Origin of the sequence: Saccharopolyspora sp. 7B, from assembly GCF_020177435.1 — a bacterium.
In the GTDB taxonomy this organism is placed as follows: Bacteria; Actinomycetota; Actinomycetes; order Mycobacteriales; family Pseudonocardiaceae; genus Saccharopolyspora_C; species Saccharopolyspora_C gregorii.
On record NZ_JAIUKC010000035.1, the window covers coordinates 1 to 86,004 of the forward strand.

At 73.1% G+C, this 86,004-nt stretch carries 87 protein-coding genes, 1 pseudogene and 1 riboswitch; of the genes and pseudogenes, 54 read left to right on the top strand and 34 right to left on the bottom strand.

The features are described from left to right. Positions 1-300 precede the first annotated feature (300 nt). A complete protein-coding gene (locus LCD33_RS07120) occupies positions 301-1,251 on the top strand; it encodes an alpha/beta hydrolase (protein WP_224977638.1) in 951 nt (316 codons plus the stop codon). Between the two features lie 7 nt (positions 1,252-1,258). Here the strand turns inward: LCD33_RS07120 and LCD33_RS07125 are convergent, their stop codons facing one another. After that, positions 1,259-2,188, bottom strand: a complete 930-nt coding sequence (locus tag LCD33_RS07125; protein ID WP_224956087.1) for a DNA recombination protein RmuC — start codon at positions 2,186-2,188, stop codon at positions 1,259-1,261. Positions 2,189-2,480: 292 nt separating this feature from the next. Between LCD33_RS07125 and LCD33_RS07130 the strand changes: the two genes are divergently transcribed. The 4 genes from LCD33_RS07130 to ychF all read left to right on the top strand — a co-directional run bounded on the left by LCD33_RS07130 (position 2,481) and on the right by ychF (position 8,152). Next, the gene (locus tag LCD33_RS07130) at positions 2,481-3,662 is read left to right on the top strand and encodes an exonuclease SbcCD subunit D (RefSeq protein WP_224956086.1); all 1,182 of its coding nucleotides are present in this window, start codon (positions 2,481-2,483) and stop codon (positions 3,660-3,662) included. Beyond that, a complete protein-coding gene (locus tag LCD33_RS07135) occupies positions 3,659-6,610 on the top strand; it encodes an AAA family ATPase (RefSeq protein WP_224977640.1) in 2,952 nt (983 codons plus the stop codon). The genes LCD33_RS07130 and LCD33_RS07135 overlap by 4 nt, the downstream gene beginning before the upstream one ends. A 75-nt stretch (positions 6,611-6,685) precedes the next feature. Further along, positions 6,686-6,943: a hypothetical protein gene (locus LCD33_RS07140; RefSeq protein ID WP_224977641.1), complete on the top strand. Its 258-nt coding sequence runs from the start codon at positions 6,686-6,688 to the stop codon at positions 6,941-6,943. Positions 6,944-7,075: 132 nt separating this feature from the next. Next, the gene (ychF, locus tag LCD33_RS07145; RefSeq protein ID WP_224956083.1) at positions 7,076-8,152 is read left to right on the top strand and encodes a redox-regulated ATPase YchF; all 1,077 of its coding nucleotides are present in this window, start codon (positions 7,076-7,078) and stop codon (positions 8,150-8,152) included. 187 nt (positions 8,153-8,339) lie between these two features. Here the strand turns inward: ychF and LCD33_RS07150 are convergent, their stop codons facing one another. Continuing rightward, on the bottom strand, positions 8,340-8,945 hold the full coding sequence (locus LCD33_RS07150) for a TetR/AcrR family transcriptional regulator (RefSeq protein ID WP_224956082.1): 606 nt from the start codon (positions 8,943-8,945) through the stop codon (positions 8,340-8,342). Positions 8,946-8,978: 33 nt separating this feature from the next. Beyond that, positions 8,979-9,815 (bottom strand): NADPH-dependent oxidoreductase, encoded by an 837-nt coding sequence (locus LCD33_RS07155; RefSeq protein WP_224977642.1) that lies wholly within the window; start codon positions 9,813-9,815, stop codon positions 8,979-8,981. 398 nt (positions 9,816-10,213) lie between these two features. Between LCD33_RS07155 and LCD33_RS07160 the strand changes: the two genes are divergently transcribed. Further along, complete coding sequence (locus tag LCD33_RS07160; RefSeq protein ID WP_224956080.1) at positions 10,214-10,669, top strand: acetyltransferase; 456 nt, start codon at positions 10,214-10,216, stop codon at positions 10,667-10,669. 22 nt (positions 10,670-10,691) lie between these two features. Here LCD33_RS07160 and LCD33_RS29335 read toward each other — a convergent pair whose 3' ends face one another. Then, positions 10,692-11,123 (bottom strand): DUF6157 family protein, encoded by a 432-nt coding sequence (locus LCD33_RS29335; protein ID WP_224956079.1) that lies wholly within the window; start codon positions 11,121-11,123, stop codon positions 10,692-10,694. A gap of 442 nt (positions 11,124-11,565) precedes the next feature. Here LCD33_RS29335 and LCD33_RS07170 point away from each other — a divergent pair, with 442 nt between their 5' ends. Beyond that, positions 11,566-12,534: an FAD-dependent oxidoreductase gene (locus LCD33_RS07170; RefSeq protein WP_224977643.1), complete on the top strand. Its 969-nt coding sequence runs from the start codon at positions 11,566-11,568 to the stop codon at positions 12,532-12,534. Positions 12,535-12,539: 5 nt separating this feature from the next. Here LCD33_RS07170 and LCD33_RS07175 read toward each other — a convergent pair whose 3' ends face one another. Continuing rightward, complete coding sequence (locus tag LCD33_RS07175; protein WP_224956077.1) at positions 12,540-12,833, bottom strand: 4a-hydroxytetrahydrobiopterin dehydratase; 294 nt, start codon at positions 12,831-12,833, stop codon at positions 12,540-12,542. A gap of 70 nt (positions 12,834-12,903) precedes the next feature. Beyond that, positions 12,904-13,014, top strand: a riboswitch (TPP riboswitch). A 46-nt stretch (positions 13,015-13,060) separates the two neighbouring features. Here LCD33_RS07175 and LCD33_RS07180 point away from each other — a divergent pair. Genes LCD33_RS07180 through LCD33_RS07190 form a run of 3 tightly spaced genes read left to right on the top strand, consistent with a single transcriptional unit; the run spans position 13,061 to position 16,739 of the window. Beyond that, complete coding sequence (locus tag LCD33_RS07180; RefSeq protein WP_224956076.1) at positions 13,061-14,107, top strand: thiamine ABC transporter substrate binding subunit; 1,047 nt, start codon at positions 13,061-13,063, stop codon at positions 14,105-14,107. After that, on the top strand, positions 14,104-15,702 hold the full coding sequence (locus LCD33_RS07185; RefSeq protein ID WP_224956075.1) for an iron ABC transporter permease: 1,599 nt from the start codon (positions 14,104-14,106) through the stop codon (positions 15,700-15,702). Before LCD33_RS07180 ends, LCD33_RS07185 begins: the two co-directional genes overlap by 4 nt. Continuing rightward, entirely contained in the window at positions 15,702-16,739 is a 1,038-nt protein-coding gene (locus LCD33_RS07190) for an ABC transporter ATP-binding protein (protein ID WP_224956074.1), read from the top strand. Before LCD33_RS07185 ends, LCD33_RS07190 begins: the two co-directional genes overlap by 1 nt. Before the next feature lie 96 nt (positions 16,740-16,835). Here LCD33_RS07190 and LCD33_RS07195 read toward each other — a convergent pair whose 3' ends face one another. The 3 genes from LCD33_RS07195 to LCD33_RS07205 are packed head-to-tail and all read right to left on the bottom strand — an operon-like array spanning position 16,836 to position 19,806. Continuing rightward, a complete protein-coding gene (locus LCD33_RS07195) occupies positions 16,836-17,699 on the bottom strand; it encodes an ABC transporter permease (protein WP_224956073.1) in 864 nt (287 codons plus the stop codon). After that, positions 17,696-18,673: an ABC transporter ATP-binding protein gene (locus LCD33_RS07200; RefSeq protein ID WP_224977644.1), complete on the bottom strand. Its 978-nt coding sequence runs from the start codon at positions 18,671-18,673 to the stop codon at positions 17,696-17,698. The genes LCD33_RS07195 and LCD33_RS07200 overlap by 4 nt, the downstream gene beginning before the upstream one ends. Further along, positions 18,673-19,806: an outer membrane lipoprotein carrier protein LolA gene (locus LCD33_RS07205; protein ID WP_224956071.1), complete on the bottom strand. Its 1,134-nt coding sequence runs from the start codon at positions 19,804-19,806 to the stop codon at positions 18,673-18,675. The genes LCD33_RS07200 and LCD33_RS07205 overlap by 1 nt, the downstream gene beginning before the upstream one ends. Positions 19,807-19,945: 139 nt before the next feature. Here LCD33_RS07205 and LCD33_RS07210 point away from each other — a divergent pair, with 139 nt between their 5' ends. The 3 genes from LCD33_RS07210 (at position 19,946) to LCD33_RS29340 (ending at position 23,056) form a co-directional block, all read left to right on the top strand. Continuing rightward, positions 19,946-20,689 (top strand): response regulator transcription factor, encoded by a 744-nt coding sequence (locus tag LCD33_RS07210; protein ID WP_224956070.1) that lies wholly within the window; start codon positions 19,946-19,948, stop codon positions 20,687-20,689. Then, positions 20,686-22,074 (top strand): cell wall metabolism sensor histidine kinase WalK, encoded by a 1,389-nt coding sequence (locus tag LCD33_RS07215; RefSeq protein ID WP_224966084.1) that lies wholly within the window; start codon positions 20,686-20,688, stop codon positions 22,072-22,074. Before LCD33_RS07210 ends, LCD33_RS07215 begins: the two co-directional genes overlap by 4 nt. A 142-nt stretch (positions 22,075-22,216) precedes the next feature. Beyond that, a complete protein-coding gene (locus tag LCD33_RS29340; RefSeq protein WP_308011237.1) occupies positions 22,217-23,056 on the top strand; it encodes an NUDIX domain-containing protein in 840 nt (279 codons plus the stop codon). A gap of 244 nt (positions 23,057-23,300) precedes the next feature. On the opposite strand, the pseudogene trpS reads toward LCD33_RS29340, so the two are convergent. Continuing rightward, a pseudogene (trpS, locus tag LCD33_RS07225) lies at positions 23,301-24,266 on the bottom strand (tryptophan--tRNA ligase). A 216-nt stretch (positions 24,267-24,482) separates the two neighbouring features. Here trpS and LCD33_RS07230 point away from each other — a divergent pair. Continuing rightward, positions 24,483-24,806 carry a YciI family protein gene (locus LCD33_RS07230; protein WP_224956067.1) on the top strand — a complete coding sequence of 108 codons (324 nt, stop codon included), beginning with the start codon at positions 24,483-24,485 and terminating at the stop codon, positions 24,804-24,806. Positions 24,807-24,852: 46 nt separating this feature from the next. On the opposite strand, the gene LCD33_RS07235 is transcribed toward LCD33_RS07230, so the two are convergent. Beyond that, on the bottom strand, positions 24,853-25,023 hold the full coding sequence (locus tag LCD33_RS07235) for a hypothetical protein (RefSeq protein WP_224956066.1): 171 nt from the start codon (positions 25,021-25,023) through the stop codon (positions 24,853-24,855). A gap of 397 nt (positions 25,024-25,420) precedes the next feature. Here LCD33_RS07235 and typA point away from each other — a divergent pair, with 397 nt between their 5' ends. From typA to dapC, 8 genes are all read left to right on the top strand, one after another. Continuing rightward, positions 25,421-27,346 carry a translational GTPase TypA gene (gene typA, locus LCD33_RS07240; protein WP_224956065.1) on the top strand — a complete coding sequence of 642 codons (1,926 nt, stop codon included), beginning with the start codon at positions 25,421-25,423 and terminating at the stop codon, positions 27,344-27,346. A gap of 148 nt (positions 27,347-27,494) precedes the next feature. Continuing rightward, positions 27,495-29,228 (top strand): ABC transporter family substrate-binding protein, encoded by a 1,734-nt coding sequence (locus LCD33_RS07245; protein WP_224956064.1) that lies wholly within the window; start codon positions 27,495-27,497, stop codon positions 29,226-29,228. 33 nt (positions 29,229-29,261) lie between these two features. Then, on the top strand, positions 29,262-29,861 hold the full coding sequence (locus tag LCD33_RS07250) for a hypothetical protein (protein WP_224956063.1): 600 nt from the start codon (positions 29,262-29,264) through the stop codon (positions 29,859-29,861). Between the two features lie 126 nt (positions 29,862-29,987). Further along, positions 29,988-30,899, top strand: coding sequence for an N-acetyl-1-D-myo-inositol-2-amino-2-deoxy-alpha-D-glucopyranoside deacetylase (mshB, locus tag LCD33_RS07255; protein WP_224956062.1), 912 nt, complete (start codon positions 29,988-29,990; stop codon positions 30,897-30,899). Continuing rightward, a complete protein-coding gene (locus LCD33_RS07260) occupies positions 30,896-31,261 on the top strand; it encodes a hypothetical protein (protein ID WP_224956061.1) in 366 nt (121 codons plus the stop codon). Before mshB ends, LCD33_RS07260 begins: the two co-directional genes overlap by 4 nt. 10 nt (positions 31,262-31,271) lie before the next feature. After that, entirely contained in the window at positions 31,272-32,273 is a 1,002-nt protein-coding gene (locus LCD33_RS07265; protein ID WP_224956060.1) for a hypothetical protein, read from the top strand. 167 nt (positions 32,274-32,440) lie between these two features. Beyond that, positions 32,441-32,761, top strand: a complete 321-nt coding sequence (gene fdxA / locus LCD33_RS07270; protein ID WP_224956059.1) for a ferredoxin — start codon at positions 32,441-32,443, stop codon at positions 32,759-32,761. After that, positions 32,758-33,861 carry a succinyldiaminopimelate transaminase gene (dapC, locus tag LCD33_RS07275; protein WP_224956058.1) on the top strand — a complete coding sequence of 368 codons (1,104 nt, stop codon included), beginning with the start codon at positions 32,758-32,760 and terminating at the stop codon, positions 33,859-33,861. Before fdxA ends, dapC begins: the two co-directional genes overlap by 4 nt. Positions 33,862-33,896: 35 nt before the next feature. On the opposite strand, the gene LCD33_RS07280 is transcribed toward dapC, so the two are convergent. Both LCD33_RS07280 and dapD read right to left on the bottom strand, forming a co-directional pair. Continuing rightward, the gene (locus tag LCD33_RS07280; RefSeq protein ID WP_224956057.1) at positions 33,897-34,814 is read right to left on the bottom strand and encodes a CHAD domain-containing protein; all 918 of its coding nucleotides are present in this window, start codon (positions 34,812-34,814) and stop codon (positions 33,897-33,899) included. A gap of 66 nt (positions 34,815-34,880) precedes the next feature. After that, the gene (gene dapD / locus LCD33_RS07285; RefSeq protein WP_224956056.1) at positions 34,881-35,867 is read right to left on the bottom strand and encodes a 2,3,4,5-tetrahydropyridine-2,6-dicarboxylate N-succinyltransferase; all 987 of its coding nucleotides are present in this window, start codon (positions 35,865-35,867) and stop codon (positions 34,881-34,883) included. A gap of 196 nt (positions 35,868-36,063) precedes the next feature. On the opposite strand from dapD, the gene dapE reads away from it, so the two are divergent. Continuing rightward, complete coding sequence (gene dapE / locus LCD33_RS07290) at positions 36,064-37,140, top strand: succinyl-diaminopimelate desuccinylase (RefSeq protein WP_224956055.1); 1,077 nt, start codon at positions 36,064-36,066, stop codon at positions 37,138-37,140. On the opposite strand, the gene LCD33_RS07295 is transcribed toward dapE, so the two are convergent. Then, positions 37,121-38,035, bottom strand: coding sequence for a slipin family protein (locus LCD33_RS07295; RefSeq protein WP_224956054.1), 915 nt, complete (start codon positions 38,033-38,035; stop codon positions 37,121-37,123). The two genes, dapE and LCD33_RS07295, sit on opposite strands and share 20 nt — an antisense overlap. Before the next feature lie 202 nt (positions 38,036-38,237). Between LCD33_RS07295 and LCD33_RS07300 the strand changes: the two genes are divergently transcribed. From LCD33_RS07300 to folP, 3 genes are read left to right on the top strand one after another with little or no spacing between them, the layout of a single operon-like run. Next, positions 38,238-39,014: a TIGR00730 family Rossman fold protein gene (locus tag LCD33_RS07300; RefSeq protein WP_224956053.1), complete on the top strand. Its 777-nt coding sequence runs from the start codon at positions 38,238-38,240 to the stop codon at positions 39,012-39,014. Next, on the top strand, positions 39,011-39,574 hold the full coding sequence (locus LCD33_RS07305) for a TIGR00730 family Rossman fold protein (RefSeq protein WP_224956052.1): 564 nt from the start codon (positions 39,011-39,013) through the stop codon (positions 39,572-39,574). The genes LCD33_RS07300 and LCD33_RS07305 overlap by 4 nt, the downstream gene beginning before the upstream one ends. Positions 39,575-39,630: 56 nt before the next feature. Continuing rightward, positions 39,631-40,509 (top strand): dihydropteroate synthase, encoded by an 879-nt coding sequence (gene folP, locus LCD33_RS07310; RefSeq protein WP_224956051.1) that lies wholly within the window; start codon positions 39,631-39,633, stop codon positions 40,507-40,509. Positions 40,510-40,601: 92 nt separating this feature from the next. On the opposite strand, the gene LCD33_RS07315 is transcribed toward folP, so the two are convergent. Further along, positions 40,602-40,967: a hypothetical protein gene (locus LCD33_RS07315; RefSeq protein ID WP_224956050.1), complete on the bottom strand. Its 366-nt coding sequence runs from the start codon at positions 40,965-40,967 to the stop codon at positions 40,602-40,604. A gap of 341 nt (positions 40,968-41,308) precedes the next feature. Here LCD33_RS07315 and LCD33_RS07320 point away from each other — a divergent pair, with 341 nt between their 5' ends. From LCD33_RS07320 to LCD33_RS07330, 3 genes are all read left to right on the top strand, one after another. Further along, positions 41,309-41,659: a PadR family transcriptional regulator gene (locus LCD33_RS07320; protein ID WP_224956049.1), complete on the top strand. Its 351-nt coding sequence runs from the start codon at positions 41,309-41,311 to the stop codon at positions 41,657-41,659. Positions 41,660-41,765: 106 nt separating this feature from the next. Beyond that, positions 41,766-42,107 (top strand): DivIVA domain-containing protein, encoded by a 342-nt coding sequence (locus LCD33_RS07325; protein ID WP_224956048.1) that lies wholly within the window; start codon positions 41,766-41,768, stop codon positions 42,105-42,107. A 5-nt stretch (positions 42,108-42,112) separates the two neighbouring features. After that, on the top strand, positions 42,113-42,568 hold the full coding sequence (locus tag LCD33_RS07330) for an SRPBCC family protein (protein ID WP_224956047.1): 456 nt from the start codon (positions 42,113-42,115) through the stop codon (positions 42,566-42,568). A gap of 43 nt (positions 42,569-42,611) precedes the next feature. On the opposite strand, the gene LCD33_RS07335 is transcribed toward LCD33_RS07330, so the two are convergent. Beyond that, a complete protein-coding gene (locus tag LCD33_RS07335) occupies positions 42,612-43,400 on the bottom strand; it encodes an enoyl-CoA hydratase-related protein (RefSeq protein WP_224956046.1) in 789 nt (262 codons plus the stop codon). 375 nt (positions 43,401-43,775) lie between these two features. Here LCD33_RS07335 and LCD33_RS07340 point away from each other — a divergent pair, with 375 nt between their 5' ends. Next, positions 43,776-43,943, top strand: a complete 168-nt coding sequence (locus tag LCD33_RS07340) for a DUF3117 domain-containing protein (protein WP_009949794.1) — start codon at positions 43,776-43,778, stop codon at positions 43,941-43,943. 112 nt (positions 43,944-44,055) lie between these two features. Continuing rightward, positions 44,056-45,654, top strand: a complete 1,599-nt coding sequence (locus tag LCD33_RS07345; protein ID WP_224977646.1) for a M17 family metallopeptidase — start codon at positions 44,056-44,058, stop codon at positions 45,652-45,654. 58 nt (positions 45,655-45,712) lie between these two features. On the opposite strand, the gene LCD33_RS07350 is transcribed toward LCD33_RS07345, so the two are convergent. Further along, on the bottom strand, positions 45,713-46,630 hold the full coding sequence (locus LCD33_RS07350) for a LysR family transcriptional regulator (RefSeq protein ID WP_224956044.1): 918 nt from the start codon (positions 46,628-46,630) through the stop codon (positions 45,713-45,715). A 63-nt stretch (positions 46,631-46,693) separates the two neighbouring features. Between LCD33_RS07350 and LCD33_RS07355 the strand changes: the two genes are divergently transcribed. Continuing rightward, positions 46,694-47,920, top strand: a complete 1,227-nt coding sequence (locus LCD33_RS07355; protein WP_224956043.1) for an MFS transporter — start codon at positions 46,694-46,696, stop codon at positions 47,918-47,920. Here LCD33_RS07355 and tatB read toward each other — a convergent pair. The 4 genes from tatB to sigE form a co-directional block, all read right to left on the bottom strand. After that, positions 47,899-48,312: a Sec-independent protein translocase protein TatB gene (gene tatB, locus LCD33_RS07360; RefSeq protein WP_224956042.1), complete on the bottom strand. Its 414-nt coding sequence runs from the start codon at positions 48,310-48,312 to the stop codon at positions 47,899-47,901. The genes LCD33_RS07355 and tatB overlap by 22 nt on opposite strands. Positions 48,313-48,416: 104 nt before the next feature. After that, positions 48,417-50,060, bottom strand: coding sequence for a trypsin-like peptidase domain-containing protein (locus LCD33_RS07365; protein ID WP_224977647.1), 1,644 nt, complete (start codon positions 50,058-50,060; stop codon positions 48,417-48,419). Positions 50,061-50,199: 139 nt separating this feature from the next. Next, positions 50,200-50,952: a zf-HC2 domain-containing protein gene (locus LCD33_RS07370; RefSeq protein WP_224956040.1), complete on the bottom strand. Its 753-nt coding sequence runs from the start codon at positions 50,950-50,952 to the stop codon at positions 50,200-50,202. After that, positions 50,949-51,536, bottom strand: a complete 588-nt coding sequence (gene sigE / locus LCD33_RS07375; protein ID WP_224956039.1) for an RNA polymerase sigma factor SigE — start codon at positions 51,534-51,536, stop codon at positions 50,949-50,951. Before sigE ends, LCD33_RS07370 begins: the two co-directional genes overlap by 4 nt. A 336-nt stretch (positions 51,537-51,872) precedes the next feature. On the opposite strand from sigE, the gene LCD33_RS07380 reads away from it, so the two are divergent. Beyond that, the gene (locus LCD33_RS07380) at positions 51,873-52,499 is read left to right on the top strand and encodes a class I SAM-dependent methyltransferase (protein WP_224956038.1); all 627 of its coding nucleotides are present in this window, start codon (positions 51,873-51,875) and stop codon (positions 52,497-52,499) included. Positions 52,500-52,583: 84 nt separating this feature from the next. Here the strand turns inward: LCD33_RS07380 and LCD33_RS07385 are convergent, their stop codons facing one another. After that, a complete protein-coding gene (locus LCD33_RS07385) occupies positions 52,584-53,720 on the bottom strand; it encodes an Mrp/NBP35 family ATP-binding protein (RefSeq protein ID WP_224956037.1) in 1,137 nt (378 codons plus the stop codon). 277 nt (positions 53,721-53,997) lie between these two features. Between LCD33_RS07385 and LCD33_RS07390 the strand changes: the two genes are divergently transcribed. Continuing rightward, entirely contained in the window at positions 53,998-54,489 is a 492-nt protein-coding gene (locus tag LCD33_RS07390; RefSeq protein ID WP_224956036.1) for a MarR family winged helix-turn-helix transcriptional regulator, read from the top strand. A gap of 22 nt (positions 54,490-54,511) precedes the next feature. Here the strand turns inward: LCD33_RS07390 and LCD33_RS07395 are convergent, their stop codons facing one another. Together LCD33_RS07395 and LCD33_RS07400 are read right to left on the bottom strand one after the other, a co-directional pair. Continuing rightward, the gene (locus tag LCD33_RS07395; RefSeq protein WP_224956035.1) at positions 54,512-55,036 is read right to left on the bottom strand and encodes a DUF1003 domain-containing protein; all 525 of its coding nucleotides are present in this window, start codon (positions 55,034-55,036) and stop codon (positions 54,512-54,514) included. Continuing rightward, positions 55,029-56,324: a magnesium transporter MgtE N-terminal domain-containing protein gene (locus LCD33_RS07400; protein WP_224956034.1), complete on the bottom strand. Its 1,296-nt coding sequence runs from the start codon at positions 56,322-56,324 to the stop codon at positions 55,029-55,031. Before LCD33_RS07400 ends, LCD33_RS07395 begins: the two co-directional genes overlap by 8 nt. 102 nt (positions 56,325-56,426) lie before the next feature. Here LCD33_RS07400 and LCD33_RS07405 point away from each other — a divergent pair, with 102 nt between their 5' ends. From LCD33_RS07405 to LCD33_RS07420, 4 genes are all read left to right on the top strand, one after another. Further along, positions 56,427-57,401, top strand: a complete 975-nt coding sequence (locus LCD33_RS07405; RefSeq protein WP_255617149.1) for a CoA ester lyase — start codon at positions 56,427-56,429, stop codon at positions 57,399-57,401. Between the two features lie 134 nt (positions 57,402-57,535). Further along, entirely contained in the window at positions 57,536-61,225 is a 3,690-nt protein-coding gene (locus LCD33_RS07410) for a patatin-like protein (RefSeq protein ID WP_224977648.1), read from the top strand. An 8-nt stretch (positions 61,226-61,233) separates the two neighbouring features. Further along, positions 61,234-62,244, top strand: a complete 1,011-nt coding sequence (locus LCD33_RS07415) for a CPBP family intramembrane glutamic endopeptidase (protein ID WP_224956031.1) — start codon at positions 61,234-61,236, stop codon at positions 62,242-62,244. Between the two features lie 79 nt (positions 62,245-62,323). Then, positions 62,324-62,851 (top strand): general stress protein, encoded by a 528-nt coding sequence (locus LCD33_RS07420; protein ID WP_224956030.1) that lies wholly within the window; start codon positions 62,324-62,326, stop codon positions 62,849-62,851. 61 nt (positions 62,852-62,912) lie between these two features. Here LCD33_RS07420 and LCD33_RS07425 read toward each other — a convergent pair whose 3' ends face one another. Both LCD33_RS07425 and LCD33_RS07430 read right to left on the bottom strand, forming a co-directional pair. Beyond that, positions 62,913-63,173 (bottom strand): Txe/YoeB family addiction module toxin, encoded by a 261-nt coding sequence (locus LCD33_RS07425; RefSeq protein WP_224956029.1) that lies wholly within the window; start codon positions 63,171-63,173, stop codon positions 62,913-62,915. Further along, a complete protein-coding gene (locus tag LCD33_RS07430; RefSeq protein ID WP_224956028.1) occupies positions 63,170-63,421 on the bottom strand; it encodes a type II toxin-antitoxin system Phd/YefM family antitoxin in 252 nt (83 codons plus the stop codon). Before LCD33_RS07430 ends, LCD33_RS07425 begins: the two co-directional genes overlap by 4 nt. 236 nt (positions 63,422-63,657) lie before the next feature. Here LCD33_RS07430 and LCD33_RS07435 point away from each other — a divergent pair, with 236 nt between their 5' ends. Genes LCD33_RS07435 through LCD33_RS07445 form a run of 3 tightly spaced genes read left to right on the top strand, consistent with a single transcriptional unit; the run spans position 63,658 to position 66,643 of the window. After that, on the top strand, positions 63,658-64,923 hold the full coding sequence (locus LCD33_RS07435) for an ABC transporter substrate-binding protein (protein WP_224966091.1): 1,266 nt from the start codon (positions 63,658-63,660) through the stop codon (positions 64,921-64,923). Between the two features lie 47 nt (positions 64,924-64,970). Beyond that, entirely contained in the window at positions 64,971-65,816 is an 846-nt protein-coding gene (locus LCD33_RS07440; RefSeq protein WP_304612886.1) for a carbohydrate ABC transporter permease, read from the top strand. After that, a complete protein-coding gene (locus LCD33_RS07445) occupies positions 65,813-66,643 on the top strand; it encodes a carbohydrate ABC transporter permease (protein WP_224956025.1) in 831 nt (276 codons plus the stop codon). The genes LCD33_RS07440 and LCD33_RS07445 overlap by 4 nt, the downstream gene beginning before the upstream one ends. A 133-nt stretch (positions 66,644-66,776) precedes the next feature. Here LCD33_RS07445 and LCD33_RS07450 read toward each other — a convergent pair whose 3' ends face one another. The 4 genes from LCD33_RS07450 to LCD33_RS07465 all read right to left on the bottom strand — a co-directional run bounded on the left by LCD33_RS07450 (position 66,777) and on the right by LCD33_RS07465 (position 69,793). Next, a complete protein-coding gene (locus LCD33_RS07450) occupies positions 66,777-67,247 on the bottom strand; it encodes a CAP domain-containing protein (protein WP_224966092.1) in 471 nt (156 codons plus the stop codon). Positions 67,248-67,583: 336 nt separating this feature from the next. Further along, entirely contained in the window at positions 67,584-67,763 is a 180-nt protein-coding gene (locus LCD33_RS07455) for a hypothetical protein (RefSeq protein ID WP_224956023.1), read from the bottom strand. Between the two features lie 145 nt (positions 67,764-67,908). After that, positions 67,909-68,988, bottom strand: a complete 1,080-nt coding sequence (corA, locus tag LCD33_RS07460; protein ID WP_224966093.1) for a magnesium/cobalt transporter CorA — start codon at positions 68,986-68,988, stop codon at positions 67,909-67,911. A gap of 367 nt (positions 68,989-69,355) precedes the next feature. Further along, positions 69,356-69,793, bottom strand: coding sequence for an NUDIX hydrolase (locus tag LCD33_RS07465; protein WP_224956021.1), 438 nt, complete (start codon positions 69,791-69,793; stop codon positions 69,356-69,358). 144 nt (positions 69,794-69,937) lie between these two features. On the opposite strand from LCD33_RS07465, the gene LCD33_RS07470 reads away from it, so the two are divergent. The 6 genes from LCD33_RS07470 (at position 69,938) to LCD33_RS07495 (ending at position 73,564) form a co-directional block, all read left to right on the top strand. Continuing rightward, entirely contained in the window at positions 69,938-70,099 is a 162-nt protein-coding gene (locus LCD33_RS07470) for a hypothetical protein (protein ID WP_224956020.1), read from the top strand. A 21-nt stretch (positions 70,100-70,120) separates the two neighbouring features. Beyond that, entirely contained in the window at positions 70,121-70,690 is a 570-nt protein-coding gene (locus LCD33_RS07475) for a PH domain-containing protein (protein WP_224956019.1), read from the top strand. A gap of 387 nt (positions 70,691-71,077) precedes the next feature. Beyond that, positions 71,078-71,950 carry a PHP domain-containing protein gene (locus LCD33_RS07480; protein WP_224956018.1) on the top strand — a complete coding sequence of 291 codons (873 nt, stop codon included), beginning with the start codon at positions 71,078-71,080 and terminating at the stop codon, positions 71,948-71,950. Positions 71,951-72,036: 86 nt separating this feature from the next. Next, complete coding sequence (locus LCD33_RS07485; RefSeq protein WP_224966094.1) at positions 72,037-72,870, top strand: PD-(D/E)XK nuclease family protein; 834 nt, start codon at positions 72,037-72,039, stop codon at positions 72,868-72,870. Beyond that, entirely contained in the window at positions 72,867-73,427 is a 561-nt protein-coding gene (locus LCD33_RS07490) for a hypothetical protein (RefSeq protein WP_224966095.1), read from the top strand. The genes LCD33_RS07485 and LCD33_RS07490 overlap by 4 nt, the downstream gene beginning before the upstream one ends. Then, a complete protein-coding gene (locus LCD33_RS07495) occupies positions 73,418-73,564 on the top strand; it encodes a hypothetical protein (RefSeq protein WP_224956015.1) in 147 nt (48 codons plus the stop codon). Before LCD33_RS07490 ends, LCD33_RS07495 begins: the two co-directional genes overlap by 10 nt. Positions 73,565-73,634: 70 nt before the next feature. Here the strand turns inward: LCD33_RS07495 and LCD33_RS07500 are convergent, their stop codons facing one another. Both LCD33_RS07500 and LCD33_RS07505 read right to left on the bottom strand, forming a co-directional pair. After that, entirely contained in the window at positions 73,635-75,071 is a 1,437-nt protein-coding gene (locus tag LCD33_RS07500) for a hypothetical protein (protein ID WP_224966096.1), read from the bottom strand. An 82-nt stretch (positions 75,072-75,153) separates the two neighbouring features. After that, entirely contained in the window at positions 75,154-76,755 is a 1,602-nt protein-coding gene (locus LCD33_RS07505; RefSeq protein WP_224966097.1) for a DEAD/DEAH box helicase, read from the bottom strand. Positions 76,756-77,391: 636 nt separating this feature from the next. Here LCD33_RS07505 and LCD33_RS07510 point away from each other — a divergent pair. Beyond that, positions 77,392-78,075 carry a ferritin-like fold-containing protein gene (locus LCD33_RS07510; protein ID WP_224956012.1) on the top strand — a complete coding sequence of 228 codons (684 nt, stop codon included), beginning with the start codon at positions 77,392-77,394 and terminating at the stop codon, positions 78,073-78,075. A gap of 98 nt (positions 78,076-78,173) precedes the next feature. Then, complete coding sequence (locus tag LCD33_RS07515) at positions 78,174-78,401, top strand: DUF3107 domain-containing protein (protein WP_224956011.1); 228 nt, start codon at positions 78,174-78,176, stop codon at positions 78,399-78,401. Positions 78,402-78,486: 85 nt separating this feature from the next. On the opposite strand, the gene LCD33_RS07520 is transcribed toward LCD33_RS07515, so the two are convergent. Together LCD33_RS07520 and LCD33_RS07525 are read right to left on the bottom strand one after the other, a co-directional pair. Beyond that, the gene (locus tag LCD33_RS07520) at positions 78,487-78,789 is read right to left on the bottom strand and encodes a DUF4873 domain-containing protein (protein ID WP_224956010.1); all 303 of its coding nucleotides are present in this window, start codon (positions 78,787-78,789) and stop codon (positions 78,487-78,489) included. A gap of 17 nt (positions 78,790-78,806) precedes the next feature. Beyond that, positions 78,807-79,547 carry a TetR/AcrR family transcriptional regulator gene (locus tag LCD33_RS07525; RefSeq protein WP_224956009.1) on the bottom strand — a complete coding sequence of 247 codons (741 nt, stop codon included), beginning with the start codon at positions 79,545-79,547 and terminating at the stop codon, positions 78,807-78,809. A gap of 65 nt (positions 79,548-79,612) precedes the next feature. On the opposite strand from LCD33_RS07525, the gene LCD33_RS07530 reads away from it, so the two are divergent. Together LCD33_RS07530 and LCD33_RS07535 are read left to right on the top strand one after the other, a co-directional pair. Continuing rightward, entirely contained in the window at positions 79,613-80,512 is a 900-nt protein-coding gene (locus tag LCD33_RS07530; protein ID WP_224956008.1) for a diiron oxygenase, read from the top strand. Between the two features lie 25 nt (positions 80,513-80,537). After that, positions 80,538-81,434 carry an alpha/beta fold hydrolase gene (locus LCD33_RS07535; protein ID WP_224956007.1) on the top strand — a complete coding sequence of 299 codons (897 nt, stop codon included), beginning with the start codon at positions 80,538-80,540 and terminating at the stop codon, positions 81,432-81,434. 64 nt (positions 81,435-81,498) lie between these two features. Here the strand turns inward: LCD33_RS07535 and LCD33_RS07540 are convergent, their stop codons facing one another. Beyond that, complete coding sequence (locus LCD33_RS07540; RefSeq protein ID WP_224956006.1) at positions 81,499-82,122, bottom strand: TetR/AcrR family transcriptional regulator; 624 nt, start codon at positions 82,120-82,122, stop codon at positions 81,499-81,501. Positions 82,123-82,251: 129 nt separating this feature from the next. On the opposite strand from LCD33_RS07540, the gene LCD33_RS07545 reads away from it, so the two are divergent. The 3 genes from LCD33_RS07545 (at position 82,252) to moeZ (ending at position 85,772) form a co-directional block, all read left to right on the top strand. Further along, positions 82,252-83,259, top strand: coding sequence for an alpha/beta fold hydrolase (locus LCD33_RS07545; protein WP_308011238.1), 1,008 nt, complete (start codon positions 82,252-82,254; stop codon positions 83,257-83,259). Positions 83,260-83,353: 94 nt separating this feature from the next. After that, a complete protein-coding gene (locus tag LCD33_RS07550; RefSeq protein ID WP_224956005.1) occupies positions 83,354-84,400 on the top strand; it encodes a DUF3152 domain-containing protein in 1,047 nt (348 codons plus the stop codon). A 187-nt stretch (positions 84,401-84,587) separates the two neighbouring features. After that, on the top strand, positions 84,588-85,772 hold the full coding sequence (gene moeZ, locus LCD33_RS07555) for an adenylyltransferase/sulfurtransferase MoeZ (RefSeq protein WP_224966098.1): 1,185 nt from the start codon (positions 84,588-84,590) through the stop codon (positions 85,770-85,772). Positions 85,773-86,004: the final 232 nt, after the last annotated feature.

Consider the following 86,004-nt stretch of genomic DNA (forward strand, 5'->3'; position numbering starts at 1 on the left):
ACCCTCAGCGGGTTTGTGGCTGCGGCATCTTTTCCCCCGGGGGCCCCGCCACGGGAGACAAAGCGGCCCGCGCGACAACCCCGCTGAGAACCCGCGGGTGGTCCCGTTGCGTGCTGGGTCTCCGCTCAGCGGCTTCGCCGCTGACAGGAAGGACGATGGGGCGTCGGGGGAGGTCGCGGGCGGGTTGTTCGTCCTGGTTTCTTGCGGGTGGTACTAGTGCCACCCGAACGGGTGAGGGCCTTGTTAAGGTCCTCAGCGGTCGGCGCCGGTGGACGGAGCCAACGGTTCCGGGAGGGCGGCATGGTCTCGGCGCGGCGGATCTGGCGAGCGGTGCTGGCCGGAACGGCGGTGCTGGCCGTGACCGCCGGCTGCGCCGTCTCCGCCGGTTCCGGCAGCGGCACGCTGATCGGAGCGGCCGCCGCCGACCTCGGCGCGGCGCGGGTCGTCACCGGTCAGGTGTACGCGACGCGCGCGTCCGGGCCGCTCGCGCTGGACCTGTTCCTGCCCGCAGGTGCCGGACCGCACCCGTTGGTGGTGTACGCGCACGGCGGCGGCTGGGACGCGGGTGACCGTGGCCTCGACGGGCACCGCGCCGTCGGCGGCGCCGCCGAATCGCTCGCGGCCGAGCGCATGATCAGCCGCGGTTTCGCGGTGGCCACGGTGGACTACCGGCTCAGCAATCTCGCCCCCGCCCCGGCGCAGGTCGAGGACGTCGCGGATGCGGTCCGCTGGTTGCAGTCGCGTGCAGGCACGTGGAGCTTGGACGCCGACCGCGTGGTCCTGTGGGGCGCCTCGGCCGGCGGGCTGCTCGTCTCGCAGCTCGGCGCGATCACCGACGACCCCGGCGAACCCGGGGGCGGGCTCACCGGCATCCGCGCGGTGATCGACTGGTTCGGGCCGACGGACCTGAGCGCCGAAGCGGAGCTGGCGACCCCGCAGCTGTCCGACTACTCGCGCCGGACGGTGCGCAAGTACCTCGGCTGCATGCCGAGCGAATGCCCGCAGCACGCGGCCGCCGCCAGCCCGATCCGCAACCTCTCCGGCGCCGAGCCGCCGTACCTCATCCAGCACGGCACCAAGGATTCGCTGGTGCCGATCGCGCAGAGCCTCAACTTCGCGGCCGAGCTGCGCGAACTCGGCGTGGACGTGTCGCTGCACCCCTACGACGACTTCGACCACGGCTTCACCCCCGGCCCGAGCGTGCCGATGATCGTGGACGCGATCGACGAGTTCCTCGCCGCTCACGTCTGACCCGAGGTCAGTTCTCGGCCGGGTCGCTGCCCACCAGCCCCTCCTCCTCCCGGCGCACCGTGCCGATCGAGGCGGCACCGCCCGCGCCCTCCGCGAGCGGCTGCACCGCGCCGCGGAACGACTCCAGCGCGTCCAGCTCGCGGCGGCGGGCGGAGACGAAGCGCTGCAGGTGGGTGCTGGACAGGTTCACCGCCTCCACCGCGCCGGACGCGGCCCGCTGCGCGCGCACCGCCTGCGAGCGCACCTGCTCGATGTCCTCCGCGATGGTGCGCTCGGTCGCCGCGAACAGCGCGGCCGAGGCCAGCACCGCGAAACCCGTGGGGCCGCACAGGAAGACCCGCTTGTCCAGCAGCCAGGACAGCAGGCTCGGATCGGTGTCCAGCGCGGTGACCACGGCCGCGTCCGAGGGCACGAACATGATCGTCCCGTAGATCGCGTCCGCCCAGCGCTGGTAGCCCTTGCCGGACAGCTCGGTCGCCCGCGAGCGGATGTTGCGCACGTGCACCCGCAGCGCATCGCCGCGCTCCTGTGGGTCGTCGGTCTCCATCGCCTCCGCCCACACCGCGAGGCTCGCCTTCGCGTCCACCGGCACCTGCCTGCCGCCGCCGACGGCGAGCACCAGGTCCGGCCGCGCCGCGCCGCCACCGGCCAGGTCGGTCTGCACGCTGAAGTGGACGCCTTCCCGCAGCCCCAACGACTTCGCCGTCTCGACGAGGACCTGCTCGCCGAGCTCGCCGCGCCCGGTGATGGACGCGAACGCCACCTCGTACCGGCGCAGCGCGGCCTGCTGCTCCACGGTGCGGGCGCGTTCGGACTCCACCATGCGCAACGCCTCGTCGGCGCGGTGCGCGGAGTCGGTGTAGAGCCGCCAGATCAGCACCAGCGCGGCCGCGAACAGCAGCACCAGCACGATCACGACGGCGATCAGCACGCCCATGGCGATCTCCTCTCGGCCGGGAACGGTCCTGATCATTCCGCATCCGGCCGGTGATCCGGTCCCGATCGGGGCGAGGGCCACCGGATCGGCCCGATCGGCCGCGTTCTCCCTGGCAGGAGCGCACGTCAGACTCGCCGTCCGCGTGTCGGCGCAGCGGCTCACCGGACCGCCGCCGGGCCCGCCGCGAGTCCGCCGCGGTGTCGATCACCTGCGAAGACGATGTCGCGGCAGCGTCTCAACGGCCCCCGACGCAGCGTGATCGAGGCCGGAGCCGTTCGGTAACTTGACCGCCATGCGGGTGCTGCACACCTCCGACTGGCACGTGGGGCGGACGTTTCACGGCCGAGACCTGCTCGCCGAGCAGGAAGCGGTCCTCACCGGACTGGCCGACCTGGTCACCGCCGAAGACGTCGACGTGGTCGTCGTCTCCGGCGACCTCTACGACCGCGCCGTGCCCTCCGGCGAGGCCGTGGAGACCTGCGTGCGCGTGTTCGGCGCGCTCCGCGCGGCCGGGGCGCGGCTCGTCGTCACCCCCGGCAACCACGACTCCGCCGCCCGCGTCGGCGCCTTCGGCGAGTTCGCCGCCGCGGGTGGGCTGCACCTGCGCACCCGCATCTCCCGGCTGCACGAACCCGTGCTGCTCGACGACGAGCACGGGCCCGTCGCGTTCTACGGGATCCCCTACCTGGAACCGGATCCGGCCCGCCAGGTCCTCGACTCGCTGCCCGACGTGCCCGGCGCGGCCCCGGTCCAGGGCCGTGGGCACGAACCGGTGCTCGCCGAGGCGATGAACCGCGTCCGGGCCGACCTCGCGGGCCGGCCCGCCGGAACACGGTCCGTGGTGCTCGCGCACGCCTTCGTCGTCGGCGGCGACGCCAGCGAATCCGAACGGCCCATCGCCGTCGGCGGTGTCGACACCGTGCCCGGTTCGGTCTTCGACGGCGTGGACTACGTGGCGCTCGGGCACCTGCACGGGCCGCAGACCCTCGCCGAGCACCTGCGCTACTCCGGGAGCCCGCTCGCCTACTCGTTCTCCGAGGCGCGGCAGCGGAAATCCGCCTGGCTCGTCGACCTCGACGCCGACGGGCTCCACGAGGTGCGCCGCCACGAACTGCCCGTGCCGCGCGCGCTCGCGACCGTCCGCGGCCGGCTCGACGCGCTGCTCGCCGAACCCGAGTACGCCGAGTTCGAGGAGTGCTTCCTGTCCGCCACGCTCACCGACGACGTGCGGCCGGTCGACGCGATGCGCGCCCTGCAGGAGCGGTTCCCGCACGCGGTCCACCTCGAATGGCAGCCGGAGAACGGCCGCGCCACCGCGGAACTGCGCTACTCCGAGGCCGTGCGCGGGCGGGACGACACCACCATCGCCGAAGGGTTCGTCGCCGACTGCCGCGGATCCGAACCCACCGGTGGCGAACGCGCGCTGCTCGCCGAAGCGCTGCACGCCGTGCAGGTCGCGGAGGTGCGGGAATGAGGCTGCACCAGCTCGCGATCACCGCGTTCGGGCCCTACCGGGACCGGGTCGACGTCGACTTCGACGCGCTCGGCACCGACGGCCTCTTCCTGCTGCACGGCGACACCGGCGCGGGCAAGACCAGCCTGCTCGACGCGATCTGCTTCGCCCTCTACGGCGCGGTGCCCGGCGCGCGCGAACAGGTCAAGCAGCTGCGCTGCGACACCGCCGCCGACGACGTGGCCACCTCGGTCGAGCTGGAGCTGACCGTGCAGGGTCACCGGCTGCGCGTCGTGCGCAGCCCCAAGTACGACCAGCGCAAGAAGCGCGGCGAAGGCACCACCACCCGCAACGCCAAGGCCTCGCTGATCTGGATCGGCGACGCGCCCGGCGACGCTGCCTCCGAAGGTTCCAGCCGCATCGACGAGGTCAACCGCAGCGTGCAGCGGTTGCTCGGGATGAGCGTCGACCAGTTCACGAAGGTCGTGCTGCTGCCGCAGGGCGAGTTCGCGAACTTCCTGCGCGCCGAGACCACCGAACGCGAGAAGCTGCTGGAGAAGCTGTTCGGCACCCAGCGGTTCGCCGACGTCGAGCGGTGGTTCGTCGAGCACCGCCGGGAACGCGGCCGCGACGTCGAAGCACACCAGCAGCAGGTGCGGGAACTGCTCGCCCGCGCCGCCCAGGTCGTCGGGCAGGACCCGGAGAACGGCGCCGACGAGCGGCACTGGCTGGAGAGCTGGGAGAAGCACCTCGCCGCCGAGCTCGACGAGACCCGGCGGCAGCACGTCGAACTCGCCGCCCGCCGCGACGCCGCGGAACAGGAGCTCACCGCCCGCCGCGAGCTCGCCGACAAGGTCCGCCGGGTGCGCGGCGCCCACGCCGAACTCGCCGAACTCGATGCGCAACAGACCGAACACCGGCGGTGGCGCACCGAACTCGACGCCGCCCAGCGGGTGCTGCCGGTGCTCACCGCGCGCCGTGCCGTCACCGAAGCCGAGACCGAACTCGACCGGGCCGCCCGGGAAGCCGCGCACGCCGAAACGGGCTGCCCCGACCCGGACGCCCCGCTCGACGAGCTGCGCAGGCGTTCCGGCGAACACCGCGAACGCGCGGGCGCGCTCGCCGAACTGCTCCCCGAAGCCCGCAAGCAGGACACCGACCGCGCCCGGCTCGCCGAGCTCGACCGCGGGATCGACGCCGACGAACGCGCCACCGCCGAGCTCGACGAGCAGCAGGCCGCGCTGCCCGACCGCATCAGCACCGCCCGCACCCGGCTCGACGAGGCCAAGGAAGCGGCCACCCGCCGCGACCAGGTCGAGGCGAAGGTCGAAGAACTCGCCGACCTGCTCGGCACCGCCCGCGCCGTGCCCGCCGCGCAGCAGGCCCACGAACAGGCCGCCGAAGCCGCCCGCCGCGCCGTGGACGAGCACCAGCGCGCCCGCGAGACCGTGCTGGACCTGCGCGACCGCAGGCTCGCCGGGATGGCCGCCGAACTCGCCGCCGGACTCACCGCGGGGGAGCCGTGCCCGGTGTGCGGGTCCGCCGACCACCCCGAACCGCGCTCGGCCGTGGACGACTCGGTCGGCGCCGAGGACGAGGAACGTGCCCAGCAGGCCGAACAACGCGCCCAAGCCCGCCGCGACAGCACCGCCGCCGCGGAGACCGACGCGCGCAGGCACCTCGAACTGCTGCGGCACCGCCTTGGCGACCGCGGCACCGACGACCTCGCCGCCGAGACCACCTCCGCCACCGAACGCCGCGACGCGGTGCGCGCGCTCGCCGACCAGACCCCGGCGCGCAGCCGGGAACTCGCCGAACTGGAATCCGCCGCGCAACGGCTCACCGAGCAGCGCGGCGAGCTGGACCGGCGCATCGCCGCCGCGCGCACCGAACGCACCGGCCTGGCTGAGGCGATCGAGGCCCGTGCCGCCCGGCTGGACGCCGCTCGCGGCGAGCACCCCGACATCGACGCGCACCGCGCGCACCTGCTCGACCAGGTCGAACGGCTCGACCGCCTCGTCGCCGCCCGCACCGCCCGCGACGACGCGGACGCCCGGCTCGCCAAGCAGCGCGAAGCCCTGCGGGCCGCGGCGGTCGACGCGGGCTTCGCCGACGTCGACGAGGCGCTGCGCGCCGAACGGGACGAGAGCCGGCGCACCGAGCTCGCCGACGCCCTCACCCGCGCCGAGCAGCGACGCGCCACCGCGCAGGCCGCGCTCGGCGGCGAAGAGCTCTTCGGCATCGACGCCGACACCGAGGTCGGGCTCGACGCCGCCGCCGAAGCCGCCACCACCGCCCGCGAAGCCGCCGAACGCGCCGCTATCACCGCGCAACGCGTCGAACAGCGCGAACAGGACGTGCGGCGGCTCGCGACCCGGCTGCGCGCGGCCTGGGACGAGCTCGGCCCGGCGCTCGCCGAACACGCCGAACTCGAAGCACTCGCCGACGTCGTCAACGGGCGTGGGCAGAACGCGCGGAAGATGTCCCTGCGCTCCTACGTGCTCGCCGCCCGGCTGGAGGAGGTCGCGGTCACCGCGACCCGGCGGTTGCGGCGGATGAGCGACGGCCGCTACTCGTTCGTGCACTCCGACGCCGCGGGCGCGCGGGGCACCCGGGGCGGGCTCGGGCTCGACGTGCTCGACGACTACTCCGGGCAGACCCGCTCGGCGAAGACGCTCTCCGGTGGCGAATCGTTCATGGCCTCGCTGTCGCTGGCGCTCGGCCTCGCCGACGTGGTGGCCGCCGAGACCGGTGGGGCGCTGCTGGACACGCTGTTCATCGACGAGGGCTTCGGCACGCTCGACGCGAACACCCTCGATCTCGTGATGGACACGCTCGACGAGCTGCGCGCCGGTGGCCGGGTGATCGGGCTCGTCTCGCACGTGGACGAGATGCGCCAGCGGATCGGGGTGCGGCTGCGGATCCGGAAGTCGCGGGACCACGGCTCCACCATCGAACTCGACACCTGACCCCCGCCCGGACTCGCAGCGGGGACGGGCAGCGACCGGATGACAGCTGGGGGATTGCTCCCTAATGTCGGAGTCATGGCTCACTCCACGATCATGCGTTCCCGCGTCGGCAAGCTCGTCGGCGGCGCGGCGGGCGCGCTCCTCGCGCTCACCGTCACCGCGGGTTGCAGCGACCCGGCCCCGCCATCGCAGCAGCAGGAACAGCAGGACGGCGACCAGCAGGACGGCGACCGCCCGGACCAGCAGGACGACCAGCGCGACGGCGACCAGCAGGATCACCGGCACGACGACCACGAGGACGACCAGGGCGACGGCGAGCAGGACGACGACTGACGTCGTCACCCGGATCGGGGGCACGCCCCGTTCCCGCGCCGCGGGCCGGGCGTGCGGCCGAACCCGGCGCGCACGGATCGGGTGCGGGCCACCTGCGTCGATCGCCGCCCGCACCACTTAGACTCACGGCCCGTGAGCCTCACCCTCGGAATCGTCGGGCTGCCCAACGTCGGCAAGTCCACCTTGTTCAACGCCCTCACCAGCAACGACGCGCTCGCGGCGAACTACCCGTTCGCGACGATCGAGCCGAACGTGGGTGTGGTGCCGTTGCCCGACCCCCGACTGGCCGAGCTCGCCGAGCTGTACGGCTCCGAGAAGCTGGTGCCCGCCACCGTGTCCTTCGTCGACATCGCCGGCATCGTGAAGGGCGCCTCCGAAGGCCAGGGCCTCGGCAACAAGTTCCTCGCGAACATCCGCGAAGCCGACGCCATCTGCCAGGTCATCCGCGTGTTCGACGACCCGGACGTGGTGCACGTCGACGGCAACGTCGACCCGTCCAGCGACATCGAGACGATCAACACCGAGCTGATCCTCGCCGACCTGCAGACCCTGGACAAGGCGCTGCCGCGGCTGGAGAAGGAAGCCCGCACCCACAAGGACAAGCGTCCTGCGCTGGACGCGGCCAACGAGGCGAAGCGCGTCCTCGACGAGGGCACCACCCTGTTCGCCGCGAAGCTGGCCGACGTCCCGGAACTGCGCGAGCTGAACCTGCTCACCACCAAGCCGTTCCTGTACGTGTTCAACGCCGACGAAGGCGTGCTCTCCGACGAGGCCCGCAAGCAGGAGCTGCGCGACCTGGTCGCCCCCGGCGACGCCGTGTTCCTCGACGCCAAGGTCGAGTCCGAGCTGATCGAGCTCGACGAGGAATCGGCCCGCGAACTGCTGGAATCGGTCGGCCAGCCGGAGCCGGGCCTGCACGCCCTGGCCCGCGCCGGGTTCCACACCCTCGGCCTGCAGACCTACCTGACGGCGGGCCCGAAGGAGGCGCGCGCCTGGACCATCCCGCAGGGCGCGACCGCCCCGCAGGCCGCGGGCGTGATCCACACCGACTTCGAGCGCGGCTTCATCAAGGCCGAGATCGTGTCCTTCGCCGACCTGATCGAGGCCGGTTCGATGAACACCGCGCGCTCCGGCGGCAAGGTCCGCATGGAGGGCAAGGACTACATCATGGCCGACGGAGACGTCGTCGAGTTCCGCTTCAACGTGTGATCGGAGCCGTCGCGTCCGCTCGCGGTGTTGAGTCCGGCCGTGGCCGACCTCGATCCTCGGCCACGAGCGCTCGAACCCGTGGGGACGGCGCTGGCGGCGCAGCGCGTGGACGGTGCTACTGCTGCTCGGGAGCACCGGGGCAGGTCGCGGGGATCAGTGCCTGCCGTGAACTCCTGCGCCCGCAGGCTCAGCTCCTACGATCCGGCTTCGTGCGCAGTGCCTCCAGTCCTCCTACCAGGACTGACACGGCGAGTTCGGTCGTGGCGTCCCGGTCGTCGCGCCAGTGTTCGACGGACGCCGCGTAGCCCGGAAGCGCGTCGCGGATGGTGTCCGACATCGTCGGCGCGGGGAGTCCCTGGGCGAGGCCGAAGGCCTGGAACTCGATCATCGCGATGATCGGGCGCAGCTGGTCCGAGGGGAAGTCTCCGCGCACGAGAGCGGTGAACACGGGCTCGTAGGCGGCGATGGAGCGCTCATCGGCGAACGTGGTGTCGAAGATCAGCGGCAGGATCCGCCGGTGCCTGGTGTAGAGACCCGCGAGGCCGCGCAGCAGCGCGCCGACGGCTTCGCGCCAGTCGTGCGCGTCGGGGGTCTCCATCTGCTCGAGCATCCGTCGGCGGGCGAGGTCGATGACGTCGCCCCGCCCGCCGACGTGGCTGTAGAGCGAGGACGGGGCGACGCCCAAGTGCTTGGCCAGCTGGACCATCTGGATGTCCCCGGTGGTGTCGACGAGCGCGAGCGCTCCGTCGGCGATGATCTCTGCCGACAGCAGCGGCACCTTCGGTCTGGCCATCCTCGTTCGTTCCTTCGTCGATCGGGTCGCGCGTCAGCGTAGGCCGAAGCCGCGCCGCTGGAGCGTCGGGCGCAGGTTCTCCCGCCCGTCCATGTAGTCGAAACCGGTGCCGGTCACGACGGCCTCGGCCCAGGTCTTGTCCCGCAGGCCGTTCTCCGTCCGGAACACCGTGGTGGCGGCCTCATAATCGCGCACCCATTCCGTGTGGTCGGCGTGGTCGTACTTCTCGTGGTGGAGGACGACGTTCTGCGCTGGGCGCGGACGCACGGCGCTGGGCCGGGTCTCGTCCGGAATGCCGATGGCGGTGCCGAAGACGACGTAGGCGTACGGCGGGAGGTCGACGAGTTCGGCGAGCTCCTCGGCGTGGTTGCGCAGCGAGCCGAGGTAGACCCCGCCCAGGCCCAGGGACTCCGCGGCGACCATCCCGTTCTGGGCGGCCAGCGCCGCGTCGACGGAGGCCATCAGGAAGGCGTCCAGGTAGTCGGTGACGACCGGGTCGCCGCCGTGGGCGGAGCTGATCGCGTGGCTGCGCGACATGTCGGCCACCCAGAGGAGGACGGTCGGGGCATCGGCGACGAAGTCGTAGCCGCCGCCGTCCGCGCGGGCGCTGCGGGTGAGCCTCGCCAGCTCGCGCTTGGTCTCCGGCTCCGAGATCGCGACGACGCTCCACTGGTGCAGGTTCGAGGAGGTGGACGCCGACTGGGCGGCGGCGACGATCGTCTCGAGCGCCCCCTCGGGGACCGGCTCATCGGTGAAGGCCCGCACGGAGCGGTGGGCGAGGAGGGCCTCGACCTGCTGGTTCCACAAGATCGTGGCGGGAGCGGGCTGATCCCCGTAGCGGGCGCGCAGGAGTGCATCGTGCTTCGGCATGCTCACGGTCCTTCTTTCCGAATCGGATTCGGTTATTCCAACTCGCCGCGCACCGGCGGCATTCCCGGCTCCGCGGACCGGGGCGCATGACCTCGCGCACACGACGGGCGGGTGCTGGTCCGGCGCGAGCCGGGCGAACGTGGGCGACAACACGCTCGCCGCACGGCTAAGGTCCACGGACGTCGCGGGGCCGGATCGACTTGCCCGCTCCGCTGCGAACCGAACGACGAGACCGCATCGGATGCGAACGGCTGGGGAGGACATCGCTGACGTGCGCGTCTTCCTGGCATCGCACCGAGTCCGCTGGATCAAGCAGGTCGCCGGCGGCCACGCGCTCCCGGGCACGTGGTCCTCCGGACCGGAATTCGGGCGAACTCCGCTGGATCGCGCAGGTCGTCGTGGCTGAGCCGAGGATCCGCGACTCGACGGGGCCCGAGGAGCACCCGGAACTCGTGCGGATCTGGCGCAGCGCCGTCGATGCCACCCACGCGTTCCTCGATCCGCGGCACCGTGCGGAGATCGAGGAACGCCTGCCCGTCGGGCACTTCCCGCAGGTGCGGCTCAGCGTCGCCGAACTCGGCGGTGCGCCGGTCGGTTTCGCGGGCACGTCCGGGACGAGCCTGGAGATGCTGTTCGTCGACGCGGCGCACCGCGGGCGAGGAGTGGGCCGAGCCCTCCTCGCGCACGCGGTGGCCGAGCTCGGGGTGACGTCCGTGGACGTCAACGAGCAGAACGAGCAGGCCGTCGGGTTCTACCTCCGGCACGGGTTCACCGTCACCGGCCGCAGCGAGCTCGACGATGCGGGGCGTCCGTACCCGCTGCTGCGGATGTCCCGCGACGGGCGGGCGCGGTGACCGGCCGCTCGTCGCCCCGGGTTCAGGCTCGGGTGCTGCGCAGCGCCTTGGTGCAGGTGATCGGTTCGCCTGACTCGCCGGTGCGCCGGCCCGAGGTGAACTCCGCGTACTCCGGGCCGTCCACGGCGTACAGGGCCAGGCGGCCGCGGGCGTCTGCGTGGATGCCCCAGCCGTAGCGCTTGCCCAGCGGCGAGGAGCGCAGGCAGGCCCTGCTCCGCGCGAAGAACTCCCGGCGGGCGTCCGCCCGCTCCTCGTCCGGGATGGCGGCGCGGTCCGCGAAGACGGTGAAGATGACGTCACCGGACGTGAACTCGTACGGGTGCTCGGCGATCAGCCGGTAGGTGCGCGCTGCCACCGACGGCGCCTCTGCGTTCAGCGGGGGCACCGTCGCGGTGGTGACCGGGCAGTCCTCGGCCACCTCGATAAACGTGTTCGTGCGATCGACCCGTTCCACGCCCGGAACGGTACGCCGGGGGACCGACGGCGGATGGGGAAGCGGCCGTTCCTCGATTCCGGTGCTCCTTGCCTCGGACCGCGATCGGCTGACCCCCGATCGATGACGAACACCCGGCGAACGCGATTCCCCGACCCGCCGCCGCACCCCGCTCGGGCACGTCCGAGTGAAAGGCGTGCGGGGTCGGTAGCGCAGCGCGGCCCGCCGCGAACTGCGGGCGGCGCACCCCGGCACAGCTGAGTCGCACGCCATGACCAGGCGATTTACGTTGTGCGCATGCAGCACATCACCTTGATCTGCGGAGACTGCAACGGCAAGGGGTGCAGCAACTGCGGCGGCACCGGCACGATCACCATCGTCGAGGACTAGGACCGCGCCGAGCGGCCGCGAAACCCGCCCCGAGCAGGCCGTGCGCGGCGGGCAACGCTGCTAGCGTGCCGAAATGGCCGCCAACGGGACCGTCCTGGTCATCGGAGCCGGGGTGATCGGGCTCAGCACCGCCGTGATCCTCGCCGAATCCGGCGTGCCGGTGCGCGTGCGCACCGACGAGCCACCCGCCGACACCACCTCCGCCGTCGCCGGCGCGATCTGGGGGCCGGCGCTGCTGCAACCCGCCGACCGGGTGCGCCGGTGGGTCGCCGACACCTACCGCGCGCTGGTCGAACTGGCCGCCGACGACACCAGCGGAGTGCACCTCGCCACCGGGCGGATGGCCGCCCGCGTCGACCTCGGCGACCAGCTGCCGCCCGAAGCGCTGCTGCTGCCCGACCTGCGCCGCTGCACCCCGGACGAGCTGCCCGCCGGGTTCCGCAGCGGCTACCGGGCGACGCTCCCGCTGATCGACATGCCGCGCTACCTCGAACACCTCACCGGGAGACTGCTCGCCGCCGGCGGCGAACTGCTGATCAGCCCGGTGTCCTCGCTGGCCGACGCCGCGGCCGAAGCGGACCGCATCGTCAACTGCACCGGGGTCGGCGCGCACGAGCTCGTCGGCGACCCCGGCGTGCGGCCCGTGCGGGGGCAGCACGTCCTCGTCCGCAACCCCGGCATCAGCGAGTACTTCGTCGAAGTCGGCGCCGGACCCGAGTTCACCTCGTACGTCCCGCACGGCGACCAAGTCGTGCTCGGCGGCGTCGCGGGCGAGCACGACTGGTCCCGCGCACACGACCGCGACGACAGCGCCGCCGTGCTGCGCCGCTGCGCGCAGGTCGAACCGCTGCTCGCCGGCGCCGAAGTCCTCGGCGAGACCGTCGGACTGCGCCCCGGGCGCGACGCCGTGCGGCTCGAAACCGAACGGTTCGGCGGCGCCACCGTCGTGCACGACTACGGGCACTCCGGCTGCGGGGTGTCGCTGTCCTGGGGCTGCGCCGCCGAAGCCGCCGGGCTCGTCCTCGGCCGACCGGTGCGCTGACCGGCTCACGTCAACGCGTCGACCACCCCGTCGATCTCCTCCGCCAGCGTGAAGTCCTTCGCGGTGAGGCCACCCGCCGAATGCGTCGAGAGGGCGAACACGACGGTGCGCCAGCGGATGTCCAGATCCGGGTGGTGGTTCTCGCTCTCCGCGATCTCCGCGACCCGGTTCACCGCCTGGATGGCCTGCGGGAAGCTCGCGAACTCCACGCTCCGCACGATCGTGGTGCCGTCCTGGGCCCACTCCGGTAGCCGGGACAGCGATTCGGCGACCTGGGTGTCGTTCAGCAGTTCGGTCATGCCCACATGGTGGTCGTCGGACGGCCGGAACGCGACCGTCGACCCCCGGCTCGGTGGCGGCACGTAGACTGCCGGTCGCCACGGGAGTCCAGCGCGCTGGGCTGAGAGGAGGGGCGCATCCCCTCGACCGTCCGCACCTGAACCGGATCATGCCGGCGCAGGGAGGTGTCGCGATCAGCTCGAGTTCGCACGCGTGGCCGAGACCGGTGTGCTACTCGGGAGGACCGTTGAACCCCTTACTGCGCTGGGCCGCGGCACTCGCCGCCGCCGCGCTCACCACCGGATGTTCGCTCATCGGGAGCTCCGGCGATGACACCGCGGCGCGCACCGTCACCCTCGTCGCGCACGACTCGTTCGTCGCCGACCCGGCGCTGCTCGCCGACTTCGAGAAGCGCAGCGGCATCCACCTGGAGATCCGCAACAGCGGTGACGCCGGAGAGCTGACCAACAAGTTGGCGCTGTCCAAGGCGGCACCGCTCGGCGACGTCGCCTACGGCGTGGACTCCACCTTCGCCTCCCGCGCGCTGCGCGCCGACGTGTTCGCCCCGTACCGGCCCGCCGCCGCCGACCGCGGACCGCAGCGCTACGCCCAGGACCAGCAGAACCGGCTCACCGCCGTCGACGTCGCCGACGTGTGCCTCAACATCGACACCGCCTGGTTCGCCGCGCACCGGCTGCCGGAGCCGACGACGCTGCGCGACCTCACCGATCCCCGCTACCGGGACCTGACCTCGATGCCGGACCCGACGACGTCCTCCCCTGGATTGGCGTTCCTGCTCGGCACCATCGACGCCTTCGGCGAGCCCGGTTGGCAGGACTACTGGCGCGCCCTCGACGCCAACGGCGTGCGGCTGTCCTCCGGCTGGGAAGAGGCCTACAACCAGGACTTCTCCGGTTCCACCGGCCAGGGGCCGCGACCGATCGTGCTGTCCTACGCGTCCTCGCCCGCCGCCGAGGTCGACGAGAACGGTGCGCCGCGCACCAAGGCCCTGCTCGACACCTGCTACCGGCAGGTCGAGTACGCGGGCGTGCTCACCGGCGCGAAGGACCCGCAGGCGGCGCGGGAAGTGGTGGACTTCCTGCTCTCGCCCGAGTTCCAAGGTCAGGTCGCCGACCAGATGTACGTGTACCCCGCGGTCGACGGGGTGCCGCTGCCCGAAGGCTGGGCGGCCAGCGCGCCGCTGCCGTCGCGGCCCGCGGAACTGCCCGCCGACGAGGTGGAGAACAACCGGGACCGGTGGGTCGAGCAGTGGCGGACGCTGGTCCGGGGATGACCGGCGAACTCCGCCGCCGGGTTCCGGTGGCGCTGGCCGCGGCGGTCGTCCTCGGCTTCCTCGGGGTCTTCTTCGCCTGGCCCGTCGCGGCGATCATCGGGCTGGGCGTGCGCGGCGACGTCGGAGCGGTGCTCGCCGAGCCGGCCACTTGGCGGCTCGTCGGCTTCACCCTCGGGCAGGCCGCCGCGTCCACCGCGGTCGCGCTGCTCTGCGGGCTGCCGCTCGCCTACGTGCTCGCCAGGCTCGTCCTGCCCGGCACAGGGCTGCTGCGGGTCGCGGTGACCGTGCCGTTCGTGCTGCCGACGATCGTCGTGGGCATGGCCTTCCGCGCGTTGTTCGGCGCCGACGGGGGAGTGCTGCCGATCGTGCTGGCCAACGCGTTCTTCAACGTCGCCGTCGTCGCGCGCACCGTCAGCGGGTTGTGGGGGCACCTGGACCGGCGGATGGAGGACGCCGCCCGATCGCTGGGAGCCGGGCGGCTGCGCACCTTCACCTCGGTGACGCTGCCCGCGCTGCTGCCCGCGCTCGGATCGGCGGCGGCCGTCGTGTTCCTGTTCAGCGCCACCAGCTTCGGGGTGGTGCTGGTGCTCGGCGGCGGTCGGCTGCGCACCCTGGAGACGGAGATCTACCTGCGCACCGTGCAGCTGCTGGACCTGCCCGGCGCCGCGGCGCTGTCCCTGCTGCAGCTGGTCGCCGTCGTCGCCGCCCTGCTCGTGGCCACCATCGCGCGCCGCCGTCGGGAGACCGCGCTGCGGCTGCGCGCGCCCGCGACCACCGCCCGGCCGCCGCAAGGCGCCGAGTGGTGGATCGTCGGGCTCGCCGGTGCGGTGCTGTGCGGGCTGCTCGCGCCGATCGTCTCCCTGCTGGCGCGGTCGGTGTCCACCAGGGACGGGTGGGGGCTCGCGGGCTACCGCGCGCTGCTGGGCACCGGGCAGCCCGGGACCCTGGAGGTCACCGGGCTCGAAGCCGCGCTGAACTCGGTGCGCACCGCGGTCGACGCCACCTGGATGGCGCTGCTGCTCGGGCTGCTCGCCTCGTTCGTGCTCGTCGCCGTGCGCCGCAGGTTCGTCGCGGAGAGCCTCGACCTCGCGCTGATGCTGCCGCTGGGGGTGTCCGCGGTGACGGTCGGCTTCGGCTACCTGATCACGCTCGGCTCGCTGCCCGGCGAGCTGCGCACCTCGCCGCTGCTCGTGCCGTTCGCGCAGGCCCTGGTGGTGACACCGCTGGTGATCCGCACCGTGCTGCCGGTGCTGCGGGCCATCGACGACCGGCTGCGGCAGGCCGCGGCGACGCTCGGCGCCGGGCCGTGGCGGGTGCGGCGCGAGATCGACTTCCCGCTCGCGGTGCGTTCCGTGCTGGCCGCCGCCGGGTTCGGGTTCGTCGTGGCGCTCGGGGAGTTCGGCGCCACCAGCTTCCTCGCCAGGCCCGATGCGCCGACGCTGCCGGTGGCCATTGCGCGGCTGCTCGGCAGGCCGGGCGAACTCAACTCGCAACTCGCCTACGCCGCCTGCGCGCTGCTGATGGTCGTCACCGTGCTCGGCGTGGTGCTCATCGAGCGGCTGCGGGTGGGCACCGACGCCGTGGAGGACTTCTGATGGGGCTGGAAGTGCAAGGGCTCACCGTCCGCTTCGGCGGCACCACGGTGGTGCGCGACGTGCGGCTCTCCGTGCTGGACGGCGAAGTGCTGGCGCTGCTCGGACCGTCCGGCTGCGGGAAGTCGACCCTGCTGCGAGCGGTCGCCGGGCTCGAACGGCCCACCGCGGGCGAGGTGCGGTGGAACGGGCGGGACCTCGCCTCGGTGCCGGTGCACCACCGCCGGTTCGGGCTGGTCTTCCAGGACGGGCAGCTGTTCCCGCACCGGAACGTGGCGGGCAACGTGGCGTTCGGGCCGCGGATGCGCGGCGTCGGCGGTGCGGAGCGAACGGCGCGCGTCGCCGAGCTGCTGGAGCTGGTCGGGCTGGCCGGCTACGAGGACCGCCGGGTCACCGACCTGTCCGGAGGCGAGGCGCAGCGGGTCGCGCTGGCCCGCGCGCTCGCCGCCGATCCGGAGCTCCTGCTGCTGGACGAACCGCTCTCCGCGCTGGACCGGATGCTGCGGGAACGGCTCGCGGTGGACCTGGCGGCGCTGCTCGGCCGCGGCGACTCGACCGCACTCGTCGTCACGCACGACCACGACGAGGCGTTCACCCTCGCCGACCGGGTCGCCGTGATGTCCCGCGGCACGATCTTGCAAGCCGACACTCCCGACCTGTTGTGGCGGCACCCGGCGGACGAGGAGGTGGCCGCGTTCCTCGGCTGCACCACGTTCCTGCCCGCGGAGGTCCGCGACGGCGTGGCGACGTGCGCGCTGGGCACCGTCGACGTGACCGCGAAGGACGGTCCGGCGCGGCTCGGGCTGCGCGCCGCCGGAGTTCGCGCCCGGGGCACCCGGCCCGGAAATCCCGGTGCGACGGGCCCGCTGGGGGAGGTGCGGGAACGGGTGCACCGGCACGACCACGTCCGGCTCGCGGTCGCCGTACCGGAACTCGGTCAGGTGGAGGCCGTCGCGCACATCGCCGACGCCCCCGCGGTCGGCGACGAGGTCGGACTGCGCCTCGACCCCGACGGCGTCGCGCTCGTCGGTGGCGACTGACCGAGCCGGGTCGCCCCGGCCTCGCGCGCCCGATGGGGTACGCGCACCGGCGCGGTGGTCCCCGGTCGTGGACCCACCGTGCCGGCCCCGCCCGGGTCAGACGTCCCGGGTGACCATGCGCAGCACCGTCGCCGAGAGGCCGATGGCCAGGTAGCACCCTGCGCGCAGCAGTCCCGTGGACAACGTGTCCGTGAAGATCGGATCCCGCAGCACGTCGATCACGGCCGACCAGTCGGTGGTGATCAGCAGCGGACGCATCCACTCCAGCGAAGGCACGGTCCCCAGCACGCCGAACACGATCAGCCCCGCCATCGTCCCGGTCATCACCACCAGCGGGTGCTCGGTCAACGAGGACAGCGCCAATGCCACCGCCCCGACCGCAGCCATCTGCGCCGCGCACCACAGCACCGCCAGCAGGATGCGCACCAGCGCCGCCCCGATCGACAGCGTGGTGCCGGACAACGTCACCAGGCCGTCACCGCCGACGATGATCAAACCGGTGAGCAGGCCGCTGACCGCCAGCACGAGCACCGACAGCAGCACCATCAGCAGCACGCCCGCCGCTTTCACCCCCACCAAGCGGACCCGGCCGATCGGCGCGATCAGCAGCCCTCGCAGCGTGCCGTGCGAAGCCTCGCCCGCGATCGCGTCCGCCGCGACCATCGCCACCACCAGCGGCAGCAGCATCGTCTGCGCCAGCACGATGCTCGCCACCGGCAGCACCAGCCCGTTGCCCGCGACCGCGCTCAACACCGACGGCCCGCCACCACCACCGGGCCCGCCGGTCAACGCGATGCCCACGCCGATCAGCACTGGCAGCCCCGCCAGCATCAGCAGTGCGAGCAGGTTCCGCGGTCGCCGCAGCACCCAGCGGAACTCCGCGAACAGCACCCGCCCCAGCGGTGCTGAGCGGCGCGCCTTCGGCGCCTCGGCCACCTCGGCCGGTGCGGTGGCGGTCATGATTCCTCCTCGGTGAGCCGGGCGAACAGGTCTTCCAGGCCCGCACGTCCGCGTCGTGCCTCGTGCACCCCGACTTCGGCGCGGACCAGCGTCGCCACCACTTCTGGAGCGTCCACTTCGGACAGCTCCACGCGCAGCGCGCCCTGCTCCGCCCGGGCGGAGATCCCGCTGTCCCGCAGCGCGTCCAGCCCGGCATCGAGGTCCGGGGTGGAGATCATCAGGTGCGGTCCGCCCGATTCCAGCAGGCTCGCCAGCTCGCCTTGCGCGACCAGCGTGCCCCGGTGCAGCACCGCCACGTGAGTGCAGGTCGCCTCCACCTCGGACAGCAGGTGCGAGGACACCAGCACGGTCGTGCCGACGGCGTGCAGCTCGGCGATGATCTGGCGGATCTCCCTGGTGCCCGCCGGGTCCAGCCCGTTGGTGGGCTCGTCGAGCACCACCAGTTCCCGCGGCACCAGCAGGGCCGCGGCCAACCCCAGCCGTTGCTTCATGCCCAGCGAGTAGCCGCGGAACCGGCGGCCCGCGGCGGCCGTCAGCCCGACGCGGTGCAGCGCTCCGTCCACCGCCGCCCGGATGTCGGCACCCGCCAGGTCGGGCTCCATCGCGGCGCACCGCAGCAGGTTCTCCCGGCCGGACAGGAACGGGTGGAAGCCCGGTCCCTCGACGAGCGCCCCGACGCGGGGCAGCACCCGGTCAGCTTCGTCCGGCAGCGCGCGACCCAGCAGTTCGACCGAGCCCGCCGTGGGCCTGATCAAGCCCAGCAGCATCCGGATCGTGGTGGTCTTGCCGGATCCGTTCGGCCCCAGCACCCCGACCACCGCGCCGCGGGGAACGGCGAGGTCGATGCCCGCGACGGCCACGGTGTCGCCGTAGGTCTTGCGCAGGCCGGAGGTCCGCGCGGCGTACACCTCGACCGCGGGGGGGGGGGGGGGGGCCGCCCCCGCCTGCTCGGCCTGTTCGGCCACTCCGGTCATCACGGAGTCCCGACCGCGGTGGTGAGCACCTGCTCGGGAACCGCACCGGCCGCGACGCGGCCGTCGGAGGTGACCAGGGCGGACCCGACCTTCGTGCTGATCAGCCAGCCGTCGCCCCACGGTCCGCTGACCGGCTTGCCCAGCTGCTGCGCCAGCGCCTGCGGGTTCGCCCGCTCACCACCGCGCTGCCCGTCCTCGCCGCGCGGCGACTCGGCCCGCTCCGGCTGCTGCGGCAGGTGCGCGACGAGCACCGTGTCCCAGCCGTCGCCGACGACGGTCGGGTGCTGCCCGGCGTGCTCCGGACGGCCCTCCGGCCGGGCTTCCCGGCGGTGCCGATCCCCGGCCGGGGCCTCTTCGACCTTCGTGCCGGCCGGTGGGGTGAAGCGGAACATCGCCGGGTCCGGCTGGGACAGGTCCAGTTCGGAGAACCCGGCGCGCAGCGCCGGTTCGTCCGAGCCGTTGGTCAGCACGGTGACCTCCAGCGGCGAGCGGGTCTCCGCGTCCACCGCCAGCCGGACCTCCCGCAGCACGGTGCGCTCGGTCGGCTTCGGTGTCAGCACGAGCTCGTAGGCGTCCCGGCCCGCGACGGTCGCGGTGCCGTCCACGGCGACGTCGCTGGTCTGCCGCAGCTGTTCGACGATGCTCCGGGAGAGCGCCGCCGGGTCCTGGTCCGCCGCACCGCGGCCGTGGCCGAGCGGGCCGCGAGCATCCTCGTCCCCCGCGTTCGCGGGCTTGGTGGCCCGGGTCGCGGTGCGGGATTCCGAGTCCCACTTCCACAGCGCGGTCCCGTCGTCGACGACGGTCACCTCGCCGGAGGACGAGGGCAGCGCGGCGCGCTTGTGCCCCTGCCCGTCGTTCCACACCCGGAGCGTGCTGGTCCCGTCGCCCAACATCGAGCCGGCGCCGCCGTCGACGCCGGGCAGCGCCGGGAGGCCGAGCGCGTTGTCCACCCGCACCGTTCCGGTCAGCGCCGGGGTAGTCGAGGTCAGCACCGATTCCACCAGCGCTTCGGGCGCGACCGGCGGCAGCTGCGGGTCCTCGTCCGCGCCGGCAGGCAGGCTCAGCGCGGTGAGGCCGAGCAACCCGGCCAGCCCGCCCGCCGACGCGGCGACTACGACGTTCCTGCGTTTCATGCGGTCCTCCTGGTGATCCGATCCGCTGCCCCGAGCGTGATCCCGCGCAGCTGAGATGGTCCTGAGAGCGGTCCGATCGAGCTGAGAAGGATCTCAGGGGTGGCTGCGCGCGGTGGTGCGGCGACGGCATGCTGAGCAGATGCAGCCGCGGGTGTTGGTGGTCGACGACGAACCGGGAGTCCGGACCGCGCTGCGGCGCGGCCTGACCGCCGAGGGCATGGAGGTCGCGGTCGCGGTCGAGGGAGTGGAGGCGTTGCGGCTCGCCGCCACCGGGTCCTTCGACGTCGTGGTGCTGGACGTGATGCTCCCCGGCCTGTCCGGGTACCGCGTGCTGGAGCGCCTGCGCGGCCAGGGGATCACGACCCCGGTCCTGCTGCTGTCCGCGAAGGACGGCGAGGTCGATCAAGCCGACGGGCTGGACCTCGGTGCCGACGGCTACTTGGTCAAGCCGTTCTCCTTCCTGGTGCTGACCGCGCAGGTCCGGGCCCTGGCACGTCGCGGCGAGAGCTCCGCGCGGCACGCCAGGTTGCGCGTGGGCGAGCTGGAGATCGACCGCGATGCCCGTGAGGTGAGCTGGGCCGGATCACCGGTGGCGCTCTCCCCGCGCGAGTACGGGTTGCTGGTCGCGCTGGCGAGCCGTCCGGGCACCGTGGTGCCCAAGGAGGACCTGCTGCGCCAGGTGTGGGGCGCGGACCAGTTCGTCACCCGCAACGTGGTCGAGGTCTACGTCGGTTACCTGCGGCGCAAGCTCACCGCGGCGGGCGCCGGGCACCTGGTGCGCACGGTCCGCGGCCACGGTTACCAGGTCAGCGTCGAACCGGACCAGGACGAGGTCGCCGCCGCCGAACCGACGAAGCCACGCGGTGGGGACGGTTCCCGGTGAACTGGTCGCCCCTGCGGCGGCTGCGGACGTGGTGGTCGCGCCGCACCCTCCGGTTCCGGACCAGCGCGGTCGCGACGGCGGTGGCCCTCGTCGGGTTCGGCGTGCTCGCGCACTTCGGCGTCGGCTTGATGAGCTGGCTGCTCGTCGAATCCGTGGACGCGGAGTTGAACGGCAAGGTCGAGGTCGCGGCGCGGCAGGTCGCCACCGGGACACCGCCGCGCGAGGTGGCGGGCGGTGAGGTCCGGGTGCTGGACACCTCGGGCGTCCCGGTCGATTCCCTGCCGGACCCGCGGCTGGGGCGGTCGAACATCAGCGAGCTCAAGAGCGGCGAGGGCGTCGTCGAGTGGTCCGCGGACGGCCCGGCCCGAGGCCTCTACCGCTGGGTCGGGACCGTGGTGCCCGACCCGGCGGGCGATCCGCGGCTGGTGCTGGGCGGCGCGCACCTGATCGGCCATTCCGACACGGTGCGCTCGGCGGGCCGCGCCCTGGCGCTCGGCTCGATCATCGCCGCGGGTGCTGTCGGCGTCGCGACCTGGTTGGTGGTGCGCCGGTCGCTGCGCCCGGTGGAGCGGATGCGGGTGGCCGCGGTGCGGTTGCCGGAGGGGCGTCGACTGCCGGTGCCGGCGGCCGACGACGAGCTGCGCGCGCTCGCGGAAGCGCTCAACGAGATGCTGGCCCGCCGCGACGGCGACACGGAGTGGCTGCGCCGGTTCACCGGCGATGCCGCGCACGAGCTGCGCAACCCGGTCGCCTCGATCCGGGCGCAGGCCGAGGTCGCCGTGGTGCACCCCGACCCGGAGCTCGCGCAGGAGACCCTCCAGGACATCGCCGCCGAGGCGCAGCGGATGTCGGAGCTGGTGGACGGACTGCTCGCGCTGGCCAGGGCCGAGTCCGGTTCCCAGCCGCCGCAGCAGCCGATCGAGCTCGGCAGCGCCGTGCGCGCGGCCGCCGACCGGGCCAACCTGCGGGGCGGCCGGCCCCGGGTCCAGGTCACCGCGCCCACCGGGAGCGTCGTGATCCTCGCCGGTGCCGCCGAGGTGGCCACCGTGCTGGACAACGTGATCGGGAACGCGCTGCGGCACGCGCGGGCGCTGGTCCGGGTGTCGTTGCTCCCGGCGGCCGAGAGCGTCCGGCTGGTCGTGGACGACGACGGGCCGGGGATCCCCGCCGAGCACCGGACGCGGGTGTTCGACCGGTTCCACCGGGTGCAGCCGGACCGGGCCCGCCGCACCGGCGGCGCCGGGCTGGGACTGGCTCTGGTGGCCGAAGCCGTGCGCGGCCGGGGCGGTTCGGTGCACGCGGCGGAGTCGCCCGAAGGCGGTGCCCGCATCGAGATCCGCTGGCCGTTGCCCGGCCCGCTGCGCCCCGCGCCCCGCGGGGGTTGAGACCGTCGCGAGCGCGCCGCGCAGCCGACGGGCGACCGCGCGCAGCCGGCGGAACGCGCCCGGGGCTCGGGCGCGGGTCGCCTCCCGGAACGGGAACCACCCCGGGGACCGCTCCGCGCGGCGTGCGGCAGGATGTCCCCACGTGTCGGTGTTGCGAAGCACAGGTCTGGTGGCGGCCCCGCTGCGAACGGTCGGGGCGGCGTTGCGCCACACCCGCACCGCGGAGGAGGGCCTGCGGCAACTGGGCATCCAGGGCCGGGCGCTGACGCCCGCCGCCGAACTCCTCGTCCCGGGGGACGACCTCGCCTTCCGGTGGACGAAGGTCCCGGCGGCACGGCTGCGCACTCGCATCGTGCGGGCCGACGCGGATCGGTTGGAATCGGTGCTCATCGCTGGTCCTCTCCAGGAGTTGCGGCACGAATCGGTGCTGGCCGAAGCCGGTGGCCACACGCTGCTGACCGACTCGCTGCGCTGGACGACGCCGTTCGGCGCGCTCGGGCGGCTGGTCGACGTGGCGCTGGCCCGTCGCGTGGTGCTGGCGGTGCTGGCGCGCCGGATGCGCGCGGTCGGTGCGCTCGCTGAGTCCTGGGCGGCGCGGCCGGTCGTGGTGGGGACGGCGATCACGCGGCGGGGGCGGCTGCTCGTGCAGCAGCGCCGGTTCCCCGCGCGGGACGCCGGTCGTTGGGAACTGCCCGGTGGCCGGGTGGAGCCGGGGGAGAGCGAGCAGGACGCGGTCGTCCGGGAGTGCAAGGAGGAGCTGGACGTGGAGGTAGTGCCGACCGGACGCGTCGGCACCGACGTGCCGCTGCGCGGCGGGATGCTGCTGCGGGTGCACACCGCGGAACTGGCCGACCCCGGCGTCGAGCCGCGGGCGGTGGAGCACCGGGCGGTGCGCTGGGCGACCCGGTCCGAACTGGGCGGGCTGGACTGGCTCGAAGCCGACCAGGTGCTGGCGCACTCGCTGCGCGAGCTGCCGCTGTGAGGTCTCGGCCGCCGCGTCGGAAGCCGTTCCGGCCGTGGTGTGCGTTCGCTGCGTTCATGCAGCAAGATTGCCGCGTTCGACCACCTGTTCGCCACGTTTCCAGCCCGAATTACTCGAACTGGTGAACGAACGCCCGGGCGGAGGCGATTCGGCGGTGCGGGTCGAGAACCCAGGTCAGGGGCCCGTGGGGCGCGCGGCGCCCGATCCCGGGCCCCCGGCCTCGGCTCGTTCGATCAGGGGACGTTCAACGCAACCCGGCGACCCGCATCGCGGCATCCAGCCGCGGCCGGGCGCGCTCGGCCGCGCGGGCGGCGCCCTTCTCCCGCACCCGGTCCAGCTCGGCGGGGTCGTCCAGCAGCTCGCGGGCGCCGTCCCGGACCGGCCGCAGCAGTTCGACCACCGCCTCCGCCACGGTGTCCTTGAGCTGGGCGTACGTGCTCGCGGCCGAGGTCGCCGCGTACGGGCTGCCACCGGTGCAGGCGGCGAGGATCTCCAGCAGGTTCGCCACCGCGGGCTGCTCGTCCGGGTCGTAGCGGACCGAGGCCCGGTCGTCGGTGACGGCGCGGCGGAACTTGCGGCGCACCACGTCCGGTTCGTCCAGCACGAACACGACGCCCGCCTGCTGCTGCGCGGACTTCGCCATCTTGCGGGCCGGATCGGACAGGTCCCGGACCGAGGCGGCCGTCTTCGGCACCACGGCGCGCGGGACGACGAACACCTCCCCGCGGCCGCCGTTGAACCGCCTGGCCAGCGTGCGCGCCAGTTCGACGTGCTGGTTCTGGTCCACTCCGACCGGGACCTCGGTGGCGCCCTGCAGCAGGATGTCCGCCGCCATCAGCACCGGGTAGGTGAGCAGGCCGAGGCGCGCGCTGTCCTGCCCGGCGCCCTTCTCCTTGAACTGGATCATCCGGGCGGCCTCGCCGAAGCCGCAGGTGCACTCCAGGACTCAGTTCAGCGCGCCGAGCTCGCCCGCCAGATCGGACTGCACGAACACCGAGTCGGCGGTGATGCCGCTCGCCAGCAGCACGGCCAGGTTCTCCCTGGTGAGGGCGCGCAGCCGCTCGGGCCGGTACGGCAGCGTCATCGCGTGCAGGTCGGAGATGAAGTACAGGTCCTCCGGGCCGCCCCCGGTCGCCCAGCGGCGCAGCGCGCCGAGGTGGTTGCCCAGGTGGACGTGGCCGGACGGGGTGATGCCGGACAAGCGGGTCACGATCTCTCCTCGGATCGACGGCCGCTCACCAGCCTGCACCGCGCATCGCCCGGTCGCCTGGTGGCGACCGATGTGCGTGCGGTTCAGCGCACGACGAGCCGGGGCCCCTGGCCCCCCCCACCACATGCTCAGACGCGGATGCGACATTTCGTGCACGGCACGCACATTATCAGAAGGGTATGGGCACTCGTGCCGGAGGAGGACTATCGTGGATTCATGTTCGTCGTATTGCTGAACTACACGGCTCCGCAATCGGACATCGACGGCGCATTGGTGGATCACTATGAGTGGGTGAGCAGACATTACGAGGCCGGTGACTTCATCACGACCGGCCACCGCGCTCCGGAACCGGGCCGCCCGCTGACCGGGGGCGTGCTCATCGCCAGATCCATGTCCCGCGGCAGGCTGGAGGCCATCCTCGCCACCGATCCCTTCGAGCTGCGAAAACTCGCCCGGCACGAAGTGATCGAATTCCAGGCGCTGCGCACCGTGCCGGAAATGGCGAAGTACGCCGACCAGCTCGTCCCGACCAGCGAATAAAGCGTTCGCGCTGATCCGCGCCTGGGCTGCCGCGCCGAGGAGCGGATCAATGCGATCCCTTTTCCTTCGACTCCTTCTTCGCCTTCTTCTGCGCTTTCTTGACTTCGCGTGCTTTCGCGTCCTTCAACGCTTCCCGCAGCACCACGATCGGGCATTGCTTGCACGGCGGTTTCGAAAGGCAGCACTTCCGCTTGACCTTGATCGTTTTCTTGCCCACGACTGGCTTCCCGCTGCCGGAGGGGTCCGCTCGGGGACCGGACACCGCCACCCTAGGTCGGTCCCGCTGGTTCCGGCGAACCAGCGGCCGCGGGTGTTGCGCTCAACACCTGTCCGCGGCCCCGTTCGGGAAGTGCTCTACGCTGGACTAGGCCGCGTGTCGACAACGCACCGAGCCTCAGCAAGTGTCGGGCCTTCGACAATGACGGCCCCGCCGTCCGCGATCGGCCGCCTTCTCACGATGGGTGAGCCTGCCGGAGCACGGGGTTCTCGGAACGCGGGTCCGCGCCGGGGGCCGCAACTTCCCGCAGCGGCGGCAGCGGGACGGCGGCCGGCCGAGGTCGACTAGCGCCCGCCGCCAGACCTGATCTTCGTCTTCCAACTCATGGAGTGCTCGCGTGCCCGCCACCAGCGTCGCCGAACCGAACCAGCGGATCCGCAATGATCTGCGCAACGTCGCGATCGTCGCGCACGTCGACCACGGTAAGACCACCCTGGTGGACGCCATGCTGCGGCAATCCGGCGCCTTCTCCGAACGTGCCGAACTCGTCGACCGGGTCATGGACTCCAATGACCTGGAACGGGAAAAGGGCATCACGATCCTGGCCAAGAACACGGCCGTCCGGCGGGAGACCGAGGACGGTCCCGTCACCATCAACGTCATCGACACCCCGGGCCACGCCGACTTCGGCGGCGAGGTCGAGCGCGGCCTGTCCATGGCCGACGGCGTGGTGCTGCTGGTCGACGCCAGCGAAGGCCCGCTGCCGCAGACCCGCTTCGTGCTGCGCAAGGCGCTGGCCGCGAAGCTGCCGGTGATCCTCGTGGTGAACAAGGTCGACCGCCCGGACGCGCGCTGCGCCGAGGTCGTCGAAGAGGCCCACGACCTGCTGCTGGACCTCGCCTCCGAGCTCGACGACGGCGAGGGCTCGGTGGACATGGACGCCGTGCTGAACCTGCCGGTGATCTACGCCTCCGCCCGCTCCGGGCGCGCGAGCCTCACCCAGCCCGCCGACGGCGACCTGCCCGAGGACGAGGACCTCACCGCGCTGTTCGACGTGCTCATGGAGCACGTGCCCGCGCCGGTCGGCGACTACGAGGCACCGCTGCGCGCCCTGGTCACCAACCTCGACGCCTCCGCCTTCCTGGGCCGCATCGCGCTGTGCCGCATCCACGCGGGCACCATGCGCAAGGGCCAGACCGTCGGCTGGTGCCGCGAGGACGGGTCCGTGGAGAAGGTGCGGATCACCGAACTGCTCATCACCGAGAACCTGGACCGGGTACCGGCCGCCGAGGCGCACGCCGGTGACCTGGTGGCGATCGCGGGCATCCCGGACATCACCATCGGCGACACCCTCGCCGACGCCGACGACCCGCAGCCGCTGCCGCGGATCACCGTGGACGACCCGGCGATCTCGATGACCATCGGCGTGAACACCTCGCCGATGACCGGCCGCAACGGCGGCACGAAGGTCACCGCGCGGTTCGTGAAGAACCGCCTCGACGCCGAGCTGATCGGCAACGTCAGCATCAAGGTCGTGCCGACCGAGCGCCCCGACACCTGGGAGGTGCAGGGACGTGGCGAGCTGGCGCTGGCCGTGCTCGTGGAGACGATGCGCCGCGAGGGCTTCGAGCTGACCGTGGGCAAGCCGCAGGTGGTCACCAAGACCATCGACGGCAAGCTGTGCGAGCCGTTCGAGCGGCTCACCATCGACTCCCCGGAGGAGCACCTGGGTGCGATCACCCAGCTGCTGGCCGGGCGCAAGGGGAAGATGGAGACGATGGAGGGCCACGGCACCGGCCGCATCAAGCTCGACTACGTGATCCCCTCGCGCGGCCTGATCGGCTTCCGCACCGAGTTCCTCACCGAGACGCGCGGTACCGGCATCGCCAACCACGTCTTCGAGGGCTACTTCCCGTGGGTCGGCGAACTGCGCACCCGGCACAGCGGCTCGTTGGTGGCGGACCGCACCGGCCCGGTCACCAGCTACGCGATGATGCAGCTGGCCGACCGCGGCACGTTCTTCGTGGAGCCCGGCGCCGAGGTGTACGAGGGCATGGTCGTGGGCGAGAACCCGCGCGCCGAGGACCTCGACATCAACGTCACCAAGGAGAAGAAGCTCACCAACATGCGCTCCGCCACCGGCGACGAGCTGGAGCGGCTGGCCCGGCCCCGCACGCTGGGCCTGGAGGAAGCGCTGGAGTTCTGCTCCGCCGACGAGTGCGTCGAGGTCGGGCCGGACGCGATCCGGGTCCGCAAGGTCGTGCTGGACGCGACGACCCGCGGCCGGGAGCGTTCCCGGGCCAAGGCTCGCGACAACGGCTGAGTTCCCTGAGCAGAAGCTGAGCGTTTCCACCCCGGTGTGCGGCGCCGCGAGGACGCGCGGAACCATGAGTGCTTCCGCGCGTCCTCCGACAGGGGGACATCGCGTCCGCCTGCGATCGGCGACCGGGAACGAGGGGAGGTTCGGCAGCGTGCACCAGGGTCGACGTCCGCTCACCGTGGTCAGCTTGCTGGTGACGATCGGGAGCTTGGTGGTGGCGTGCACCGACGCGCCGCCGCCTCCGCTGGTCGCGCCGCCGGAGCCGAGTCCGCAGACGGCTCCGTCGACGCAGCCGATGCCGACCGAGGTCGTCGTCGGCGTCGACTCGCTGGAGGGCGGGTTCAACCCGCACACGCTCGCGGACCTGTCGCCGACGAGCTCGGCGCTGTCCAGCCTGATGCTGCCCTCGGTGTTCCGGCCCGGGCCAGACGGGGCGAACGCGCTGGACACGACGCTGATGGAGTCGGCGGAGGTCGTGCCGGAGGCGGAGCGGTTCACGGTGCGCTACCGGATCCGCAAGGAGGCGGCCTGGTCGGACGGCGCGCCGATCGCCGCCGAGGACTTCGTCTACCTGTGGGAGCAGCTGCGCTCCCAGCCCGGCGTGTCGGATCCCGCCGGGTACCAGCTGATCGACGACGTGCAGTCGCGCAACGGCGGCAAGGCCGTCGAGGTCACCTTCGAACGGCCCTACCCGGGCTGGCAGAGCCTGTTCGCGAACCTGCTGCCCGCGCACCTGCTGCGGGACGCGCCGCGCGGGTGGACGACGGCGCTGGACAACGGCTACCCGGCCTCGGGCGGGCCGTTCGCGATCCGCCAGGTCGACCTGCAGCGCGGGGAGATCATCCTGGAGCGCAACGACCGGTTCTGGGGCAAGCCCGCGGTGTCCGACCGGATCGTGCTGCGGGCCAGCGACCAGGCCGGTCAGGTCGCCGCGCTCCGCAGCGGGGACCTGCACATGGCGGTGTTCGGCGCGGACCGGAACACCATGGGCGCGCTGCGCGACCTGGGGTCGTCGGTCCAGGTCAGCACCGTTCCCCGCCCGGCGACGATGCAGGTGCTGCTGCGGCCGACCAGCGCGCAGCTCGCCGACGCCCGGGTGCGGAACGCCGTCGTGGCCGGTCTGGACCGCGAGGCGCTGATCGACGTCGGCAGCGGTGGCGGGCCGGGGGACCAGCTGCACGCGCACGCCCAGGTGCTCGCGCCCTCGGAACGCGGGTACACCCCGACCGAGCCGCCCGGCACCGACGGACCCGATCCGGCGCGCGTGCAGCGGCTGCTCACCGAAGCCGGGTACGAGCACCGCGCCGGGGCGTGGACCAAGGACGGCCGCACGCTGAACCTGGTGATCGCGGCCCCGTTCGAGCACGAGCAGTACATCCGGATCGCCGAGGACGCGGCGGCGCAGCTGCGGGCCCAGGACATCCAGGCCACCGTGGTCACCCCCACCGGCGACCAGCTCTTCGGCGAGATGCTGCCGGCGAATCCGCTGTCGGAGGAACCCGGTGCGGCGAGCTCGGTGGACATGGCGATCGCGCCGCGCCCGGCCGACGGAGATCCGGCGGCGATGATGGCCACCTCCTACGGCTGCCCGGGCGTCGACTCGGACGACCAGCCGTTCCCGTTCACCGCCACGGGGTTCTGCGACCAGCTGCTGCAGCCGACGATCGACGCCGCGCTCAGCGGGGCGCTCCCGTTCCCGGAAGCCTCGGCGAAGGTCGAATCGGTGCTGTGGTCGCAGGCCGTGGCGCTGCCGCTGTACCAGCAGGCGCAGGTGCTGGCGTTCGGCCGGGACGTGACCGGGGTGCAGCGCGGGAACGGCCTGTCGGGCCCGTTCTCCACCGCGGCCGATTGGAAGGGCACCCCCAGCGACAACGACGGGTACTGACCTCCGGCCGGGCCGGGACAGCGAGGAGAGAGCGTGGATTCGGGGCCGTTGCAGCAGATCAGCACGTTCCACATGCGCCAGCGCATGACGTTGATGGTCAACCGGTACGAGATCCGGGCCGACGACGGCCACGGCGGCGAAGGCGAGCTCGTCGCGTTCGCGCAGCAGAAGCGGGTCGCGCTCAAGGAGCAGGTCACGCTCTACGCGGACACCGACAAGACCCGGCCGGTGGCGGGTTTCCGGGCGCGGAAGGTGATGGACCTGGCCTCCGGCTACGACGTCACCGACGCGGCGGGCGCGCCGATCGGCTCGTTCCGCAAGGACTTCCGCAAGTCGCTGACCCGGTCCACCTGGCACGTGGAGCAGCCCGGCCACCCCGGCTGCGTCGGGCACGAGCGCAGCAAGGCGATCGCGCTGCTGCGCCGCGGGTGGGAGTTCATCCCGTTCATCGAGAACATCCCGTTCTTCTTCCCCTACCACTTCGACTTCACCGTGGACGGGGAGGTCGTGCTGTCCGTGGAGAAGAAGTTCGCGCTGCGGGACCGCTACGTGATCACGGTCCGGGACGACCGGCTGGACCGGCGGGTGGTGTTCGCGCAGGCGGTCGCGCTGGACGCGCTGCAGGGCCGCTGAGCTGATCGTCCGGGGGATCCGGTCCACCGGCTCGGGTGAAAGTTGATCGACGCTGGTTGACAGGGCGCGTCGCCGGCTGCTCGACCACCGCGCGGAGGGGCGCGCCGCGCCGATTACGCTGTGCAGGTGACGCTGACGGCTCCTCCCCGGTTGTTGCTGGTGCACGCGCATCCGGATGACGAGACCCTCTGGACCGGCGGGACGATCGCCCGCTACGCGGCGCGCGGTGTCCAGGTGACGGTGGTGACCTGCACCCTCGGTGAAGAGGGCGAGGTCATCCCGGAGAGCCTGCGGGGACTGGCCGCCGACCAGGCCGACCAGCTCGGCGGCTACCGGGTGGGCGAACTGCGCTCCGCCTGCGCGGCGCTGCGGGTGGCCGACCACCGCTTCCTCGGCGGCATCGGCCGGTGGCGAGATTCCGGGATGCTGTGGGAGGAACCCGGCCGCGCCGGGGCGCTGCCCTCGGCGCACCCGCGGGCGTTCGCCGTCGGCGACCTGGCCGAGCAGACCGATGCGCTCGCCGAAGTCCTGCACGAGGTGCGGCCCCAGGTCGTGGTGACGTACGCGGCTGACGGCGGCTACGGCCATCCCGACCACGTGCGCGCGCACGAGGTGACGATGGCCGCGGCCGAACGCGTCCCGGACGTGCTGCGGGTGTTCCACGCGGTGCCGTCCCGGGACCGGATCCGCGCCGGGCTGGTCGAGCTGGCCACCGCCGAAGCACTGCCGTTCGAGCTCCCCGACCCGGCGGACCTGGCGAGCGTGCCCGACGAATCGATCACCACGGTGATCGACGTCGCGGACCACCTCCCGGCCAAGATCCGCGCCCTGCGCGCCCACGGCACCCAGGTCCGGGTGTGGGTGGACGAGTGGAACAACGAGGACGGCCCCGGCGCCTACGCGCTGTCGAACGGAGTGGCGCACCCGCTGACCGGGACCGAGCACTACGTGCTGGCCACCGGTGATCCGGCGGGCGGCGAGCAGGACCTGTTCGGCGGGCTCGGGGTGAGCGGGACCGAACCGGTGGAGCCGAGGTGAGCGGCCTCGACCGGCTGGTGTTCGGCTTCCTGCTGCTCGACGCGGTGGTGCTGGCGCTGGTGGAGGTGCTGTACCTGCCGCTGTGGATCGGGAGCACGCCGTTCCCGATCACCACTGCGGTGGCGGCGGTGACGACGCCGATGCTGGTCTCGGCGGCGGGCCGGCTCGCGCCGAGCAGGCGGGTGGCGGCGGCCCCGCTGGTGGTGTGGTTCGCCACCATCTTCGTGTTCGGCCTCTTCGGCCCCGGCGGCGACGTCATGCTGATGGGCAACGACTGGCGCACGTTGTTGCTGATCGGAGCGGGGACGCTGCCGTCGGCGATGATGCTCGGGATCGTCCTGGGCAGGTCCGCCGGCAGGTGAGGGGGCGGCCGTGGCCGAGGTGCTGACCGACGAGCGGGTCGCGGTGGTGCTGCGCCCGTTCGTGCGCGCGACGACGCCGCTGCTGGAGGTGCTCCGGGAGTCCGATCCGCTGCGGCTGCGCGGCCGGTTCGCCGACGCCGCGGCGGGAGCCGAGGCCGCGGATGTCGTGAACGCAGGCACCGAGAACGCGGGCGTCGGGAACGCGGGCGTCGGGAACGCGGGCGTCGGAAGCGCGGGAGCCGAGAGCGCGGATGCCGAGAACGAGACCTCTTCCACCGCCCCGCGGGCCCCGGCACCGGACGAGTCGCCGGAGAGCGGGCCCGCCGCGGCCGAGCCGTCCCGCACCCCGGACGACTCCGCGGCGGACGCGCCCGGGGTGCTGCACAAGCTGCTGCGCCAGCTGGACGGCATGCGCCTGCCGGGCAGCTCCACCTGGGACGCGATGAGCGTCGACGAGCGCTGCGACTGGTGGGCGCAGCGGGTGGGCAGGCTGGTCGCGGTCGTGGCGGGCCTGCCGCGGTTCGGCGGCGCGCTCACCTCGCGGCTGCCGATCCGCAACGCGCTCGGGATGGCCGGGCAGGGCCTGGTGCTCTCGGCGATCGCCGCCGAGCACGGCGTGGCGGACCGGGCGACCCGGGTGCGGCTGATCGCGAAGGTGCTGCTGGACCGCGATCTGCCCCCGGAGGTCGCGTCCGGGGAGCGGGGCGGTGCGCAGGCCGAGGAGGACGCGATGACGGCCGAGCTGACCGAGGAGCTCGACGAGGCCCGCCGCACCGGCGGCACCCGGGTGCGGGCGGTGGTGCGCACGGTGTGGCGAATGGCACGTGCCCTCTGGGAGATCGACTCCGAACTGGACAAGCGGCCGCAGGGCCGCTTCTACCACGAGTGGATCGGCAACGTGCCCGTCGTCGGCGTCGTGGGTGGTTACCTGGGCGAACGGTCCGCGCTGCGCCGCATCGCGAAGCAGGGTGCGAAGTGGTTGCGGGCGGATGCCCACGGGGCGGGACACTAGCGATCCGAGGAGTTCATGGCGTTTACCGCCCTCGGCGCCCCGAAGTATGGTCGAAATGCTGCCCGCGCGACGGGACCACCTTGGCTCGCGGCGGTGGGCCCGGGGGATACTGGCATCGGCCGGGTAGCGGAAGCCTGGTCCGGATCGAAACTAGCAGGAGAGCAACCGTGACCTACGTGATCGCCGAGCCCTGCGTCGACGTGCTCGACAAGGCATGCATCGAGGAATGCCCTGTCGACTGCATCTACGAGGGCGGGCGGATGCTCTACATCCACCCCGATGAGTGCGTCGACTGCGGTGCTTGCGAACCGGTCTGCCCGGTGGAGGCCATCTACTACGAGGACGACGTCCCGGACGAGTGGGGCGCCTACACGAAGGCGAACGTGGACTTCTTCGACGAGCTCGGTTCGCCCGGCGGCGCGGCCAAGGTCGGCAAGGTCGACAAGGACGTCGAGCCCGTGACCAGCCTGCCGCCGCAGGGAGAATGAGTTCCGGGACGCGCGAGCCGCGCGGTCCGCGGCTGCCGGATTTCCCGTGGGATTCCCTGGCCGCCCAGACCGCGACGGCCCGCTCGCACCCGGACGGGCTGGTGGACCTGTCGGTCGGGACCCCGGTCGACCCGGTGCCGGAGCCGCTGCGCGCGGCGCTGGCCTCGGTCGCCGAGGTGCCCGGCTACCCGGCGACGCACGGCACGCCGGAACTGCGCGCCGCAGCCGTCGAGGCGCTGGCCCGCAGGCACGGGGTGACCGTCGACCCGGCGGCGGTGCTGCCGACGATCGGCTCCAAGGAGCTGGTCGCCTGGTTGCCGACGCTGCTGGGCGTGCGGGCCGGTGACGTGGTGGCGATCCCGGAGCTGGCGTACCCGACCTACGAGGTCGGTGCGAAGATCGCCGGCGCCGAGGTGGTGCGGCTCGCGCCGGGGGAGGCCCCGCCCGCGGGGACAGCGCTGGTGTGGCTGAACTCGCCGTCCAACCCGACGGGCCGGGTGCTGGACGCGGCCGCGCTGGCCGAGTCGGTGCGCGCGGCGCGCGAGGCAGGGGCCGTGGTGGCCTCCGACGAGTGCTACCTGGCGCTGGGGTGGGAAGCCGAGCCGGTGTCGGTGCTGCACCCGTCGGTGACCGGCGAGGACCCCACCGGGGTCCTGGCGGTGCACTCGCTGTCGAAGTCCTCGAATCTGGCCGGCTACCGCGCCGGGTTCATCACGGGTGACCCGGACCTGGTGGCGCGGCTGCTGGAGCTGCGCAAGCACGCGGGCATGATCATGCCGCGGCCGGTGCAGCAGGCGATGACGGCGGCGCTGCTCGACGACGAGCACGTCGAGGCGCAGCGCGAGCTGTACGCGGCCCGCCGCGCGGTGCTGCGTCCCGCGCTGGAGGCCGCCGGGTTCACCATCGAGCACTCGCGCGCGGGCCTGTACCTGTGGGCGACGTGCGGGGACGACGCCTGGGAGACGGTGGGCCTGCTGGCGCAGCGCGGCATCCTCGTCGCGCCCGGCACGTTCTACGGTCCCGGCGGGCAGCGGCACGTCCGGATCGCGCTGACCGCACCGGACGAGCGGATCGAGGCGGCCGCGGCGCGGCTGGGCTGAGCGGCGGGCGGCCGCCGGTCGAGCGCGCCGCCCGCTCACACCTTCGCGGCACTGCTGCGCAGCTCGCGCCAGCGCTCCCACCACTGCTCCCGGTGGTCGACCCGGCGGGCGTGCTCCCGTTCGACGAGGCGACCGGACACGAACGCGAGCCGGACGTCCGGCCCGAGGTCCGCGAGCAGTCGCCGCACCTGTTCTTCGGCGTTGCGAGCGTCGTGGAGTTCGCCGAGCACGTCCTGGAACCGCTTCGCGGCGGCGAGCAGCTGCCGCATCGGCTTGCCGGACACCGGCTCGGCGAGTTCCGCGGTCCACCGCAGCCGCTTGCCGAGGAGGCGGAGCTCGTGCAGCTCCTCGTCGGTCGCGCCGGGGCCCACCTCGTCGACCGCGCGGCGCAGCCGGCGGTACTGCTCGGCGACGAGGGCGCGGAGCTCGCGCATCCCGCTCTGCTCCACGGCGGAGGCGGGCAGCGGTTCGCGCACGGCCGAGGTGAGCGCGTCGACCAGCGCCCGGTAGCGCTGCCCGGCCAGCACGGCCAGCAGCGCCTCCCGCGCGGCGCGGTGCTCGCGGCTCGCGGCGTCGAACAGCCTGCCCGCCGATTCCCGTTGCGCCGCGTCGAAATCGGCGGCGTCCCGGTGCAGCCGCGCCAGCAGCACGTCCAGGTCGCGGACCACGCCGAGCTCGCGGCCGAGCCAGCCGAGCTCCGCGCGCAGCGGTTCCGACCAGCGCTGGTCCAGGAAGGGGGCGGCGGAGCGCAGGACCACTCGCATCCGGCGCACCGAGATCCGCATCCGGTGCACCGGTTCGGCGGTCTTCTCGCGTCCGGCCCCTGCTTCGCCGTCCAGCAGGGCGCGGGTGCTGAGGTCCAGCGCGGCGCGGACGTGCTCGGCGATCGGGTCCGCCCGGCCCGCCACCAGCGGTTCGGGTGGCAGGCCGGGCGTACCTGCGGGGCGGTCCATACCACCAGTGTCGCCGATCCGGGCCCGGTGAACCCCCGCCCTTCGGCGGTCGGATCGGCGTAGTGGTCAGTCGTTCGCGTGCAGCGCCGCGTTCAGCTCGACCTTGCCGCCGGTGCGCGGGCGGACCTCCACCGCGCCGGTGGCGGAGTTGCGCAGGAACAGCAGGCCGTCGGATCCGGACAGCTCGCGCGCCTTCGTGAGGGTGCCGTCCGGCAGCGAGACCTTGGTGCCCGCGGTGACGTACAGCCCGGCCTCCACGACGCAGTCGTCGCCGAGGGTGATGCCGACGCCGCCGTTGGCGCCGATCAGGCAGCGCTCACCGATGGAGATGACCTCCTTGCCACCGCCGGAGAGGGTGCCCATCACGGACGCCCCACCGCCGACGTCGGAGCCGTCCCCGACGACGACGCCCGCCGAGATCCGGCCCTCGACCATCGACGCGCCGAGCGTGCCCGCGTTGAAGTTCACGAAGCCCTCGTGCATGACGGTGCTGCCGCTGGCCAGGTGCGCGCCCAGCCGCACCCGGTCCGCGTCGCCGATGCGCACGCCGGACGGCGTCACGTAGTCGACCATCCGGGGGAACTTGTCGACGCTGTGGACGGTGACCGGGCCGCGGGACCGCAGCCGCAGCCGGGTCGCCTCGAAGCCCTCGACCGGGCAGGGGCCGTGGTTGGTCCACACGACGTTGGACAGCAGCCCGAACATGCCGTCCAGGTTCTGCCCGTGCGGGCGGACCAGGCGGTGCGAGAGCAGGTGCAGGCGCAGGTAGATGTCGTGGGTGTCGGCGGGCTCGTCGGAGAGCCTGCCGATCTCGGTGCGCACGGCGACGACCTCCACGCCGCGGGCGTCGTCGCGGCCGAGCAGTGCGGCCCCGGCCTCGCCCAGGGACCGCACCGCTTCCTCGCCGGTCAGCCGGGTGGTGCGGGATTCGCCGGGCTCACCGAGCTTGACGGTGGGGAACCAGGTGTCCAGCACGGTGCCGTCGTCGGTGACGGTGGCCAGGCCGATGCCGTGGGCGCCGGTGCTCTGCGGGTCGGGTGTCTGCGCGCTCATGCGAAAAACGGTAATCGGCGCATTCCGGCACCGCCCTGCAGGGGTCGGCTCGGCAGGCGGCACCGGCACTGTTCGTGATCACGCGATTGCCGGGAGCGAGCGCGGATTCCGGCCGCTGGACCGTCCACCGTGGACTCCGCGGGTGCGGCGGCGTCGGGGGGGGGGTCCGCGCACCGCCGCGGGTAGCCTGCCTCGGGTGACCGACCTCCTCGATCTCCGCGCCGATCCCGTCGAGCTGACCGCCGCGCTGGTGGACATCCCCAGCGTCTCCCGGGACGAGCGGCGCCTGGCCGACGCCGTGGAGCACGCGCTGCGCGCCCAGGCACCGCACCTGGAGGTGGTGCGCAACGGCGAGGCCGTGCTGGCCCGCACGAACCTCGGGCGCGCGTCCCGGGTGTTGCTCGCCGGTCACCTGGACACCGTGCCGATCAACGACAACCTGCCGTCCCGGCGCACCGGTTCCGGGGCCGACGAGGTGCTGCACGGTTGCGGGACCGTGGACATGAAGGGTGGGGACGCCGTCCTGCTGCACGTGGCCGCGGCGCTGCCGGAACCGCGCCACGACCTCACCTTCCTGTTCTACGACTGCGAGGAGATCGCGGCCGAGCACAACGGGCTGAACCGGATCGAGCGGGAGCTGCCGGACTGGCTGGACGGCGACCTGGCGATCGTCGGCGAACCGTCCAACGCCAGCATCGAAGCGGGCTGCCAGGGCACGCTGCGGGTGGAGATCCGCACCAGCGGTGCCCGCGCGCACACCGCGCGCGCGTGGATGGGGGAGAACGCGATCCACGGGGCCGAGCCGATCCTGCGCAGGCTGCTGGACTACGTGCCGCGGCAGCCGGTGATCGACGGCCTCCAGTACCACGAAGGCCTGCAGGCGGTGCGGATCGAAGGCGGGGTCGCGGGCAACGTCGTGCCCGACTCGTGCCTGGTCGCGGTCAACCACCGCTTCGCCCCGGACAAGTCGCTGGCGGAGGCCGAAGCCCACGTCCGCGAGGTGTTCGACGGTTTCGACCTCACCGTCGTGGACGGCTCCGGCGGCGCGCTGCCCGGCCTGGGTTCGCCCGCCGCGGCCGAACTCGTGGCGGCCGCGGGCGGGGAACCGGTGGCGAAGCTCGGCTGGACCGATGTGGCCCGGTTCGCCGCGCGGGGGCTGCCCGCGGTGAACTTCGGCCCCGGCTCGCCGACCCTGGCGCACACCCAGCAGGAGAACGTGCCCACCGCCCAGATCCGGAGCTGCGCCGAGGCGCTCACCCGCTTCCTGAGCTGAGGCCGGGGGCGATGCGGGCGTCGCGCACCTGCGGGACGCCCTCGACGTCGGGGACCCCGGCGGGGTCCGGGATCTGGTCGAGCGCGGCCGGATCCGCGGTGGGTCGCCGGGTGGGCCGCTCGTCCGGGTGCTGCTGCCCGGCCTGGGACTGGGCGTGCTCCACGAAGCGCAGCAGCTCCACCGGGAACGGCAGCACCAGCGTCGAGTTCTTCTCCGCCGCCACCTCCACCACGGTCTCCAGCAGGCGCAGCTGCAGCGCCGCCGGGGCGTCGGCCATGACGCCCGCCGCGTCGGAGAGCTTGCGGGACGCCTGGTACTCGCCGTCGGCCGCGATGATCCGGGAGCGTCGCTCCCGTTCCGCCTCGGCCTGCCGGGCGATGGAGCGCTTCATCGACTCCGGCAGCGAGACGTCCTTGATCTCCACCCGGTCGATGTGCACGCCCCAGTGCAGCGCCGGGCTGTCGATCATCACTTCGAGGCCCTGGTTGAGCCGCTCCCGGTTCGACAGCAGGTCGTCCAGGTCGCTCTTGCCGATGATGGAGCGCAGCGACGACTGGGCGACCTGGCCCATCGCGAACAGGTAGTCCTCCACGTTGACCACCGCGCGCGCCGGATCGGTGACGTTGAAGTACACCACCGCGTCCACCCGCACCGTGATGTTGTCCCGGGTGATGCCCTCCTGCGCGGGCACCGGCATGGTGATGATCTGCAGGTTCACCTTCCGCAGCCGGTCCACGCCCGGGATCACGAAGGTGAGGCCGGGTCCGCGCACCGACTCCTGGAGCCTGCCGAAGCGGAACACGACGCCCCGCTCGTACTGCGTGATGATCCGCGCCGCGGAGGCCGTGCAGATCACTCCGATGACCAGGACGATGACGAGCAGTTCGATGAGCATGGCCGCCCCCTGACCGCGGCGCCGCCGACGTACCGGGGCACCGCTCGGGTCCCGTCGTACCGCCCACGGTACTCCCGGGAGCCGCTTCGCGGGCAGGTCGGCGCAGGTCAGCACGGCCCTTCGGCCCTATCGGCACCGGACGGCACCACGTGGTCACCGGCGCGGCACCCGGTGTTCTCCGGCGGCTGCATACCCTCGAACCATGACCATCGAGGGTTCACCGAACGGCGCCGAGCGCCCGCAGGAGAAGCGGCGCGGGCCGGTCGTGCTCCGCCGCTCCCGCCTGCACGAACCGACGACGACCGATCAACGCCTGCTCGATTCGCGCGGCCCCACCGACTGGGTGCACACCGACCCGTGGCGGGTCATGCGCATCCAGTCGGAGTTCGTGGAGGGGTTCGGCGCGCTGGCCGAGGTGCCGCGCGCGGTGACCATCTTCGGCTCCGCCCGGACCCCGCGCGAGCACCCCGAGTACGAGATGGGGGTGCGGCTCGGCGCGGCCATGGCCGACATCGGCTGCGCCGTGATCACCGGTGGAGGGCCGGGCACCATGGAGGCGGCGAACCGGGGCGCCTCCGAGGCGGGCGGGCTGTCCGTCGGCCTCGGCATCGAGCTGCCCTTCGAGCAGGGGCTCAACCCGTGGGTGGACCTCGGGGTGAACTTCCGGTACTTCTTCGCCCGGAAGACCATGTTCATCAAGTACGCCCAGGCCTTCGTCTGCCTGCCCGGCGGGTTCGGCACGATGGACGAGCTGTTCGAAGCGCTCACCCTGGTGCAGACCAAGAAGGTGACGAAGTTCCCCGTGGTGCTGTTCGGCCGGTCCTACTGGCAAGGCCTCTACGACTGGGTGCGGGACACGATGCTCGCGTCCGGCAAGGTCGGCGAGAAGGACCTGGCCCTGCTGCACCTGACCGATGATGTGGAGGATGCGGTGCGCATCGTGGAAGAGGCCTACCAGGCCTGGGAGGAGGCGCATTGAGCGCGGAGGAGACCACCGGGAACGCGGTGTGCGTGTACTGCGCCTCCGGGCCGGTGGACCAGCGGTACCTGGCCCTCGCCGCCGAGGTCGGCACCGGCATCGCCAAGCGCGGCTGGACGCTCGTCTCCGGCGGCGGACGCGTCTCCATGATGGGTGAGGTGGCGCGCGCGACCCGCGCGGGCGGCGCCCGCACCGTGGGCGTCATCCCGCGGGCCCTGGTGGACCGGGAGGTCGCCGACGACGACGCCGACGAACTGCTCGTGGTCGACACCATGCGCGAGCGCAAGGGCCTGATGGACGCGCACGCCTCGGCGTTCCTGACGCTGCCCGGCGGCATCGGCACCTGCGAGGAGCTGTTCGAGGTGTGGACGTCCCGGTACATCGGCATGCACGACAAGCCGGTGGTGATCCTCGACCCGGACGACCACTACCGCGGGATGCTGGAGTGGGTGCGCGGGCTCGTCGCCGACGGTTTCGCCTCGCAGCGCTCGCTGGACTCGCTGGTCGTCGTCACCGACGTCGAGTCCGCCCTGGACGCCTGCGCGGTGCCGGCCCGCTGACCCGGCCGCCGCCGGTCCGAGCCGGGCCGCGCGGTGGACGTGCCAGGATCGGGAGCATGACGCCTCAGCCCGCGCTGCGCTTCGGGGACAAGGACGTGGCGGCGGACCGGCCGCTGGTCATGGCCATCGTCAACCGCACCCGCGACTCGTTCTTCGACCGCGGCGCCACGTTCGCCGCCGACGCCGCGCTGGCGGCCGTGGACGCCGCCGTCGCCGACGGCGCCGACATCGTCGACATCGGCGGGGTCCGCGCCGGTGCGCAGGGCGAACGGGTGGGTGCCGACGAGGAGTCCCGCCGGGTGGTGCCGTTCGTGGCCGCGGTCCGCGAGCGGCACCCCCGCCTGGTGATCAGCGTCGACACCTGGCGCGGCACCGTCGCCCGCCGGGTGTGCGAGGCGGGCGCCGACCTGCTCAACGACACCTGGGCCGGCGCCGACCCGGAGGTGGCGCGAGTCGCCGCCGAGTTCGGCGTGGGCGTCGTGTGCTCGCACACCGGCGGTCTGCCGCCGCGCACCGACCCGTACCGGGTGCGCTACTCGGACGTGGTCGCGCAGGTCGTCGCCGAGCTGGTGGAACGCGCCGAATCCGCGGTGGCGCTCGGCGTGCCGCGCGGCGGCGTGCTGATCGATCCGACCCACGACTTCGGCAAGAACACCTGGCACGGGCTGGAACTGGTGCGGCGCGTCTCCGAGCTCGTGGACACCGGGTGGCCGGTGCTGATGGCGCTGTCGAACAAGGACTTCATCGGCGAGACCCTCGACGCGGAGGTGTCCGAGCGGCTGGAGGGGACCCTCGCCGCCACCGCGATCGCCGCGTGGGGCGGCGCCCGGGTGTTCCGCGCGCACCACGTCGCCGCGACCCGGCGGGTGGTGGACATGGTCGCCGCCATCGCGGGCACCCGGCCGCCGCACCAGGTCCTGCGCGCCCTCGCCTGAGCCCGCCTCCGCGCGCTCGCCCCGGTCGACGGGGCGCGGGCCGGGAGGCGCCGCATCCGCCGCGCGCGTTCGACGGCGGGCGGTTCAACGGTTCAGAAGGCGTCGTCGATCATGCGCCCGGTGGCGGCGACGGGGAGCGCGGCATCGAGCTCGGTGAGCAGCGGGGCGAGCCGCAGCCAGCGGGAACGCACCCGCGGTGGGCTCGGGTACGGGCGGTTGATCTCCTGGGCGAGCTCGTCGATCCGCCACTGCGCCTCGTCCAGCTCCAGGCCGGTCGCGGGCAGGTTGTGCACCGCCTCCACCAGCGCGGCGATGCGAACTCGCAGGTCATCGAGGCTCGACCGGACCGACAGCGCGCTCGGTGCCGGTGCGGCGTCGGGCTGGCGGCGGGGAACGGGCAGGACGACCTCCCGATCGTCGATCGAACCGGTGGCTTGTCGTTCGCTGTCGTCGCGCACGCCGACCTCCTGGCCTCCTCGTCGGCACGCGCCCGGCTCAAGGGCGCGTCTGGTGATCCGCAGTGTGCTGCCGCCGGGCGGCGGCGATGAGGGCCTCATGAATCGATCCACTCGTTCGGTCGAGCAATGCCCCACGAACGGGGCGATGGTGCCGCGGGCCCGGTCACGAACCGCGATCTACCTGCCCGCCGCTCGGCCGAACCGGGGCGACTCCGTTCGCCGCGAACTCCGGCCACCCGGGTGAGTGATCGAACTCACCCGCGGGGGAATCGGGAAAGGACCAAGGTCCCCTTGTATCGGGACGGTGACAGTGGTGGCGAATGACCGTAGAGTCGCTACCTGTGAAGGCTGATGCGCTCCGCGGCCACCTCGACGCTCTGCTGCTGGCCACCCTCGACGGCAGACAGCTGCACGGGTACGCGATCATCGAGGCGTTGCAGCAGCGCAGCGGCGGCGCGCTGGACCTCCCCACGGGCACCGTGTACCCGGCGCTGCGCCGGTTGGAGCGCGCGGGCTACGTCACCAGCGCCTGGAGCACCGTCGGCGGCAGGCAGCGCCGCACCTACCGGCTCACCTCCTCCGGCGTGGAGGCGCTGCACGCGGAACGCCGGGCTTGGCGCGAGTTCACCTGCGCCATCGAAGGCGTCCTCGAAGGCAAGGCCGTTCCCGCCCAGGCGCCCGCCAAGGCCTGATCGCCCGTCGACGCGGGACGGCCGGCCGCCGGGGCACGAGCAGCGCCACGCGAGCCGTGCCGAGGTCTGCTGCCGCCCGGCGGGGCGGGCGTGCCACGATCGGAGCGTGGCTAGTGCGCTGATCTACCTGTTCGTCGTGCTCGTGGTCGCCGCGGTGATCTACCTGCTCGCTGCCCTGGTCTTCGGCCGGGGGGAGCAGCTGGAGGCGCTACCGCCCGGAGCGACGCCGACCAGACTGCCCGCCGTCGACGTCGAAGGCGCCGACGTGCGCTCGCTGCGGTTTCAACAGGTGCTGCGCGGGTACAAGGCTGCCGAGGTGGACTGGGCGCTGGAGCGGCTGGCCAACGAGATCGACGACCTGCGCGGCCAGGTCGCCGTCCTGCAGCGGCAGCTCGACATCGCGGGGGATCAGCTGCAGCGCGCCCGGTCGGTCGACCGGGAGGAGTGAGTCGGGTGGGCAACGCGCAGCTGCGGCTGGAGGTGCCGGTGCGCGCCGCACCGGAGCAGGTGTGGGCGGCGGCGACCGACTGGTCGCGGCAGGGCGAGTGGATGCTCGGCACCTCGGTGCACGTGGTCAGCGGTGACGGCGGCCTCGGCTCCACGCTGGCCGCGTTCACCGGGCTGCGCGGCGTCGGCTTCCTGGACACCATGGAGATCATCGAGATGCGGCGGCCGCTGTGCTGCCGGGTGCGCCACACCGGTGGCCTCGTGTCCGGCGAGGGCGGTTTCCGGGTGATCGGGCACTGCCAGGCCGACGAGTCGACCTTCGTGTGGTGGGAGGACCTGTCCGCGCCCACCGGCACCGGCGCGCTGTGGCCGGTGGTGCGGCCCGCGGTCAGCTGGGGCCTGCGGCGGTCGCTGGACCGGTTCGCCGAGTTCTGCCCGAGCTACCGGCCGCGCACCGGGTGAACCGGCGCGGGCCGCCCGACCGGCGGACGGCCCGCGGTGCGGCTCAGCGCCCGATGAAGTTCGGCGTCCGCTTCTCCACGAACGCGGCCACCGCCTCGCGGTGGTCGGCGGTGCTGCCCGCCTCGTTCTGCGCGCCCGCCTCCACGTCCAGCGCCTCGTCGAGGCCTTCGGCGGCGGCCGCCCGCATCGTCTCCTTGATCCGCGCGTAGGCGCTGGTGGGGCCGGTCGCCATCCGCGCGGCGAGTTCCATCGCCGCCTCGGTCGCCTGGCCCGCGTCCACCACCCGGTTGACCATGCCGATGCGCAGCGCCTCGTCGGCGGCGACCGGTTCGGCCAGCAGCAGCAGTTCCATCGCCCGTCCGTAGCCGATCAGCCGCGGCAACGTCCAGGACGCGCCCGAATCGGTCGACAGCCCCACGTTCGCGAAGGCCATCAGGAACTTCGCGTCCGCCGCGGCGATCCGCAGGTCGCTGGCGAACGCCAGCGAGGCGCCCGCCCCGGCGGCGCTGCCGTTGACCGCGGAGATGATCGGCTTCGGCATGGTGGCCACCGCTCGGATCAGCGGGTTGTAGTGCTCCTCCACCGTCTTCAGTGGACTGGGGTCGTCCGCCTGCAGCTGCGCGATGTGCTCCTTGAGGTCCTGGCCGGCGCAGAACGAGCGCCCGCTGCCGGTGAGCACCACCGCGCGCACCGCGTCGTCGGCCGCGGCCTCCCGCAGCGCGCCGACCAGCGCGAGCTTCAGCTCGACGTTGAGCGCGTTGAACGACTCCGGCCGGTTGAGCGTGATCAGTCGCACGCCACCGGTGTCGCGGGTCAGCAGTACATCGGACACTTCTCGCCCTTTCGTCGCCTGGGAGGTGCGGGCCGCGCCCGCCCTGACCAGCGCATCCACAGTGGACCGCGCACGGTCGGTGCCGGGTCGATCACGGAGCGCGGTTCCGGGGTGGTCCTGACTGGACGGTCGACCGGAAATGCTGCTGCCGCCGCACGACGCCCGCACGGGTGGCCGTGCGGAGAGCCGAAAAGCCCGGAAAACGCCCGCACGACGGCTGAGTCTGCCACCTGCCACGGGCATTCGACCAGCGCAACAGCGACACGAGTTGATCGGTTCGGTTTCGCGGCTGCGTCCGGATGGGGGAGAATGGAGCCGGACCCGGCTGGTTGTGGGCGATCAGTGGGTGGGAAGAGTTCACGGAGGGAGCACGCTATGGCGGCCATGAAGCCCCGGACCGGTGACGGTCCCCTCGAGGTGACGAAGGAGGGTCGCGGCATCGTAATGCGCGTCCCCCTTGAGGGCGGTGGGCGGCTCGTCGTCGAGATGTCGGTGGAGGAGGCAAAGAACCTGGGCGATGCCCTGGAATCTGCCACCGGCTGAGGCCGCTGCGCAAGCGATCGGCGTGCACCCGATCGTCTCACCGGCTCTGGCATCCGAGTTCGATGCCGGAGCCGGTGTCCGTGGAGTGGCCGAGACGGCCTTGTCTCTTTGAATGCGGGAAGGATCTCAATCCGTGTCCGATTCCTCGGTGTTCGGTTCGTCGCGGTCGCCGGAGCAGGCAGCGCTCCCGGTGATCCCGACGGCACTGGTCGAAGTGGACGTGGTCTCGCGGTGGCGGGACGGCGTGCCGACGGCGGTGCCGGTGTTCGACGGGGCCTCCGGGCCCGACCTGGCCGCCGCGGCCGAACCGTGGGGAGCGGACGTCTCGCTGCTCGAAGCGCTGGGTGTGACCGCGTCCGTGGGCGAGGTGCGCACCGTGCCGCTGCCGGACGGGCGGTTCGGCTGGGTCGTCGGGGCGGGCTCCGGCGAGCCCGGCCACTGGCGCGCGATCGGCGCGTCGATCGCACGGGCGGCGCGCGCCAAGCTCGGCGAAGGGGTCGCGTCGGACGACGATCCCGCCGACCTGGGCGACGCGGCGGACGCGGAGTACGTCCAGGTGCTGCTGCCCGCGGACGCCGACGTCGAGCTCGTCTCGGCGTTGACGCTCGGGCTGTCGCTGGGCGACTACCGGTTCCGGGTGTCGGCGGAACCGGCCGCGCCGCGGATGCGCAAGGCATTGCTGGTGGTTCCCGGCGGGGCGGACGCGGACGCGTTCCGCGTGGCCGTGGCCCAGGCGGAGGAGCTGGCCGCGGCCACCTCGCTGACCCGGGACCTCGCCAACGCCCCCTCGAACGTGAAGAACCCGGCTTGGCTGGCCGGTGCGGGCACCGCGCTCGCCGGTCCGCTGCAGGGCGTCACCGCGACCGTGCGCGACGAGAAGTGGCTGGCGGACAAGGGGTTCGGCGGAGTCCTCGCCGTCGGGGGCGGTTCGGTGAGCCCGCCGCGGCTGCTGGAGCTGGCGTGGCGTCCGGACGGCGTGAAGTCCGGCCCGCACCTGGTGCTGGTCGGCAAGGGCATCACCTTCGACACCGGCGGGCTGTCGCTGAAGCCCGCCGACGGCATGCACCTGATGCGCACCGACATGGCCGGGGGCGGCGCGGTGCTCAGCGCACTGCTGTCCATCGCCCGGCTGCGGCTGCCGGTGCGGGTGACGGCGCTGGTGCCGTCCGCGGAGAACCACGTGTCGGGCAGCAGCTACCGGCCCGGTGACGTGGTGCGGCACTACGGCGGGAAGACCACCGAGGTCGGCAACACCGACGCCGAGGGCCGCATGGTCCTGGCGGACGCGCTGGCGTACGCGGTGGACCGCCTCGAACCGGACTACCTGGTGGACGTGGCCACGCTGACCGGAGCGATGAAGGTCGCGCTCGGGCTGCGCACCGGTGGCCTGTTCAGCACCGACGAGCGGCTCGGGAAGGCGCTGCGGGACGCGGGCGAGCGGGTCGGCGAGTCCTGGTGGCCGATGCCGCTGCTGGAGGACCACGCGGCCGACGTGCGCGGCGAGCTCGCCGACGTGCGGCAGGCGCCGCAGGGGCCCGGCGGGATCACCGCCGCGCTGTTCCTGCGCGAGTTCATCGGCGACGTGCCGTGGGCGCACCTGGACATCGCGGGCCCGGGACGCGCGGACAAGTCCTACGACGAGGTCGTGCCGGGCGCGACCGGCTTCGCGGCCCGCACCCTGGTCGAACTGGCCGCCTCCCTCGCCGCGTGAGGTAGGCGCTGCTCCGACGATCCCGCGGTGGACCTGGTCCCCGCGGGATCGTCGCGCGTCAGGGCCGGGAGGTGGCGTGGTCGCGGAACGCGCGCACCACCGGCGGCGGGGTGCGGCCCGCGGGCCAGGCCATCCCCACCGTGCGGTGCGCGGCCGGGGACAGCGAGATCTCCACGGTGCCCGCCACCTCGCCACCGACGGCCCGGGGCAGCAGCGTGACGCCGAGACCGGCGGCGACCAGGCCGCGGAGCGTGTCGACCTCTTCGGCTTCCCAGCTGGGCCGCAGCGGAACATCGGCCGCCTCGGCGAGTTCGGTGACGATGTGCCGCAGTCCGTAGCCCGGGCCCATCAGCGCGAACTCCTCGGCGGCCAGCTCCGCGAGCCGCACCTCCGCGCGCTCGGCCAGCGGATGGGCGGGCGGCACCACCGCGACCAGCTCGTCGCGCGCCACCGCCACCGACTCCCACTCGGCTCCGGTCGGCAGCGGCGAGACCAGGCACAGGTCGAGCCGGCCGTCCAGCGCGCCCGCCAGCATGTCGTCCCTGGCGCCCTGCACGAGCCGGAACCGCACCCCGGGATGCCCGGCGCGGAACCCGCGGATCAGTTCCGGCACCAGGGCGCTGCCCATGGTGTGCTGGAAGCCGAGCGAGATGCGGCCGCGGTCCGGGTCCAGCTCCTCGACCACCTCGCGGCACCGGTCCGCCAGCTCCGCGTAGGCGTGCTCGGCCGCGGCAGCGAGCTGGGCGCCGGTGCGGGTGAGCCGGACCCCGCGCCCTTCCTTCGTGACGACATCGGTGCCGAGGCGATCGGCGATCCTGGCCAGCGCGCGGCTCACCGTGGGCTGCGGGACGCCGAGCCGCGCCGCCGCGCGTGTGAGATGGCCCTCGGCGGCGACGGTGCGCAGCAGGTTCAGCGTCGGGGCGAGATCGGCGGTGAGCTGGGCGGCGTCCAGCGGCAGCTCGGATTCATGCGACACGGCATGAATCGTGCCCTCCTCACGCATTGGACGCATTAATTAGCCCGGCTTACGGTCGCCCACGTGCTCACCGACGACCTGAACCGGATCCGCCGCATCAGGATCGCGCTGCTCATCGGCGCCCTGGCCCTGTTCGCGCTGCTCTACGCGCCGCAACCGGTGCTGCCCCAGTTCTCCGACGCCTTCGGCCTCGCGCCAGGCACCGTGGCGCTGCTGGTGTCGGCGGGCACCCTCGGCCTGGCGATCGCGGCGATCCCGCTCGGCACCCTGTCCGAGGTGTACGGCAGGCGGCGGATCATGGTCGGCTCGCTGCTGCTCGCCGAAGCGATCGGCGTGCTGCTGCCGTTCATCGGGTCTTTCCCGCTGCTGGTCGGGCTGCGGCTCGTGCAGGGGGCCGCCGTCGCGGGCATCGCCGCCGTCGCCGCCGCCTACCTCGCCGACGAGACGGGAGGACGGGACCTCGGCACCACCATGGGCCTGTACGTCGCGGGCACCACCGTCGGCGGCATGTCCGGCCGGCTGCTCGGCGGGATCGCCGGTGACTACGCGGGGTGGGCCGGTGGCGTCGCGGCCGTCGCCGTCCTCGGCGCGATCTGCACCGCCGGGTTCGTCCTGCTGCTGCCGCAGGAGCGCCACCAGCGGCGCCAGGAACTGCGGTGGAAGCCGCTGCTGGTCGGAGTGCGGGCCGCAGCCACCGATCCGGCGCTGCGGCCGCCGTTCCTCGTCGCCGCGCTCGGCATGGGGGCGTTCGTGGCCGTCTACAACGTGCTCGGGTTCCGGCTGGTCGAGCCGCCGCTGTCGGTGCCGCCCGCGCTCGCCGCGCTCGCGTTCCTGGCCTACGCGGCGGGCACCGTGACCTCGGCGGTCGCCGGCCGGCTGGCCGACCGGTGGGGGAGGCCCCGAGTGCTGCTCGCCGGGCTGGGCACCGCGCTGCTGGGGCTGCTGCTGATGCTGGCCGGGAACCTGGTGGTGATCCTGGTCGGGCTGGTCGTGTTCACCGGCGGGTTCTTCGCGGCGCACTCGGTGGCCAGCGGCTGGGTGGGCCTGCTCGCGTCACCGTCGGCGCGCGGCCAGGCCTCGGCGATGTACCAGCTCGCCTACTACGGCGGCAGCAGCGTCGGCGGAGTCGTCGGCGGCGTCGCCTACGCGGCCTGGGGCTGGAACGGGATGTCGGCCGTGCTCGGCTGCTCGATGCTGCTGGCCGGGATCGCGGTGCTGAGCGGCAGGCGCTCCGAGCGCCGACGGGCGAAGCCGGTGGTGGCTCCGGCTCAGGTCGCGTCGGAGTCGTAGGGCGGCCGCTCGCCCTGTTCCAGCGGGCGCTGCGGCTTCGGGGGCTGCGGCGGCTTCGGTGCGGTGGTGCCGCCGTTCGTCCCGCTCCCGTTCCCGTTGCCGTTCAGCGGCGGGTCGAGCGGGTTCTCCCCGTCGAACAGGTGCTTGGTGACGGCGCTGCGCGGGTTGAAGTCGCGGATGCCGCGCAGGTCCTCCAGCGGCTTGCGCAGCTCGTCGAACTCGGGGCCCAGTTCGGAGCGGAGGTGGTCCCTGGCTCCGGTCGCGTACTGCTTGACCTGGCGGATCGTGCGGCCCAGCCACGCGGCGCCCTCGGGCAGCCGGTCCGGGCCGAGGATGAACAGACCGGCGACGATGAGGACCAGGATCTCACCCCAGCCGATGCTGTCGAACACCTCGGATCACCTTTCACTCCCGTGCTTCGCGCTGCGCGCGCCGCCCAGCCTACCCATCGGGTGGTGCCCGGTGGAAACGCCACTTTTCCCAGAACTGCGCGCGATCAGCGCAGCGCCACGTCCAGCACGAGCTCCCGTCCCTGCCGCACCACCGTCACCGGTACGGTCTCGCCGACGCGGTGCCGGTCCACCGCCACCACCAGCTCGTCCGCGGTGCTGACCTTGCGGTCGCCGACCCGGATGATCACGTCGCCCTCGGCGATGCCCGCCCCCGCGGCGGAACCGCCGTCGCGCACGTTGAGCACCTGGGCGCCGTCGGTGGTGCCGTCGTTCACGGACTTGGCGTTCACGCCGAGGTCGGCGTGCGCGGCCCGCCCGGTGCGGATCAGCTCCTGCGCGATGCGCCGCACGTCGTCGATGGGGATCGCGAAGCCCAGCCCGATCGAACCGCCCTCGCCACCGGAGCCGATGGTGCGGATACCGCTGTTGATCCCGACCACCGCGCCGTTGCCGTCCACCAGCGCGCCACCGGAGTTGCCCGGGTTGATCGCCGCGTCCGTCTGGATCGCGTCCACCACCGCGTTGGTGTCGGTGCCCTCCCCGGCCAGCCGCACCGGCCGGTGCACCGAGCTGACGATGCCGGTGGTGACCGTGCTGGCCAGGCCCAGCGGAGAACCGACGGCGATCACCTGGTCGCCGACCGCGAGATCGCCGGAGCGGCCCAGCTGTGCCACCGTCGGGTTCGCCACCTCCACCTTGATCACGGCGAGGTCGGTCTTCACGTCCCGGCCCACGATCCGCGCGGGCACCCGGCTGCCGTCGCTGAACACCGCCGAGACGGTGGCCCCCGGCGTGTCCGCGGCCATCGACACCACGTGGTTGTTCGTGACGATGTAGCCGTCGCCGTCGATGACCACCCCGGAACCGCTGCCGCCCTGCGCGCCGACGTGCACCTCCACCGAGACCACGGCGGGCACGATGCGGCGGGCCACGGCGGACACCCCGCCGCTGGGCCGGTCCACGCCCGGCTCCACCTCGGCGAGCGTCACGTCCGGGTTGGTCAGCGGATTGCCCTCCTCAGCGGTGATCCGGCCGACGAAACCGCCGACCCCGGCCAGCAGCACGGCGACCCCGGCGAGCGCGGCCAGCGAGCGCGGCCGGACCCGGCGGCCGAACAGCACCTCGCGGGCGCTCAGCAGCGGACCGGGCCCGGGCTCGGGCGCCGCTTCCGGAGTGGCTTCGGGGACCGCGGGCGGGCCGATCACGGAGCTCGCCGACGGGTTGCGCCACGGGTCCTGGTCGCCGCGGTCGCTCCAGAACGAGGCGGGTTCGTCGGCCGGGTGAGCGGGCGGGGTCTCCCCGGGTTCGCGCTGCAGCGATTCGGCGGAACCCTGCGGACGGCCGAACGCCTTGACCAGCGCGTCCGGCGGGGGCGGGGCCTGCTCGACGCCGGGTGCGCGCTCGTCCGACCCGGGCTGGAAGCTGCCGGAGACGCCGACGGGCCTGCCGAAGACGGCGGCCTGGGCGGGATCGACCTCGGGGTGCCGCGGCGGCGCGTCCTGGGCCGGGCGGGAGACGTCCGCCGCGGGAACTCCGCGGGCGGGGGCGGTCGAACCCGGTCGCCACGGGTGCACCGCGTCGCCGTCGGGTGCGGATGGGACCTCGTGGCGCTGGTCGTCCTGCGGCCGAGCCTGATCGGGTCGCACCGGGTCGGATCCCTGCGCGGGTTTCCTCGGCTGCTCGCTCATCGCTCCCCGGGCCTGCGAAGTCGTCGACACATCGGCATGCGAGTGGATCACACGAGGGCGACCGCCCGCGCACCGGTACGTCCCCATCCTGCCCAGTGCCAGGTGAAGTCCGCGTAGGAGCGGGGCGACGGCCCGGTGATCAGGGCTGCGCGGAAGCGGAGAGCAGCGGCGCGCCGGATGGCGTCACCGGGGCGTCGGCGCCCGGCGTCGCATCGGACGGCGGCGCCGGCGTCGTGGTCGAGGCGGGCGCCTCGGAGGGCGGAGTTCCGCCTCGCTCGTCGAAGCGCGCCGAAGCGGGGATCAGCGCCGAGTCGTAGGCCTCGCCGGGCAGCGGCAGCGGCGGGCCCGCGTCGGTCGGTGGGAGCTGGTCGTCCGGAATGCTCACCAGCGCCAGCGCGCCGAGCACCAGCCCGGAGAACACGACCCCCGCACCCGCTCGCCTGCCGCGACCACCGCGCGGTTCATCATCGGGCCGGGTCGAGCCGAGCGGTGCGCTGGACCCCATCGGCTGCCTGCCACCGCCGAGGGGAGTGCTGGAACCGAGCGCCGCGCCGGAACCGAACCGGCCGGGGCGCGCGCCCGGGTTGACCGCGACGAGCTGCCCCTCCTCGGTCAGCGCGAGCCCGTCGGGCTGCGCGGGGAGTTCGGCGCTCGACGGTATCGACTGCAGGGCTTGCAGCAGTCCGGCGGACATCGACGGGCACGACGCGGAGCGCACCGCCGCCCGGGCCTGCCGTTGGGCGGTGGCCTCGGCCGCGCAGGCCGGGCACCTGGCGAGGTGGGCGGCCGCGCGGTCGTGGGCGCCGGCGGTCAGCTCTCCGTCCACGAATGCCACGAGCGCGTCCAGTGCGAGGTGCTGTTCGGACAGCCCCCACCCCCGCCGAACCGTCATGCCGAGTCCTCCCGAGCCTGCTCCCGCCTAGCTTCCAACGTGGCCTTCAACATCTGCCTGCCGCGGTGGATCCTGCTGCGCACAGTACCGAGCTTCACCCCGAGGGTGGTCCCGATCTCCTCGTACGACAGCCCTTCCACGTCGCACAGCACCACGGCCGCGCGGAACTCCGGCGGCACCTCGTCCAGCGCGGCCTGCAGGTCCGGGTCCAGGTGCGTGTCGTAGAACACCTGCTCGGGGCTGGGGCCGGTGCTGGGCAGCCGGTCGGTGTCCTCGGGCAGGCCCTCCATGCGCAGCCGGGAGCGGCGCCGGGCCATGTCCAGGAAGAGGTTCGTGGTGATCCGGTGCAGCCAGCCCTCGAACGTGCCGGGCTTGTAGGACGCCAAGGAGCGGAAGACGCGGATGAACGTCTCCTGCGTGAGGTCCTCCGCGTCGTGCTGGTTGCCGGTGAGCCGGTACGCCAGCCGGTACACCCGGTCTGCGTGCTCCCGGACCACCTCGTCCCAGGACGGCGGCGTCCACGCCGCCTCCGCGACGGGTGCGGTGGCGACGGCGTGCTGGTCGGCTCGAACGGCCGGACTCATCGACTGTGTTGGCATCGGACGAGAAGCCACCTCCTGCGGCGTGTGCATCCGGGGAACGAACGCGGCCGCCGGTTTGTTCCCCGGCGGAGGCCGGGCGTGGCCGGTGGGACGCGCGTTCCGCGTGCTGCCCTCGTTGCTGGGAGCGGCGGTCCGCTCCCGGTCGATACCCACTCTCGCGCGCGCTCGTGAGGGACGGATGAAAAGGCCCTGAGAGCAGCCTGAGAACCTGACGTTCACCTGATCGGCGCAAGATCCGACGTGATGCCGGAAACAGCCGTCTAACGATGTGCCGAACGGGGGCAACCGAACCGGCCGCTGAAGATAATCTTGCGCCTCGTGATACCCGAGACGTCGATCGGCACCGGTCCCCTGGACCGGCCGGGCAGCATGCTCGGCGACGCCCGCGGATCCATCGGGCACGCGGCCGACCCAGCGGAAGAGTCCATCGACGGGTCCGCGGGCGCCGCGCTGCGCTTCCTGGCGACCGTGCTGCGCGCGAAGTCCGTCGTCGAGGTGGGCTCCGGCACGGGCGCCTCGGCGAGCTGGCTGCTCCGCGGCATGGTGCCCGAAGGCGTGCTGACCTCGATCGACATCGACGCCGCCGCGCAGCACATCGCGCGCGAGGCGCTGGCGGCCGAAGGCGTCCCCCGGTCCCGCACCCGGTTCATCGCCGGGCTGGCCGAGCGGGTGCTGCCGAAGCTCACCGAGGGCGCCTACGACCTGGTGTTCGTCGACGCGATGCCGACCAAGTACCCGGCGTTCCTCGAACTCGGCGCACCGCTGCTGCGTCCGGGCGGGGCCATCGTGTTCGCCGGGCCGGTCGACGCCGCGCAGCGGCAGGAGCCGCGCGCCCAGGCGCTGCGCGAGCTGACCAGGGCGGTGCGCGCGGACGAGTCGCTGGTGCCGGTGGCGCTGCCCGTCGGCGACGGCCTGCTGGCCATCGCCCGCACCGAGCAGTCGTGACCGCCGAGCAGCGGTGACCGCGCGAGCGCAGCGACCGCGGTGAGCCCGCGCGGCGGCGACCTCTCCTGAACGCTCGCGGATCGATCAGGCCGGGGAGACCGACAGGAGTTGACCGGCGAGGCCGCGGGCGCGGGTGGACAGGCGCTTGGCGACGTCGGTGAGCACCTGCGCGGCGGGCGACTCGGGGGCCTCGACGACCAGCGGAGTGCCGCTGTCGCCCGCTTCGCGCAGCCGGGTGTCCAGCGGCACCTGGCCCAGCAGCGGGACCTCCGAGCCGACGGCGCGGCTCAGCGAGTCGGCCACGATCTGGCCGCCGCCGCTGCCGAAGACCTCCATGCGCTGCCCGTCGGGCAGTTCCATCCAGGACATGTTCTCCACGACGCCGGCGAGCCGCTGCCGGGTCTGCATGGCGATGGCGCCCGCGCGCTCGGCGACCTCGGCCGCGGCCTGCTGCGGAGTGGTGACGACGAGGATCTCGGCGTTCGGGATGAGCTGGGCGGTGGACAGCGCGATGTCCCCGGTGCCGGGCGGCAGGTCCAGCAGCAGCACGTCCAGGTCGCCCCAGAAGACGTCGGAGAGGAACTGCTGCAGGGCGCGGTGCAGCATCGGCCCGCGCCACACGACGGGCGTGTTGCCGGGGGTGAACATGCCGATGGAGATGACCTTCACGCCGTGCGCCTGCGGCGGCATGATCATCTTCTCGACCTGGGTGGGCTTGCCGCCCGAGCCGAGCATCCGCGGGACCGAGTGGCCGTAGATGTCGGCGTCGACCACGCCGACCGACAGCCCGCGCTTGGCCATCGCGGCGGCGAGGTTCACCGTGACGCTGGACTTGCCGACGCCGCCCTTGCCGGAGGCCACGCAGTACACGCGGGTCATCGAGCCGGGTTCGGCGAACGGGATGCGGGGTTCGTCGGCGTTGCCGCGCAGCTTCTTGCGCAGCTCGGAGCGCTGCTCGTCGCTCATCACGTCGAGCTCGACGGTCACCGCCCGCACGCCTTCGACGGCACCGACCGCGGTCTCGACCCGCTGCGTGATCGTCTCCCGCATCGGGCAGCCCTGGACGGTCAGGTACACGCCGACGGCGACCGCGCCGTCCTCGACGGCCACGGATTTGACCATGCCGAGATCGGTGATCGGCTTGTGGATCTCCGGATCCTCGACCTGGGTGAGGGCCTGGCGGACGGCCTCTTCGGTGGGAGCGGAGTGCGTGCTGGTCACGGTTGCGGTGACACCGACCCTTCCTGCGGCTGTGCTTGCCCTCGATGCTACGGGCCGACCGTCGATGTTACGGGCCGGTAGCTCCGGGAACACCGGCGAGGTGCGCAGCGCGTGACGGCCCGCCGGGGCGTCCGGATCGCGTCCGCGGGTGCGCTCGGAGGTGGCGGAACAGCCCTGTGCGCTGGTTTATTCCAGGCACCGGCCCCGACGTGCTCACATCTGGGAAATGCGGGGGCGCTTCGCATTCGTGTGACTGCCCTCCGTAGTATCACTCATCGTGACCGAGACGGGTCTTGATCGATTACCCACTCGTGGCGAGCTGCTGGCCTATCGAACCTTCCTGCGCGCGCACGCCCGCGTCACGCGCTGCCTGGAAGGAGATCTGATCGCCGAGCAGCGGCTGACGCTGGCCGCCTACGACGTGCTGCACGCGCTTTACGAAGCGCCCGAGCGCAGGCTGCGCATGACCGAGCTCGCGGACGCCGTGCTGCTGTCCAGGTCCGGCGTGACGAGACTGGTCGACCGCCTGGAGCGGATCGGTCTGGTCAGTCGCGTCCGGGTCGATTCGGACGGCAGGGGGGTGCTCGCGGTGATCACCGAGGCCGGCGAAGGCCGGTTGCGCACCGCATCCAGAACGCACCTCGGTGGAGTGACCCAGTACTTCCTTTCGGTGACCGAGCCGCGGGAGCTGGAGGAGTTCGCCCGGACCTGCGAGAAGCTCGCCGCCGGCGGCGTTCCGGCCCCGCCGGGGCAGCGCGCCCAGGCCTGATCGCGCGTTCGCCGCCGCGCGATCACGCGTCCTCGCGGCCCTCCGCGCCCTGGCGGCGGCGCCGCGCGCCCGCGCTCTCGGTGCCGGGCAGCTCGTCGCGCAACCGGTCGAGCTCGCCGCGCAGGTAGTCGCGGGTGGCGACCTCGCCGATCGCCAGCCGCAGCGCGGCCAGCTCCCGCGCCAGGTACTCGGTGTCGGCCTTCGTCTGCTCGGCCCGCGCGCGGTCCTCCTCCAGCGACACCCGATCCCGGTCGTCCTGCCGGTTCTGCGCCAGCAGGATCAGCGGCGCCGCGTACGAGGCCTGGGTGGAGAACGCCAGGTTCAGCAGGATGAACGGGTACGGGTCCCAGCGCAGGCCCACCGCGAACAGGTTCATCGCGATCCAGCTGATCACGAACACCGTCATCCAGAACAGGAACTTGCCGGTGCCGAGGAAGCGGGCCACGCGTTCGGAGATCTGGCCGAACAGCTCCGGGTCGAAGTCCACGGTGAACCGGCGCGGCATCCGGGGCTGGTCGAGCCGCCGCCGGGACAGCAGTTCAGGCATCGTCGCTCGCTTTCGGTGCGTCCGGGGAGTTCCGGTCGTCGGGCAGCCCGCTCTCCCGCCAGTTCTCCGGCAGCAGGTGGTCGAGCACGTCGTCCACCGTGACCGCGCCGATCAGGTGCTCCTGGTCGTCGAGCACCGGACCGCACACCAGGTTGTAGGCGGCGAAGTAGCGGGTCACCTCGGCCAGCGTCGCCGTCGGCGGCAGGCTCGCCAGGGTGGTGTCCAGCGCGCCCGCCACCAGCGTCGACGGCGGTTCGCGCAGCAGCCGCTGGATGTGCACGCAGCCCAGGTAGCGGCCGGTGGGCGTCGCCGACGGCGGGCGGCAGACGAAGACCATGCTGGCCAGCGCCACCGGCAGCTCCGCGTTGCGCACCATCGCGAGCGCCTCGGCGATGGTGGCGTCCGGGCCGAGGACCACCGGCTCCGGTGTCATCAGGCCGCCCGCGGTGTCCGCCGAGTAGGCGAGCAGGCGCTTCACCGGGGCGGACTCGGCGGGCTCCATCAGCTCCAGCAGCCGGTTCTTGTCCACTTCGGGCAGTTCGGCGAGCAGGTCGGCGGCGTCGTCGGGGCTCATGGCCTCCAGCACGTCCGCGGCCCGGTCCTCCCCGAGGTGCCCGATCAGGTCCTTCTGGTCGTCCTCGGGCAGTTCCTCCACGACGTCGGCGAGCCGTTCGTCGTCGAGCGCCTCGGCCACCTCGTAGCGGCGCTTCGCGGGGAGTTCGTGCAGCGTGCTGGCCACGTCCACGGCGCGCATCGTGTCCAGCAGGGCCAGCAGCTGCGCCACGCCCTGCGGCCGGTCGGTGAGCTCCGCGGCGGCGAGCCCGGTGATCTGGTCCCACTCCACCACCTGCACCGGACCGCGCCTGCCGAGCCGCCCGGTGCGCTCCCGGACCGCGAGCCTGCTGATCCGCCAGTCGCGGGTGCGGGTCTGCTCCAGCGCCGCGTCCACCAGCACCGCCGAGGCGCCGGTGGCGGCGAGGGTGACCTTCGCGTCCAGCAGCTGCCCGAGCACCAGCACCTCGTTGGGCCGCTGGTGGAACTGGCGGGTGTTGACCGAGCCGGTGGCGAGGGTGACCGCGTTCGGCTCGACGCGCACCACCCGCAGCATCGGCACGAAGATCCGCCGCCGCGCCGCCATCTCCATCACCAGGCCGAGGATCCGCGGCGGCTGCCCGGCGGCGCGCAGCCCGGCGACGACGTCGCGCACCTTGCCGATGGACTCGCCGTCCGGGCCGAACACGGCGAGCCCGGCGACCCGCGCCGCGAAGACCCTGGTTGTGGCTGCCACGCTGATCAGGCTAGTCGCCGGGCCGGTGCCGGGCAGTCGCGGCGACCGGGGTCACAGCCGGTGCGGTGCGGGCCGTGGTAGAGAGCTGGGTGCCCGTGCCCGATGAGGAGGTTCCCCGTGGTCGATCGCCGACGTGCCCGCCGCAGCTGCCTGGCCGTTCCCGGTTCCAGCGCCAAGATGATCGACAAGGCCCGCGGACTGGCGGTGGACTCGTTCTTCCTGGACTTGGAGGACGCCGTTGCCCCGCTGGCGAAGGCGGAGGCCCGCGGCCGGGTCGCGGCCGCGCTGAACGAGGGCGGCTGGGACGGCAAGATCCGTTCGGTGCGGGTCAACGACCTCACCTCGCAGTGGACCTACCGGGACGTGGTGGAGGTCGTGGAGACCGCCGGGGAGAACCTGGACACCATCGTGCTGCCGAAGGTGTCCACGCCGGACCACGTGCGCTGGCTGGACCTGACGCTGACCCAGGTGGAGCGCGCCACCGGCCTGGAGGTCGGCCGGATCGGCGTCGAGGCGCAGATCGAGGACGCGCGCGGACTGGCCGAGGTGGACGCCATCGCATCGGCATCGCCGCGCGTCGAAGCGCTGGTGTTCGGCCCCGCCGACTTCATGGCCTCGATCGGCGTGCGGTCCATGGTGGTCGGCGAGCAGCCGCCCGGCTACGACGTGGGCGACGCCTACCACTACGTGCTGATGCGGATGCTGGTGGCGGCGCGGGCGCACGACGTGCAGGCGATCGACGGACCGTACCTGGCGATCAAGGACGTCGAGGGGTTGCGGCGGGTCGGCGGACGCTCGGCGGCGCTGGGCTTCGACGGCAAGTGGGTGCTGCACCCGGCGCAGGTGGACGCGGTGAACGAGCTGTTCTCGCCGCGCCAGGCGGACTACGACCACGCGGAGAACGTGCTGGACGCCTACGAGTGGCACACCTCGGAGGCGGGCGGCAAGCGCGGCGCGGCGATGCTCGGCGACGAGATGATCGACGAGGCCTCCCGGAAGATGGCGCTGGTCATCGCGGGCAAGGGCCGCGCCGCGGGCATGTCCCGCACCGACCGCTGGACCCCGCCCACCGGGTGATGACCTGCGCCGCACCGCCCGTGTGGGCGATCCCGGGGCCGGTGCGGCGCGGTACGTTCTGATCAACAGTGATCGCCGGAGCCGCCGCTGGACGAACCGGCCCCGGCGTGCGGGTCGACCGAGGGGGCGGCGACGTGGCGGATCAGGAACCGGTGGGCGAACCGGGGGAGCGCGAACCGGACGCGGTGTCGCGGACCGGCGCGGAGAACGACCAGGAGCTCCGGCTGGCGCTGGCGATGCGCGGCGGGGCGAGCCTCGCGGTGTGGATCGGCGGTGCCGTCGCCGAGATCGACCTGCTGCGCTGCGCGACGTCCCGGTCGGACCGGCCGGCCGTGGACCGGGCGGCCGCGGACCGGGCGGGACGGGTCGAACCGCCCCGGGCGGAGCGGACCGATGTGGACGCCGAGCACCCGTGGGCGGCGCTGGCCGGGCTCGCCGGCTACGACTCGGTGTCGGTGGACGTGCTCGCCGGGGCGTCGGCGGGCGGGCTGAACGCGACGCTGCTGGCCGCCTCGATCGTCTACGGCATGCCGTTCGAGGACATGCGCGAGCTGTGGGTGCGGCTCGCCGATCTGGAGGCGATGAGCCGCGCGGTGCCGAAGTTCTGGCACCGCAGGCCCGATTCGCTGCTGGAGGGCGACGACTACTTCCGCGCCGAACTGGCCCGGCTGATCACCGAGCTCACCCCGCATCCGCGGGACGCCCGCAACCTCGGGTCCCGGCTGGACCTGCTGCTCACCGCGACCCTGCTGGACCCGGTGCTGGAGCGGCACTTCGACGGCCGCTCCGGGCCGCTGGTCGAGCAGCGCCGCACCGCCATGTTCCGGTTCCGGCACCGCGGTCGCTCCGGGCAGCCGCTGTCGGACTTCGGCACCGGCCCCGACTTCCCGGCGACCGCGCTGCGGATGGCGCAGGCGGCGCGCGCCACCTCCTCGTTCCCGTTCGCGTTCGAACCGGCGCAGGTGCACGCGAGCATCGGCGGGGCACCGGCCGGACAACCGGACATGCTCGGGGTGTTCTCCGAGACGACCACCGATCCGCGCCCGTACCGGGTGATCGACGGCGGGGTGCTGGACAACATCCCGGTGACCGCGGCCGTGGAGGCGATGGCCGCGGTGCCCACCGAGCGGCCCAGCTCGCGCTGGTTGCTGTACCTCAACCCGGAACCGGAGACGGTCGGCGAGGGCAGGCCGCTGAGCAGGCAGCTGGCGCTACCGGTGGCCTCCACCGCGATGAGCGCCCGCATGTCGCAGGAGTCGCTGCTGGCCGACATCCACGCGCTCGACGAGCACAACGCGGCGGTGCAGCGCACCGAACTGCGCCGCAGGTCCGTGTTCGCGCCGCTGCTGGCCGCCGCCCCCGCCGTCCGCGAAGCGGAGCTGCTGGCCCAGGCCGCGCGGGTCGAAGCGGAGTACGCGGTGGTGCGCGCGGAGCTGGACGCCCAGGCGGTGGTGCGGCTGCTGGTCGAACCCGCGGGCAGCGAGGACGGCAGGCTGCTGCCGCCGGTGGTGGGCGAACCCCTCGAAGGCTGGTCCCCGCAGGTCCGCACCGTGCTGGGGCGTCGGCTGGGCGACGGGCTGGCCGGGCTGGCGGCGGCGGAACCGGGGCGGGTGTTCGACGACGTGCGCGGGCTGCACTCCGGGGTGCAGGAGTGCCTGGACTGGGCGCGGGACATCGGCCGCTGGGCCGAGGCGGAGCAGCTGCCGGTGATCGGGCGCTGCAAATCGGAGCTGTACCGGCTGCGCACCTTCGCCCAGGTCCTGGAGGGCCACGCCGACCGGTACTGGGTGGACGGCGCCCGGCACGAACCGATCGTCGAGCTCGGCGAGATGTCGGACTGGGTGCTGCGGGTCGCCGACCGCCGGGACCGGCTGCAGCACCGGCTGCCGTCCCCGGTGCGGCCGCTGCTGGGCGCGGTGCTCGACGAGGTGGACCGGGGGGAGCGGTTCCAGCGCGCGCTGGAGGAGTTCGCCGCCGAGCTCTCGTCGATCGCCGAGTCCTCCGGCGCCGACGCGGTGCCCGAGGACGAGCACGGGGTGGACGCGGTGGCGGAGGCGCGGGTGGTGCTGCACCGCATCGCCGACCGGCTCGCCGCCGCGGCTCCGCCGCGCGGGGACGGCGAGCGGTCCGGGGCGCGCTCGCCCGGGCACGCCCCGGAGCGCACCGCCTCCCCCGAGCAGGTCGGCTACGCGCTGCTGGAGCGCACCGAGCGGCGCGCCGCCGTGCTCCGCGCGCTGGTGGTGCTGACCGCGCCGCTGGACGTCGGCCGTTCGCCGGGCGACCGGATCAACCTGCTGCGCGTCGTCAGCGATGCGCGCTCCCCGCTGCCGTTCGACGCGCTGCGCACCGGCGGCGAGCTGCACGTCGAGGACAAGGTGCGCGGTGGCGACCTGGGCAACTTCGGCGCGTTCCTGTCCGCGCGGTGGCGCGCGAACGACTGGATGTGGGGGCGGCTCGACTCGGCGTCGGCGCTGGTGGGGCTGCTGCTGGTCCCGGCGCGGCTGCTGCGGCACAGCGGCGGCCTCGGCCCGGAGGGCATCGCGGACCGGCTGCGGGAGATCGTCACCACCCCGACCCGCGCGGAGCTCGGCGACGCCGCCGGTTCCGAGCGGTGGCGGGCGTTCCTGGCCGAGCTGTGGGAGCGGCACGCCGACCAGGTGCGCGCCGAGCTGGCGGCCATGTTCGCCGACCCGGTCGACGAGCACCCGCTGACCCGCACCAAGGAACTCGTCGTGGAACGGCTGCACTGGACGATCGCCGCCCAGGAGGTGCCGTTCGTCGCGACCGTCGCACCCGGCGCCGACCCGGGCGAGCCCGCGCTGCCGGACATCCCCGAACCGGAGCCGCTCGCCGACGAGGTGCGGCGCTACTCGGTCGGCCGCGAGCGGGTGGCGGACCTCGGCGAGCCCCGGCTCGCCTCGATGGCGACCCGGGCCGGGCTGGTGGCCTACCGCGCGGTGCGGCCGGGCACGGCGGGCGTGCTGCGGCTGCTGGGGCGGGTGGCGACGACCGTGGTGAAGCCGGTGCTGCTGCTGGCGGTGCTCGCGGTCGCCGCGCCGCGCCGCGTGGCGCTGGCGGCGTTGCTCGGCGCGACGGCCGTGGTGCTCAGCGGGGTGGCCCCGGCCGGATCCGATGCGCTGTTCCCGCGGGAGGTCTCGCTGAGCTGCCCGGCCGTGCCGCCGGCGGATCCGGACGGCACGACCTACTGCATGGGCTGGTACCCGGGCGCGTCGGCCGGGGACCGGATCGCGGTGCTGCCGCCGGACTCCTCGGCGGTCGCGGCGCTGCGGCCGTTCACCTTCGATCCGTTCCAGATGAACGCGGGTGTGCTGCTGGCGCTGATCGTGGTCGCCGCTTCCGCGCTGTGGCTGGGCTTCCGGTCGCTGAGCCGGGGCCGGGGCGCGGCCCGCTGGCTGCCTGCCGCGATCACCGCGGTGGTGGTGACCGCGGCGGTGGTGTGGATCGCCGACACCGGGCTGACGCTCGGACCGCAGGGGCTGGTGCTGACGGCCGTGGCGGTGAACTTCCTGCTCTCGCTGGGGCTGCGGCCGTGGGGCCGGGCCGTGGCGGCGCTGCTGTCGGCGGCCGTGTTCACCACGGCGCTGTGGCTGGTGGACCCGCCGGTGGGCGAGGTCGGGTGGCTGGTGCCCACCGCGATCGCGGCCGCCTACGCGCACATGGTGCTGCTGTCCACGGTGGACCTGCTGCGGCCCCGCCCGCGCCCCGAGCACGGCGCCGAGCGGTCCGGGACGGCGGGCGGCACCGGTTCCGCCCGATCGGAGGTGGTTCGCGGCGAACCGGCCGCCGGCCCCCGAACACTATGATCAGCGAGGTGAGCGACTACCCGGCCGGCCCGGTGCAGGCAGGCGTCCCGTACCAGCTGCTCGCCCGCGACGCCCGGCACCGCTGGTGGCGGCCGCTGGTGGCGCTGCTGGTGTTCGCGGTGCTGGCCTTCGTGCTGCTGCTGGTCGCCATGCTGGTGCTGGCCGCGTTCGTGCTGTACCCGGCGGGTTTCGGGGACGTGCGGATCGCGGCGCTCGTGCGGGACCCGGAGTCGGTCGAGGCGCTGGTGCGGGATCCGTTCGTGCTGCTGTTCGTCTCCTTCGGGGCGCTGGTCTCGCTGATCCCGGCGGCGGTGCTCACCGCGCTGTGGGTGCAGCGGCGCAGCCCGCGGCAGCTGATCGGGGTCACCGGCCGGTTCCGCCGGCGGTGGTCGGCGGAGTGCCTGCTCGCCGCCCTCGCGGTGTTCGCCGTCGCGTTCGCGGTCTCGGCGCTGCTGACCTGGGTCACCGGGGGTTCGTTCGGCCCCGGGTTCCCCGGCTGGGCCGACTACGGGCGGGTGGCGCTGCTGGCGCTGGTGGTGGTGCCGGTGCAGAGCGCCGCCGAGGAGTTCGCCTTCCGCGGGTTCCTGCTGCAGGCGGTGAGCGCCTGGTTCCGCACCCCGTGGCCCGCGATCGCGCTGACCTCGCTGCTGTTCCTGCTCGGCCACGGCTACACCGATCCGCTGGTGTGGTGCCAGCTGCTGGTGATGGCGGTGTCGATGTGCTGGCTGGTGGTGCGCACCGGCGGCCTGGAGGCGGCGATCGCGCTGCACGTGGTGAACAACTCGCTGAGCCTGCTCGTCGGCGGCCTCGGCGGGGTACCCGGGGTGGAGCAGGCCGGGGACTTCCCCGTCGGCGACGTGCTGCCGTTCATCGCGGCGATCCTGGCCTACGCCTGGTGGGCGGATCGGCGGGCGGCGCGCCGCGGCGCGTGGAACGTCACCGGCGGCCGGGTGGAGCTGCGGCCGTGGTCGCTGCGCCCCGCCACCCAAGACGATCTCCGGCCCGAGGTGTCGGGGTAGCCTGGAGGTGGGGACGATAGGGGACGAATCGGGCTCCTGCCGGTCCCGCCAGGAAGTGCGCTCCACGGAGGTGTCAGCGGTGTCCTACCCGTTTTCCGGCTCGGCTCGGCCGGCGCCGGGTTCACCGAGCAGCATGCCCACCCCGCCGACGGGGTGGCCGATCGGCTCGTACGGCACGTACGAGGAGGCGCAGCGCGCGGTCGACCACCTGGCCGGCTCGGACTTCCCGGTGCGGGAGGTGACCATCGTCGGTGTCGACCTGATGCTCGTGGAGCGGGTCACCGGCAAGTTGACCTGGGGCAAGGTGCTGGCCGGTGGAGCGGCCTCCGGGGCGTGGATCGGGCTGCTGATCGGCCTGGTCATGAGCATCGCGTCGCCGCAGGGCACCGGCGCGCTGAGCTCGATGCTGGCCGGACTGGGCGGCGGCATCCTCATCGGCGTCGGGTTCGCCGCCGCCGGGTACGCGGCGATGCGCGGGCGGCGGGACTTCTCCTCGGCGAGCCAGCTGGTCGCGGGGCGCTACGACGTGCTGGCCCAGCCCCGGCACGCCGAGCACGGCCGGAACCTCCTCGCGCACCTGGCGATGCGCCCGCAAGCGTCCCCGTGAGCTCGTCTCTCCGGGGCTCGTCCGGGGTCCCGCCGCGGCGGAGCATTCTGGCGGACGGCGGTCAGCCGTCGTAGTGGTAGCGGCAGGCGGCGATCTGGATCTGGTCCTCCTGGACCCGGTAGACCAAGCGGTGCTCATCGGTGCTGCGGCGCGACCAGAACCCGTGGAACCCGTGCTCGAGCGGTTCCGGTTCGCCGATGCCCTCGTTCCCGTTCCGTTCGACGTCCTTGAGCAGCGTGTTGATCCTCGTGCGTACCTTGCGGACCTGGCTCCGCCACCAGACGTGATCCGCCCACGCGTTCGCATCCCGGACGAACTTCATTCGACGAGGTCCCGCGTGACGCCCCCGCCGTGCTCGAGCCGTTCGATCGAGGACAGCAACCTGCGGGCGTTCTCCGGGCTCTCGAACAGGTAGGCCGTTTCCTTCAGCGACTCGTAGTCGTCCAGCGCGACCAGGACGACCGGCTCGTGCCCGGCCCTCGTGATCACGACCTCCTCGCGGTCGTCGACCACGGAGTTCAGCGTTTCGGCGTACTCGGCGCGGAACTCGGAGCAGGACATCGTCTTCATCGGTCACCTCCTCGGCGTGTGGAAAGTTGTACGCCTCTTCCGCTCGTGTCGGGACCCCGCACCGTTCGCGGACACCGGCGGTGCGCACGGTTGGGGGCTTGTCGCGGGTGTCGGCGGCGCCCTAGGTTGCTGTCACCGCGCTGATCATCGGTGCGGCGGTGGCGTGCGGCGGGGCGCGGGCACTCGGCCTCGGGCGCACCTGCGCGAGCAGACCGGGAGGTCCGACCACGGTGAGGGTGCGCAGACGCGCTGGGGGCGCGGTCCGGCTGGCCGCGGCGTGCGGGACGGCGGTGCTGGCCGTCTCGGCCCTGAGCGCCTGCGCGGCCCCGCGGCACGACGACGTCGTCAACCTGTACTACGCGCCGGAGGAGAACCTCCAGACCGTCGTCGACCGGTGCAACGACCAGGCCGACGGCCGGTACCGCATCGTCTACCACAAGCTGCCGCGCGACGCGGACGGCCAGCGCGAGCAGCTGGTGCGCAGGCTGGCCGCGCAGGACGACGGCATGGACGTGCTCGGCCTGGACACCACCTGGACCGCGGAGTTCGCCCGCGCCGGCTGGGTCCGCGAGTGGACCGGCGCGGACCGGCGGCGAGCCGAGGACGGCACCCTCGCCGGACCGCTGGCCTCGGCCCGCTACGGCGGGAAGCTGTTCGGGGCGCCGAAGAACACCAACGTGCAGCTGCTCTGGTACCGCTCCGACGTGGTGGACCGGCCTCCGCGCACCTGGGACGAGATGATCGAGCAGGCGAAGCGGTTCGAGGCCGCGGGCGAGCCGTCGACGATCCTCGTCCCGGGCGCCCAGTTCGAGGGCTACGTGGTGCAGTTCAACACCCTGCTGGCCTCCGCGGGCGGGAAGCTGATCTCCGACGACGGCACCCGCGCCGTGGTCGACGAAGGCGTGGTGCGCGCGCTGGAACAGCTCAAGGCCCTCGCCGACTCCGGGCTGACCAGCCGGTCCATGTCCAACTCGCAGGAGGACGACGTCCGGCTGGAGTTCCAGCAGGGCGACGCGGCGTTCCAGCTGAACTGGCCGTTCGTCTACCCGTCGATGCAGGAGGACGCGCCGGACATCGCGCGGAACGTCCGCTGGGCCCGCTACCCGAGCTCCGACCCGGCGCGGCCCAGCAAGGTCACCCTCGGCGGGTTCAACCTCGCCGTCAGCGCCCACTCGCCGAACCCGCAGGCGTCCTTCGACGCGGCGCTGTGCCTGCGCAGCCCGGACAGCCAGCGGTTCTCCGCGATCCACGACGGGGTGCCACCCACCATCGAATCCGTCTACGCCGCACCCGAGATGGCCGCCGAGTACCCGATGCGCGACACCATCCTGGAAGAGCTGCGGGACCCGGCGATCCGACCGATCACGCCCGCCTACCAGAACGTCTCGACGGTGCTGTCGAAGCTGCTGTCCCCGGCGTCGCGGATCGACCCGCCGCGCACCGCCGAGCGGATCCGCACCGAGGTGCAGAATGCCCTGGATTCGCGGGGGGTGCTGCCGTGACGTCCGCCGTCGACCAGGCGAAGCGCGCCGAGCGCAGGCTCGGCTGGATGCTGTGCGCACCGGCCGCGCTGGTGATGCTCGCCGTCACCGGCTGGCCGATCCTGCACGCGGTGTGGCTGTCGTTCCAGCGCTACGACCTCAAGTACCCGGACCAGCGCGAGTTCGTGGGACTGGAGAACTACCTGACGGTGCTGTCCGACCAGTACTGGTGGACGGCGTTCGGCACCACGCTGCTCATCGTCGCCACCCAGCTGGTCATCGAGTTCGTGCTGGGCATGGCGTTGGCGCTGATCATGCACCGGGCTGTGCTCGGGCGCGGCCTGGTGCGCACGGTCAGCCTCATCCCGTACGGCATCGTCACCGTCGTCGCCGCGTTCAGCTGGCGCTACGCGTGGACCCCGGACACCGGCTACCTGGCGAACCTGGTCACCGACGGCGCGCCGCTGACCGAGCGCGGCAGCGCGCTGGCGATCATCGTGCTGGCCGAGGTGTGGAAGACGACGCCGTTCATGGCGCTGCTGCTGATGACCGGACTGGCGCTGGTGTCCGAGGACCTGCTGGAGGCCGCGCGGATCGACGGCGCCTCCCCCTGGCAGCGGTTCACGAAGGTGATGCTGCCGGTGATGAAGCCGGCGATCCTGGTGGCGGTGCTGTTCCGCACGCTCGACGCGTTCCGGGTCTTCGACAACATCGTGGTGCTCACCGACGGCGCGCAGGACACCTCCTCGGTGTCGGTGCTGGCCTACAACAACCTGATCAAGGGGTTGAACCTCGGCATCGGCTCCACCATGTCGGTGCTGATCTTCCTGGCGGTGGCGCTGATCGCGTTCCTGTTCGTGAAGCTGTTCGGCGCGGCCGCGCCCGGCGCCGACGAGGACGGGGGCCGCCGATGAGCCGGAAACCGGCCGACACCGCCAAGTGGACGGTGCTCAACGCGGTGGTGGTGACGTACGCGCTGGTGCCGGTGCTGTGGATCGTGTCGCTGTCGTTCAAGACCTCCGCGGGGCTCAGCGACGGCCGGTTCATCCCGGCGGAGTGGACGCTGGCGAACTACGCGGCGATCTTCCAGACCGGCGAGTTCCTGCGCGCGCTACTCAACTCGATCGGCATCGCGCTGATCTCCACGGCGATCGCGGTGGTGCTGGGTGCGATGGCGGCCTACGCGATCGCGCGGCTGGACTTCCCCGGCAAGCGGGCGCTGGTGGGAGTGTCGCTGCTCATCGCGATGTTCCCGCAGGTCTCGCTGGTCGCACCGCTGTTCGAGATCGAGCGGACGCTCGGGCTGTTCGACACCTGGCCGGGGCTGGTGCTGCCGTACACCACGTTCTCGCTGCCGCTGGCGATCTACACGCTGTCCGCGTTCTTCCGCGAGATCCCGTGGCAGCTGGAGGAGGCGGCCACCGTGGACGGCGCGACCCCGGGGCAGGCGTTCCGGAAGGTGATCGCCCCGCTGGCGGCGCCCGGGGTGTTCACCACGGCGATCCTGGTGTTCATCTTCTGCTGGAACGACTTCCTGTTCGCGATCTCGCTGACGTCGACGGAGGCGTCCCGCACGGTGCCGGTGGCGTTGCAGTTCTTCACCGGCGACTCGCAGTTCGAGGACCCGACCGGGACGATCGCCGCCGCGGCCGTGGTGATCACGGTGCCGATCGTGCTGTTCGTGCTGCTGTTCCAGCGCCGCATCGTCTCCGGGCTCACGTCCGGGGCGGTCAAGGAATGAGCGCGGCCGCGGGGGGGGGGGGGGGGGGGGGGGGGGGGCGGGGGGGGCGGGGGCGCGGGCGCCCCCCCGCCCGCCCCCCCCCCCCCCCGGGGCCCCCCCCCCCCCCCCCCCCCCCCCCCCCCCCTCCGCGCGATCAGGTGGTGCCGGCGAACTCCTGGACCCAGTAGTGCCCGTAGGTGCTGCTCGGGTCGTAGGCGTGGCCGACGCCGATGCCGGTGAACCTGCAGTCGAGGATGTTCGCCCGGTGCCCGGGACTGGTGATCCACTGGTGGAAGGTCTCGGCGGCGGCCGCGTTGCCGGCGGCGATGTTCTCGCCCAGCACCTCGGCGCGCGGCAGCACCCGGACGGGGGAGACGGCGTCGGAGTGCGCGAAGTAGTTCTGCTCGGCCATGTCCGCCGCGTGCGCCTGCGCGGAGTGCTCCAGCTCGGGTGCGGGTGCGAGCGGACCGCACCCGGCCTCGGCTCGGACCTGGTTGGTGCGGTCCACGATCTCGGCGGTGAGCGCGTCGAGCCGGGTCTCGTCCGCGTGGGCGGGCGGTGCGGAGGCGAGCAACAGCGAGCACAGCAGGATCGACCGGGCGTACCGGGCCGGGCGGGCGAACATCCGCACCACTCCTCGATTTCAAGGGGTTCCAGGTGCGGACAGTTCTAACCCGCTTTCCGGCGCGCCGACCGGGGAATCCGCGCAACGGGTGATCCGCGAACGCGTGCGGATCACCCGAACGGGAATGCGATCAACGAGGTCCACAGTGGACCCGGGGAATTCAGCCCTGCTGCGCGATGATGATGAACAGCGTCAGGATCCACCCCATCAGCAGGGTGGTCAGCAGGGCGAGCTTGTTGGTGGCGAGACGAGTCATGGCGGTGCCTCCCGGCAGCGTGAGAATGATCGATGCGAATGTCGTCTCACGATGTGGGGGCGGCGGTGCCGCAACGGTGATCAGCGCACGGCGGGCGTGCGCGGCGAGGCGGACAGCGCGTCCCACATCGCACCGGGTTTTCGCCCCCGGCGCGGCGACCTGGGACTTCGCTCCGGTGCCACGTTCCCCGATCCGCTCAGCGGCAGCCTGCGGGTGAACACCCGCCGCCCCATCGCACTGCGGCGCACGACGATCGACATGACTACCTCCTCACTTCTTCCCGACGCGCACCGGAATCCTCACGGCGGCGAATCGTTCGGGGAGAGCGCTCGCGGCGCGGAACCGCGGCGGTCGAGCCTCTGCGGACTACATCGCCCGGGTGATCGAAAACGTTACGGCACGCGGTCACAGCCATTTGTTCCGCCGGAAGATCTTGAACAGCGTCAGGCAGGCCAGCATCATCACCAGCAGCGTCGCCGGATAGCCGAAGGTCCAGTGCACTTCCGGCATGTTGTCGAAGTTCATCCCGTAAATCCCGGCGATCATCGTCGGCGTCGACACGATCGCGACCCACGCGGAGATCTTGCGCATGTCGGTGTTCTGCTGGAGCGTGATCTTGGCCAGCGTCGCGTCCACCAGCGTGGTCAGCAGCTCGTCGAACGAGGCCACCCGCTCGGACACCGTCGTCAGGTGGTCCTCGACGTTGCGGAAGTAGGAGCGCACCTCCTCCGGCACCATCGGCGTGTAGCCCTCGGCCAGCCGCTGCAGCGGCTTCGCCAGCGGCATCACCGCGCGGCGCAGGTCCATGACCTCGCGCTTCATCAGGTAGATCTGCTCGGCCTCGATCTTGGTCCGGGGCGCGAACACGGCGGCTTCCATCTCGTCGATGTCGTCCTGGATGGCCTCGGTGACCTCCAGGTACGTGTCCACCACGTGGTCGGCGATGCCGTGCAGCACCGCGGCCGGACCCAGCTGCAGCTGCTCCGGGTCGGTCTCCAGCTGCGAGCGGACCTGGGCGAGGCTGGCGTGCTTGCCGTGCCGGACCGTGATCACGAAGTCGCGGCCCACGAACGCCATCAGCTCACCGGTCTCCACGATCTCGCTGTTCGCGGTGAGCTTCTCGTTGGCGATGTAGCGCACCGTCTTGAGCACCATGAACAGCGTGCTGTCGTAGCGCTCCAGCTTCGGCCGCTGGTGGGCGTGCACCGCGTCCTCGACGGCCAGCTCGTGCAGCCCGAACGTCTCGGCCAGCCCGTTGAGCTGCGCCTCGTCCGGTTCGTGCAGCCCGATCCAGACGAACCCGGCGCCGCGCCTGCGCACCTCGTCGATCGCCTCGGCGTGCGACCGGTCGCCGGGCAGTCGCACCCCGTCCACGTACACGCCGCAGTCCACGACGTAAGCGGGTGGGGAAGCGGGGGCGGGCGCGGTGCGACCGCTGTGGCGCGCTGCGCGGTTGCGCAGGCCGAGCGAGGGAAGGCTGGGCACGGCGACCTCCAAGGGCGGGAATCGGATCTCGGGTGATCTCGACCGCGCATCCCCACCGGCGCCGATGGGCACCTGGAACCGGCCTAGCCGCAGGCCTCCCAGGCGGGGATGCGATTGGTACTACTCGGAAGCGCGCTATCGGCACCGCCGCTCACAATCCCTCACCTCCTTCTGCCCGACTCGCCGTGCGCGAGTGGTCCGGACCGGCCAACGGTTCACGATACTCGTCGTTCTCGGTACGGGCGGCGGCGGTGCCGGGTGTGCTGGGACACGGCGAAACGGGTGAACTTCTGCCGCGCGCACGCCTGGAACGCCCTGGATTTCGCCCGGATCGCGCCGATTGTGCGAACCGCCGGATCCGCCGGTTTCAGCTCCGGGCGGACGGGCCCGGGAGCTGCCCCCAACCCCGCAAGGTCGCGGCGAGCCCGTCGGTCAACCGGTGTTCGGCGTCGAGTGTGGCAAAGCTCGCAGCATCCGCCCACATCGCGTCGGCCGCGTCGTCGCCGGGCGAAAGCACCACGTCATCGGCCCGGCACGCGTAGTCGTGGATGTCGAACGTCCCGGTCGGGGCCGGGCGCAGCACCCGCCCCAGCCACCTGCCGACGATCACGGAGAGTCCCGTTTCCTCCGATAGTTCGCGCCGTACCGCCGAACGATCGGTTTCTCCGGGCTCCACCTTGCCGCCGGGCACCGACCACCGGCCCCTGCCGGGCTCGTTGGCCCGTTTCACCAGCAGCAATCGTCCGCGCGGGTCATGCACGACGGCGCCGACGCACCGGATCAGCGGTCCGTTGGTTATGCTCACCGACACGGAGGGTAGTTGATCCGGACGGTTCGGCTAACGACTGACCCAAGTGCGGGACAATGCTGCCCTACAGCCGCCGAGTGCGGTACAACAGATCGGCAGGCGCCAGCGTGTTCAATGGCTTTTCGGACGGGGTGTATCGCAGTGAACCTTAAGAAGATCCTGACTTGGGCCGGGGTCGCGTTCCTCCTCTTCTTCCTCTTCTCCGCCCCACAGCAAGCCGGTGACCTGGTGAACAACATCCTGGGAAGCCTCCAAGAGGCTGCGCAGGCGGTCATCACCTTCATGCAGAACATCTTCGTGTAGCAGCGCCGAAGGGCGGTTGACGTGTTCGCGCCGAGGGATCCCGACGAGTACCTGCTCGACACCGAACGCCGGGTCATCCGGCTCCGCAGACACTGGGCGAGCCTGGTCTGGGAACTGTTCGAGGCGATCGGGTTGCTGGTCGGCGTGGTCATGGTGTCCCAACTGCTGCCGCAGGACACGAGCCTGCCGCAGAACGTGCTCTGGTACGCGGGCCTCGTCGTGCTGCTCCGGTTCACCTACCAGGTGCTGGACTGGTACGTGGAGCGGATCGTCGTCACCGACAAGCGGTTCCTGATCGCGGAGGGCATCTTCACCACCAACGTGGCGATGATGCCGATCGGGAAGGTCACCGACCTGACCTTCCAGCGGACCCTCGCCGGGCGCATGTTCGGCTACGGCACGTTGGTGGTCGAGTCGGCCGGGCAGATCCAGGCGCTGAACCGGATCGAGTACGTGCCCAACCCGGACGAGGTGGAGGACGCGATCTCCTACCTGGTGTTCGGGGAGAAGAAGGCCCAGCAAGAGCGTTTCTCCATGCTCAAGGCCCGTCGCGCGGCGGTGGGCAAGAAGAAGGCCAAGCTTCCGAGCTGAACCGGTCGCTGCCGAGGCCGGGGGGGGGGGGGGGGCCCCCCCCCCCCCGGGGGGGGGGGGGGGGGGGGGGGGGGGGCCCGGGGCGCGGGGGGGGGGGGGGGCCCGGGGGGGCCCGCCCCCCCGGCGGGGGGGGGGGCAAAACAACCCCCCAAGGTTCCCCCCCCCCCGGGGCGCCGCCGGGGGGGGGGGGGGGGCCCCCCCCGCGCCCCCGGCTCTTCTTCGTGGGCTGGTTCGGGAGGTACCGGGACCATCGGCGAGACTGTGCCCAGCGGAAGACCGGTCCGCCGGGCCGGTCGAGGAGCCGGGCCTTCGCCGCAGCGGCGTGACCTCCGCGGCGACCGCAGCCCGCCGCCGGTCGACGGACCGGCCCGAACGGAAAGGCCACGCTTGCGCATCGACCTGCACGCCCATTCCACCGAGTCCGACGGCACCGACACGCCCGCGGAGCTCGTCGACGCGGCGATCGGAGCGGAGCTGGACGTCGTCGCGATCACCGATCACGACACCACGGCGGGCTGGGCGGAGGCGGCGGACACCGTGGCCGCCCGTGCCGGGCGGATCCGGGTCGTCCCGGGCGCGGAGCTGTCCTGCACGTGCCCGGACGGGAACGGCCGCGACATCACCGTCCACCTGCTGGCGTACCTGTTCGACCCGACGTCCGCGGCGCTGGTCGCCGAGCAGTCGAGGTTGCGGGCGGAGCGGCGCGGCCGGTTGCGGGAGATGGCCGAGCGGATGGAGGCCGAGGGCTTCCCGGTCGACGCGGACGAGCTGATGGCGGGGCTGCCGCCGGACTCGCCGGGCGGCAGGCCGCACCTGGCGCGGCAGCTGGTGCGCGCCGGCATGGTGGCCAGCGTCGACGAGGCCTTCGCCCGGTACCTGGGCAGCAGCGGCCGCTACTACCTGCCGCGCACCGACACCCCCGTGCTGCGGGCGATCGAGATGATCGCGGACGCGGGCGGGGTCACCGTGCTGGCGCACCCGTTCGCGCGCGCCCGCGGCCGGGTGGTGAACGCCGAGGTGGTGGCGGAGCTGGCCGCCCGCGGCATGACCGGCATCGAGGTCGACCACCCGGACCACGACGAGCCGACCCGGCAGGAGCTGCGGGAGCTCGCCACCGAACTGGACCTGGTGCCGACGGGCAGCAGCGACTACCACGGCACGAACAAGACGATCCGGATCGGGCAGGAGACCACCGCCCCGGAATCGCTGCGGCGCTTGATCGACAAGAGCAGCGGCAGCGAGGTGTTCACCGCGGGCTGACCGCCGTGATCAGCTGATCCGGTGAGTTCCGGGCGCCGCGCGGGGGGAAACGCGACGCGACGGCCCGGCTGCGTAGTGTGGTGCGAGTGCAGGGACAGCTCGGCCTCGAAGGCATCCCCGGCAAGCTCGTCCGGGTCACTCCCGCGAAGCTCGCGAACTGGGAAGGTTGCCCGCGCAAGTTCCGGATGACCTACTTGGACCGGCCCGCCCCGGCGCGTTCCGGTGCCCGCGCCAACGCCACGCTCGGCGCCGTCGTGCACAACACGCTGAAGGCGTTCTTCGAACTCCCGCCCGCCCAGCGGACCGCCGAGAAGGCGGTGCTGCTGGTCCGGCAGTGCTGGAAGGACGACGGCTTCGCCGGCCGGGTCCAGGCCGCCCGCTACCGGGAACGCGCCCAGCGGTGGGTCGCCGACTACGTCGAACGGCTCGCCCCCGGGACGGAACCGGTCGCGGTGGAGCGGTGGGTCTCGGCCTCGGTGGGCTCGATCATCGCCGAGGGCAGGGTGGACCGCATCGACCGGCGTAACGGCGAGCTGGTCATCGTCGACTACAAGACCGGCAGGCGCGCGGCCACCGACGAGGACGCCCGGGAATCGCGGGCGCTCGCCCTGTACGCGGTCGCCGCGCGGCGGACGCTGCGCGCGCCGACCGGACGGGTCGAGCTGCACCACCTGCCCAGCGGGCAGATCGGGGCGTGGGAGCACACCCGAGCCTCCCTCGACGAGCACGTGGAACGGGCCGAGGGGCTGGCCGGGGAACTCCAGTCCGCCTCCGACTCGTTCGAGGGGGGAGCGGCCGGGCCGGACGTGTTCCCGGCGAACCCCGGCGGGCGCTGCGCGTGGTGCGAGTTCCGCGCGCACTGCCCGGAAGGACAGCAGGCCGCACCCGCCGCCGAACCGTGGGCCGGGTTGGCCGAGTGACGGACCAGAGGAACGACGACATGGACATGCCCCGCCGAGCGCAGCAGGAGGCCGTGCGCGGAGGTGCTCGGCACCGGCCCGCGCCGCAGACGCTGCGCCGCCCGCGCCCGGCGGCCGGAACCCGGCCGGGCGAGGGCGCGGAGCAGCCGGGGGCCGTGCCGTTCCGCTCGGAGTCCCCGACCCGCCCCCGGCGTGAGCGGGTCGAGTGGCACGACGAGGACGAGTTCGACGCGGACGACGCCGAGGCCGCGGCGGTGCGCGGCCACCGCGGCGCCGCGGGCACCCGGATCGGGACCTGGTTCCGCGGGCTGACCGGGTCGCTGGCGCTGGGGCTGCTGCTGGTGGCGCTCGCGCTGATCGGCGTGCAGGTGTGGGCGACCCGGCAGGGGCAGGACGGCCCTGGCACAGCCATGATCGTTTCTCATGCGGTGGCGGCGGTGCTGGCCCTGGTGCTGCAGCGCTTCGCCGATCGGAACCGGGACCGGCGCGGCGCGGCGGCGCTGCTGGCGGTGCTGGTGGCGGTGTTCGGCACCCTCTGGTTCTGGTGGTGGTTGTAAGGCCCTCGGGCTCCGCGCTCGACGTCGTCCGCGAGGTCACCGCCGACCGGCTGGGCGATCCTGGTGCGGGCGGCGTGGGGAGGCTCCGGGCCGCGCTCGTCCCGAACACCGACGGCGAATCCGGCATCCCGGGCTGAAGCCGGGACCGGACGAACCGCAACACCGGCCGAATCCCAACACCGGCCGACCAGCCCGGCACCGGCCGAGTCAGCCCAGCGCGACCAGGTTCGGCCCGCGCTGTTCCAGGACGGTCGTGCCCGCGGAGTCCAAGCGCACCGGACCGTCCCAGCCCTGCCGGTCCACCGGGATCAGCCGCTCGCGCGCGCCCGTGAACCGGTCCAGCACCGCGATGCCCGCAGGCATCGGGACGAGCAGCTTCCCGCCGTGCAGCGCACCCGGCCCGAGCGCGCCCGGCACCTCCCACAGGGGCGCGAAGGTGGCGGCGTCCAGCGCGACCGTCGTGGCACCGTTGTTCCAGTACAGCAGGCCGCCGAAGGTGGCCCCGGGAACGTCGCCGATCTTGTCCTTGACCTGCCGGTACTGGTGGTCGTCGAGCACCGCGACGCGGAACGGCCGGTCCGGTCCGGCGGTGGCCAGCCCGTCCAGCACGCGCTGCTCGGTGATCGCCGGGTCGAACCGGTGCAGTGCGGCGGAGATCGACCGCGCGGCCCCGGCCTGCTCCGGACCGGGGACGGGGCGCAGGTTCACCGTCCACACCCGGTCGGCCGCGACGGCCTCCACCCCGGCGTCGGGGAAGGGCGCGCCCGCGGTGGGCAGCGGGTACTCGGCCTCGATGCCGCCGGTGGAGTTCGCGTACACCACGAGGGAGCCGCGGTCGCGTACGTACACGGCGGTCTGCTTGGTGGAGACCGCGACGGCGGTCGCCTCGGAGCCGCCGAGGACGGCGCTGCTGACCTCCTCCGGCTCCTCGTCGTCCTCCGGCTTGGTCTTGAGCACGGTGATGCGCTGCGCCGGGTCGTCCGGGCAGTCCTCCACCACCGCGATCCGCTCGCTGCCGACCGCCACCGACGGGTAGGTGCAGTTCGGGCGGCGGAGGTTGTTCCCCGCGTTCTTCAGCGCGGGCATGATCCCGTACTGCTGGGTGCGGACCAGGTCGGAGCGCCAGCTCTCCAGCACCCGCTCACCGGTCGCGGTGAGGTACTTGCCGTCGTCGAGCAGCCGGGTGCCGAACGGGGCGTCGGCGTTGCGCGCGGGCCCGCGCACCCCGGTGTCGCCCTGCAACGAGCTGACCTCGCTGCAGTTGGCCGATTTCCGGTACACGGCCACCGCGCGGTCCCACCCCTCGCCGACGGTGCACAGCGGCAGGTCGCGGGAGAAACGCCAGCGCACCGCGCCGGTGCCGGGATCCCGGCCGGACACGGTGCCGCCGTCGCCGGTGATCGCGGTCGAACCGGCGACCACCGGGACCGGGGTCGCCGGGCTCGGCGCGCGCCACAGCTCGTGCAGCGCGGCCGGTACCCGGGTGGGGGAGGTGAGGACAGGGGCCGGTGCGGCCGCGGGCTCGGACGTGGTGGCACGGGCGTCGCTGCGCCACCAGATCACCGCGGCGGCCGCGAGGACCACGACCAGGATCAGCACCACCGCGACGAGGTCGGACCGCGTCCGCCGTTCCGGCCGTACCACTGCACTCCTCACTGACTGCTCTCGGAAAGCCCGGCCGGTCCACGGGCCACCCGCTCCCGGGCAGCCCGCTCGCGGAACGGGATCAGTCGCCGGACGACTCGCCGCCGCCGGAACCGGCGCCACCGCCGCCGCCACGACGCCTGCGGCGCCGCTTGCGGAGACGGTCCGCGGATTCCGCGGTGCCGTCGCTCTGCGCGGTGGACTCGGCGGGCTGGGCCTCGCCGTCCGGGTTCACACCGCCGCGGGTGCGCCTGCGCTGCCGGGACCGGCCGCCGGGACGGGTCTCGCCCGCCGCGGACTCGCCGCCGGACTGCTCGATACCGGAACCGCTGCGGGTGCGGCGGCGCGGCTTGCGGCTGCTGGAGCGCTTCGCGTCCTCGTCGGGTTCGGCGCCGAGGCCGGCGCGGGTGCGCTTGGACAGCGGGAGCCTGCCGGTCGCGTCCGCCGGGATGTTCAAGTCCTCGTACAGGTGCTTCGAGGTGGAGTAGGTCTCCACCGGCTCCGGCTTGCCCAGGTCGAGCGCCTCGTTGATGAGCTTCCAGCGGCTCTCCTCGTCCCAGTCGACGAGGGTGACGGCGACGCCCTCCCGGCCCGCGCGACCGGTGCGGCCGATGCGGTGCACGTAGGTCTTCTCGTCGTCGGGGCACTGCAGGTTCACCACGTGGGTCACCCCGGCGACGTCGATGCCGCGAGCGGCGACGTCGGTGGCGACGAGGGTGTCGACCTTGCCGGAGCGGAACGCCCGCAGCGCCTGCTCCCGGGCGCCCTGGCCGAGGTCGCCGTGCACCGAGGCCGCGGCGAAACCGCGCTCGGCGAGCTCGTCGGAGAGCTTCTGCGCGGTCCGCTTGGTCCGCGTGAAGATCATCGTCAGGCCGCGGTCCTGCGCCTGCAGCGCCCGGGCCAGCAGCTCCGACTTGTCCATGGCGTGCGCGCGGTACACGAACTGCTTGGTGCGCTCGTGGATCGCGTTCGCGTCCGCCTCCTCCGCCCGGATGTGCGTGGGCTGGTTCAGGAAGGTGCGGGCCAGCGTGATGATCGGGCCCGGCATGGTCGCGGAGAACAGCATCGTCTGCCGCTGCTCGGGGACCATGCCGAGGATCCGCTCGATGTCCGGCAGGAAGCCCAGGTCCAGCATCTCGTCGGCCTCGTCGAGCACCAGGCCGCGGACCTTGCCCAGCACCAGGTGCTGCTGCTCGGCCAGGTCCAGCAACCGGCCCGGCGTGCCGATCACCAGGTCGACGCCCTGCTTGAGCGCGTCGATCTGCTGCTCGTAGGGGCGGCCGCCGTACACCGCGAGGGTGCGGATGCCGAGGTGCTTGCCCGCGTCGGTGAGGTCGCGGGCGACCTGCACGCACAGCTCGCGGGTGGGGACCACGACGAGCGCCTGCGGCGTCCCGTCGCCGGGGACCTGCAACCGCTGCAGCAGGGGAACGCCGAAGCCCAGCGTCTTCCCGGTGCCGGTGCGGGCCTGCCCGATCAGGTCCTCGCCGCGCAGCGCCAGCGGCAGCGTCAGCTCCTGGATCGCGAAGGTGTGCTCGATGCCGGCCTCGCGGAGGGCGCGCACGATCTCCTCGTGCACGTCCAGCTCGGCGAAGGTCGGGGTGTTCGGGACGGTGCTCTCCGCGTGCAGCGGTGCGGCCTCCACGGCGGGGGCGCCGTTCTCGCTGTGCTCGATCGCGTGCACGTCCTCGGTTGTGCTGGTGGTCTCGGGGGCCTCGGGGGCCCGTTCGTTGCTGAGGGTCAGAGTGATCGCCTCTCTCAGTACCGGCGCGCTGCGGCCGATCGCTCGGCTGCACTCGTGGTGACGTCCTCCGGCATGGTGGCCGCGTTCGAGCCGCGGCCGGCCGCGTTGTTCGCGTGCTGCATGCTCGTGGTCACCGGTGCGATGGTCGCGCGCCCCTGTTCGATCAGCGGTTGTCCGCTGCTGGTTCGGTCGGCATCGTGGTGCGGCTCACGCCGTCGCCCACGCCCCCGGCTGCTCCGGCCGATGAGCCGGGCACAGGTGGCGCCCGCGCCCGGGCCTCCCGCACGGACCCCGGGCGACCGGCTGCTCACGGGGTGGGACCGTGGCCCGCGTCGAGCCCTGCCGGGTCCCGCGCGGGGAGAGGGGTCCACTGCCGGTTGCCTGATGCCGCATGGCTTCTGCGTCCGCCAGGATACCTGGTCCGAACCGGATCGAGGTCGGCGATGTGCGATGAGCTTTCGCGGAACGTCCCGCACCACCAGCGGCGAGCTCCCGGAGCGCCCGTCGGCCGCCGCGCGTGTCGGCCCGTGCCGCTGCGCGGACCGGGCGCGCGGGGTGGCGGTTAAGGTGCCCGGTATGAGCGAGCTCGACCCCTCCGCCGCCGGATCCACCGACTCCACCACCTACGCCGAGGGGGTCGTGGACCTGCTGGCCGCGCTCGCCTACGGCGAGCTGTCCGCCTTCGACCGGCTCGCCGAGGACGCCCGCACCGCGCCCACCCTGTCGGGCCGGGCCGCGCTGGCCAGCATGGCCGCCGCCGAGATCGGCCACTACCGGATGCTGGACGACGCGCTCGCCCGCCGCGGGGTCGCGGTGGACGAGGTGATGGCCCCGTTCGCCGAGCCCTTCGACGCGTTCAACGCCTCGACCGCCCCGCACTCGTGGCTGGAGTCGCTGGTGAAAGCGTACGTGGGTGACGGGCTCGCGGCCGACTTCTACCGCGAGGTCGCGGAGTGGCTGGACGATTCGACGCGGACGCTGGTGCTGGACGTGCTGGCCGACACCGGGCACTCCGCGTTCGCCGAGCGCGAGGTGCTGGCGGCCTGCGCCGAGGACCGCTCGCTGCGGGACAAGCTGACGCTGTGGGGCCGCAGGCTGCTGGGCGAGGCGGTCACCCAGGCGCAGCGCGTGGTGGCCGAGCGGGACGCGCTCGCCGAACTGATCATCACCGGGTCGGGCGATCTCACCGGCATCGTCGCGCTGTTCCGCCGCTTGCAGAACAACCACACGAAGCGGATGGCGCGGCTGGGCCTGGGCTGACGGGTTCCCGATGTTCGCCACCGGCGAAGGCGGGTCCGGCGTGGACTGGGATAACCTCTCGGACGTACGCATCGGTTCGCGAATTGTGGAGGTCAAGCGTGGAGGTCAAGATCGGCGTCGTGGACAGCCCGCGTGAGCTCACCGTGGCCAGCGGTCAGTCCTCGGCCGAGGTCGAGTCGCTGGTGGCCGACGCGCTGAAGACCACCGACGGGGTGCTGTCGCTGACCGACGAGAAGGGCCGGCGCTACCTGGTGCCCGCCGCCAAGCTGGCCTACGTCGAGATCGGCCCCTCGGAATCCCCGCGGGTCGGCTTCGGCGTCCAGTGATCTGCCGCGATGCCCCCGGCCGGAGAGCGCTCCGCCGGGGGCATCGTCGTGCCCGGGGTCGTCCACATCGGACTTCGGGGTTCCGTCAGAACGGCGGTCGGCCCACGCCGGTGATGCGGTAGCGGTGCCACGGGTCCGGCTCGGACAGGCTGCCCGCCGCCTCGCCGCGCGTGGTGCGCACCACGACCTCGGTCCGGCGCCCGGCCGCGAGCTCGGCGACCGCGTCGTCCGCGGCGACCCGGCCGTACCAGTGGAAGCGGCCGTCGATCGGCTGGAAGTGCCCGCGCAGCACCACCGACACCGGGACCTCGCGTTCGGCGGTGAACAGCACCGCCTCGCCCTCGTACTCCTCGTCGGGGCCTGCGTCGACGGTGGTCTCCTCGGACATGGTCGCTCCTTCCGCGGTCAGCTCCCGCCGCCGGTGTCGGTGATCAGCCGCAGGCCGGTGCTCGGCTCCAGCGGCTCGTCCGGGTCGAGCACGATGCCGCCGGAGCGCAGCACCCCGTCGATGGCGTGCCAGATGATGCGGGTCAGGTAGTCGGTGAGGTCGTCCCGGCTCATCGACTGCCGCTCCAGCCACCAGTCGCCGCTGGCCTGCACCATGCCGACGAGGCCGTGCGCCCACGGCTCCACGCCGCCGGAGTCCAGGCCCAGCGCGCGCAGGTACTCGCCGAGCAGCCGGGACAGCGAGTTCGCGATCTCCGTCTTCTCCGCGGTGACCGGGTCGGAGCGCACCGGCTTGTCGGTGAAGGTGCGGCGCACGACGAACCGGTACAGGTCCGGGTACTGCTCCAGGACGCCGAGGTAGGCGTCGAGCATCCGGCGGATGCGCTCGTTGGGGCTGCCGTCGGCGGCGATCTCGGGGGCGAGCCGCCGCATCAGCAGTTCGGTGCCCCATTCGCCGACGGCGACGTAGAGGTCGCTCTTGTCGTGGAAGTGCCGGTACAGCACGGGTTTGCTGACGCCGGCCTCGGCGGCGATCTCGTCCATGCCGACGTCGGCGCCGTGCTGGCCGATGGCGCGCACGGTGGCTTCGACGAATTCGGCGCGGCGGGCTTCGCGGTGCTCCCGCCAGCGCTCCCGGCGGGCGTCGCCGCGCGGCGGTGGGTCCGGGACGACCTTGACAGGCCGGGTGTGGTGGCTCACGCTACCCAAGGTAGCTGTTACTAGAAGTAACATGCAATGCCGGTGGCAGCCAGGGAGGCCCCGAGATGACCAGGACCGCGCAGGTGAACGACCGGGAGAAGACCGCCGCCCGGCTGCTGAAGTCGTCGGCGAAGAACAGCTACGACCCCGAGGTCGACATCGACTGGGACGCGCCGCTGCTCGACGACGCCCCCTACATCCCGTTCCACCGCAGCAGCCTCTACGGCACGGACCTGTGGGAACGCCTCGACCGGGCGCAGCGCGTCGAGCTGACCAAGCACGAGTTCGCCAGCATCGCCTCCAACGGCCTGTGGTTCGAAGTGCTGCTGATGCAGATCCTGCTCAAGGAGTTCTACGACTCCGACCCGCGCACCGACCACGCGCACTACGCGCTCACCGAGATCGCCGACGAGTGCAGGCACTCCACCATGTTCGGCAAGGCCGTCCGCCGCGTCGGCGCCCCCGCCTACGGGCCGGTGCCGCTGCTGCGCCAGGCCGGGCGGGTGCTGCCCGCGATCCTCAAGGGGCCCTCCGCGTACGCCGCGATCCTCGTCGCCGAGGAGATCCTGGACCGCTTCCAGCGCGACCAGATGAACGACGAGTCCGTGCAGCCGCTGGTGCGCATGGTCAACCGCATCCACGTGCTCGAAGAGGCGCGGCACGTCACCTTCGCCCGCGAGGAGGTGGTCCGGCGGATGGCCGGGTGCGGCCCGGCCGAACGCGCCTGGCACCAGTTCGCGACCGCGCTGGTCTCCTACGCGATCTGCTTCAGCCTGATCAACCCGCGGGTGTACGCGGCCGTCGGCCTGCGGCCCAGGGACGCGCACGCCGCGGCGTGGCGGAACCCGCACTTCCAGCACACCCTGCACTGGGGTGGCGAGAAGATCATGGGCTTCCTGGACGAGGCGGGCCTGATCGGCGGGCCCGGCATGCCCTTCTGGCGCAAGTCGTTCCTCATCCGCTGACCCCTCCTCCCAGAACAGGACCGCCATGACCACCACCGCCTCCGGCGCGGACACGAGCACCTTCACCACCGGCGACGGCGTCCGGCTCCGGGTGCACGAGCACGGCCCCGCCGACGCGGGCAGCACGCTGCTGCTCGTGCACGGCTGGACCCTCACCACGCACACCTGGGACCGGGTCATCGACGAAGTGCTGCACCAGGCGGACGTCCGGGTGCTGCGGTTCGACCTGCGCGGGCACGGCGAATCCGATCCGGCGCCCGCGGGCTCGGCCACCATCGAGCGCTGCGCCGACGACGTCGCCGAGCTCATCGAGCAGCGGGTGCCCACCGGGCCGATCGTGCTCGCCGGGCACTCCATGGGCGGTATGACGATCATGGCCCTGGCCGAGCGGCACCCGGAGCTGTTCGCGGCGCGGATCGCCGGCGCCGCACTCGTCGCCACCTCCAGCGGCGACCTGGTCGCACCCACCCTCGGCCTGCCCGCGCCGGTCGCGGCCGTCGCGAACCGCGCCGAGCTCGGCGTGCGCGGCCTGCTGGCGAAGGCGGGCGGCGGGCGGCTGGCGCGGAACTCCCGGCCGCTGCGGCCCGGCATGCGCTGGCTGCTGTTCGGCGGTTCTCCGGCCGCGGAGGACGTCGCCGCCACCGCCGACTGGGTCGCGGCCTGCCACCCCGCGAGCCTCGCCGGGTTCCGCGCCTCGCTCGCCGAGCACGACCGGGTGCACGCGCTCGCCGCGCTGCGGGACATCCCCGTCGTGGTGCTCGCCGGGCTCAAGGACCGGCTGTGCCCGCTGCCGCACGCCCGGCGCATCGCCGACGCGCTGCCGGACGCGCGCCTGCTGCTCTACTCCGGCGCCGGGCACATGCTGCCGCTGGAGCGCACCGACGAGGTCGCCGACCGCATCGTCGAGCTGATCCCCGGCTGAGCGGGACCGCGCCCGCGCCGGATGAACGGCCCGCTCGACCTCGGTCGGGCGGGCCGTCCGCGGCTCAGCCGTTCTGGAGGGGGAAGCCGGAGAGGCCCTTCCACGCCAGCGTCGTGATCAGCGTGATCGCCTCGTCGCGGCGCACCGACTCGGTCTCGTCCAGCCAGTAGCGCGCGGTCACCTGGCTCAGCCCCACCAGGCCGAACGCCAGCAGCCGCGCCCGCTCCGGGTCGAGGCCCGCGTCCGCGGTGACGGCCTCGGCGACCGCGTCCACGCAGTCCGACAGCGCGCCGTCCACCGCCTTGTCCACCGACGGCTCCCCGCGCAGGTCCGATTCGAAGACGAGCCGGAACGCCTGCCCCTCGCCGTCGACGAACTCGAACAGCGCGCCGACCGCCGCGCGCACCCGCTGCTTGTTGTCCGGAGTGGTCTCGATCGCCTGCCGGACCCGGCGCACCAGCTCGCCGCCGTGCATCTCCACCAGCGCCAGGTACAGCTCCAGCTTGCCGGGGAAGTGCTGGTAGAGGACGGGTTTGCTGACGCCCGCGTGCTCGGCGATGTCGTCCATCGCGGCCGCGTGGTAGCCGTTGGTGACGAACACGTGCTGGGCAGCGGTGAGCAGTTGTGCCCGGCGGGCGTCGCGGGGCAGCCGAACGCCCCTGCTCGGCTGCGCGGCGGTCTCCGTCATGCCTGCCTCCACCCGTCCTTCCGTCACGTGCTGGGCTTCTCCAGCCGGGAAGCACAACCTTACTCGCCGGTAAAGGCCGTTCTCGACCTCATCCGGCGCCGCGTCGCACTCCCGGGGCATGCTGAAACCATGCGGACGAGCCCGCGACACCTCGACGCGGCGGCACCCGGCGGCGGGCTGACCAGGGTTCCGCTCCGGCTCGGCGCCGTCCCGGCGCGGTTGCCCGGCGTGCCGTCGCCCGGCAGGCACGTGCCGTTGATCACCGAATCCGGTCCGTTGCGGGTGCACGTCCGCGAGACGGGCGGGCCGGGCGCGGAGACCGCCGTCTACCTGCACGGACTCGCCGGATCCGCCTCGAACTGGACGGACCTCGCGGCGGCGCTCGCGCCGAACCTGCGCGGCCTCGCCGTGGACCTGCCCGGGTTCGGGCGCTCGGTGCCGCCGGACCGCTTCGACTACTCCGGCGAGCAGCACGCGCACGTGGTGATCCGGCTGCTGGAGGAGTCCGGGGCCGGCGCGGTTCACCTGGTGGGCAACTCCTTCGGCGGAGCGGTGGCGGTGCTCGTCGCCGCGCACCGGCCGGACCTGGTGGCCTCGCTGACGCTGATCTCCCCGGCCGTGCCCGACCTGCGCCCGGACCCGCGGCGGATGTCGGACCCGCGCATCCCGCTGACCCGGCTGCCGCTGCTCGGCCCGGCGGTGCGCCGCAGGCTGGCCGCGGTACCGCCGGGGGAGCGGGCCCGGCGGCTGCTGGAGCTGTGCTTCGCCGAGCCGGGCGCGGTGCCCGCGGACCGGTTGGACGCCGTCGTCGAGGAGTTCCGGGAGCGCGCCGGGTTCGACTGGGCCGAGGCCGCGCTGGACCGCACCACGACCGGGCTGGTCCGCTCCTGGCTCGCGCCGCCGTGGCGCTCCCCGTGGCGGCTGCTGCCGCTGGTGCAGGCCCCGAGCCTGGTGGTGTGGGGCGCCGCCGACCGCGTCGTCGGCGTCCGCAAGGCGCCGCGCACCGCCCGCGAGCTGCGGCGCGGACGGCTGCTGGTGCTGCCGCGCACCGGGCACGTCGCCCAGCTGGAGCGGCCGCGGGTGGTGGCCGCGGCGGTGCTCGGCATGCTCGACGAGGTCGAACTCGGGCATTGGTGACCAGCCGCCCCGAAACGGGTGATCTTCGAATCGGCGGCGGATCCCGCTGGCCACAGCCTCGTTGGCCACGATCGTGCTGTGGCAGGCTTGTACCGTGCCGCGCCCCCCGAGACGACCCCGTGACGCCGCCGCAGGCCGTTCGGACCCGGCGGGCGGTTCCGCCGCCCCCCACGCGCGCCGCACGCCCCGCCCCGACGAACCGCTGGCGGCCTCGTGGCGGCCGTTCGACGAGCGCGACTACGACCTGGACGAGCCGGAACCGCCGCGGCGCACGCGGAACGGGGCCTGGTCGCTGTACGGCTGGCGGATCTACGCGGTCCCGCTGCTGGTGGTGGTCACCGCGCTGGCCGTGTTCCAGTCCGTCGACCCGGACGCCCAGCAGCTCGGCGAGGGCGGCACCTCGCACCTGCGGGCACCGGACGTGCCGGAGGCCCCGGTCGTGACCGAGGCGCCGCCCGGCCGGACCTACCGCGCGGACATGTTCTCCGCCGAACTCCCGCCGGGCTCCCCGGTGCCGGAGGTCGGCGGGCGCACCTTCACCGTGCTGCCCGGCACCTCGCCGAAGGTCGGCACCGGCGGCGACCTGTACCGCTACACCGTGGAGGTCGAGGTCGGGGTGAAGCTCGCGGAGGGCAACGACTCGTTCGCCCAGCTCACCCAGGAGACCCTCGCCGACCCGCGCAGCTGGACCAACCCGGAGGCGGGCGACATCGCGCTGCAGCGGGTGGACGGCTCGGCGTCCCCGGACTTCCGGGTGACGCTGGTCAGCCAGAACACGGCGCGGGAGATCTGCGGCTACGGCAGCGGGTTGCCGTTCGACACGTCCTGCCGGATCTCCGACCGGGTCTACATCAACGCGGCCCGCTGGGTGCGCGGCGCGGTCGCCTTCGAGGGCGACATCGGCACCTACCGGCGGTACGCGATCAACCACGAGGTGGGCCACGTCTTCGGCAACGGGCACGTGCCGTGCGGGGAGCAGGGCGGCTTGGCGCCGGTGATGATGCAGCAGACGTTCAGCACGTCGAACAACGAGCTGCACGAACTGAACAAGGCGGTGCCGCAGGGTACCGAGATCCCCGCCGACGGCTTCGTCTGCAAGTACAACGCCTGGCCGTTCCCCGTCGGCGGATCAGGCAGCTGAGGCGGGTGCGCTCGACCACTCCGTTCCCGCATGGTGGGAGTAGTTTGGGAAGCGGGAAGACCATCCGCCACTCTGGCGTTGCACCTTCCGCGCCCGTCCGGCCCCGCCGAACTCGGGCGCGGACGCTCGTCGTGCTCGCGCCAGCGGGTGAACGACGAGGTGAGGACCACTGAGGAGGAGCTGGGAGATGTCCGGCGATTCAGCCCAGGCAACGACGCTACCGCCGCTCGTCGAGCCGGCGGCGGAGTTGACCAAGGAAGAGGTCGCGCGCTACAGCCGCCACCTGATCATCCCGGATGTCGGGATGGACGGGCAGAAGCGGCTGAAGAACGCGAAGGTCCTGGTGATCGGCGCCGGTGGGCTCGGCAGCCCCGCGCTGCTGTACCTGGCCGCGGCCGGGGTCGGCACCATCGGCATCGTCGAGTTCGACGCCGTCGACGAGTCGAACCTGCACCGCCAGGTCATCCACGGCCAGTCCGACCTGGGCAGGCCGAAGGCGGAGTCGGCGCGCGACTCGATCGCCGAGATCAACCCGTTCGTCCAGGTCAACCTGCACCAGGTGCACCTGTCCTCGGACAACGCGCTGGGCATCTTCGCCGACTACGACCTGATCCTGGACGGCACCGACAACTTCGCGACCCGCTACCTGGTGAACGACGCGGCGGTGCTGTCCGGCAAGCCCTACGTGTGGGGCTCGATCTTCCGGTTCGAAGGCCAGGTCAGCGTGTTCTGGGAGGAGAAGGGCCCGAACTACCGGGACCTCTATCCCGAGCCGCCGCCGCCCGGGATGGTGCCGTCCTGCGCCGAGGGCGGCGTGCTGGGCGTGCTGTGCGCCTCCATCGGTTCGATCATGGCCACCGAGGCGGTCAAGCTGATCACCGGCATCGGCGAGACGCTGCTCGGGCGCCTGATGATCTACGACGCGCTGGAGATGAGCTACCGCACCGTCAAGATCCGCAAGGACCCGAACGCGACGAAGATCACCGAGCTGATCGACTACGAAGCGTTCTGCGGCGTCGTCTCGGACGACGCGCAGCAGGCCGCGGTGAACAGCACGATCACTCCGCGTGAGCTCAAGGAGAAGTTCGACCGCGGCGACAAGTTCGAGCTGATCGACGTCCGGGAGCCGCACGAGTACGAGATCGTCAAGATCGACGGATCCACGCTCATCCCGAAGGACCGCATCCTGTCCGGCGCCGCGCTGGCGGAACTGCCGCAGGACCGGCAGATCGTGCTGCACTGCAAGTCCGGCGGCCGCTCCGCCGAGGCGCTCGCCGCGCTGCACAAGGCCGGGTTCTCGGACGCGGTCCACGTCGGTGGCGGTGTCCTCGGATGGGCGAACGAGGTCGACCCGAGCCTGCCGACCTACTGATCGACCCCGCCGCCCGCGTCCGGGCGGTGGGGGGGGGCCGAGCCACCGCGCGAAGAACGGCGACATTCCCTGCTCAGCGCAGGTGGTACCGGCCCGGCCCCCGCACACGAGGGGGCCGGGCCGGGCGGGGGGGGGGCGCGCCCCCCCCCGGGGGGCGGGTTGCCCCGGGCCCGGGTCTGGGGGGGGGCGGGCCCCCCATGGGGGGGGGGCGGTGTAGGGGCTGGGCCGGGGG

Coding starts and splice junctions, on each gene's coding strand:
- LCD33_RS07405 (WP_255617149.1), top strand. CDS start 56,427: ATGAGGAGGTTCCCCGTGGTCGATCGCCGACGTGCCCGCCGCAGCTGC.
- LCD33_RS07535 (WP_224956007.1), top strand. CDS start 80,538: ATGACCACCACCGCCTCCGGCGCGGACACGAGCACCTTCACCACCGGC.
- LCD33_RS07175 (WP_224956077.1), bottom strand. CDS start 12,833: ATGACCGAACTGCTGAACGACACCCAGGTCGCCGAATCGCTGTCCCGG.
- LCD33_RS07185 (WP_224956075.1), top strand. CDS start 14,104: ATGACCGGCGAACTCCGCCGCCGGGTTCCGGTGGCGCTGGCCGCGGCG.
- LCD33_RS07370 (WP_224956040.1), bottom strand. CDS start 50,952: ATGACGGTTCGGCGGGGGTGGGGGCTGTCCGAACAGCACCTCGCACTG.
- LCD33_RS07135 (WP_224977640.1), top strand. CDS start 3,659: ATGAGGCTGCACCAGCTCGCGATCACCGCGTTCGGGCCCTACCGGGAC.
- LCD33_RS07455 (WP_224956023.1), bottom strand. CDS start 67,763: ATGTCGATCGTCGTGCGCCGCAGTGCGATGGGGCGGCGGGTGTTCACC.
- LCD33_RS07190 (WP_224956074.1), top strand. CDS start 15,702: ATGGGGCTGGAAGTGCAAGGGCTCACCGTCCGCTTCGGCGGCACCACG.
- LCD33_RS07200 (WP_224977644.1), bottom strand. CDS start 18,673: ATGACCGGAGTGGCCGAACAGGCCGAGCAGGCGGGGGCGGCCCCCCCC.
- LCD33_RS07300 (WP_224956053.1), top strand. CDS start 38,238: ATGACCATCGAGGGTTCACCGAACGGCGCCGAGCGCCCGCAGGAGAAG.
- LCD33_RS07425 (WP_224956029.1), bottom strand. CDS start 63,173: ATGAAGTTCGTCCGGGATGCGAACGCGTGGGCGGATCACGTCTGGTGG.
- LCD33_RS07345 (WP_224977646.1), top strand. CDS start 44,056: ATGCGGGAAGGATCTCAATCCGTGTCCGATTCCTCGGTGTTCGGTTCG.
- LCD33_RS07540 (WP_224956006.1), bottom strand. CDS start 82,122: ATGACGGAGACCGCCGCGCAGCCGAGCAGGGGCGTTCGGCTGCCCCGC.
- LCD33_RS07445 (WP_224956025.1), top strand. CDS start 65,813: ATGAGCCGGAAACCGGCCGACACCGCCAAGTGGACGGTGCTCAACGCG.
- moeZ (WP_224966098.1), top strand. CDS start 84,588: ATGTCCGGCGATTCAGCCCAGGCAACGACGCTACCGCCGCTCGTCGAG.
- LCD33_RS07520 (WP_224956010.1), bottom strand. CDS start 78,789: ATGTCCGAGGAGACCACCGTCGACGCAGGCCCCGACGAGGAGTACGAG.
- LCD33_RS07195 (WP_224956073.1), bottom strand. CDS start 17,699: ATGACCGCCACCGCACCGGCCGAGGTGGCCGAGGCGCCGAAGGCGCGC.
- LCD33_RS07205 (WP_224956071.1), bottom strand. CDS start 19,806: ATGAAACGCAGGAACGTCGTAGTCGCCGCGTCGGCGGGCGGGCTGGCC.
- LCD33_RS07340 (WP_009949794.1), top strand. CDS start 43,776: ATGGCGGCCATGAAGCCCCGGACCGGTGACGGTCCCCTCGAGGTGACG.
- LCD33_RS07430 (WP_224956028.1), bottom strand. CDS start 63,421: ATGAAGACGATGTCCTGCTCCGAGTTCCGCGCCGAGTACGCCGAAACG.
- LCD33_RS07510 (WP_224956012.1), top strand. CDS start 77,392: ATGAGCGAGCTCGACCCCTCCGCCGCCGGATCCACCGACTCCACCACC.
- LCD33_RS07450 (WP_224966092.1), bottom strand. CDS start 67,247: ATGTTCGCCCGCCCGGCCCGGTACGCCCGGTCGATCCTGCTGTGCTCG.
- LCD33_RS07170 (WP_224977643.1), top strand. CDS start 11,566: ATGGCCGCCAACGGGACCGTCCTGGTCATCGGAGCCGGGGTGATCGGG.
- LCD33_RS07125 (WP_224956087.1), bottom strand. CDS start 2,188: ATGGGCGTGCTGATCGCCGTCGTGATCGTGCTGGTGCTGCTGTTCGCG.
- LCD33_RS07140 (WP_224977641.1), top strand. CDS start 6,686: ATGGCTCACTCCACGATCATGCGTTCCCGCGTCGGCAAGCTCGTCGGC.
- folP (WP_224956051.1), top strand. CDS start 39,631: ATGACGCCTCAGCCCGCGCTGCGCTTCGGGGACAAGGACGTGGCGGCG.
- sigE (WP_224956039.1), bottom strand. CDS start 51,536: ATGAGTCCGGCCGTTCGAGCCGACCAGCACGCCGTCGCCACCGCACCC.
- LCD33_RS07365 (WP_224977647.1), bottom strand. CDS start 50,060: ATGAGCGAGCAGCCGAGGAAACCCGCGCAGGGATCCGACCCGGTGCGA.
- LCD33_RS07150 (WP_224956082.1), bottom strand. CDS start 8,945: ATGGCCAGACCGAAGGTGCCGCTGCTGTCGGCAGAGATCATCGCCGAC.
- LCD33_RS07440 (WP_304612886.1), top strand. CDS start 64,971: ATGCTGTGCGCACCGGCCGCGCTGGTGATGCTCGCCGTCACCGGCTGG.
- LCD33_RS07155 (WP_224977642.1), bottom strand. CDS start 9,815: ATGCCGAAGCACGATGCACTCCTGCGCGCCCGCTACGGGGATCAGCCC.
- dapD (WP_224956056.1), bottom strand. CDS start 35,867: ATGAGCGCGCAGACACCCGACCCGCAGAGCACCGGCGCCCACGGCATC.
- LCD33_RS07210 (WP_224956070.1), top strand. CDS start 19,946: ATGCAGCCGCGGGTGTTGGTGGTCGACGACGAACCGGGAGTCCGGACC.
- LCD33_RS07545 (WP_308011238.1), top strand. CDS start 82,252: ATGCGGACGAGCCCGCGACACCTCGACGCGGCGGCACCCGGCGGCGGG.
- LCD33_RS07130 (WP_224956086.1), top strand. CDS start 2,481: ATGCGGGTGCTGCACACCTCCGACTGGCACGTGGGGCGGACGTTTCAC.
- LCD33_RS07530 (WP_224956008.1), top strand. CDS start 79,613: ATGACCAGGACCGCGCAGGTGAACGACCGGGAGAAGACCGCCGCCCGG.
- LCD33_RS07280 (WP_224956057.1), bottom strand. CDS start 34,814: ATGGACCGCCCCGCAGGTACGCCCGGCCTGCCACCCGAACCGCTGGTG.
- LCD33_RS07295 (WP_224956054.1), bottom strand. CDS start 38,035: ATGCTCATCGAACTGCTCGTCATCGTCCTGGTCATCGGAGTGATCTGC.
- LCD33_RS07395 (WP_224956035.1), bottom strand. CDS start 55,036: ATGCCTGAACTGCTGTCCCGGCGGCGGCTCGACCAGCCCCGGATGCCG.
- LCD33_RS07120 (WP_224977638.1), top strand. CDS start 301: ATGGTCTCGGCGCGGCGGATCTGGCGAGCGGTGCTGGCCGGAACGGCG.
- LCD33_RS07230 (WP_224956067.1), top strand. CDS start 24,483: ATGTTCGTCGTATTGCTGAACTACACGGCTCCGCAATCGGACATCGAC.
- dapC (WP_224956058.1), top strand. CDS start 32,758: ATGAGTTCCGGGACGCGCGAGCCGCGCGGTCCGCGGCTGCCGGATTTC.